The sequence below is a fragment of the Nocardia crassostreae genome (assembly GCF_001613405.1).
Lineage (GTDB): Bacteria > Actinomycetota > Actinomycetes > Mycobacteriales > Mycobacteriaceae > Nocardia > Nocardia crassostreae.
The window spans coordinates 57,672-164,638 of sequence record NZ_BDCH01000039.1; the positions used below are offsets into that span (position 1 = coordinate 57,672).

General features: G+C 68.3%; 95 protein-coding genes and 4 pseudogenes (1 of these 99 only partly in view). 65 read left to right on the forward strand and 34 right to left on the reverse strand.

Annotated features, from left to right (window positions below):
• The 4 genes from NC4_RS34290 to asnB all read right to left on the reverse strand — a co-directional run.
• On the reverse strand, positions 1–2,319 hold the 5' portion of the coding sequence (locus NC4_RS34290) for an Hsp70 family protein (protein WP_067547225.1). The gene continues 78 nt to the left of window position 1, outside the view; the window shows 2,319 of its 2,397 coding nt (coding positions 1–2,319); it begins with the start codon at positions 2,317–2,319; its stop codon lies beyond the left edge, outside the window.
• Positions 2,316–2,576 (reverse strand): hypothetical protein, encoded by a 261-nt coding sequence (locus NC4_RS34295; RefSeq protein ID WP_067547228.1) that lies wholly within the window; start codon positions 2,574–2,576, stop codon positions 2,316–2,318. Before NC4_RS34295 ends, NC4_RS34290 begins: the two co-directional genes overlap by 4 nt.
• A 316-nt stretch (positions 2,577–2,892) precedes the next feature.
• Positions 2,893–5,307 carry a hypothetical protein gene (locus tag NC4_RS34305; protein WP_067547234.1) on the reverse strand — a complete coding sequence of 805 codons (2,415 nt, stop codon included), beginning with the start codon at positions 5,305–5,307 and terminating at the stop codon, positions 2,893–2,895.
• 126 nt (positions 5,308–5,433) lie between these two features.
• Positions 5,434–7,401, reverse strand: coding sequence for an asparagine synthase (glutamine-hydrolyzing) (gene asnB / locus NC4_RS34310; RefSeq protein WP_067547236.1), 1,968 nt, complete (start codon positions 7,399–7,401; stop codon positions 5,434–5,436).
• A gap of 442 nt (positions 7,402–7,843) precedes the next feature.
• On the opposite strand from asnB, the gene ctaC reads away from it, so the two are divergent.
• Both ctaC and NC4_RS34320 read left to right on the forward strand, forming a co-directional pair.
• Positions 7,844–8,836: an aa3-type cytochrome oxidase subunit II gene (ctaC, locus tag NC4_RS34315; RefSeq protein WP_245722121.1), complete on the forward strand. Its 993-nt coding sequence runs from the start codon at positions 7,844–7,846 to the stop codon at positions 8,834–8,836.
• 13 nt (positions 8,837–8,849) lie between these two features.
• Positions 8,850–9,266 (forward strand): cytochrome c oxidase subunit 4, encoded by a 417-nt coding sequence (locus NC4_RS34320; RefSeq protein WP_067547241.1) that lies wholly within the window; start codon positions 8,850–8,852, stop codon positions 9,264–9,266.
• 110 nt (positions 9,267–9,376) lie between these two features.
• Here NC4_RS34320 and NC4_RS44250 read toward each other — a convergent pair whose 3' ends face one another.
• The 3 genes from NC4_RS44250 to NC4_RS34335 all read right to left on the reverse strand — a co-directional run bounded on the left by NC4_RS44250 (position 9,377) and on the right by NC4_RS34335 (position 13,189).
• Positions 9,377–10,198 (reverse strand): SDR family NAD(P)-dependent oxidoreductase, encoded by an 822-nt coding sequence (locus NC4_RS44250; protein WP_084530044.1) that lies wholly within the window; start codon positions 10,196–10,198, stop codon positions 9,377–9,379.
• Between the two features lie 135 nt (positions 10,199–10,333).
• On the reverse strand, positions 10,334–11,593 hold the full coding sequence (locus tag NC4_RS34330; RefSeq protein WP_067547244.1) for an FAD-binding oxidoreductase: 1,260 nt from the start codon (positions 11,591–11,593) through the stop codon (positions 10,334–10,336).
• A gap of 54 nt (positions 11,594–11,647) precedes the next feature.
• Entirely contained in the window at positions 11,648–13,189 is a 1,542-nt protein-coding gene (locus NC4_RS34335) for an alkaline phosphatase D family protein (RefSeq protein ID WP_067547456.1), read from the reverse strand.
• 139 nt (positions 13,190–13,328) lie between these two features.
• Here NC4_RS34335 and NC4_RS34340 point away from each other — a divergent pair, with 139 nt between their 5' ends.
• Positions 13,329–14,537, forward strand: a complete 1,209-nt coding sequence (locus tag NC4_RS34340) for a DUF1444 domain-containing protein (protein ID WP_157555396.1) — start codon at positions 13,329–13,331, stop codon at positions 14,535–14,537.
• A 93-nt stretch (positions 14,538–14,630) separates the two neighbouring features.
• A complete protein-coding gene (ybiA, locus tag NC4_RS34345; RefSeq protein ID WP_245722122.1) occupies positions 14,631–15,185 on the forward strand; it encodes a riboflavin biosynthesis intermediates N-glycosidase in 555 nt (184 codons plus the stop codon).
• A gap of 452 nt (positions 15,186–15,637) precedes the next feature.
• Here ybiA and NC4_RS34350 read toward each other — a convergent pair whose 3' ends face one another.
• Positions 15,638–16,093, reverse strand: a complete 456-nt coding sequence (locus NC4_RS34350) for an NUDIX domain-containing protein (RefSeq protein WP_067547250.1) — start codon at positions 16,091–16,093, stop codon at positions 15,638–15,640.
• Between the two features lie 187 nt (positions 16,094–16,280).
• Between NC4_RS34350 and NC4_RS34355 the strand changes: the two genes are divergently transcribed.
• Positions 16,281–17,624: a flavin monoamine oxidase family protein gene (locus tag NC4_RS34355; protein WP_169814925.1), complete on the forward strand. Its 1,344-nt coding sequence runs from the start codon at positions 16,281–16,283 to the stop codon at positions 17,622–17,624.
• 907 nt (positions 17,625–18,531) lie between these two features.
• Here the strand turns inward: NC4_RS34355 and NC4_RS34360 are convergent.
• A complete protein-coding gene (locus NC4_RS34360; RefSeq protein ID WP_245722123.1) occupies positions 18,532–19,431 on the reverse strand; it encodes a helix-turn-helix domain-containing protein in 900 nt (299 codons plus the stop codon).
• 154 nt (positions 19,432–19,585) lie between these two features.
• Here NC4_RS34360 and cysD point away from each other — a divergent pair.
• From cysD to NC4_RS34385, 5 genes and pseudogenes are all read left to right on the forward strand, one after another.
• Positions 19,586–20,493 (forward strand): annotated as a pseudogene (gene cysD, locus NC4_RS34365) (sulfate adenylyltransferase subunit CysD).
• Complete coding sequence (cysC, locus tag NC4_RS34370) at positions 20,493–22,379, forward strand: adenylyl-sulfate kinase (RefSeq protein WP_067547257.1); 1,887 nt, start codon at positions 20,493–20,495, stop codon at positions 22,377–22,379. The pseudogene cysD and the gene cysC overlap by 1 nt, the downstream one beginning before the upstream one ends.
• Entirely contained in the window at positions 22,379–23,581 is a 1,203-nt protein-coding gene (locus tag NC4_RS34375; RefSeq protein WP_067547260.1) for a hypothetical protein, read from the forward strand. Before cysC ends, NC4_RS34375 begins: the two co-directional genes overlap by 1 nt.
• Positions 23,578–24,384, forward strand: coding sequence for an SDR family oxidoreductase (locus NC4_RS34380; protein ID WP_067547262.1), 807 nt, complete (start codon positions 23,578–23,580; stop codon positions 24,382–24,384). Before NC4_RS34375 ends, NC4_RS34380 begins: the two co-directional genes overlap by 4 nt.
• Before the next feature lie 77 nt (positions 24,385–24,461).
• A complete protein-coding gene (locus tag NC4_RS34385) occupies positions 24,462–25,598 on the forward strand; it encodes a sulfotransferase family protein (RefSeq protein ID WP_067547265.1) in 1,137 nt (378 codons plus the stop codon).
• Positions 25,599–25,603: 5 nt separating this feature from the next.
• On the opposite strand, the gene NC4_RS34390 is transcribed toward NC4_RS34385, so the two are convergent.
• Positions 25,604–26,242, reverse strand: coding sequence for a TetR/AcrR family transcriptional regulator (locus tag NC4_RS34390; protein WP_067547268.1), 639 nt, complete (start codon positions 26,240–26,242; stop codon positions 25,604–25,606).
• Between the two features lie 90 nt (positions 26,243–26,332).
• On the opposite strand from NC4_RS34390, the gene NC4_RS34395 reads away from it, so the two are divergent.
• Genes NC4_RS34395 through NC4_RS34405 form a run of 3 tightly spaced genes read left to right on the forward strand, consistent with a single transcriptional unit; the run spans position 26,333 to position 28,719 of the window.
• Positions 26,333–27,484, forward strand: a complete 1,152-nt coding sequence (locus NC4_RS34395; protein WP_067547270.1) for an acyl-CoA dehydrogenase family protein — start codon at positions 26,333–26,335, stop codon at positions 27,482–27,484.
• Positions 27,485–27,497: 13 nt separating this feature from the next.
• Entirely contained in the window at positions 27,498–28,247 is a 750-nt protein-coding gene (fabG, locus tag NC4_RS34400) for a 3-oxoacyl-ACP reductase FabG (protein WP_067547273.1), read from the forward strand.
• A 13-nt stretch (positions 28,248–28,260) separates the two neighbouring features.
• Positions 28,261–28,719, forward strand: coding sequence for a MaoC family dehydratase (locus NC4_RS34405; RefSeq protein ID WP_067547276.1), 459 nt, complete (start codon positions 28,261–28,263; stop codon positions 28,717–28,719).
• Positions 28,720–28,765: 46 nt separating this feature from the next.
• Here NC4_RS34405 and NC4_RS43580 read toward each other — a convergent pair whose 3' ends face one another.
• Both NC4_RS43580 and NC4_RS43585 read right to left on the reverse strand, forming a co-directional pair.
• Entirely contained in the window at positions 28,766–29,053 is a 288-nt protein-coding gene (locus NC4_RS43580) for a YdcF family protein (RefSeq protein WP_067547279.1), read from the reverse strand.
• A complete protein-coding gene (locus NC4_RS43585; RefSeq protein WP_067547282.1) occupies positions 29,050–29,433 on the reverse strand; it encodes a hypothetical protein in 384 nt (127 codons plus the stop codon). The genes NC4_RS43580 and NC4_RS43585 overlap by 4 nt, the downstream gene beginning before the upstream one ends.
• 210 nt (positions 29,434–29,643) lie before the next feature.
• On the opposite strand from NC4_RS43585, the gene NC4_RS34420 reads away from it, so the two are divergent.
• Positions 29,644–29,919, forward strand: coding sequence for an Lrp/AsnC family transcriptional regulator (locus tag NC4_RS34420; RefSeq protein WP_067547285.1), 276 nt, complete (start codon positions 29,644–29,646; stop codon positions 29,917–29,919).
• Between the two features lie 3 nt (positions 29,920–29,922).
• Here the strand turns inward: NC4_RS34420 and NC4_RS34425 are convergent, their stop codons facing one another.
• From NC4_RS34425 to NC4_RS34440, 4 genes are all read right to left on the reverse strand, one after another.
• A complete protein-coding gene (locus NC4_RS34425) occupies positions 29,923–30,291 on the reverse strand; it encodes a hypothetical protein (protein WP_067547288.1) in 369 nt (122 codons plus the stop codon).
• Complete coding sequence (locus tag NC4_RS34430; protein WP_067547291.1) at positions 30,291–30,575, reverse strand: hypothetical protein; 285 nt, start codon at positions 30,573–30,575, stop codon at positions 30,291–30,293. Before NC4_RS34430 ends, NC4_RS34425 begins: the two co-directional genes overlap by 1 nt.
• 128 nt (positions 30,576–30,703) lie before the next feature.
• Complete coding sequence (gene trpD, locus NC4_RS34435; protein ID WP_067547294.1) at positions 30,704–31,759, reverse strand: anthranilate phosphoribosyltransferase; 1,056 nt, start codon at positions 31,757–31,759, stop codon at positions 30,704–30,706.
• 89 nt (positions 31,760–31,848) lie between these two features.
• Positions 31,849–32,256 carry a ribonuclease E inhibitor RraB gene (locus tag NC4_RS34440; RefSeq protein WP_067547465.1) on the reverse strand — a complete coding sequence of 136 codons (408 nt, stop codon included), beginning with the start codon at positions 32,254–32,256 and terminating at the stop codon, positions 31,849–31,851.
• Positions 32,257–32,424: 168 nt separating this feature from the next.
• On the opposite strand from NC4_RS34440, the gene ctaE reads away from it, so the two are divergent.
• The 5 genes from ctaE to NC4_RS34465 all read left to right on the forward strand — a co-directional run bounded on the left by ctaE (position 32,425) and on the right by NC4_RS34465 (position 38,101).
• On the forward strand, positions 32,425–33,036 hold the full coding sequence (ctaE, locus tag NC4_RS34445; RefSeq protein ID WP_067547297.1) for an aa3-type cytochrome oxidase subunit III: 612 nt from the start codon (positions 32,425–32,427) through the stop codon (positions 33,034–33,036).
• An 81-nt stretch (positions 33,037–33,117) separates the two neighbouring features.
• On the forward strand, positions 33,118–33,978 hold the full coding sequence (gene qcrC, locus NC4_RS34450; RefSeq protein ID WP_067547300.1) for a cytochrome bc1 complex diheme cytochrome c subunit: 861 nt from the start codon (positions 33,118–33,120) through the stop codon (positions 33,976–33,978).
• Positions 33,975–35,129: a cytochrome bc1 complex Rieske iron-sulfur subunit gene (gene qcrA, locus NC4_RS34455; protein WP_169814926.1), complete on the forward strand. Its 1,155-nt coding sequence runs from the start codon at positions 33,975–33,977 to the stop codon at positions 35,127–35,129. Before qcrC ends, qcrA begins: the two co-directional genes overlap by 4 nt.
• Positions 35,126–36,742 carry a cytochrome bc1 complex cytochrome b subunit gene (qcrB, locus tag NC4_RS34460; RefSeq protein WP_067547303.1) on the forward strand — a complete coding sequence of 539 codons (1,617 nt, stop codon included), beginning with the start codon at positions 35,126–35,128 and terminating at the stop codon, positions 36,740–36,742. Before qcrA ends, qcrB begins: the two co-directional genes overlap by 4 nt.
• 267 nt (positions 36,743–37,009) lie before the next feature.
• Positions 37,010–38,101, forward strand: a complete 1,092-nt coding sequence (locus NC4_RS34465) for an AraC family transcriptional regulator (protein WP_067547306.1) — start codon at positions 37,010–37,012, stop codon at positions 38,099–38,101.
• Positions 38,102–38,136: 35 nt separating this feature from the next.
• Here NC4_RS34465 and NC4_RS34470 read toward each other — a convergent pair.
• Positions 38,137–39,867, reverse strand: a pseudogene (locus tag NC4_RS34470) (DEDD exonuclease domain-containing protein).
• 645 nt (positions 39,868–40,512) lie between these two features.
• On the opposite strand from NC4_RS34470, the gene NC4_RS34475 reads away from it, so the two are divergent.
• The 4 genes from NC4_RS34475 (at position 40,513) to NC4_RS43595 (ending at position 43,795) form a co-directional block, all read left to right on the forward strand.
• Complete coding sequence (locus NC4_RS34475) at positions 40,513–41,136, forward strand: C40 family peptidase (protein WP_245722124.1); 624 nt, start codon at positions 40,513–40,515, stop codon at positions 41,134–41,136.
• Between the two features lie 210 nt (positions 41,137–41,346).
• Positions 41,347–42,342, forward strand: a complete 996-nt coding sequence (locus tag NC4_RS34480; RefSeq protein WP_439957584.1) for an NlpC/P60 family protein — start codon at positions 41,347–41,349, stop codon at positions 42,340–42,342.
• Positions 42,343–42,784: 442 nt separating this feature from the next.
• Positions 42,785–43,150, forward strand: coding sequence for a hypothetical protein (locus tag NC4_RS43590; RefSeq protein ID WP_084530048.1), 366 nt, complete (start codon positions 42,785–42,787; stop codon positions 43,148–43,150).
• A 27-nt stretch (positions 43,151–43,177) separates the two neighbouring features.
• A complete protein-coding gene (locus NC4_RS43595; RefSeq protein WP_084530049.1) occupies positions 43,178–43,795 on the forward strand; it encodes a hypothetical protein in 618 nt (205 codons plus the stop codon).
• Between the two features lie 10 nt (positions 43,796–43,805).
• Here NC4_RS43595 and NC4_RS40745 read toward each other — a convergent pair whose 3' ends face one another.
• Positions 43,806–44,027, reverse strand: a complete 222-nt coding sequence (locus NC4_RS40745; protein ID WP_157555398.1) for a hypothetical protein — start codon at positions 44,025–44,027, stop codon at positions 43,806–43,808.
• On the opposite strand from NC4_RS40745, the gene NC4_RS34495 reads away from it, so the two are divergent.
• From NC4_RS34495 to NC4_RS34525, 8 genes and pseudogenes are all read left to right on the forward strand, one after another.
• A complete protein-coding gene (locus NC4_RS34495; protein ID WP_067547315.1) occupies positions 44,026–45,183 on the forward strand; it encodes a glycosyltransferase family 4 protein in 1,158 nt (385 codons plus the stop codon). The two genes, NC4_RS40745 and NC4_RS34495, sit on opposite strands and share 2 nt — an antisense overlap.
• A 15-nt stretch (positions 45,184–45,198) precedes the next feature.
• Complete coding sequence (locus tag NC4_RS34500; protein ID WP_067547318.1) at positions 45,199–45,585, forward strand: polyketide cyclase / dehydrase and lipid transport; 387 nt, start codon at positions 45,199–45,201, stop codon at positions 45,583–45,585.
• 30 nt (positions 45,586–45,615) lie between these two features.
• Positions 45,616–46,053: an SRPBCC family protein gene (locus NC4_RS34505; protein WP_067547320.1), complete on the forward strand. Its 438-nt coding sequence runs from the start codon at positions 45,616–45,618 to the stop codon at positions 46,051–46,053.
• A 68-nt stretch (positions 46,054–46,121) separates the two neighbouring features.
• Positions 46,122–46,472: pseudogene (locus tag NC4_RS44255) on the forward strand (ArsA-related P-loop ATPase); the annotation flags it as partial.
• Between the two features lie 61 nt (positions 46,473–46,533).
• Positions 46,534–47,631 (forward strand): ArsA family ATPase, encoded by a 1,098-nt coding sequence (locus NC4_RS44260; RefSeq protein ID WP_067547324.1) that lies wholly within the window; start codon positions 46,534–46,536, stop codon positions 47,629–47,631.
• Positions 47,628–48,608 (forward strand): hypothetical protein, encoded by a 981-nt coding sequence (locus NC4_RS41380; protein WP_174566916.1) that lies wholly within the window; start codon positions 47,628–47,630, stop codon positions 48,606–48,608. The genes NC4_RS44260 and NC4_RS41380 overlap by 4 nt, the downstream gene beginning before the upstream one ends.
• Positions 48,605–49,609 carry an ROK family glucokinase gene (locus NC4_RS34520; protein WP_067547330.1) on the forward strand — a complete coding sequence of 335 codons (1,005 nt, stop codon included), beginning with the start codon at positions 48,605–48,607 and terminating at the stop codon, positions 49,607–49,609. The genes NC4_RS41380 and NC4_RS34520 overlap by 4 nt, the downstream gene beginning before the upstream one ends.
• Before the next feature lie 115 nt (positions 49,610–49,724).
• Positions 49,725–50,450, forward strand: a complete 726-nt coding sequence (locus tag NC4_RS34525) for a lysophospholipid acyltransferase family protein (RefSeq protein ID WP_067547331.1) — start codon at positions 49,725–49,727, stop codon at positions 50,448–50,450.
• A gap of 80 nt (positions 50,451–50,530) precedes the next feature.
• Here NC4_RS34525 and NC4_RS34530 read toward each other — a convergent pair whose 3' ends face one another.
• Both NC4_RS34530 and NC4_RS34535 read right to left on the reverse strand, forming a co-directional pair.
• Positions 50,531–51,028 carry a polyadenylate-specific 3'-exoribonuclease AS gene (locus NC4_RS34530; protein WP_067547333.1) on the reverse strand — a complete coding sequence of 166 codons (498 nt, stop codon included), beginning with the start codon at positions 51,026–51,028 and terminating at the stop codon, positions 50,531–50,533.
• An 88-nt stretch (positions 51,029–51,116) separates the two neighbouring features.
• Positions 51,117–51,485: an Rv2175c family DNA-binding protein gene (locus NC4_RS34535; protein ID WP_067547335.1), complete on the reverse strand. Its 369-nt coding sequence runs from the start codon at positions 51,483–51,485 to the stop codon at positions 51,117–51,119.
• 108 nt (positions 51,486–51,593) lie between these two features.
• On the opposite strand from NC4_RS34535, the gene pknB reads away from it, so the two are divergent.
• A complete protein-coding gene (pknB, locus tag NC4_RS34540) occupies positions 51,594–53,591 on the forward strand; it encodes a Stk1 family PASTA domain-containing Ser/Thr kinase (RefSeq protein ID WP_067547338.1) in 1,998 nt (665 codons plus the stop codon).
• Between the two features lie 64 nt (positions 53,592–53,655).
• Here the strand turns inward: pknB and NC4_RS34545 are convergent, their stop codons facing one another.
• From NC4_RS34545 to NC4_RS34565, 5 genes are all read right to left on the reverse strand, one after another.
• A complete protein-coding gene (locus NC4_RS34545; protein WP_067547341.1) occupies positions 53,656–55,044 on the reverse strand; it encodes a class II 3-deoxy-7-phosphoheptulonate synthase in 1,389 nt (462 codons plus the stop codon).
• An 84-nt stretch (positions 55,045–55,128) separates the two neighbouring features.
• On the reverse strand, positions 55,129–56,070 hold the full coding sequence (locus NC4_RS34550) for a phytoene/squalene synthase family protein (protein WP_067547344.1): 942 nt from the start codon (positions 56,068–56,070) through the stop codon (positions 55,129–55,131).
• Positions 56,067–57,677 (reverse strand): alpha-(1->6)-mannopyranosyltransferase A, encoded by a 1,611-nt coding sequence (locus tag NC4_RS34555; protein WP_084530050.1) that lies wholly within the window; start codon positions 57,675–57,677, stop codon positions 56,067–56,069. The genes NC4_RS34550 and NC4_RS34555 overlap by 4 nt, the downstream gene beginning before the upstream one ends.
• Positions 57,678–57,741: 64 nt before the next feature.
• Entirely contained in the window at positions 57,742–59,319 is a 1,578-nt protein-coding gene (crtI, locus tag NC4_RS34560; RefSeq protein WP_067547347.1) for a phytoene desaturase family protein, read from the reverse strand.
• 30 nt (positions 59,320–59,349) lie between these two features.
• On the reverse strand, positions 59,350–60,459 hold the full coding sequence (locus NC4_RS34565) for a polyprenyl synthetase family protein (protein WP_067547350.1): 1,110 nt from the start codon (positions 60,457–60,459) through the stop codon (positions 59,350–59,352).
• Between the two features lie 237 nt (positions 60,460–60,696).
• Between NC4_RS34565 and NC4_RS34570 the strand changes: the two genes are divergently transcribed.
• Complete coding sequence (locus NC4_RS34570) at positions 60,697–61,695, forward strand: methylenetetrahydrofolate reductase (RefSeq protein ID WP_084530051.1); 999 nt, start codon at positions 60,697–60,699, stop codon at positions 61,693–61,695.
• 178 nt (positions 61,696–61,873) lie between these two features.
• Entirely contained in the window at positions 61,874–62,632 is a 759-nt protein-coding gene (locus tag NC4_RS34575; protein WP_067547476.1) for a hypothetical protein, read from the forward strand.
• Positions 62,633–62,817: 185 nt separating this feature from the next.
• Here NC4_RS34575 and NC4_RS34580 read toward each other — a convergent pair whose 3' ends face one another.
• From NC4_RS34580 to NC4_RS34605, 6 genes are all read right to left on the reverse strand, one after another.
• The gene (locus NC4_RS34580; RefSeq protein WP_084530052.1) at positions 62,818–64,116 is read right to left on the reverse strand and encodes a glycosyltransferase family 2 protein; all 1,299 of its coding nucleotides are present in this window, start codon (positions 64,114–64,116) and stop codon (positions 62,818–62,820) included.
• Entirely contained in the window at positions 64,113–64,757 is a 645-nt protein-coding gene (locus tag NC4_RS34585; protein ID WP_169814929.1) for an LppM family (lipo)protein, read from the reverse strand. The genes NC4_RS34580 and NC4_RS34585 overlap by 4 nt, the downstream gene beginning before the upstream one ends.
• Positions 64,758–64,880: 123 nt before the next feature.
• A complete protein-coding gene (locus NC4_RS43605) occupies positions 64,881–65,654 on the reverse strand; it encodes a carotenoid biosynthesis protein (protein WP_157555403.1) in 774 nt (257 codons plus the stop codon).
• 64 nt (positions 65,655–65,718) lie between these two features.
• The gene (locus NC4_RS43610; RefSeq protein WP_067547357.1) at positions 65,719–66,171 is read right to left on the reverse strand and encodes a hypothetical protein; all 453 of its coding nucleotides are present in this window, start codon (positions 66,169–66,171) and stop codon (positions 65,719–65,721) included.
• Positions 66,168–67,736: a phytoene desaturase family protein gene (locus tag NC4_RS34600; RefSeq protein ID WP_067547360.1), complete on the reverse strand. Its 1,569-nt coding sequence runs from the start codon at positions 67,734–67,736 to the stop codon at positions 66,168–66,170. Before NC4_RS34600 ends, NC4_RS43610 begins: the two co-directional genes overlap by 4 nt.
• Positions 67,733–68,344 (reverse strand): GNAT family N-acetyltransferase, encoded by a 612-nt coding sequence (locus NC4_RS34605; protein WP_067547489.1) that lies wholly within the window; start codon positions 68,342–68,344, stop codon positions 67,733–67,735. Before NC4_RS34605 ends, NC4_RS34600 begins: the two co-directional genes overlap by 4 nt.
• A 184-nt stretch (positions 68,345–68,528) precedes the next feature.
• Between NC4_RS34605 and NC4_RS34610 the strand changes: the two genes are divergently transcribed.
• The 23 genes from NC4_RS34610 to NC4_RS34725 all read left to right on the forward strand — a co-directional run bounded on the left by NC4_RS34610 (position 68,529) and on the right by NC4_RS34725 (position 96,127).
• Positions 68,529–68,969, forward strand: coding sequence for an SAV_6107 family HEPN domain-containing protein (locus NC4_RS34610; protein WP_067547362.1), 441 nt, complete (start codon positions 68,529–68,531; stop codon positions 68,967–68,969).
• 125 nt (positions 68,970–69,094) lie between these two features.
• Positions 69,095–69,517 (forward strand): SCO2097 family morphological protein, encoded by a 423-nt coding sequence (locus tag NC4_RS34615; protein ID WP_067547366.1) that lies wholly within the window; start codon positions 69,095–69,097, stop codon positions 69,515–69,517.
• Between the two features lie 451 nt (positions 69,518–69,968).
• Entirely contained in the window at positions 69,969–70,400 is a 432-nt protein-coding gene (mraZ, locus tag NC4_RS34620) for a division/cell wall cluster transcriptional repressor MraZ (RefSeq protein WP_067547369.1), read from the forward strand.
• A 194-nt stretch (positions 70,401–70,594) separates the two neighbouring features.
• Positions 70,595–71,578 (forward strand): 16S rRNA (cytosine(1402)-N(4))-methyltransferase RsmH, encoded by a 984-nt coding sequence (gene rsmH, locus NC4_RS34625; RefSeq protein ID WP_067547372.1) that lies wholly within the window; start codon positions 70,595–70,597, stop codon positions 71,576–71,578.
• 52 nt (positions 71,579–71,630) lie between these two features.
• Positions 71,631–72,428, forward strand: a complete 798-nt coding sequence (gene ftsL, locus NC4_RS34630; RefSeq protein ID WP_245722126.1) for a cell division protein FtsL — start codon at positions 71,631–71,633, stop codon at positions 72,426–72,428.
• Positions 72,429–72,571: 143 nt separating this feature from the next.
• The gene (locus NC4_RS34635) at positions 72,572–74,371 is read left to right on the forward strand and encodes a peptidoglycan D,D-transpeptidase FtsI family protein (protein ID WP_067547375.1); all 1,800 of its coding nucleotides are present in this window, start codon (positions 72,572–72,574) and stop codon (positions 74,369–74,371) included.
• Positions 74,372–74,507: 136 nt separating this feature from the next.
• Positions 74,508–76,388, forward strand: coding sequence for a Mur ligase family protein (locus NC4_RS43615; RefSeq protein WP_084530054.1), 1,881 nt, complete (start codon positions 74,508–74,510; stop codon positions 76,386–76,388).
• Positions 76,385–77,860: a UDP-N-acetylmuramoyl-tripeptide--D-alanyl-D-alanine ligase gene (locus tag NC4_RS34650; protein WP_067547378.1), complete on the forward strand. Its 1,476-nt coding sequence runs from the start codon at positions 76,385–76,387 to the stop codon at positions 77,858–77,860. Before NC4_RS43615 ends, NC4_RS34650 begins: the two co-directional genes overlap by 4 nt.
• Entirely contained in the window at positions 77,857–78,933 is a 1,077-nt protein-coding gene (gene mraY, locus NC4_RS34655; protein WP_067547381.1) for a phospho-N-acetylmuramoyl-pentapeptide-transferase, read from the forward strand. The genes NC4_RS34650 and mraY overlap by 4 nt, the downstream gene beginning before the upstream one ends.
• A gap of 52 nt (positions 78,934–78,985) precedes the next feature.
• Entirely contained in the window at positions 78,986–80,428 is a 1,443-nt protein-coding gene (murD, locus tag NC4_RS34660) for a UDP-N-acetylmuramoyl-L-alanine--D-glutamate ligase (protein ID WP_067547384.1), read from the forward strand.
• On the forward strand, positions 80,425–81,969 hold the full coding sequence (gene ftsW, locus NC4_RS34665) for a putative lipid II flippase FtsW (protein WP_084530055.1): 1,545 nt from the start codon (positions 80,425–80,427) through the stop codon (positions 81,967–81,969). The genes murD and ftsW overlap by 4 nt, the downstream gene beginning before the upstream one ends.
• Before the next feature lie 102 nt (positions 81,970–82,071).
• Positions 82,072–83,517: a UDP-N-acetylmuramate--L-alanine ligase gene (gene murC, locus NC4_RS34670; RefSeq protein WP_067547495.1), complete on the forward strand. Its 1,446-nt coding sequence runs from the start codon at positions 82,072–82,074 to the stop codon at positions 83,515–83,517.
• A 6-nt stretch (positions 83,518–83,523) separates the two neighbouring features.
• Entirely contained in the window at positions 83,524–84,396 is an 873-nt protein-coding gene (locus NC4_RS34675; protein ID WP_084530057.1) for a cell division protein FtsQ/DivIB, read from the forward strand.
• A 318-nt stretch (positions 84,397–84,714) separates the two neighbouring features.
• Positions 84,715–85,974 (forward strand): cell division protein FtsZ, encoded by a 1,260-nt coding sequence (gene ftsZ / locus NC4_RS34680; RefSeq protein WP_067547387.1) that lies wholly within the window; start codon positions 84,715–84,717, stop codon positions 85,972–85,974.
• A gap of 138 nt (positions 85,975–86,112) precedes the next feature.
• A complete protein-coding gene (gene pgeF / locus NC4_RS34685) occupies positions 86,113–86,853 on the forward strand; it encodes a peptidoglycan editing factor PgeF (RefSeq protein WP_067547396.1) in 741 nt (246 codons plus the stop codon).
• Between the two features lie 104 nt (positions 86,854–86,957).
• Entirely contained in the window at positions 86,958–87,683 is a 726-nt protein-coding gene (locus NC4_RS34690; RefSeq protein ID WP_245722127.1) for a YggS family pyridoxal phosphate-dependent enzyme, read from the forward strand.
• Between the two features lie 77 nt (positions 87,684–87,760).
• A complete protein-coding gene (locus tag NC4_RS34695) occupies positions 87,761–88,540 on the forward strand; it encodes a cell division protein SepF (protein ID WP_067547399.1) in 780 nt (259 codons plus the stop codon).
• Positions 88,541–88,848: 308 nt separating this feature from the next.
• A complete protein-coding gene (locus NC4_RS34700) occupies positions 88,849–89,139 on the forward strand; it encodes a YggT family protein (protein ID WP_067547402.1) in 291 nt (96 codons plus the stop codon).
• A gap of 83 nt (positions 89,140–89,222) precedes the next feature.
• Positions 89,223–90,089, forward strand: coding sequence for a DivIVA-like cell division protein Wag31 (gene wag31, locus NC4_RS34705; protein WP_067547405.1), 867 nt, complete (start codon positions 89,223–89,225; stop codon positions 90,087–90,089).
• Positions 90,090–90,195: 106 nt separating this feature from the next.
• Positions 90,196–90,399, forward strand: a complete 204-nt coding sequence (locus NC4_RS34710) for a hypothetical protein (RefSeq protein ID WP_067547504.1) — start codon at positions 90,196–90,198, stop codon at positions 90,397–90,399.
• Positions 90,400–90,664: 265 nt separating this feature from the next.
• Entirely contained in the window at positions 90,665–93,823 is a 3,159-nt protein-coding gene (ileS, locus tag NC4_RS34715) for an isoleucine--tRNA ligase (RefSeq protein WP_067547408.1), read from the forward strand.
• Positions 93,824–94,161: 338 nt separating this feature from the next.
• Positions 94,162–95,439: an MFS transporter gene (locus NC4_RS34720; RefSeq protein WP_067547507.1), complete on the forward strand. Its 1,278-nt coding sequence runs from the start codon at positions 94,162–94,164 to the stop codon at positions 95,437–95,439.
• A gap of 139 nt (positions 95,440–95,578) precedes the next feature.
• A complete protein-coding gene (locus tag NC4_RS34725) occupies positions 95,579–96,127 on the forward strand; it encodes a C40 family peptidase (RefSeq protein ID WP_245722128.1) in 549 nt (182 codons plus the stop codon).
• A gap of 6 nt (positions 96,128–96,133) precedes the next feature.
• Here NC4_RS34725 and NC4_RS34730 read toward each other — a convergent pair.
• Positions 96,134–96,547: pseudogene (locus tag NC4_RS34730) on the reverse strand (organic hydroperoxide resistance protein).
• Between the two features lie 99 nt (positions 96,548–96,646).
• Between NC4_RS34730 and NC4_RS34735 the strand changes: the two are divergent.
• Positions 96,647–97,195, forward strand: a complete 549-nt coding sequence (locus NC4_RS34735; protein WP_067547410.1) for a TetR/AcrR family transcriptional regulator — start codon at positions 96,647–96,649, stop codon at positions 97,193–97,195.
• Here the strand turns inward: NC4_RS34735 and NC4_RS34740 are convergent.
• Positions 97,192–98,244, reverse strand: coding sequence for a YhgE/Pip domain-containing protein (locus NC4_RS34740; RefSeq protein ID WP_067547411.1), 1,053 nt, complete (start codon positions 98,242–98,244; stop codon positions 97,192–97,194). The genes NC4_RS34735 and NC4_RS34740 overlap by 4 nt on opposite strands.
• Before the next feature lie 56 nt (positions 98,245–98,300).
• On the opposite strand from NC4_RS34740, the gene NC4_RS34745 reads away from it, so the two are divergent.
• Both NC4_RS34745 and NC4_RS34750 read left to right on the forward strand, forming a co-directional pair.
• Positions 98,301–98,744 carry a MarR family winged helix-turn-helix transcriptional regulator gene (locus NC4_RS34745; protein WP_067547414.1) on the forward strand — a complete coding sequence of 148 codons (444 nt, stop codon included), beginning with the start codon at positions 98,301–98,303 and terminating at the stop codon, positions 98,742–98,744.
• A gap of 120 nt (positions 98,745–98,864) precedes the next feature.
• On the forward strand, positions 98,865–99,845 hold the full coding sequence (locus NC4_RS34750; protein WP_067547416.1) for an SMP-30/gluconolactonase/LRE family protein: 981 nt from the start codon (positions 98,865–98,867) through the stop codon (positions 99,843–99,845).
• 20 nt (positions 99,846–99,865) lie between these two features.
• On the opposite strand, the gene NC4_RS34755 is transcribed toward NC4_RS34750, so the two are convergent.
• On the reverse strand, positions 99,866–100,741 hold the full coding sequence (locus NC4_RS34755) for a UTP--glucose-1-phosphate uridylyltransferase (protein WP_084530063.1): 876 nt from the start codon (positions 100,739–100,741) through the stop codon (positions 99,866–99,868).
• 238 nt (positions 100,742–100,979) lie between these two features.
• On the opposite strand from NC4_RS34755, the gene NC4_RS34760 reads away from it, so the two are divergent.
• The 5 genes from NC4_RS34760 to NC4_RS40760 all read left to right on the forward strand — a co-directional run bounded on the left by NC4_RS34760 (position 100,980) and on the right by NC4_RS40760 (position 106,459).
• On the forward strand, positions 100,980–102,302 hold the full coding sequence (locus NC4_RS34760) for a DNA polymerase IV (RefSeq protein WP_245722132.1): 1,323 nt from the start codon (positions 100,980–100,982) through the stop codon (positions 102,300–102,302).
• Positions 102,303–102,642: 340 nt separating this feature from the next.
• Complete coding sequence (locus NC4_RS34765) at positions 102,643–103,140, forward strand: WKL family lipoprotein (RefSeq protein WP_067547424.1); 498 nt, start codon at positions 102,643–102,645, stop codon at positions 103,138–103,140.
• 210 nt (positions 103,141–103,350) lie between these two features.
• Positions 103,351–103,668, forward strand: a complete 318-nt coding sequence (locus tag NC4_RS34770; protein WP_157555400.1) for a WXG100 family type VII secretion target — start codon at positions 103,351–103,353, stop codon at positions 103,666–103,668.
• A gap of 5 nt (positions 103,669–103,673) precedes the next feature.
• Positions 103,674–105,803 (forward strand): WXG100-like domain-containing protein, encoded by a 2,130-nt coding sequence (locus NC4_RS34775; protein ID WP_067547430.1) that lies wholly within the window; start codon positions 103,674–103,676, stop codon positions 105,801–105,803.
• 170 nt (positions 105,804–105,973) lie between these two features.
• Positions 105,974–106,459, forward strand: coding sequence for a hypothetical protein (locus tag NC4_RS40760; RefSeq protein ID WP_157555401.1), 486 nt, complete (start codon positions 105,974–105,976; stop codon positions 106,457–106,459).
• Positions 106,460–106,967: the final 508 nt, after the last annotated feature.

Genomic DNA, 106,967 nt, shown 5'->3' on the forward strand with positions numbered 1-106,967 from the left:
CTTGCGGCGAATGGTCTCGTCGGTGGCGTCGATGCGGCGGGCCAGCCAGCGGCGCACCATGGCGGGAGTCTGCTGCATGATCGCGATCTCGCGAATCGACGGAATCTGCGACGCTTCCCGGATGAGATCCTCGAGTTTCTCGTTGGCGCGCGGCCAGGTGACGAAGTCGCCGGATTCGTAGGCGGTGCGGCCCTGGGCCTCGAGATCATCGCAGCGCAGGCGGAAGCCGGGAACCGTATCGGGCTCGTTGCGCTGCAGGTAGAGCAGGATATTGGCCAGCTTGCCCAGGGTCTCCTCGAATTCGGCCAGCGGGGGCTCCATATAGTCCTCCGGGCCGCGGCTGTTGAGCAGGCCCTGCAGAATGGTTTCCGCTTCGAGCAGCAGGTGATGCGCCTTGGCCTGGTCCTGGGTGCGGGCCACCAGGGCGTCGAGTCCGGCCAGGCGCTGCTCGATCTCGGGAGCGGCCTTGGCGGCCTCGGCCCGGTGCACCTCGTGGCTGATCTGGCGCCAGTCGTCGCGGGTGGCGGCGGTGCGGGTGCGGATCTGATCCCACCCGGCCACCTCACGGATCGGAATCTCGATGACGGCGGTGGCGGTGCGATCCAGGTGCGGGATGCGGACCGCGGCATTGATGGTCCAGCCCGCGTCGAATTCCAGGGTCAGCTCGACGGCGGTGCCCGGCTCCAGATCGTCGGGGAGATCGCGGATGCGGACGGTGCCGATGGGGATCCAGCCCTCGTAGAGGCGGACCGCCAGGGTGGCGCCGCGGGTCGCCGTCTCCAGGCGTTGATAGACGCGGTGCGGAATCTTGGTGCCCACCTTGACCACTCGGCACAGCTGGCGATCGAGGAGTTCGACGGAGAAGTCGTGGGCCAGGATGTCACCGGCCAGATCCGGAATGGCGGGGCCGGATGCGGCGCGCAGGGCCAGCGGTTCGGCGGCGATCTCGCGGCCGTCGGCGAGCACCGCGACGGTGAACGGGCCGTCGGCGAGCGGGACTTCGATGAACAGGAACGAGCCGTCCTCGGAAGCGTTCTCGCGCAGCGTGTTTCCTGTGGCGGAGCGAACTTCGACGATGATGTCACCGGCGTCGGCGCGGAGCACCCGCCCGGCGATATCGACGAAATCCCCGTCGGGGACCAGGTTTTCCAGCTCGAGCACACTGCTGTGCGTGGCCAGATTGCCCGCCTTCAGGGCTGCGCCCACCGCGACCACCAGCTCCGGATGGAACAGGTGGGGCTCGACGCCGAAGCGCTCCCGCAGCAGCTCCGCGACCAGCGGGACCCGGGACGAGCCGCCGACCAGCACGATCTCGTCCAGCTCGGTGGCGGTGACGCGCGCCTTGGCCAGCGCTTCGGCGCAATGGTTGAGGGTGCCGCGCAGATGGCCGTCGATCATGCGGTCGAACTCGTGCCGGGACAGCGGCAGGTTGATGCTCATCGGCATGCCGGTGCGGTCCTCGAGGTCCTGGTTGATGATCTCGGTCTCGGTATCCCGCGACAGCTCGTGCTTGGCGGTCTCGGCCAGGGCCAGCAGCCGGGCGAGACGTTCGGCGTCGGCGAGATCGCCCGGCTCGAAACGCAAGTCGTAGGCGGGCAGCTGCGCGATCATCCAGTCCACGATGGCCTGATCGAAGTCGTAGCCGCCCAGATAGCGGTCGCCGTCGAAGGAACGGCTGCTGAAGCCGTCGGCCGGATCCCAGGACACCACCGAGGTGTCGAAGGTGCCGCCGCCGAGGTCGTAGATGAGGAAGCGGCGGCTCGGGGTGCTCGGATCGGCGGCGAGGCCGTTCTCGTGCATGTGCGCCAGGGCGGCGGCGACCGGCTCCATGAGGGTTTCCGCCACCTCCAGCCCGGCCTCCGAACCGGCCTGGGTGGTCTGGGTTTTCGCGCTCGTTTCGAAATAGGCGGGCACGGTGATGACCGCGCGGTCGATGGGCACGCCCAGCGTCTGCTCGGCCACCGTCTTCAGATGCCGCAGCAGATGCACCGAGGCCTGCAGGGGCGTGATGGTGGCGTGGCCCGCCGTCACCGGCTGATCGGTGCCCATATTGCGTTTGAAGAACATGGCGGGCGGCGAACCGGGCAGGCGCGCTTTGCGTTTGGCGAGCGCACCCACCAGCGGCGTGCCGTCGGGGGAGATCCACACCGCCGACGGCGTGGTCAGCGACAGGTCCGGATTGGCCACGATGAGCGACCCGCCCAGCGGCCGCAGCCGCCGACGCTCGATGAGCGCCGCCTTGTCGGGGATATCGGCGTCGGCCGGAATGGCGATGCAGCAGTTGGTCGTACCGAGATCGATACCGGCGACAAGGCTCATGCGGTGGTCTCCTCGTGCGGGGGTGCGGCCGGGGCGGGCAGGAGATTCGGCAGCACCCCGTAGTCGATGAGAATCTCGTCGCCCGGTGTCGCGTGCGGCGTCTCGAGCTGCGGGTTCTCGCGCGCCAGTGCGCGGCGGATCTCCTGTAGTTCGGTGAGTTCGGCGAAATCCACGCCCTCCGGTTCGGGCCGGTGGGTGATCAGCTCGGCCGCCAACCGGGTGCGCGGTGTGGCCAGCTGTTCCTCCGCGGCGTTCACCTTCGCGACGCTGAGGATCTCGCCGAACAGCGGAAAGCGTTTGGCGTCGTAGGAGATCCGCTTGCGGCGCGCGGCGATGCGGGAGCGCGCCGTCGCCCGGTCGGCGGTCGGATCGAGATCGAGGATCTGGAAGGCGGTGTCGTATTAGGGATTACGGCCGGTCCACGACCAGGGATTCATACTGTGCTCCGCTCTCGTCAGAAGAACCCGACGGAATGACCCGACGTCCCGCGCTGCCACTTTCCGGCCGTGACCAGCAGCTCACGCGCCTGGTTGTACGGGCCGATGGCGGGCAGGCCGAGGGTGATGGCCGAGTTCAGATGGGTTGCGGCCGTGCGGAATCCGGATCTGTCGGCGAACGGATTGGCCTCGTAGCGTTCGGCGCAGGCCACCAGCATGGTGAGCCCGAGCCAGAATTCGTGGCGCGCCAGCTTGGCGGCGAAGGCCGCGCGATCCCCGTCGGACAGATCGGGCCTGCCCCGCACGGTGAGATCGCGCGTCGTGAGGCCGAGCCGCTCGCACATGGGCGCGACCACCTCCGCGATCCGCTCGAGCATGGCCCAGCTCTGCCCGGCCCACCCCGCGCCGCGCTGATGCTCCTCGACATAATCGATGCCCACGATCGCGCCTCCTCGAGTGCCCGCTCCAACTGCCCCTCCCGGATGAGCCGCCGAATCTGCGCCCCCGCCTCCCGCGCCAGCCGCCCGCGCGCCCGCCCGATGTCCGAGGCCGGAAACGGCGCTTCCTCGATGAGTCCGAGATGAATCCGCGCCCGCCGCATGTCCTGCTTACGCAACTCCAGCACCAGCGTCACATGCGGTTCGAGCAACTGCACCGGCAACTCCGCCCGCGCGTCCTCGACGGCCAGAGCGATATCACCGGCGGTGGCATCGGGCAGCACCGCGCCCAGATGGGTACGCAGCTCATCCCAGAACGCCTGATCCGCATGCAGCCGCGCCCAATACCCGTGTGCGGCCCGCCATTCGTCACAGGCGGCCGGATCCCCGTCCAGCTCGCGCCGATAGGCATGCGCATGCGCGGCGACCGCGAGATGATGCAGTGTGCGATAGTCGCCGAGCCCCTGATCATCGAGATCGGCCCACTGCCGGAACGCTCCGTCCGTCCACGGCTGGGAAACCCCGTCCTCCTGTAATGCCGCGTAGGCGAGCCGCTCCTGCGCCCGCTGCAAGGGCCCGTGATCGTGCAGTCGCGCAGCCACTTCCCAAGCCTGCTCACCCTGCCCCCGCAGCCGTTCGGCCTCCACCCCCGTGGCGCCCGCCAGCAACAACCCCGCCTCACGGAACAGCTCCCAAGCCTCCTCGACCCGCGAGAACAGCACGGCCCGCACCGCTTTCATGAGCACCCCACGCGCCGCAGCGAGCCGAAGCCCCTCCAGCCCGCTCCCGATCCGCCCGAGTCGAACGTCCGAATCGACCAACTCCAGCTGGTCCAGCGGGCGGCCGGGTACGGCAGACGCGCGACTCGGATCGCCCGCGTGACTTCGGTTGGATTCGCCGGAGGCTGCGGTGAGGAGGGTGGACAGCAACTCGGGTTCGGCGCGGGCTACGGCGCTCAGGACGGTGGTGGGCTGGACGAGGGCGTGGGCGGGCCAGGCGGCGCCGTGGCGGGTGTGCAGGGTGCGGGCTGCTTCGGCGATCTGCCGGTCGTTGCGGGCGAGGGCGCCCAGCAAGATGTTGGCGTTGGCCAGGATGTCGGTGTCGGAGGCCGAACGGGGCGGGTGGTCGAGCAGGGCTGTGAGGTGGGTGCGGGCGTCGGCTCGGTTGCCGGTGCGCAGGGACTCGAGGGCGGTCAGCAGGTGGGCGGAGGGCTGGAGGCGGTCCGTGCCATCGCGTTTCGCCTCGGTGAGGTGCCGGGCGGCGGATTCGCCGCGCATGAGGGCCGCCGCCGCGAGCAGGAGATGGCGGTACTCGCTGGGAGTGCTCGGTCCGCGGAGCTTGTCCGGGTCGGTGGTCCCGGTGCGGAGGCGGCGGTGGGCGGCGAAGTCGTGCAGGCGTTGTTTGCGATCGCGGATGCCCTTGCCGCCGAAGCGGTCCGCGAGTTCGTAGCGGTGGTCGGCGGCGGCGCGGTCGCGCAGGAGGCAGAACCAGTCGGCGCGGCCGGTGGGGCCGAGGGCGTGCAGGAGTTGCCAGACGGGGGAGGTGGCGCCTTTGAATTCGTATTGGTCGAACCGGTCGTCGACCACGGCGGTGAGGTGGGTGCGGGCCAGGGCGCGGAATTCGGGGGATACCACCGAATCCGGGTCGCGGACGGTATTGGCCAGCCACATGCGCAATGCGCTGGACTGGGTGAGCATTCCGGCGGCGGCGGTCCAGGTTGCGGGGAAGGTGGCCGGGTCGGGGCGGTGCAGCCAGCAGGTGAAGACCCGATGGGCGGTGGCTTCCTCGATATCGCACCACCAGGACGCGTCGGCGAGCAGGCGCAGCGATTCGTCCGGATAACTGGCGGCGGTCTCGATGAGACGGGACTGCAACAGGATTCGATTGGGGCCGATCTCATCCTCGGCCTCGGCCAGGAAGGCGCGAATCCCCGCCAGCAGCAATCGGGCGCGGGCGGCCGGGTCGGGCTCCGCGTCGGCGCGGGCGAGGGCGTCCTGCAAGAGGTGTTCCAGGCGCGAGATCCGGCCGAACAGCGGTATCGGATCGGCCCCCGCGCGCCGCCGTGCTTCGTCTCGCCCCTGTGGTTCGTCGCCACGCGACCGCCACCAATTCACCCCGAAAGACTCCTGCCGGCGACTCGCACCGCATTCGCGCTCGGGAGATCGCCGCCCGAAATCCCCCGCTCGCGACGGTACCCGGGCGGATACCGTCGCGTGCGTCGATTCGGGGAGGACCGAAAGCTACAGACTGACCGGGTAGACCGGTTCCTGGATCTCCGGCTTGATGCGGTGCTCGACGAAGATGCCGTGCCAGATCATGAAGCACAGCAGCGTCCACAGGCGGCGGCTGTGATCGACCGGGCCGGTGCGGTGCGCCTCCAGCATGGCCGTGATGGCGGCCTTGTCGAGCAGGTGATCGGTGCTGGATTCCGCGATCTGGGTGCGGGCCCAGTCGTAGAGCTCCGGACCGCGCAGCCAATGCCGCAGGGGGACAGGGAAACCGAGCTTGGCGCGGTGCAGCACATGCCCGGGGACGATGCCCTCGAGCGCCTGGCGCAGTGCGTACTTGGTGGTGTCCTTGGTGATCTTCTGGTCGAAGGGCAGCTTCTCGGCGACCTTGAAGACCTCGGGATCCAGGAACGGCACGCGCAGCTCGAGCGAGTTGGCCATGGTCATCTTGTCGGCCTTGACCAGGATGTCGCCGCGCAACCAGGTGAACAGGTCCAGATGCTGCATGCGGGCCACCGGATCCCAGTGATTGCCCTGCATGCCGTAGATGCGGCCGGTCACATCCCGATGCGTCCACTCGGGCCGGAACTCCCGCAGCACCGACCGCAATTGGGCGTCGTTGAAGCTGCGCGCATTGCCGTAGTAGCGCTCCTCCAGGGTGAGCGAACCGCGATTGAGCAGGCTCTTGCCGCGGGTGCCCTCCGGAATGCGCTCCGACACCTTGCCCGCCAGCTTGCGCAGGCCCTTGGGCAGATACTCGAACGGCTTGAGCGACAGCGGTTCCCGGTAGATGGTGTACCCGCCGAACAGCTCGTCCGCGCCCTCGCCGGAGAGCACCACCTTGACGTGCTTGCGGGCCTCCTTGGCCACGAAGTACAGCGGCACCAGCGCCGGATCCGCGACGGGATCGTCCAGGTACCAGATGATCTCGGGAATCGAGGCCGCGTACTCTTCCGGACCGACCACGCGCACGATGTGCCGCGCGCCGATGGCGGCCGCGCTCTCGGCGGCCACATCGACCTCGGAATAGCCCTCGCGCTCGAACCCGGTGGTGAAGGTGATCAGGTTCGGGTTGTGCCGCATGGCCAGCGCCGCGGTGGCGGTGGAATCGATACCGCCGGACAGGAACGCGCCGACGGTCACATCCGCGCGCATGTGCTTGGCGACCGAATCCTCCAGCGCCTCGGCGATTTCCCGGTAGCGCTTGTCGGCGGTGCCGGGCAGGAACGGCGACACCCGGAACTGCGGGTTGAAGTAGCGGGTGATGCGCGGCTGCTCACCGGGCTCGATCCAGGCGTAGCAGCCGGATTCGAGACGGCGGATGTCCTTGTGCAGCGTCTCCGGCTCCGGCACGTACTGCAGCACCGTGTAGTGCTCGAGCGCACGCGGATCCAGCGCATCGGTCAGGCCCAGCGCGGGCAGCAGCTCCAGCAGGCTCTTCTTCTCCGAGGAGAACGCCGTACCGCCGGGACCGGTCGCGGTGAACAGCGGCTTGATGCCGAACGGGTCGCGCGCGATGAACAGCTTGTTCAGCTCGGTATCCCAGATGGCGAACGCGAACATGCCGCGCAGCTTGCTCGCCGCCTTGGCGCCCCAGTAGTGGAAGGCCGCCACAATGGTCTCGGAGTCGCCCTCGGTGGCGAACATCGGCTCATCGCCGAACTCCGCGCCGTGCTCGGCGGTCAATTCCGCGCGCAGCTCGAGATAGTTGTAGATCTCCCCGTTGAAGGTGAGCGCATAACGCTCCCGATTCTCCGGCGGACCCCAGCGCAGCGGCTGATGCGAATGCTCGATATCGATGATCGACAGCCGGTTGAAGCCGAAGATCATGCGCTCGTCGTGCCAAGTGCCCTTCTCATCCGGGCCGCGATGGCGCTGGCAGTGCAGCGCCTCGTACACCTGCGCCGCGGTGGTTTCGACCGTCCGCCCCTCCGGGGTGGTAGCTGTGTCAGCTGTCAGAAATCCGAGCAGACCACACACTGCGGGGAGAACCTCTTTCCGGAGTCGGGGATGGTCGCCCTGCGGCATATGGTCGATCGTGCGCGCGGGACGCGAAACGTACTGTCCGAGTATGCCGCACGCGCGCGGATCCTGCGCGAGAGCCCGTATCCACGGCTTATGCAGTTTCCGGAGTGTCGAATGCGACCCGATCACAACGCGACGCCCGGTTTGGTCTACGCTCCGTAGTACTTGGGAAACTCTCAGGGTTGATCGCGAGTTCCGCGAGCCCCCGGGGAGTGGCCCAACCGTGGCTGAAATTGGGTCGTCCGGCGGAAGGGAGTCCGGGCGGCGCCGAGTCGGAGAGACGACCAGGAAGGCGTTGAGCGTGGCGCACAAGGCGAGCGAAGCGATAGGGCCACGACCCGCCCAGGGTCGGCGGGGCCGCATCCTTCGGCGGGCCGGGCTGGCGGTGTCCATGGGGATGACCGCGATGCTCGTCTCCGGCTGCTCGATCGACAACCCGTGGCTGCGGTTCGGCTGGCCCTCGGGCATTACGCCGCAGGCCACCCGGATGCGTGAGCTGTGGACCTGGTCCGTGGTCGCCGCGCTGGCGATGGGCGTGCTGGTGTGGGGCCTGACCTTCTGGACCGTGGCCTTCCACCGCAAGAAGGCGGACTCGCCGGAATTCCCCCGGCAGACCGGCTACAACGTGCCGCTGGAGCTGACCTACACGGCCGTGCCGTTCGTCATCATCGCGGTGCTGTTCTACTTCACCGTGGTCGTGCAGAACTACGTGCACGAGAAGGTGGAGAACCCGAACGTCGTGGTCGATGTGACCGCCTTCCAGTGGAACTGGAAGTTCGGCTACCAGAAGGTCGATATCGCCAACTGGAAGTACGACGGCGTCGACCAGGCTCGCCAGGGCATGAACACCTCTATCCAGGAGGAGTACAAGGAACGCAAGAACGAGGAAGGCCACCCGCAGCCCGGCCCGAACAACGGCCTGCCGTCGAACGACATCTCGTACCTGAACTACGACAAGGTCGAGACCGTCGGCACCTCCAACGAGATCCCGGTGCTGGTCATCCCGTCCGGTCAGATCGTGGAGTTCCAGCTGGCCGCCGCGGACGTCATCCACTCCTTCTGGGTGCCGGAGTTCCTGTTCAAGCGCGACGTCATGCCGAACCCGAAGCAGAACAACTCCGACAATGTCTTCCAGGTCGGCCCGATCGACAAGACCGGCGCCTTCGTCGGCCGCTGCGCCGAAATGTGCGGCACCTTCCACTCGATGATGAACTTCGAGGTCCGGGTGGTCTCGCCGGAGAACTTCCGCAAGTACATGGATGCTCGCGAGGCCGGTAAGACCAATGCTCAGGCCCTCGAGGGCATCGGCGAGTCGCCGGTGGCCACCACCACCAAGCCCTTCAATACCGACCGCACCGGCCGTGGGGTCGAAGCGTCGTACGCCAAGTGAGGACTGAACTGATATGAAGGTCGAAGCTCGCATCTTCGAACTGATCACGGTCTTCTTCGTGATCGTGGCTGTGGTCTACGGCTACTTCACCGCCCAGTCGCGCACCGGCGTCGAGTGGGCGGGCACCACCGCCATCGTGCTGTCCGCGGGTCTGTCGCTCATCGTGGCGACCTACTTCCGCTTCGTCGCCCGCCGCCTCGACCTCCGCCCGGAGGACTACGAGGAGGCGGAGATCGTCGACGGCGCCGGTGACCTGGGCTTCTTCTCGCCCGGTTCGTTCTGGCCCATCACCCTGGCGGCGGCGGGCTCCGTCACCGCCCTCGGCTTCGCGTTCTTCGAGCCGTGGCTGATCGGCGTCGGCGTCATCTGCATCCTGGTCGCCGCGGGCGGCCTGGTGTTCGAGTACCACCTCGGCCCCGAGAAGCACTGAGCTGATTCACGAAGCGCCCCATCCGGATTCGGATGGGGCGCTTTGCTTTTCCCGAGAAGGTGGGGCCGCAAGGGGTACGGCCCCACCTTCCCCTCATCGGGACGGTGAGTTCAGATGCCCAGGGCGTGTTTGATCAGGGCGGTGGAGCGCGGGGCCTTCCCGGCCAGGCCCAGGAGGGTGCGGGGGAAGCGGGGGCTGACCTGGACGGGGCGGGTGCGGATCGCGGTTTCGATCCAGCGGGCGGCCTCGGCGGGGTTGAGGATGGGGTTTTCGGTGTAGTAGGTGGGGGCCACGGGGTCTATGCGGAAGGCCGGGTAGTGGACGGCGGTGACGTGGATGCCGCGCGGGGAGAGTTCGGCGTCGGCGCATTGGCCGAAGGTGGTCCAGGCGGCCTGGGAACTGGCATAGGAGGCGAAGTTGGGGGCCGCGCCGGTGGTGAGGGACCAGGGGCCGACATTGATGACGTGACCGGAGCCGGTCGCCAGCATGGCGGGGAGCAGGCCGAGGGTCAGACGCAGCGGGCCGAAGTAATTGGCGGCCATCATGCGCTGGTAGTCGGTGAAGCGGTCCAGGGATTGCAGGGCGGGGCGGCGGGTGGGGCGACCGGCATTGTTGACCAGGACGTCGATGCCGTCGAAATCGGTGAGCAGCCATTCGATGAGCTGATCCACATCGCCCAGGGCGGAGATATCGCAGCGATGCCAGTGGGCGCGGCCGCCGGATTCGACAATGGCGGCGCAATCGTGCACGAGTTGGCTCCCGCGGCGCGCGACGAGGAGAACCTCTGCGCCGTGGGAGGCGAGTAATCGGGCGGTGGCGCGGCCGATTTCGGAGGTCGCGTCGGTGACGACGACGCGTTTTCCAGCGATGGGGCGTGTGCCGGTCATGGCAGCGGCGGGGCGGGGACGGCGGGCAGCACGGAATTCGATCATGGGACAGGCAACCTTCACTCACGAACGATGTGTGGCACCGGCGCCCCGCCGACAGTACCGATACTGCGCCGCACGCCCTGGGCGACAACCATTTCAGGCTGCTAGCCCGTTGCTGGGAGTGCGGCGGAACACATTCTAATCGGTTGGGTCATAGCGCCGGGCGCGTTCGGCGACGCAGATCTCGTCGATTCCGGAGACGATGTCGCGCAGGAGTTCCGACGGCACCGCGGCGGGCCGCAAACGGCAGGTGAAGGTAATGAAGCCGTGGTCCTCGTTATCGAGTTCGCGCAGGTAGCGGGACCGCACGCCATAGGTCATGGCGGAGATGACGGTGAAGCAGCCGGTCTTCTCGCGGTGCCCGGCAAACAGGTCGTGCAGGCCGTGGAAGACCCGGGTGTAGTTCGACAGCGGCGCGAACACCGAGATGCGGTAGGCCGGGCCGCGTTCCGAGGACGAGATGACGGTATCGGCCAGATACTCGGCATCGCGCGGTGTCAGCACCTTCGGAGCGAACATGAGCGCACCGGCGGCGGCATTGCGGACCGGCATACCGGCGCGGCCACCCGCGGAGGCGGCAATGGCGCCCAGGGACTTGCGGGCGCGGGCGCCGACCTCGCGGCGGGCGCGCAGCGAGAGGTTGGGGGTGGTGGGATGCAGGCTCGACCACTGGCCGAAGCGCACGGTGCCCAGCTGCACGGTGCCCGTACCGACCGGTCGCGCCACCTTCAGCGGTGCGGTGTCCACCCAGCGGCCCACCTGGAGCATGGAATCGCCGGGCGACTGGATCTCCTTGAACGAATGCTCCACCCAGGTATCGAAATCCAGGAACCGGTGCGCGTCGGTGGTGAGCCAGATGCGGTCCTTGTCCATATCCGCCACCTCGAGGGTGAGCGCGGTAATGATCCCGGTGCGCCCGCCCCCGCCCAGAATGCGCCGGAACCGATCGGTGTGATGGGTGCGCCCGCAGGTGCCGAATCGCCCGTCCTGATCGACGTATTCGAGCTCCACCACATTGTCGGAGAACATGCCGAACCGATGCGAGGCATTGCTGAGCCCGCCCACCGCAGCGAATCCGCCCGCCGTGATCTCCCGATGGTCGCCGACAATCGGCAGTCCGAGCCCGTGCGCGGCCAGGGTGCGGTCGATATCGGACAACCGCGCCCCGGCCTGCACCCGGACGGTTCGGGCATCCGCGTCGACGACCTGCACCCGATTCATCTTCCGCATGGACAGCACCGCACCCTGTTCCGGCGGCGCCAGCTCCTCGTCCGGCCGCTCCCCACCGCGGATGGTCAGCGGTTTCGTCGACTTGCGCGAATCCCGAACGGTACGAACGACATCCGCGGTATCGCGGGGCAGGAATTCATCCGGGTGGGTGGAGACGGACGTGCTCATGGCGCTACAGCTAACCACAGTCGCGCCGATCGTGCTCGGGCTTGGACCGCCGTCTCAGTTGGCGGGGTCGAGACGCTGTGTGAACAGCACGTTTCCGGTCGCATCGCACAGGTTTACTGTGAGTTCGCAGGACTTGCCGTCAATGGTCAATTCGCCGAAATGCTGATAGGCGCCATCCAGCGGGGACGTGTTCTGCGCGGGCGGCGCGTGCACGAAAACCGCCTCCGGGCCGAAGGTCCCGTCCAGATTGTTCGGGCCGAACGCACCGGCGTTCAGCGGGCCGGAGACGAACTCCCAGAACTCGTCGAAATCCTTGAAGGCCGCGCGCTCGGGCGAATAGCGGTGGGCGGCGGTGCAATGCACATCGGCGGTGAGCCGCACGACGCCGGTCACCTTGTTCGCCTTGATCGAGGACAGCACCTTGGCGATCTCGGACTCGCGGCCCGACGGCGCGCCCGGATCGGCATTGGCGACGCCTTCGAAGACGGTCTCGCCATCCTTGACGATCAGACCCAGCGGCAGATCATTGGCGACGATCTTCCACGTGGCCTTGGACTCGCGCAAACCGTCCATCAGCCACTGGGTTTGAGCCTGGCCGAGAATGCGGCCCTCGGGCGCGTTGTTGGCATTGTTGGCGTCCTTGTAGGAGCGCATGTCCAGTACGAAGACGTCGAGCAGCGGGCCGTAGGACACCTTGCGGAACAGGCGGCCGTCCATGGCCTCCTTGCGCTCCAATGGCATCCACTCGTGGAACGCCTGCCAGGACCGCGTGGCGAGGGTGTCCATATTGCGTTCGGTGTAGCCCTTGCCGTCGGCGACCGTGCCGCCCGGGGACCAGTTGTTCACGGTCTCGTGGTCGTCCCACTGCACCAGCTGGGCGACGGAAGCATTGAAGCGACGGTAGTTCTCATCGCTGAGGTTGTAGGCGTAGTTGCCGCGGAACTGGTCGAGGGTCTGCGCGACGGCGCTTTTCGCCTCGGTCACGATATTGCGCCAGACGCGGCCGTCGGGGAGGGTGACCGATTCCTTCAGCGCATTGTCCGCGTAGATGCTGTCACCGGAGTGGATGAACAGGTTCGGATCCCGGGCGGCCATGGCGGAGAAGATCTTCATACCGCCCAGATCCGGATTGATGCCGAAACCCTGACCGGCCGTATCGCCGGACCACAGCAGCTTGATATCGGAGCTCGCGGCGGGCACGGTGCGGAAGACGCCGGTGACGGCCTCGGAGACGGCTCCGCCCTCGCCTTCGAGGGTCACGCGGTAGTGCACCTGCTGCCCGGCGGGCAGGCCGTTGACGCGCAGCCGCCCGGTGCCGTCCGAATCCGGGGTGAGCATGGGGCCTTCGAACCGCTTGGCATCGGTGAAGGATTCGGTGGCGGCGGTCTCCACCATGAGCTTCGCGGGCTTGTCCGAGCGCGCCCAGATCAGCGCGCCGTCGGCGCGGGGATCGCCGACCGCGACGCCGTGCGTCAAGACGGGCCGCTCCCGCACCAGTCCGGGACCGTCATTGGACGAGCACGCCACCAGGCCGGGGGCGATGACCAGCCCGGCGGCGGACGTGCGCAGCAGTGTGCGTCGCGAGAATGTAGCCATGCGCCGACCTTCCATCAGCGAGCTCAACATCAGCTGAACTGTGCCGGACACGTCCGCGAATTCCGGGTACGAGCGCGGGCGTGTCGGCGGTGCGTTCGGCGTAGCCGGACTGTTATCCGCCGTGCGTATAGTCCGCTTCATGGGCTTTCTCGGTGGCGTCTTCGGGTCAGCGCGAAATCGGTTCGGCAACAAGGTCCTTGCGCAAGTGCTGGCCTACGACGCGGTGGAATCGGCGGAGTTCGACGAGGAGGCGTCCGAGGTCGTCGTGCGGCGGCGGGGCAGCGACAGCTTCGCGAAACTGAGCCTGGAGACGCTGTTCGAGCGGTGCGCGGGGCAGCCCGAACACGAGCGGGTGCGGCGGGTCGCCGATCTGGTGGAGCCGTTCCTGACCGATCCGGAAACCGAGCCCTGGGAATCGGCGGCCAAGCGCCTGCGCCCGGTCGTGCGGCCCTCGGACCGGAATCAGTTCAGTGTCGCTGGCATCCGCGTCCGTGATGTGCTGCTCGCGCGCCCCGTACTGCCGTTCCTGAGCGAGATGGTGGTCCTCGACAACCCGTCCACCATGCGCTTCGTGACCACCGCCGACCTCACCGCCTGGGGCGTCGAGGCCGACGAGGTCTACAGCACCGCGCACTCCAACCTGACCGAAGTGGCCATGAGCACCCTGTCGGCCTTCGACCCGGCCACCGGCACCCAGGTCCTCGACTTCGCCGACGAGGACGGCGATTCCTATGTCGGCTCACTGCCGCTGGTCGGCGGCTGGCTGGCGGGCGCCGAGGCCCGGACCGGTTCGCGCCCACTGGTTTTCCTGCCCGCCCACGCAGGCATGCTGGTCGTCCTTGGCGCCAATCCGGACACGCTGCTCCAGGTGCTGGCCCTGGCCGAGGAACGCTACGACGAGGCGCTACGCCCGCTCTCCCCGGTGCCCTACACCATCGACGACGACGGCGACCTCGTCCCCTTCTGCATCCCGCTCGAACACCCGGCCTGGCAGGCCCTGCGGCACGCCGAAACCCGGCTGGCCGCCACCGTCTACGGCGGCCAGACCGACAAACTCCGCGCCGACGACGACCTCGAGGAAGCCATCAGCGCCCTCATGCACCTGCGCGCCCCGGACGGCAGCGAACACACCATGACCCCGTGGACCGGCGGCACCCCGACCCTCCTCCCGCACGCCGACTACATCCTGTTCGTCATCACCGAAACCAATGCCTTCCGCGTCGCCTGGTCCGATGTCGCCGCCCTCGTATCCCTCACGCCCGTGCCGGGATACGACCCGCCGCGCTATCGCGTCGACGACCACCCGTCGCCGTCGGTCATGGCCCGGCTGCGCGCCCTCGCCAGTTAGCCGCGCGGCGCGCCAGACAGCGGGGCGGCGGGTCGTGTGACTCGCCGGATAATCGGGGGACGGTGTCAGAGGTGTGGGCTATCGTCCGGTGTCGTGGACAGGGCGCAGCTGACAGCTGATATGGCGGACGGTGCTAGACCGGAGTTCCTCTTCTTCTGGGGTCACACCCGCACCCCGGGGCACGCTGTCGGGAAATGGGTCCTAAGCCAGTGGTGGCCGGTCGAGTTCACCGTGGACGGTCAAACCTACGGCAGCGCCGAACATTTCATGATGGCCGAGAAGGCGCACCTGTTCGGGGACGAGGAGATGCGCGGGCGCATCCTGCAGAGTAATACGCCCGCTGACGCCAAACGCCTGGGACGCTCGGTCCGTGGTTTCGACCAGGACGCGTGGGTGGCGCACCGGTACGACATCGTGGTGCGGGGCAGCATTGCCAAATTCGGCCAGCATGAAGAGCTTCGGGATTTTCTGCTCGCCAACGGCAGCAAGGTGCTCGTGGAAGCTGCTCCGCGCGATGCTATTTGGGGTATCGGGATCGGGGCGGAGAACCCGGATGCTCGGCATCCTGCCACCTGGCGCGGTGAGAATCTGCTCGGGTTCGCTCTTATGGATGCACGTACCGCGCTTGCGCCTGCTCACCACCCGTAGCCGCGCTTCCTCTCGGGCAATTCGGTGATCTATCCGCCGGGGGTCGGTGCTCCGGTGATATTGCGTCCCTGGACGGCCTCTGCCTTTGGCGTGCGCAAAGCTACCCAATAGATGGGTCACCTCGTCTGCCGTACCCGGCCTTGGCTCCCCCTTTGGGAGCCGTACCCTCACCTTCCGTACGTGGGGCCTGGCCCTGGTTACGGCTCCTGACAGGGGGAGCCAAGGCCGGGTACGGCAGACGAGGTGACCCCACTTATCCGTTCTGCTTTGCGTACGCCAGAGAGTGAAGACCATCCGAGAGGGGACGAGGACCGGAGCACCGACCCACGGCGGATAGAAAACAGGGCAGTAATCCGAGCGAAGCGAGGGCCAGGAGGGGTTTGCCCTTTCGTGCAACAGCAGCAGCATGTAGCCCGCCACTGTGTCGCCATCCGTGATCTCGCCGCGAGCGATCATGGACTCCAGTTCGGCGCGGGTGAACCATGCTGCGCGCATGTCCTGTTCGGAGGCTTCGCGTTCGGGCTCACCGACTTCCAGGTCGTGGCGAGGAAGATGTGGCCGTGGTGGCTGCAGGTGGCGGGGGCGGGGGCGATGCGGCCGAGGTAGGTCATGTGGCTGGCGCGGAGGCCCGTTTCTTCGCGGAGTTCTTGGTGAGCCGTGGCGATCGGGTCGAAGGTTTCGCCGTTGTGGAGGGCGCCGCCAGGGAACTCCCAGCAGCGCTTCTGCTGGGGGTAGCGGAACTGTTCGACGAGGTGGAAGCGGTCGTTGTCGCGGGCGATGATGACGGCGAAGTCGGATTTGTCGACTACGGCGTAGATGGCGGATTCGCCGTCCGGTCTGCGGATTATGTCCTCGCGGACGGTTATCCACTGGTTCGAGTAGACCTCACGCGAGCGAAGGGTTTCCATGGGGTGATCTTGCCGTAGACGGGTTTACCTGAAGTTGATCAGCGGGAAACCGACGGAACTGGTCAATTGTCCAGTATTGGGTTTCAGGCGGGCCTACCTTCTGGGCCCAGCTGTCTTCGCCGGTGGGAGGAAGCCCGTGAATATAAGCCGCAGAACGATTCTCCATGGGGCGGGTCGGGATGCCGATTTGATCGTCATTGGGGCGGGGCTGTCGGGGCTGGTCGCTACCAATGCGCTGCGGGCCGCGGGGTTGCGGGTGCTGCTGCTGGAGGCTCGGGAGCGGGCGGGTGGGCGGGTTTTCAATGCGACTACTCGGGGTGGGATCACCATTGACGGTGGGGCGGAGTTCCTCGGGCCCACTCAGGATCGGATCGCGGCGCTGGCCGCCGAATACGGTGTGGCGACGCTGCCCACGTACAACCAGGGTGAATCGCTGTTCTCGATTCAAGGTGTGCTGCACCGGGTTCCGGCGGCGGTGCCGCTGCCCGTGCTGCCCGGCACCGTGGAGACGGCTGCCGCAATGGCTCGGATCGACCTGACGAGCATCGGATTCCCCGTCGGCGAACCGTGGCTGCATCCCGATGCCGCGTACCTGGACTCGATCACCTGGCAGGATTGGATCGACGCCAATGCCTCCACCTACGAGGGCAAACTGTTTCTGGCGCTGGCTCAGTCGGCGCCGTTGTCGGTGCGGCCGCACGAGTTGTCGGCGCTGTTCATGATGAACTACTTCGCATCCGCCGGGAATGCGCAGAATCCCGGCACCTTCTCGCGGCTGCTCGGCGTCGACAGTGGCGCGCAGGAGCGCTTCTTCGACGGCGGTGCGGCCCTCGTCCCGCTGCGGATGGCCGAATCACTGTCCGACAGCATCGTTTACGGTGCACCAGCCCGTGCGATCGATCAAACATGTTCCCAGTTGCAGGTTTTCACCGATCGTGGTGTCTACAGCGCGGCCAAGGTCGTGGTCGCCATGTCGCCCGCCATTAGCGACAGGATCGACTACCGCCCCGGATTGCCCACGGAGAGAATCGAACTCGTCAACGGTTACACCATGGGCCGGATAGCCAAATTCCTGGCCGTCTACGACCGCCCCTTCTGGCGTGACCAGGGCCTGGTCGGCCAGGTGGTCGGCGACGGCACCCCCATCGACGTCACCTACGAAAGCTACGGCCAAGGCCACCACATCCTCATGGGCTTCATCTCCGCCGACGCCATGGCCGACCTCGACGGCCGCCCCGACACCGACCTGGTCGAGGAGAGCCTCGACTCCCTGGTCCACTACTTCGGCCCCGAGGCCCGCACCCACGCCATCGACTACGGCTTCAAGAAATGGGACAACGACCCCTACTCCTGGGGCGGACCGACCGCCACCACCCGCCCGGGCATCCTCACCCGCTTCGGCCGGGCCCTGCGCGAGCTGGTCGGTGGCATCCACTGGGCGGGCACTGAAACCGCCGACTACTGGCAGGGCTATATGGACGGAGCCATTCGCAGTGGTGAGCGCGCCGCCGGGGAAATTCTGGCCTCCTGACCATCATTGTCGGCGATGGCGTCGTACCATCCGGTCTGTGCGTGGGATGGTTGTTTCGATCGGCGTTATCGGTGTCGGGTTTTCGGTGGTGTTGTGGCGGAGTTCCACGATTGCGGCGATCCTGCCGTGGGTCGTGTGGGGTGCGGTGATGGGGTCGGTGGTCATCCATGAGCTGGGGCATCTCGTGGTGGGGCGGGTGTTCGGGGCGCGGGTGAACGAGGTGTACCTGGGGGCCGAGCCGGGGAAGTCGGGGCAGTGTGGGGTTCAGATGGGGGTGGTCACCGTGTATTTCGGGTGGCGGGTTGCCGGTCGGGTGGTGTGGGGGATTCAGCCGCGGCGGGGTGGCGGATGGCTGACGTTTGCCGCGGGGCCGGTGGCGAATCTGGGGTCGGCGGCGGGGGTGCTGGTCTTGCCGCTGCCGCCGGTGGTGCTGGCGGCGCTCGCTGGACCGGCAGTGTGGCTGGGGATCGGGAATCTCGTGCCGTATCGGCACAAGAACGGGATGTACACCGACGGTGCGCACATGTTCGGGCTCGCGGCGGGGTGGAAGGTCGGCGTGGCGGCCAAGACCGCGCGCGTCGACACTCGAAAGCTGCTGCTGCCGAAGCCGAAGAGTTCGCTGACGGCGACCGATCTGGTGGGTACGGTGCAGATGGCGTGCTGGCTGGCGTTGAGCCGTTCGGTAATCAGCGCCGACGAGCTGGAGTTGGCCGGGCGGCGCGTGGCATGGCTCGCTGAGAATGCGCCGCGCACACCGCAATTGGTGCGGGTCATGGCGCTGTGCCGACTGCGGGAAGGTCGGTACGCGGAGGCTGCGGAGCTGTGCCGGGAGGCGCTCGGCGGGGAGCTGACGCCGGATGAGCGGGCGAGCGTGCACGCCATCGAGGGGCTGGCGGCGCGGGCGCGGTCAGTTGGGGATGGAGTGGGCGGCGGATATGACGTCGGCGGCCAGGGATTCGAGGGCGGGGGCGGTGAGGTTGGTGTCGGGGCAGGCGACGATCGAGGCGGTGACGCGAGGGCCCGTGAAGAGGGGGGCGGCTACCGAGACGACGGCATTGTGGTCGGTTAGTTCGGTGGGGAGGTAGTCGATGGTGATGAGGTCGGTGATGAGGGCGCTGAGGCGGTGGCGGAGGGGGTTGGTGACGGGGGAGTGGCGGAGGGCCGCCAGGGCTTCGATCATGGGGCCGGAGTCGTCGGCCAGGCGTTCGACGGTGTAGCCGCGGGTGCGGATGGCCGACAGGACGGATTCGAGGCGGGGGCGCTGGGCCGGATCGGCGGCGTCGAGCCAGGCGCGGCGCTCGGAATCCGGTGCCCAGGCGATGAATTCGCGGGCCACGGGCGGGGCCAGGGGGAGGTGGCGGCCGAGGCGGATCCAGGGGACGGAGGGTTTGCCGAGGACCTCGGTGATGAGGATCGAGTCGGCATCGCGTTCGGCGAGGAAGACCGGAATGCCGTGGGCGGCGGAAAGTTCGCGCATGGCGTCGAGGGCCACGCGGCGCAGCGGGAAGGCGGCTTCGGCGCGGCGGGACACCGCGAGCAGGCCCAGGCCGAGACCGTAATTGCCGTCCTCGTCGCGGATCGTCCAGCCGTCGGCGGTGAGCTGGCTCAGAACGGCGTGCGCGGTGGCGCGGGACATGCCGGTGCCGCGAATGATGCGCGCGAGGGAGAGGTTCTCGACGGGGTGGCGGGAGAGCAGCTCGATGGCCTGCACCACGCGCCGGGTGGGCGGTGACGCGGGAGAATCGGCGACCGCTACGGGCTCGTCCGAGGTCGCGGATAGCGCTGTGGCGGTACTGATTTCAGTCAAGTGGTCCTCGGCGCGGGTCGTGGGATGGGAATTCGTGGGAACGAGCTCTTGACCGGCGCAGGCTGTCGCCCTATCGTCGGTGTCACATTATCGAACAATAGCGTCGAATATTCGAAAACGCAAGTTGGCGGGTGGCGCGGGCGAGTGAGTGACTATGCGCACGGGATACGAGTTGGGGCATCTGGCCGCCTTGGAGGCGGAATCGGTGCACATCATTCGAGAGAGGTTGCGGCCACCTTCGAGCGGCCGGTGCTGCTGTTCTCCGGGGGTAAGGACTCCACGGTCATGCTGGAGCTGGCGCGGCGGGCCTTTTGGCCCGCGCCGCTGCCATTTCCCCTGCTGCACATCGATACCGGGCACAACTTCGACGAGGTGCTCGGCTTCCGGGATCGCACCGCGGCCCGGCTCGGGGCGCAGCTGCTGGTCGGCAGCGTGCAGGACGATATCGACGCGGGCCGGGTGACCGAACGCGAAGGGGAGACCCGCAATCGGCTGCAGACCGCCACCCTGCTGCGCAGCATCCGGGAACACCGTTTCGACGCGGTATTCGGCGGGGCGCGCCGCGACGAGGAGAAGGCGCGCGCCAAGGAGCGGGTGTTCAGCTTCCGCGACGAGTACGGCGCCTGGGATCCGCGCGCGCAGCGGCCCGAAGTGTGGAACCTGTACAACGGGCGGCACCGGCAGGGCGAGCACATCCGGGTGTTCCCGCTGTCGAACTGGACCGAGCTGGATATCTGGGAGTACATCGATCAGGCCGAGGTGGAACTGCCCGCGCTGTACTACGCGCACCGGCGCATTGTCATCGAACGCGACGGAATGCTGCTGGCGGACAACCGATTCCTGACTCCGCGCCCGGGTGAGCGGGCCTACGAGACCACCGTGCGGTTCCGCACCGTCGGCGACGCCACCTGCACCGGCTGCGTCGAGAGCGCCGCCGCCACCCCGGCCGAGGTGATCGCGGAGACCGCCGTCACCCGCCTCACCGAACGCGGCGCCACCCGCGCCGACGACCGAATCTCGGACTCCGGCATGGAGGATCGCAAGCGAGAGGGCTACTTCTGATGCGCCGCAACCTATTGCGCCTGGCCACCGCGGGCAGCGTGGACGACGGCAAGTCGACGCTCATCGGGCGCTTGCTGTTCGACTCCAAGGCGCTGTTCACCGATCAGCTCGACGCCATCGAACGCGCCAGCCTCGCGCGCGGCAATGGCGGCCCGGATCTGTCGCTGGTCACCGACGGGCTGCGGGCCGAGCGGGAGCAGGGCATCACCATCGATGTCGCCTACCGCTATTTCGCCACGCCCCGTAGGAAATTCGTCATCGCGGACACGCCGGGGCATGTGCAGTACACCCGGAACATGGTGACGGGCGCGTCCACCGCCGACCTCGCGCTCATTCTCGTCGACGCCCGCAAGGGCGTTTCGGAACAGACCCGCCGCCACGCCTTCCTGTCCTCGCTGCTGGGCGTCGGCCACCTGGTGCTGTGCGTGAACAAGATGGACCTGGTCGACTGGTCCGAGCAGCGCTTCGAGGAAATCCGGGCGGAATTCGCGGATTTCGCCACCAAGCTCGATGTGGGCGACCTCAGCTTCCTGCCGCTGTCGGCGCTGCACGGCGACAATGTCGTCGAAACCTCCACGCGCACAACGTGGTATCCCGGGCCGCCGCTGCTGCGGCACCTCGAAGAGGTGCACGTCGCCTCCGACCGCAATCTCATCGACGCGCGGCTGCCGGTGCAGTACGTGATCCGCCCGCACGGTGACAGCCAGCGCAGCTATGCGGGCACCATCGCCGGTGGCATCTTCAAACCCGGCGACGAGGTCGTGGTGCTGCCCTCCGGGCGGTCCAGCCGGGTCGGGCAGATCTGGGGGCCGGGCGGGACCAAGGTCGACGAGGCGTACACCGGTATGGCGGTGTCGCTCACCCTCGACGACGATATCGATATCGGCCGCGGGGACATGCTGGCCCGGCCCGGCAATCAGCCGCATCTGGATCGTGATCTCGACGCCATGGTGTGCTGGTTCTCCGAGACCACCGAACTGCGCGCCGGGCACGACTATTCGATCCGCACCGCCACCCAGGCCGCCAAGGTGCGGGTGAGCGAGCTGGAATACCGGCTCGATGTGAACACGCTGCACCGGCAGACGGACGCGGATGTACTGGCGCTCAACGATATCGGGCGGCTCACCCTGCACAGCCGGTCGCCGCTCATGTTCGATCCGTACCGCGACAATCGCGCGACCGGCAGCTTCATCCTGGTCGACGACACCACGAATCAGACCGTGGCGGCGGGCATGATCACCGGGCGCAGTTCCGGACCCGCCGAACTGCCGAGCGGGCGCGCCGGGCACAGCCTGCGGCCGCCGCGCCAGGACGTGGTGTGGCACAAGTCGGCGGTCGACCGCACCCAGCGGCTCTCCACCGGCGCGACCATCTGGCTCACCGGGCTGTCCGGCTCCGGGAAGTCCACCATCGCGGTGGAATTGGAGCGCCAGCTCATAGCCTCCGGGCAGCCCGCCTACCTGCTCGACGGCGACAATCTGCGGCACGGGCTCACCAGCGATCTCGGCTTCACCGATGCCGACCGGCGCGAGAACATTCGCCGCGTCGCCGAGGTCGCGGCGCTGTTCGCCGATGCCGGGGTGGTGGCCATCGTCTCGCTCATCAGCCCGTTCCGGGATCAGCGCCGCGATGCGCGAAAGATGCACGACGACACGCGGTTGCGGTTCTACGAGATATTCGTCGACACCCCGCTCGAAGAGTGCGAGCTGCGCGACCCCAATGGGCTGTACAAGCGCGCCCGGGCCGGGGAGCTGCGCGAGTTCACCGGCATCGACTCGCCGTACCAGCGGCCCGAATACGCCGAGCTGACCATTACCCCCGGTGACGGCACACCCGCCGACATCGCCCGAAACATCCGCCGAGAACTAGGAATCGCAGACGACTGATGGACCAACCCGATATCGAACAGGCGGAGCTGCCGCTGACCGAGCCGTTCCTGGCGGCGGTCGCCGAGGCGGAAAAGCTCATTGCCAGCGCCGAATTCATTCGCGACGAGCACGATCTGGCCGAGGGCTGCGACTACTTGCAGGGCAGTATCGCCGCCGTCCTGCAGCTGTCGCGGGCGCACGGGACATCGCACCCGTACTTCGTCAGCTCCACCGGGCCGTACACCAAGATGGGCCTCGACAATCCCGACACGCTGTACTACCACGCGAATGTCGAGCCGGGCGGGGAATACCTGCTCACCGGCGTGCGCGGCAGCACGGTGGATCTGAGCTTCCAGGTGCTCAAGGGCGACTACACCGCCACCGATGTGCCCAATGGTGACGACGCCTTCGACGATCGCCGCCTGGAGATCGCCGCGGACGGCAGCTATCAGCTGAGATTCGGTCCGCCCAAGGAGAATCCGGAGCCGAACTACTTCCAGCTCGGTGAGGGCGCGTCCATGCTGGCGGTGCGCGAGGTATACGGCGACTGGAATGCCGAGCGCAAGGGGTCCATTCGCATCGAACGGGTGGACACCATCGGCACCGCTCCGGCGGAACCCGTTGTGGCGCAGCTACGTAAGCGGTATCGCGCGGCCGGGCGCATGCTGCTGACCCGGGTGCACACCTGGTTCAACTTCCCCAAATGGTTCTACCTGGACCTGCCGGTCAATACTCTCACCGAACCCCGGCTCACCCCGGGCGGGCTGAGCACCCAGTACTCCTCGGTCGGGCACTACGATCTGGCCGACGACCAGGCGCTCATCATCACCGTGCCGAAATCCGATGCGCCGTACCAGGGATTCCAGCTGGGCAGCCGCTGGTACATCTCCCTGGACTACGTCAATCACCAGACCAGCCTCAATCACCAACAGGCGCAGGTGGATCCGGACGGGCTGATCCGCATGGTGGTCTCGCACCGCAATCCGGGCATCGCCAACTGGATCGAGACCACCGGACGCACCCGGGGCATCCTCCAGTTCCGCTGGCAGCGCGTCGACCGCCCGATCACCGAATCCGACGGCCCCGCCGTCGAACTCGTGCCCTTCGACAAGGTGGCTGAACGGCTGCCACACCACACCCACAATCGAATCGACGACGCCGGATGGCGCGCGCGCATCGCTGATCGGCAGCGCGTATTCGGCGAAAGGATGCTCGGATGAGCGAGAAAACCGTGCGACTGAAGACTGGTCTATTGGCCGACCAGGTGGTCGTCGTGAGCGGTGTCGGCCCCGGCCTGGGCCGGTCCATCTGTCTGGAGGCGGCGGCCGCCGGAGCCAAGGTGGTGTTGGCGGCGCGTACCGAATCGCGGTTGAAGGAAGTTGCTGCGGAGATCGAGGCCGAGGGTGGTGAGACGCTGAGTGTGGTCACCGATATCACCGATGAGGAGGCCGTACGGAACTTGGTGGCTCGCACGTTGGAGGCGTTCGGGCGGGTCGATGTGCTGGTGAACAATGCTTTCGCGGTGCCGTCGATGAAGCCGCTGGCGCGCACGGATTTTCAGCAGATTCGGGACAGTATCGATCTGACCGTGCTGGGTGGGTTGCGGATGACGCAGGCGTTCACCGAGGCGCTGAGTGAGTCCAAGGGCGCGGTTGTCATGATCAACTCGGCGGTGTTGCGGCACTCCGAGCCCCGGTACGGCAGTTACAAGGTGGCGAAGTCGGCGTTGCTGGCCATGTCGCAGACGCTGGCGACGGAGTTGGGGCCCAAGGGGGTTCGTGTCAACACCGTCGCGCCCGGGTATATCTGGACCGATCAGCTGAAGTGGTACTTCGGGGAGATCGCCAAGAAGTACGGCATCACGCCCGAACAGGTCTATGAGCAGACCGCCGCCAAATCCGATCTGAAGCGGCTGCCCGAGCCGGACGAGATCGCCCGCGCCGTCGTCTTCCTCGCCTCGCCCTGGGCCAATGCCATTACCGGCCAGACCCTCGACGTGAACTGCGGCGAGTACCACGTATAGCGATCGAGCGGGGATCCATGGGGTGCCGGTCGGTCGGCCGAATCGCCAGGATTCCCGCTCAGTACAAGGAGTTACCCATGAGCGGACGCACAAACGTCGGCACCGTCGAGGACCTGCACGCCTCGGCGACGAAGGTCTGCGGGCTCGATGATTTCGGCTCGGACGACCATCACGAGGCGCTCGGCGTCCTGCTGGAGTCCTATCAGCGCGATGCCGGGCTCACCGAACTCGGCTCCAAGATGAGCCGGTACTTCCTGCGCGGGGCGCTGGTGGCCCGGGCGCTGAGCGAAGCCTCCTGGCAGGCGCATCCCGGGTACGCCGAAACACCGGTCCAGCGGCCGATTTTCGTGACCGGCCTGCCGCGCACCGGCACCACCGCCCTGCACCGCCTGCTCGCCGCCGACCCGCAGCATCAGGCCCTGGAAATGTGGCTGGCCGAGTTCCCGCAGCCCCGCCCGCCGCGCGACAGCTGGGCCGAGAATCCGATCTATCAGCAGATCGACGCCGGATTCGCCCAGCATCGCGTGGAGAATCCGGAGTTCATGGGCCTGCACTACATGAGCGCCGCCGATGTCGAGGAGTGTTGGCAGCTGCTGCGGCAGACCGCCAAGTCCATCTCCTATGAATCGCTGGCCTACCTGCCGACCTACTCGCAGTGGCTGCGGCAGCAGGACTGGACGAATGCCTATGTGCGGCACCGCCGGAACCTGCAACTCATCGGGCTGGGCGACAGCCGACGCTGGGTGCTCAAGAACCCCAGCCACCTGTTCGCCCTGGACGCGCTGATGAGCGTGTACCCGGACGCGCTGATCATCCAGACCCACCGCGACCCGGTCACCATTGTCGGCTCCTCGTGCAGCCTGTCCGAGCACGCCGCGCGCGGCTGGTCGACCACTTTCACCCGGGAGCGCATCGGCGCGACCCAGCTGGAGCTGTGGTCGCGCGGCCTGCGCGAATTCACCACGGCCCGTGCGAAATACAACCCGGACCAGTTCCTCGACATCCAGTTCGAGGATCTGCGCGCCGACCCCATGGGCACGGTCGAGAAGATCTACGGACAGTTCGGCCTGGAGTTCACCGCTCCGGCCCGCGCGGCCATGCTGTCCCTGGACGAGGAGAGCAAGAGCGGCGACCGCAAACCGGCCCACCGCTACTCACTCGCCGACTACGGCCTGACCGAAGATCAGGTCAAGGCGGAATTCGGCCTCGCCTGACACTCTCACCGGCGGCGCTGCGGCAGCGCTTCATAGCGCAGCCGCAGGCCGTCGGTGAAGGCGGTCAATGCCAATTCGAAACTCTCGGAATCGATTTCGTCGGCCTTGGCGCGCAATAGATGCGCCTGGTCCAGGTGCGGATACCGGTCGCGGTAGACCTGCACATCGTCGACGAACCCCCGGGAGAACGATCCGATGGTCGCGCCCATCACCAGATACCGGGTGGCAGCGCCGATCATGGTGGCCTCGCGCGGCGGCCAGCCCGCACCCACCAGCCCGCCGTGCACGGCATCCGTGAAGCGCAGATGCTCATCCCGCTTACCCGGGCCCGTGGACAGATACGGCACGAAATTGGGGTGCGCGACCAATGCGCTGCGGTAGGACCGCGCCCAGTCGATGAGGCCCTGCCGCCAATCCCCGCGCTCGAACGCCGAGACGTCGACCCGGGCCATGATGTGCTGGGCGATATCGCCGAGCAGCTCGTCCTTGGTCGGGTAGTGGCCGTACAGCGAGGCGGCCTGCACGCCCAGATCCGCGGCCAGCTTGCGCATGGACAGCGTCGCCAATCCGTCCTGATCGATCAGCGCGAGCGCGGCGTCGCGAATGCGCTCACGGCTCAGCAGCGGCACCCTCGGCCGGGGCATCGGCTCACCTCCTGCGGGCTCTTGAAAAACCGAACATCGTTAGGTTACCTTCGGAAGCATAAACCTAACAACGTTCGGTTAGGAGCCGTCGTGGATTTCGAACTCGGCGAGGCGCAGCGGGACCTGCGTGAACTCGCGCGAGCATGGGTGGACAAAGAGGTCGTGCCGCATGCCGCCGCCTGGGATCGGGCGGAATCGGTGGACACCGCCATTGTGGGCAAACTCGGCGAAATGGGCTTCCTCGGTATCGAGATTCCCGAAGAGTACGGCGGATCCGGCGGCACCGCCCTGGATTACTGCATCCTGCTCGAGGAACTCGGGCGTGGCGACAGCTCGGTGCGCGGCATCGTGTCGGTCTCGCTCGGACTGGTGGGCAAGTCGATCAAGACCTACGGCACCGAAGCGCAACGGCGGGAATGGCTTCCGCGCCTGTGCACCGGGCAGGCGCTCGGCTGCTTCGGGCTCACCGAACCCGAGACCGGATCGGATGCGGCGAACCTGATCACCAAGGCCGTGCGCGACGGGGACGACTGGCTGCTGACCGGCACCAAGATATTCATCACCAATGGCACCTGGGCCGATATCGCGGTGATCTTCGCGCGCACCGGCGGGCCGGGACCCAAGGGCGTGACCGCCTTCCTGGTGCCCACGGACGCACCGGGATTCACCCGCACAGAGATCAAGGGCAAGCTCGGTCTGCGCGGGCAGGCGACCGCCGAACTGGTTCTCGAGAAGGTCCGCGTCCCCGATTCCGCGCGGCTCGGCGAGGAAGGCCAGGGCTTCAAGATCGCCATGGCCGCCCTCGACAAGGGCCGCATGGGCGTGGCCGCCGGATGCGTCGGCGTCGCGCGCGGCTGCCTGGAAGCCTCGGTCAAATACGCCGCCGAACGCGAGCAGTTCGGCAAACCCATCGCCTCCTACCAGCTGGTCCAGGAACTCCTCGCCGATATCGCCGTCGAGGTCGATGCCGCACGCCTGCTCACCTGGCGGGTGGCCGACTTGATCGCACGCGGCAAACCGTTCGGCACCGAGGCCTCGGTCGCCAAACTGTTCGCCAGCGAGGCCGCCGTGAAAGCCGCCAACAATGCCATCCAGGTCTTCGGCGGATACGGCTACATCGACGAATATCCTGTCGCCAAATACCTGCGCGACGCCCGCGTCCTCACCCTGTACGAGGGCACCAGCCAGATCCAGAAACTACTCATCGGCCGCGCCCTCACCGGCGTGAACGCCATCGCCTGACAAGGAGATTCGCATGTCCAAGGTTGCCTTCGTGATCGGTTCGGCCCGCGGCATCGGCGCCGCCACCGCCGCCCGGCTGGGCGCCGACGGGTTCGCCGTCGCCGTCGCCGATCTCGACGAAGCCGCCTGCAAGGAAACCGTCGACGCCATTGTGGCCGCGGGCGGTAAGGCAATCGCGGTGGGCTGCAATGTCACCGACGAGGCCCAGGTCGACGCCGCCGTCGATCGCGTTGCGGCGGAACTGGGTTCGCTCGACGTACTGGTCAACAATGCCGGTGTGCTGCGCGACAACCTGCTGTTCAAGATGTCGGCCGACGACTGGGACATCGTCATGTCCGTGCACCTCAAGGGCGCGTTCCTGTGCAGCCGCGCCGCTCAGCGGTACATGGTGAAGCAGAAGTCCGGCAAGATCGTGAACGCCTCCAGTGTGTCCGCGCTCGGCAGCCGCGGCCAGGCCAACTACTCCGCCGCCAAGATGGGCATCCAGGGCTTCACGCGCACCCTCGCCATCGAGCTCGGCCCGTACGGCATCAATGTCAATGCCGTCGCCCCCGGCTTCATCGTCACCGAGATGACCGATGCCACCGCCGCCCGGGTCGGCATGTCCCCGGAGGATTTCCGCACCGCGGCCGCCGAGGTCATCCCGCTGCGCCGCGTCGGTGCGCCCGCGGACATCGCGAACGTCGTGTCCTTCCTGGTGTCCGACGACGCCTCGTTCGTCACCGGCCAGACCATCTATGTCGACGGCGGCCGCCGCATCTGACCGGGAGCCCCCCATGATCGAGTTCACCGATTTCGACGCGCTGCGCGCCGCCGTCGGCACGGAAATCGGTGTCAGCGACTGGATCACCGTCGACCAGGACCGCATCGACCGCTTCGCCGCAGCCACCGGCGACCACCAGTGGATCTACGTCGATCCGGAGCGTGCGGCCGCGGGACCCTACGGCCGCACCATCGCACACGGCTTCCTCACCCTGTCGCTTATGGTGCCCATGACGGCGCAGGTCATGAAGGTCGGCGGCGTGCGCATGGCAATCAAATACGGGCTCAACAAGGTTCGCTTCATCAACCCGGTCCCGGTCGGCAGCCGCCTGCGCGCCCGGGTCGAGCTGACCGCGGTGACCGATGTGCGCGACGGCGTGCAGGCCGAGCGCAAGGTCACCATCGAGGTCGATGGTGACGGTGAGCCCAAGATCGCCTGTGTGGCCGAGAGTCTCGCGCGTTATCTCGCTTGAGCCGGGGTGCGCACCCTCGTCGATCGGACGGGGGTGCGCACGTCGGCTACTCGCCCGGCCCGAACGGGGCCGCGGACAGCGGGGTGTGATCGGGCGTCATGGTGGCCACCACCGAGATGCCCGCTGCGTTGAAATTGCTCAGCGCCCTGGCGATGTGGTCGGCCGAGGTGATCAGAATCGCCGTATGGGTGCCGATGGCCTCCATGAGTTGCGCCGCGAACGCGGCGTTCTGCACCGTCGAATTCGCTTGTGTCTCGGCGAAGATGCGATGCGCCTCGATACCGCGATCGATGAGCCAGGTGGCCATGGCCTGGGCTTCGGTAATGCCGTTCACCGGATTCCCGCCGGTGACGATGACCGGGGCGGCGGGGAGAGCAGCGCCGAGACATAGCCGGCGTAGAGCCGGTTGACGAGTTCGGGTCGCAGGCTGCCGTCCGGTTCCAGGCCGTAGCCGAGCACCACGATGGCGGTGTTCGGGCTGAACAGGGCGGGCAGGTCCAAGCCGGGCAGCCGGAAGGTGGTGACCGAATTGATCATGGACATCACCTCCGTGGTGATGCCGTCGACGGGCGAGGCCGGTTCGGCGTGCGCGGGGGCCGCGCCGAGGGCCAGAACGGTGACGGTCGCGCCTGCCAGCAGAGTGCGGGCGGCGAATCGGGCGGTGTTTCGGGTGAAGTGGCGGAGGGCGGGAACGGCCGGATGCGGAGCGGGCATTGGAAACCCCCTGACAGTCACGCACTGAAGGCGTGGTGTTTCACAATCTTGCTCCCTCATGATCACCCGAGACCTACCGGCCGGTAAGTGAATTCGGGAAAGATGTCACCGCCGGAGAAATCACTGGCGGGCCCGGTCTATCGGACCGTTGTCCGAATCGGATCGGCGGGGACGGGGTGCGGCGCGCGGCGATCACTTAGAGTTGGGCGCATGATTACCGCGATCGTGCTGATCCACGCCGAGTCCGACCGCATTCCTGAGACCGCGCAGGAATTGGCCGATATCGACGGCGTGGGCGAGGTGTATTCGTGCGCGGGGGATGTGGACCTCATCGCCATCGTGAAGGTGTGCGACCACGAGGAGATCGCCACGGTGGTGACCGGGCGGATCAACAAGACCAAGGGCGTACTGCGCACCGACACCCACATCGCGTTCAAGTCGTACTCGAGCGCCGATGTGGAGGCCGGATTCTCGATCGGGGAGTAGCGCTCAACTGGTCTCTATGGACGCGCCGAGCGGGGAGGCGGAACCGCCGGGTTCGACCACGGTGGTGACGCCGCCCTTGCAGCCGGGGAGCAGATAGACGCGGACCGGCTGGTCGGTGTTGTTGCTGACCGCCAGGCGGCGCGGGAACTTGCGCAGGGTCAGGCAACCGGCGGGGTCGCCGTAATCGTGGCCGTCGACGGTGAGGGTGTCCCCGGCCGTCGCGGATTGCGCGGTCGCGGTGGGTACCGCCGTGGTCTCGGGGACCGCGAGAGCGAACCCGGCAATGGCCGTCAGCCCACCGGCCATCACCAGAAGTCGCCGCCGCCAGCGGATTTCGCCGCGCCGAGGCCGGTTGCCCGGCGACCGCGGCATTACGACGCGAACACCGACGCGCCGGGGAAGGTATTGGTCGAACCCTGATTCACGGTGCCGGTGACATCGCCCTGGCAGTCCGCGCCGCTGTACACGGTGATGGACCCGGAGGTGTCGTTGTGGATCTCCAGATTCATCGACACCGGGGCGACGTTCACGCAGCCGCTCGGGTCGACATAGTCCAGGCCGTTCACTTTGATGGTGCCCGGCGCGGCGGCCGCGGGGGCGGCCACGGCCATCGCAAGGGCGACCAAGCCGGGCAGAACCAGTCCGTATTGCCTCATGCGGTACTCCTTCGTAGAAGGAAACGCCTGATCAACGCCGAAACTGCGATGCAGGGTCAGTATCGCACCGGTACAGAACGAACCGCCCGACCGGTCCGCGAAGTGAGGTCAGGCAGCGCGCTGCGGGGTCAGTCGGAGCCCAGTTCGTTGGTGAGGGCGGCCCAGCGATCCAGCAGGTCGGCGGCCGCGCCGGTATCGATGGCGGCGGAGACCCGCTCCAGGGCGGGGCCGAGCTTGTCGTGGATATCGCCCGCCACCTGCTCGGGGACGAGCTCGAAGGCGACCACGGCGGCGGCCGAGTTGAGCAGAACCGCATCGCGGACGGGGCCCGGCTCACCGGCCAGCATGTTCCGGGCGATGACGGCGTTCATAGCGGCGTCGCCGCCCTGTAGGGCCGCGGGCTCCACCCGTTCGATGCCCAATTTGGTTGGGTCGATGGTGGTTTCGTAGCGCTGGCCGCCCGCCACCACCCACGCGTCGGTGGTACTGGCCGTGGCGATCTCGTCCAGGCCGTCATTACCGCGCACGATCAGGGCGGACGCACCACGGTCGGTGAACGCGCCCGCGATGGTCGGGAGCAGATCCGCGAAAGCACAGCCGATGAGACCGGCCTTGGGCTGCGCCGGGTTGGTCAATGGGCCCAGGATGTTGAAGACGGTCGGGATCCCGATCTCGCCGCGAGCGGGACCGGCGAAGCGCAGCGACGGGTGGAAGACCGGGGCGAAACAGAAGCCGATGCCGACCTGACGGACGCATTTGGCGACCGATTCCGGGCCGAGGGCGATCTTCACGCCCAGCGCCTCGAGGACATCCGCGCCGCCGCTCTTGGAGGAGGCCGCGCGATTACCGTGCTTGACGACCGGAATTCCGGTGGCTGCCACGACAATCGACGACATTGTGGAGATGTTCACCGTGCCGGAGCGGTCGCCGCCGGTACCGACGATGTCGACCGCCGCGCCGTCGTACTGGACACGGCGGGCGTGGGAGAGCATTCCGGAGGCGAGACCGGCCAGTTCGGTAGGGGTCGGGCCCTTCATCTTCATGGCCACGCCGAAGGCGGCGATCTGCGCTGACGTGGCGCTATCGGTGAAGATCTCGTTCATGGCCCACGCCGCCTCGTCCTCGGACAGGTTGTTGCCGTCGGTGAGGATGCCGAGGATTTCCCTCCAGCTGCGCGCGCCCATGATTCATCTCTTTCGTTGCCGGTGATGTGTCCGTACACCAGTGTTATCCGATCAAGCCTAGCGCGGAGCAACGATTTCTTACCCCCTAGTTATAGCGGCCCGGGTTGCAGCGCCTCCCAGCCGAGCGCATCGCCGTCGTGGCGCTGGGCCAGGCCCGCCATGCGCGACCGCTCCTGCGAGCAGTGCAGGGCGTCCAGAACCTGCACTCGATGCACGATCAACAGCGCCGGGTCCGATTCGTCCACTGAGCTGGTCTGATAGCCGTCCTGCGCGACAATGATTTGCACCGCATTCACCTGCGCCGCAGGTAAACGCAGGTGATGGCGCAGCACCACGGGCTGCTCGGCCGTCCACCCGTCCGCCCTGGCCAGAGCGGACGAACAGGCTTCCGCGTCATCGAAACTCGACGCCACCACGACCAGATCGCCACGCCCGGGATCCAGTTCCATTGGCGCGGTGCGCCGCCGCCATCGCCGCCACCACGATGTCGTCTCCATATTGGCCTCCAAACCGGCTCAGCATTCTCTTACCTGGGCAATCTAGGCTGCTCCGTGACACGCCGAGCCCCCTGCGAGAGGCCCGCTCGCCCTGCGGTTTCCGACACGAACGACGAAGTTTCGTACCCGGCTACTCCTGTCGTACTACGACAAGTCATACTTACCGGCGTGACGACCGCAGTAGGGACCCCAGGATCGGCCATTACTCAGCGTGTGCACTCGCTGAACCGGCCCAACATGGTCAGCGTCGGTACCATCATCTGGCTGTCGAGCGAGCTGATGTTCTTCGCCGGCCTGTTCGCCATGTATTTCGTCGCTCGCGCGCAGGCCCATGGCAACTGGCCGCCGGAGCCGACCGAGCTGAACATGAAGCTTGCCGTACCGGTGACCGCCGTGCTGGTCGCATCCTCCTTCACCTGCCAGATGGGCGTCTTCGCCGCGGAGAAGGGCGACGTCTTCGGCCTGCGCCGCTGGTACTTCATCACGCTGCTCATGGGCGCGTTCTTCGTCGGCGGCCAGGGTTACGAGTACTACAACCTCGTGCACGAGGGCACCTCGATCTCCAGCAGCGTCTACGGCTCGGTGTTCTACATCACCACCGGCTTCCACGGTCTGCACGTCATCGGCGGTCTCATCGCCTTCGTGTTCCTGCTGATCCGCACCACGCTCAGCAAGTTCACCCCGGCGCAGGCCACCGCCGCGATCGTCGTCTCCTACTACTGGCACTTCGTCGACATCGTCTGGATCGGGCTCTTCGCCACGATCTACTTCGTCCGCTAGCCGGACCGCCGAGGCCCAGCCCGCCGTCGGCACCCAGAACTTCTTGTACAAGTCGGTTCCGTCTACTCCAAAGGGACACAGATGAGTTCATCTCCCCCGTCAGTGCCAGATCCCGAAGGGATCGGCAAGGCCACCAAGACGCGCAAGCAGCGCCGCCTGCGTCGGCGTTTCGCCGGGGCAATGGTTCTCCTGATGGGTCTCGTCGGAGCAGGGTTCGCGGCCGCCGCCCTGACCCCGCAGGCGCAGGTCGCCACGGCGAACCAGGACGAGTCCGCGCTGATCCGCGAGGGCAAGCAGATCTACGACACCTCCTGCGTCACCTGCCACGGTGCCAATCTGCAGGGCGTCCAGGATCGCGGCCCGAGCCTGATCGGCGTCGGCGAAGCCGCCGTCTACTTCCAGGTGTCCTCCGGTCGTATGCCCGCCGCGCGCAACGAAGCGCAGATCATGCGCAAGCCCCCGAAGTTCGACGCCCACCAGACCGACGCTCTCGGCGCCTACATCCAGGCCCAGGGTGGCGGCCCGACCGTGGTGCGCGACGCCAATGGCGAGATCGCGCAGGAGTCCCTCATCGAGGATGCCGATCTGGGCCGCGGCGGCGAGCTGTTCCGCATGAACTGCGCGTCCTGCCACAACTTCACCGGTAAGGGCGGCGCGCTGTCCTCCGGTAAGTTCGCCCCGCCGCTGGAGCCGGCGAGCGAGCAGCAGATCTACCTGGCCATGCTCACCGGCCCGCAGAACATGCCCAAGTTCTCCGACCGGCAGCTGACGCCGGAGGAGAAGAAGGACATCGTCGCCTACATCAAGGACCGGATGGAGACCAAGTCCGAGGGCGGCTGGGGCCTGGGCGGCTTCGGTCCCGCCACCGAGGGTCTGGCCGTCTGGCTGGTCGGCATCGTGGCCCTGGTCGGTTCGGCCATGTGGATCGGTTCCCGGTCATGAGCGAACAGGAGCTTAAGAAGATGGGGGACAGCCCCAACCCGGACAACCTCACCGAGGAGCAGCTCGACGCCATGTCGCTCGACGAGCTCGTCAAGCTCGGTACCGAGCTCGACGGCGTGGACGTCGCCTACCGCGCGCCGCGCTGGCCGATTCCGGGCACCCGGGCCGAGAAGCGGGCCGAGCGTCAGGTGGCCATGTGGTTCGGCATCTCCGCGCTCGCGGCCGCCGCGCTCATCGGCGTCTTCCTGTTCTGGCCCTGGGAGTACAAGGGCCGCGGTGAAGAGGGTAACAGCGCCTACACGCTGACCACCCCGCTGTACGGTCTCACCCTCGGCATCTCGGTGCTGGCCATCGGCATCGCCGTGGTGCTGATCCGCAAGAAGTTCATTCCGGCCGAGATCTCGATCCAGGACCGCCACGACGGCAAGTCCTCCGAGACCAACCGCCGCACCCTGGTCGCCGAACTGACCGACGCGCTGGACACCTCCACGCTGGGCCGCCGCAAGCTCATCACCCGCACCGCGGGCCTGGGCGCCGGTCTGCTCGGCGTCGGCGCGCTGTTCGTGTTCGTCGGCGGCATGATCAAGAACCCGTGGGCCAAGGGCGACAAGTCGCCGCTGTGGGTCTCCGGCTGGACCCCGGACTTCCCGGGCCAGACCATCTACCTGCGCCGCGACACCGGCCGCCCCGAGGACATCGTCCTGGTGCGCCCGGAGGATCTCGACGCGGGCGCGATGGAAACCGTCTTCCCCTGGAAGGAAGAGTGGCGCGGCGACGAGCACGCGACCTTCCAGTCGCTGCGCGGTATCCGCAACGCGGTCATGCTGATCCGCCTGCGGACCGAGGATGCCGAGAAGGCCATCAAGCGCAAGGGCCAGGAGAGCTTCAACTACGGCGACTACTTCGCCTACTCGAAGATCTGCACCCACCTGGGCTGCCCCACCTCGCTGTTCGAGCAGCAGACCAACCGGATCCTCTGCCCCTGCCACCAGTCGCAGTTCCTGGCGACCGAATGGGGTAAGCCGGTCTTCGGTCCCGCCGCTCGCGCGCTGCCGCAGCTGCCGATCACCGTCAACGCCGAGGGCTACCTGGTCGCCGTACACGACTTCATCGAGCCCCTCGGCCCGGCCTTCTGGGAGCGTCGTTCATGAGCCCTAGCAAAGCGGCCGCACAGGCCAACGAGATCGACGAGCGGTACCACGCCGCGGCCTTCCTGAAGCGATCGATCAACAAGGTCTTCCCGACCCACTGGTCGTTCCTGCTCGGTGAGATCGCGCTGTACTGCTTCATCATTCTGCTGCTGTCGGGTGTGTACCTGACGCTGTACTTCGACCCCTCCATGTCGGAGACCGTCTACCAGGGCGCGTACCAGCCCCTGCGCGGCGTGACCATGTCGAAGGCGTACGAGACCGCGCTGAACATCTCCTTCGAGGTGCGCGGCGGTCTGTTCGTGCGTCAGGTGCACCACTGGGCGGCGCTGCTGTTCGCGGCGTCGATCATCATCCACCTGTTCCGCATCTTCTTCACCGGCGCGTTCCGCAAGCCGCGTGAGGCGAACTGGGTGATCGGCTCGCTGCTGCTCATCCTGGCCATGTTCGAGGGCTTCTTCGGCTACTCGCTGCCGGACGACCTGCTCTCCGGTACCGGTCTGCGCGCGGCGTTCTCGGGTATCACCATCGGTGTTCCTGTGGTCGGCACCTGGCTGCACTGGCTGATGTTCGGCGGGGACTTCCCGGGCACCATCATCATTCCGCGTCTGTACATCGCGCACGTGCTGCTCTTCCCAGGCATCATGCTGGCGCTCATCGCGGCGCACGTGGCCATCGTCTGGTACCAGAAGCACACCCAGTTCCCCGGCCCCGGCCGCAAGGAAACCAATGTGGTGGGCGCGCGCATCGTGCCGGTGTTCGCCGCCGACCAGGGCGCATTCTTCGCCTTCACCCTCGGCATCATCGCCATGATGGGTGGCGTGCTGCAGATCAACCCGATCTGGAACCTGGGTCCCTACAACCCGTCTCAGGTCTCCGCGGGCTCGCAGCCGGACTTCTACATGATGTGGACCGACGGCATGGCGCGACTCATGCCGCCGTGGGAGCTCTATCTGGGCCGCTACACGGTTCCGGCCGTGTTCTGGGTGGCGCTCATCATGGGCCTGGTCTTCACCGTCCTGATCGCCTACCCGTGGATCGAGAAGAAGCTCACCGGCGACACCGCTCGCCACAATCTGCTGCAGCGTCCGCGCGACGTGCCGGTCCGGACGGCCATCGGCGCCATGGCGATCGCCTTCTACCTGGTGCTGACCCTGGCCTGTGTCAACGACATCATCGCGCTGAAGTTCTCGATCTCGCTGAACGCGACGACCTGGTTCTTCCGCATCGCGCTGCTGGTCGCCCCGCCGCTCGCCTACTTCGTGGCCTACCGCTTCTGCATCGGCCTGCAGCGCAGCGACCGCGCCGTCCTCGAGCACGGCGTCGAGACCGGTGTCATCAAGCGCCTCCCGCACGGCGAGTACATCGAGGTCCACCAGCCCCTCGGCCCGGTCGATTCGCACGGCCACCCGATCCCGCTGGAGTACCAGGGCGCCCCGGTGCCCAAGAAGATGTCCAAGCTGGGTTCCGCGGGCAAGCCCGGCTCCGGCTCCTTCCTCCGGGCCGACCCGCCCACCGAGGTCGAGCAGAACGCCGAACTCGCCCACAAGGAAGAGCACGACATGCTCGCCGCCCTGGAATCCGCCCAGGACAGCGGAGCGAGCAAGGGCCACTGAGCCCCTGCATCACGTAACACGGGAAGGCCCCGAGTCGATTTCGACTCGGGGCCTTCCCCGTTCCGAACAGCGGCATCCAATCCAGGTCCGATCAAACCCGCACCCACGCTCAACAGCGCCGGTCCGGTCGTCATCCATCTACGTCGCCGTCACGACGTCAATCGCTGGTCCCCCATGCCTTTGGTCGAAGTCCTGACTTCGACGGTAGGAATGCGGGTTTCGCCAAAGAATGTGCTGAACCGACCAGTATTTGTTAGTTTCCGCCATATGGCGGACCAGGTCCGGCCACCCAGATGGCATATCGCACGCCCGGCGGTTTCGACCCGCTACCTGCTCGATACCGCGCGTGCGCACGGTCTTCCGGATGCGGACGAGCTGGACGGAACGGGGCTGCGCCCAGCCGATCTCGGGGATCCGCGCGCTGTCGTACTTCCCGAACAGGAGTTGCGAGTGGTGCGCAATCTGCTGTCCCACGGCGGCGACCCCCGCGAACTCGGCATCGAGACCGGACTGCGGTACTCGCTCACCAGTACCGGGATTCTCGGGTACGCCCTGTTGTCCAGCCCCACCATTCGCGACGCTCTCACGGTGCTGGAACGCTTCGACCTCCTGCTGTCCTCCTACTACGAGGTCTCCTTCCGCGAAACGCCTTCCGGAATGCTCGTCGAAGTCGCCGACGGCGACGTCCCGCCCGACGTCCACCCGTTCCTCCTACCGCGAGACCTGGTGGCGGGCTTCCGAATAGCCGGGTTCTTCCTCTCACCCGCCGTCCTCGAACTGATCGCCGAGCTGAACCGTCTTGTCCGCCTCGAACTGCCCGACGCCACCGCCCTCGCCTACGCCGACGACGCCCGCGAACTCCTCGCCCCGTTCGGCATCACCCTCGCCATCGAATCCGGCTCCGACCGAACCGCTTTCACCATCCCGCACGAACTCCTGAGCCGGCCCACTCCCGCACCGGACCCGGCCACGACTGCCCTCTGCATCCAGCAGTGCGAACAACTCCTCGACGAGCGCTCCCGCTTCACCGGCACCGCCGCCCAAGTCCGCCACCTCCTCCTCCGCGACCCCTCCGCCATGCCCACCCTCCCCGCCGTCGCCCGCGCCCAAGGCATCTCGGACCGCACCCTCCACCGCCGACTGGCCGAAGAACACACCAACTTCCGCGCCCTCGTAGACCGCATCCGCCAGGAAATCGCCGCCGAACTCCTCGACCTGGGCCTCACCGTCGAGGCGGTCTCCCGCCACCTCGGCTACACCGACACCGCCGCCCTCACCCACGCCCACAACCGCTGGCACGGCCACCCACCCACCCACCCGCCGCCACGACATCGACCGCTGAAATCGGCCAGCAGGTAACCGTGCAGGCGGCATGCCGTACAACGCCTGCACCACTACATGGACGACTGGGTTGCTTGTTCGGTTCGGGTGAGCCAGGTGAGCCAGGGGCCTGCGCCTTGGCGGGGTTCGGTGTAGCCGTGGGTGGTGCGGACTATGCGGGTGCCGGGCTGTTCTAGCCAGCGGGCCAGGAGGGCGGCTTCTTCGGGGAGAGCGCCGTGGAGTGGGGGATAAGGGGATTCGTCGGTGGGGGCGGCGGTGGGGAGTAGGGGTGGGATGACGGTTTCGGCGGAGGCGGCCAGGCGGTCGACGACGGGCATGGGGGAGATGCCGCGGAGGGCGGTGCCTGCGGCGGCCAGGCGGGCGTGGCGGATTACGGCGAACTGCCAGCCGCCGGAGCCGTCGGGGTGGGCGGCTATCAGTTCGGGGATGCGGGCGAGGGCGGCCAGGCGTTGGGTGCGGCGGAGGGCGCGGATTACGGCGATGGTGCGGTCGCGGAGGCGGGCCGCCGCTTCGAAATATTGTGCGGTGGAATGGGATTCGATCTTGTCGTGCATTGCTTGCAGGATGGCGTCGGAGGTTCCGGAGAACAGGGCTCGGACCGCGTCGGGGGCCAGTGCGTATCCCTTTATATATAGGGGGTTGTTTTGGGCGCTCGCGGGGCAACCGCCCACGATGGCGGGCTGGCAATCGTGGGCGGCGGTCTTGGGGATGCGGGTGGTGCAGGTGCGCAGGGCGGAGTGGTCGGCGATGGTGGCGGCGATCTCCTGGGCGTCGGTGCGGGAAGTGAAGGGGCCCAGGCAATCGCGAGTAGGGGTGCGGGAGACGGCGAAGCGGGGGAAGGGTTCGTCGGTGAGGGTGAGCCACCAGGCGCGCTGGGGGAATTTGGAGCGGCGGTTGTAGGGCGGGGTGTGGGCGAGCAGGAGACGGAGTTCGCGGACGCCCGCCTCCAGGGCGTGGGCGCATTCGACGTGGTCGACTCGGGTTGCCAGCTGGACCATTTCGCGCATGCGGGGGCGGGTGTCGGAGCCGGTGAAATAGGTGCGAACGCGGCGGCGGAGGTTGACGGCGGTGCCGATGTAGAGGACCTCGTCGGAGGGGCCGCGGAAGAGGTAGACGCCGGGGGTGGACGGGAGGTCCACGGCGAGGACGCGTTTGGCGCGCTGGCGGCGGGTCACCTCGGGGAGGTAGTCGAGGAGTTCGGTGATACTGTGCACGCCCTGATTGCCGACGCGGGCGATGAGGGCGTGCAGGACGTCCACGGTGGCGCGGGCGTCGTCGAGGGCGCGGTGGGTGGGGCGGGTGGTCGCGCCGAGGAGTTGGGCCAGTACGGACAGGCGGACCGAGGGTGCCTCGTCGCGGCCGAGGACGCGACGGGCCAGCTGGACGGTGCACAGCAGCTGGAATGCGGGTCAGGGGGTCTCGAGACGCAGTGCGGCGGCCTTCAGGAAGCCCATATCGAAGCGGGCATTGTGGGCGACGAGCACGCAGCCGGAGGCGAACTCCAGGAATCCGGGCAGGACCGAGTCGATGCGGGGGGCGTCGTAGACCATGGCGGTGGTGATGCCGGTGATCTGGACGACCTGCGGGGGTATCGAGCGGCCGGGATTGACCAGGGTGGCGAACTCGCCGAGCACCTCGCCGCCGCGCACCTTCACCGCGCCGATCTCGGTGATGGCATCGCCCTCGGGGCTCGTACCAGTGGTTTCGAGGTCGACGACCACGAACGTCGTGTCGTAGAGCGGTGTTTCGAGTTCGTCGAAGGCCAACTGTTCGGACACGGGCAGCAAGCGTAGGCGGGGGGGGGGGGGTACGACACTCAGGGCGCGATCAGGTACCCGTGTTAGGGGTCTGGACGCCCTACCTGCGCGAATGGTCCGAAATGCCCCTAATCGGCTGCGCGTCAATACAATTCCGAACCGGCGAAATGTCTGAATTTCTCATCGAGCGTCTCGAGATGAAATCCCCGAATTGCGCAAATATGAGAGTTTGTTACCAGGGTCACACTAATTCATTTCACGCATGAATTCGAGGCGACGGGCCGGTTGGTCCGCGGCGGCTTGACGTGGATGCTGAGCCGCTATCGCGCGGTCGGGCGCGTAGCGCATCGGCGTGGCGTCCGCCCAGGTCACGGCGTCACGCTTTGACCTGCTGTGATGTCCTATTCCTCCTGGAAAAGAGGGCCTTCCGAGCCTGTCCGCTACTCGTGGGTAGCGGCTGAGAAGCTCCCCGGAAATCCACCGCAGTTATCGTTTCGTGATTGCTGTGACTTTTCTCGCACCGAAATGGTGACTGCTAACAATTTCGAGCCGCCGAACGTTGGTCGCGGCTTTACAGGGAACCGTTATGTGCTCGTAATCTTCCTGAGACCTCGCGGAGTCCGACCCACCAAACCGGTGCGGCGTCGCGGGGCAGATTGGAAGTTCCTCACCATGAGCAACACCGTCAAGCGACAGGTCCGGGGCATGCAGCGCGGTGCGCAGCGGGCCGTCGCGGCCGGAGCCGTCGGCGCTGCCACGCTGAGCGCGCTGCTGCTGCCCGCCGCTCCCGCATCGGCGCAGCCGGTGACCATCCCCGGCGTCGGCACCTTCGAGGGGCCGGACCAGATTCAGCTCCCCGCGGGCATTCCCGGTGTGCCGGAGTCGATTCCGGTGCAGATCCCGGCCATCCCGGGCGTCGAGACCCCGGGCGCCCCCGCCCCGGCCCCGCAGGTGGACGTCCACCAGCAGGCCGTCGACGCCGCCATGAGCCGCGTCGGCTCGCCGTACGTCTACGGCGCCACCGGCCCCAACGCCTTCGACTGCTCCGGCCTGATGCAGTGGTCCTACGCCCAGGCGGGCGTGAGCATTCCGCGCACCAGCTACGACCAGCTCAGCTCCGGCACCCCGGTGTCGATGGATCAGCTGCAGCCCGGCGACATCGTGTCGTTCTACGGCGGCGGCCACTCCGGCATGTACGTCGGCAACGGCGAGGTCGTGCACGCGTCCACCTCCGGTCAGCCGGTTCAGGTCGCGCCGATCTCCTCCATGCCGTTCGCGGGCGCCGTACGCGTCTGACACGACATCCGCAGGTCCCGACCTGCTTACGAAGCGGCGACCGTGATGATTCCGTGTCCTACTGGACATCACCGGTCGCCGTTTCGTAATCTATTCGAGACCTTCCTTTCCAGCTCGGGGCAAGAGAACGGGACACAGCCAACGGTGGCAGCGCATCAGCGGTATCGCACGAAACGACTGGTGGGTGGGGCACTCGCGGCAGGGGCCAGTATGGTCGGCCCCTGCGGCATCGGACCCGCGACCGCCGACCCGGTCGCCGCACCGGCATCGGCCGGGGAAGCGGTGCAGCGACTCATGGATCTGTCGCGGGCCTCCGAACAGCTCAACCAGCAGGCGCTCAACGCTCAGACGGATCTCGAGAACAAGATCGCCGCGGCGCAGGCCGCGCACCAGGTGGCCGTGGACGCCGCCGGGGTGCTCACCGCCGCCCGCGCCGAAATCGATCGGTTCCGCCCGGCCATCGACCGGGCCGCCACCTCCGCTCTGCTCTCCGGTCGCACCAACCGGCTCACCTCGCTGCTGGTCAGCAGCTCACCGCAGCAGCTGCTGGATCAGATGTCCATTGTGGATCTGGTCGGCGCGCGCACGAACGATCAACTGAGCCAATACAAACAGGCCAGTGATGCGGCCGCCGCCGCCGAAGCCACCGCCCGCACCGCCGCCGATGCCGCGCAGGCCGCCAGCACCGCGGCCGATGCGCTGCGCACCGACCTCGAACAGAAGCGGTCCGAACTCCAGGGCTCCATTGCCGGTGTGGTCGCCGCATGGGGCCAGCTATTTGCTGGCGACAAGGCGGCCCTGGCCGGATCGGTCTTCCCGCCCGGCTTCGACAGCGAGACCCTCTTGCGCGGGCTCGTTCCCGGCAGCGGCACCAGCGCCCTGGCCGCCGGTCTCACTCGCATCGGCGACCCGTATGTCTGGGGTGCGACCGGTCCCGACCAGTTCGACTGCTCCGGACTCGTGCAGTGGGCGTTCAAACAGGTCGGCAAGAGTGTGCCGCGCACCAGCCAGCAGCAGTCCAACCTCGGCACCCTGGTCGCCGAAAAGGACCTGCAGCCCGGCGATGTCGTGTTCTTCTACCCCGAGGTCTCGCACGTGGGCATCTACGCGGGCAATGGATTGATGCTGCACGCCTCGACCTTCGGCGTCCCCGTCCAGGTCGCGCCCATGGGCACGACCCCGTTCCACTCGGCGCGACGGTACTGATCGGATCGCATCGGTGGCCGGACCGCGGGAGGCGGGTGTGAGCGCCAGCCTCGCACCGCCGCCGGTTGTCGGCCATGTCGCGCGGATCGCCACGCGCGCCTGCCGCGGCCCGAGGTGCGGCGCGATGGTCCTGACCGCTGGTACCGGGGACCGGGTCGACGGATTCGGCCGCACGCCCCGACGCCGATCATCGGCCGAGTGGACCGGCGCACACGGTCGTCCTTCGGAGGAGGCACATGCATGAACGAATCGGCGCCTGATCGAGGCAGCGGTATGGCGTGCCATGCCCCAGCACTGGGCACCGCGCGGACCGTTCCGATGCGAAGGAGGCAATCGTGAACGCAGACCGTGCCAGGCCGGGACTTCGCGGGGGCGGGCGGTGCGACCGCGTAGGGTTCGGACTCGTGCCGAACACGTCGGACCCGAGCGCGGTGAGTTCGCGATGAGCGCGCTGCGGCGGATGCGGGGCTGGCTGGCAGCGAAGCGGCGTCTCCAGTTCTGCCTGACCGTGGTCATGGTGGCCGTGCTGACCGCCGCCTGCGGTGCGCTGCTCATGGTGCCCAATTCGGTGCTGCCGAAGATCCGCGCGGTGGTGCCCGGTCCGGACGCGAGTGCGCTGAACGCGTCCGATCCGCAGGTCGCCAAGCTGCACCACCTCATGGACTCCTACGGCAAGGTCGTCGCCGAACCGGTCGCGACCGGGCCCGGCAGGATCGGCATCGTGGTCGGTCACCCGGCCCGCCAGAGCGATATCGACATCCTCGCAGGCGAACTCGCCCCGGCGACCCGCGCCATCAGCTCGCTCTGAGGTACGGACTGGTCGCAGGCTCCCGTCGTGGTCGTCGCGTCCGGCCCCGCCGAATTCGCCGCCCTCACCAACTCCACCGATCTGGTCCCGGCCGAGGTGGCCGCCTCCACGGTGTCCGACGCCTTCCATCCCGGGGCACAGCCGACCGGCCAGCGCGTGGTGTTCGGCCCGGAAGCAGGCCGCCGCCTCGGCCCCGACGGCCTGCGCTCGGTGCTGCGCCACGAACTCGCCCATATCGCGGCCCGCGCGGTCACCGTCGACGGCTCACCCCAATGGATGCTCGAGGGTTTCGCCGAGTACGCCGCGCACCGCGACCTGCCCCGCCCGATCGCCGAGATCGCCCCCGCGCTGACCGCTCGCGCGCGTTCCGGCAACCTTCCCGCAGACCTGCCAGCGGACGCGATTTTCGAACCCGCCAGCGGTGAAGCGGCCGCCGCCTACGAACAGGCGTGGTCCGCTTGCGCTTTCATCGCGGATCGTTTCGGCGAGCCGAAACTGGTCACCCTCTACCGGCAGCTGGCCACGGGCCCGAAGGACCGCCCCGCCACCGAGGCGCTCTTGCGCGAAAACCTCGGCACCGACTACCCGGACTTCCTCACGGACTGGCGCTCCTGGATTTCCTCCCGCACCACCGAAGGCGCTTGAACCGCGCGATCTACGGCTGATCGGCGAACCGCCATGGCGATTGTGGCGGCACCGCCGCACCTGGCCGCCCGGAGATCGGGTCTCGGCGGCGACCCGGCCGCAGCCGCGCCACCGGGTGCAGGCCGTCGACGGCATCCTGCTGCATGCCCGGCCGGTCGGCCGCAACGGTCAGGGGCGGCCCGCTGCGCCCGTGCCGTCGCACCCCGGGGGTGTGCAGTAAGTTTTCAGGCATGGGGCGAACTCTGCTGGTTACCAATGATTTCCCGCCGCGACCGGGAGGTATCCAGTCCTATGTGCATTCGCTGGCCATGCAGTTGCCGCCGGATGAACTGGTGGTCTACGCGCCGCGGTGGCGGGGGGACTCGCATTGGAAGTTCGATGCGGAGCAGCCGTTTCAGGTGGTGCGGCATCCCACGACCTTGATGCTGCCGACGCCGCTGGTGGTGCGGCGGGCGGCCAAGCTGATGCGGGACGAGCAGTGTGATCGGGTGTGGTTCGGGGCGGCGGCGCCGCTGGCGCTGATGTCGCCGCTGCTACGCAAGGCGGGCGCCGAGCGCATCGTGGCGTCCACGCACGGGCACGAGGTGGGGTGGTCGATGCTGCCGGGGGCGCGGCAGGCGCTGCGGGTGATCGGCGACAACACCGATGTGATCACCTATGTCAGCAAATACACGCGGCGGCGGTTCGCGGCGGCGTTCGGTGTGCAGGCCGCGCTCGAATATCTGCCGCCCGCGGTGGATTCCGAGGTGTTCAAGCCGGATCCGGCGGCGCGCGCCGAACTGCGCGAACGGTACGGGCTGGGGGATCGGCCGACGATTCTGTGCCTGTCGCGGCTGGTGCCGCGCAAGGGGCAGGACATGCTCATCATGGCCATGCTGGAGCTGCGCAAGCGGATCGACGGCGCCGTGCTGGTGATCGCGGGCGACGGGCCGTACGAGCAGAAGCTGCACGCCTTCGCCGAATCGCTGGGCGTCACCGACGATGTCGTCTTTACCGGGCGGGTGCCCGCCCAGGAGTTGGCGGCCCACCACACCATTGCCGATGTCTTCGCCATGCCGTGCCGCACCCGCGGGTTCGGGCTGGATGTGGAGGGGCTCGGCATCGTATATCTGGAAGCCTCCGCGACCGGAGTGCCGGTGGTAGCGGGCAATTCGGGCGGCGCGCCCGAGACGGTCAAGGAAGGCGAGACCGGTCGCGTGGTCGACGGCCGCAATGTCGAGGCCATCACCGACGCCATTGCCGAGATCCTCGCCGACCGCGACGCCGCCGCTCGCATGGGCGACGCGGGCCGCGCCTGGGTCCAGCAGCAGTGGCGCTGGGACCGCATGGGCGCCCGCCTGCGGGAACTCCTCGATACGAACGTGCGATCGAGTCATGACGCGCTCTGAGCTAGGCTCAGCCGCGTGAGCAGCATCCAGATCGCCGACCAGACCTTCGTCGCCGCGCCGGGCTCGGCGGTGGGCGACCTGCTGGCGGATCGCGCCCGCTGGCGGGCCTGGTGGCCGGACCTGCAGCTGAGCGTGCGGGAGGATCGGGCCGACAAGGGGATTCGCTGGACCGTGAGCGGTCCGGTGAACGGCACCATGGAGGTCTGGCTGGAGCCCATGCTGGACGGCGTCATCCTGCACTACTTCATGCACGCCGAACCGCAGGGCCTGGAGCGACTGTCGGTGCGTGACCTCATGGCCGCCAACCGTGCGCGCCGCGTCGCCGGTAAGAAGATGTCCTTCGAGGTGAAGGCCCGTCTGGAGGCCGGTCGCAAGGTCGGCGTCGCACCCGCCGCGCACTAGCCGAACCTTCGAAAGGAAGCGTTGCCACCCATGGCCGATCGCACTCAACGGTCGATCGTGATCGACGCCCCCGCGGATCGAGTGATGGGCGTCATCGCCGACCTGGAGTCGTATCCGGAATGGGTCGCCGCGGCCCGCTCGGTCGAAGTAGTCGACAAATACCCCGACGGCCGCGCCCGCAATGCGCGATTCGTCCTGGACGCCGGAGTGGTGAAGGACACGTACACGCTGTCCTATACATGGCGTCCCGACGGCAAGGCCGTCAGCTGGACGCTGGTCAGCGGTGATCTGCAGAAGGCGCAGGACGGCACCTACGAACTCATCGCGCTGCCCGACGGCGCCACCCAGGTGGTCTACGAGTTGACGGTGGACCTGAACATCCCCATGATCGGCATGTTCAAACGCAAGGCCGAGAAGGTCATTACCGATACGGCCCTCAAGGAACTCAAGAAACGGGTCGAAGGCTGACCACGAGCACGACCGGTCGCCCAGCGCGGCCGACCACCCGCGTGGAATTGTTCGTCGGCAAGGGCGGGGTGGGCAAGACGACGCTGGCCTGCGCGACGGCGCTGGCCTACGCGCGCTCCGGGCGCAAGGTGCTGCTCGCCTCCCTGGACCAGGCCCATTCCCTCGGTGACGCACTGGGATTCCGCTTCCGGCACGAGCCGGGCGCGACGCCCGCGGTCGCCAAGGTGCAACCGTTCCTCGATGTCATCGAGGTGGATTCCCTTGCGCTGCTGGAGAACCGCTTCCGCCAGCTGGTGCTCGTGCTCTCCGGCGGCGGCCACGGACACGGATTCAACCTGGCCGCACTGGATCCCGCCGAACTGACCGGCCTGCCCGGCGTCCAGGAGATCCTGGCGCTCCTCGAGATCACCGACTTCGCCGACAACGGCCAATGGGACGTGATCATCCTGGACTGCCCGCCGTCCGCCGATATGCTCCGCAATGCTCCGCATCATCACCGCCCCCGACACCGTCCTCGGCTACCTGGACCGCGTGTGGCCCGAACACTCCCGCGCCCTCTCCACCGGTGGCCTCGACTTCCGCCGCGCCGTCCTCGTGGTCACCGTCCAGGAACTGGTCGCCGCCGTCTCCAAGGCCCGCGACCTCATTGCCGACCACACCCGCACCGCCGCCCGCCTGGTCACCGCCCCCGAGCACGTCGCCGTGGCCGAATCCGCCCGCGTCCGCTCCGCCGCCGCCCTCCTCGGCCTCCGCCTCGACGCCGTGCTCGTCAACAAGGTGCTGCCGGAACTGTCCGCACCCAGCGATTCTCCGGCGCCACACCGGCTGGAAACGCAGGATGTTGCGCCCTGGCGTGGGTCGCGGGACGCGGGGGGTGGGCGTGAGCCACAGGGCGCGCGGCGTGCGGAACATGGGGCGACGGCGCATGGACATGCGGCGCAGGCGTCGTACGGGCCGCGGGCTGTTCGTGGTAGCGCGGTGAATCCCACTGTGGCGCTGTTCGGTTCGGAAGCGCCCGATCCTTTCGCGGTATCGCTCGCCGGTGGAGCTCCCAGTCCTGTGCCGCCGCCGCATCCGGCGGTGCGGTGGTATTCGGATCGGCGGGCCGAGCAGTTGGCGGTCGTGGCGGAGTTGCGGGAGCGGATGCGGGGTGTGGCGGTGCAGGTGGTGGGGCATGCGGGGGCTGAACCGGTGGGGCTCGAGGCGCTGCGGGCATTGAGTTGTGCGGTCGACGCGAGTGGTGACTGGGTGGGACAGCGCGCTGTACCTATGCTTGGCTCAGATGCGGACGGTGTGCTGTCCACTCCTGGAACGGGTATTGCGGGGCCGGTGGTGCGGCTCGAATCCGGGACGGGCGTGCATTCGGTGTTCGCCATGCGCATGCATCTACCCGTGGTCGATCCGTCGACCCTGCAGCTGGGACGAGTGGAGGACGATTTGATCGTGGGAGCGGACGGGGTCCGGCGCCGGCTGCGGCTGGCGCCGGTATTGCGGCGGTGCACGGTCGACGCCGCCGAACTCGACGGCGACCAGCTGGTAATCCGATTCCGGACCGATCCCGAGGTGTGGCCGAAATGACCACCTCCCACGACCGGCCGCGCGCCGGTCATCCCGACGAGAACCTCAAGGAACTCGCCGAGGAGCTGCGGCTGCTCGCCGAGGCGGTCCTCGAACGCGTCGAACCGGTGCTGCGCCGCACCGCCGCCGACGGCCGCGTGAACTGGGACAGCTGCAGCTGGTGCCCGGTGTGCGCCGCCGCCGCCGCGGTGGTGCGCGGTGAGCACCACGATGTGGTGGCCGCCATCGCCGACCACGGCACCGCCATTGTCACGGTGCTGCGCGAGGTCCTCGCCGGTGTCCCGGTCGAACCGGTCATTCCGCCGGACCTCGACCCGGTATCGCCGGAATACCATGCCTGGCAACACTATTCGATGTTCCGCGGCGGTGAGCCCGGAATGCGCGAAGACGCCTCCGGCGACGATCCGGCCCAGCCGCACGATGGACCCGTCGATGCGCGACCCGGTGACGCGCCGGACCCGCGCGGCACGGATTCCGCCGCGTCGGCGGCTGGTGGAGCGCCGGGTTCCGGTCGAGGCACAGGTCATGGCAGCGCGGGAGCGGGAACCGCTGGCCTGTTCGCCCGATTCGTCGCGGGTATGCGCGGCGAGACGCGGCCACATGATCATCCGGCCGATGACGGTGCTCGATTCCCGGGTGGAGGACGGCCCTCGGACAGCGCGGGGCGCACAGGAAGTGCAGGCCATACGGGCAGCGCAGGCCGCGCGGACAGCGCCGACGGCGCAGGTCAGGCAGGCGGCGCGGGTCAGGCAGGTGGCGCGCGGCCTACTGATGCCGCTGAATCCTCCGGCGCTGCCGGGTCTTCCGGTGGTGCCGGGCCTTCGGGCGGTGCGGATGCGCAGGGCGGTGCGGATGCCGGGGATCCGTTCGGCAAGGGGCCCGGTGCGGCGCGGCGACCGGGCGGGCGCGGGAAGCAATCCGGCGGACAGGGGGCGCGATCCGGGTACGTCCCCACCAACGTGACGATCAAGGCATGAGGGGCGGTGGATCGGTGTCGCTGACTGTGGGAATCGATTTGGGCGGCACCAATATTCGTGCGTCCGTGGTCGACAGTGCCGGTGAGGTGCTCGATACCGTGACCGCGCCGACGCCGCAGTCCGCGCGGGCGCTCGAGGACTGCCTGGCGCGGACCGTGCGGGAACTGTGCGGGCGGCACGCCATCGGCGCGGTCGGGCTCGCGGTGGCGGGCTTCGTGGACGAGGACCGTGCCACGGTACGGTTCGCGCCGCATCTGCCGTGGGAGGACGCGCCCGTCGCGCAGCGACTCACCGATCGGCTCGGGCTGCCGGTGATCCTCGAGCACGACGCCAATGCCGCCATGTGGGCCGAATACCGCTTCGGCGCCGCCGCCGGTGGCCGCAATGTGGTGCTGGTGGCGATCGGCACCGGTATCGGGGCGGCTTTACTGGCCAATGGGCAGCTGTATCGGGGCAGCTTCGGCGTGGCCCCGGAGCTCGGGCATCTGCAGGTGGTCCCGCAGGGCCGCCCGTGCGCCTGCGGTAAGCGCGGCTGCTGGGAAAGGTATTGCAGCGGAACCGCCCTGGTGGACACCGCGCTGGAGATGCTGGCCACCGATCCGCAGCGCTCGACGGTGCTGGCGCGCGAGGCCGGTCGCGATCCGGGCTCGTTCACCGGCCGCCGCGTCGCGGGCGCGGCGCAGGACGGCGATCTGGTGGCGTTGGACGTCATGGCCGATTTCGCGCGCTGGCTCGGGCTCGGACTGGCCTTCGTGAGCGATCTGTTCGACCCGGATCTGATCGTGGTCGCCGGTGGCGTGAGCACCTCGGCCCCGCTGTTCCTCGACGACGCGCGCGAACACTACGCGGCCTCCATCACCGGCGCCCGGCATCGGCGGCTCGCGCGCATCCGCACCGCGCAGCTGGGTGAGGCGGCGGGCATGATCGGCGCGGCCGAGTTGGCGCGCGCCGCGCTGGAGGCGCAGCGCGACGCCGTGCCGGTCGCCCCGGCGCGCCGTTGATATTCCACACCCCCAGCGGTTGGTTCCCGCAACGTGACGGCGGTAGAGTCGGCAGCTGAGTGTGGTGCCCGCAACGAGGCCGGTCCCGGGTATCGAAAACAGGGGAAAGGACGCAATGTTCTACTGGCTGCTGAAGTATGTGTTCCCGGGTCCATGGATGCATCTCGTCAACCGGCCTCGGGTCGAGGGCGTCGAGAACATCCCCGCGAAGGGTGCAGCCATTCTGGCGGGCAATCACCTGTCCTTCACCGACTGGCTCTTCACGCCGCTCATGAGTCCGCGGCGCATCACCTATCTGGCCAAGGCCGAATACTTCACGACTCCCGGTCTCAAGGGCCGATTGCAGAAGTGGTTCTTCTCCGGCGCGGGCCAGTACCCCATCGACCGGTCGGGTGCCGACGCCGCCGAGAGCGCGCTCAACACCGCCCGCACACTGCTGGAGGAAGGCCGCCTCGTGGGTCTCTGCCCCGAGGGCACCCGTTCGCCGGACGGCCGCCTCTACAAGGGCAAGACCGGGGTGGCACGCCTCGCCCTGGATACCGGCATCCCGGTGATCCCGGTTGCGCTGATCGGCACCGACGAGGTGTGCCCGCCCGGGCCGTTCCGCTGGCGGGCCAAGAAGGTCACCGTGAAGTTCGGTGCGCCCATCGACTTCTCGCGCTACGAGGGCATGGGCGGTAACCGCTTCGTCGAGCGCGCCGTGACGGACGAGATCATGTACGAGCTCATGACCATGTCGGGTCAGGAGTACGTGGACGTGTACGCCGCCAGCCTGAAGAAGGGCGTGCCCTCGGGCGGCCGCCCCGATGCGGATCGCATGCCGCAGACCATGGCGGGTTAAGGGGGTTTGGGGGCTTAGCCCCCAAGTCCTACCCCAACCACGAAATAGGCCCCGGAGACTCGTCTCCGGGGCCTATGTGTTCAGGAGGCTTGGCGGCGCCGATGCGCCTCGATGGCGTCGAACTTGGCCAGGTTGTGGCGGGCGTCGGCCAAGGCGTCGTGGGCGTCCTTGGGGACGGGGGGTAGCGGAGGGCAGCCGTGCTGGACCCAGTGCTGGCGGAGTTCGTTGGTGTAGCGGGGGAGGGCGGTGGGGAGGTCGACCATGGAGCCCCAGAGTTGGCAGAGGGCCACGTGGTCGTAGGCGCCCACCCAGGCCCAGAGTTCGGGTTCGACGTCGGGCCGGGGGACCAGGAACTTGTAGAGGTCGTCGCGGATGCGCTCACGGCTGCGCCACAGCGGGGAGGAGGTGGTGGGCAGTTTGGGGAGCACATTGCGGCGGACGAAGGGGCCCGCCTTCTCCGGATCGAATTCGGTGGAGACCGCATAGTATTCGCGGCCGTCCTCGCATACGACTGCTATGGAGACCAAGTCGATGACGACCCCGTCTTCGATGAATTCGCAGTCGTAAAAATACCTCAAGCGAGGACTTCCTCTCGGGTGGAGCCGGGTGGGGCACATCTCTGCGGGCACCCGGTGCGCAGGCGCCGGGTGCCCGGAGATTCATGATTCAGAACGGGTTGGCGGCCGCGCGGCGAATGACCTCGCGGGCCAGGGGGCCGTGCAGGGCGTCGATGGGGCGGCCGGGCAGGCTTTCGTCCTCGGTGTAGATCCACTCGAGGATTTCCTCATCGCTGTATTTCGAATCGCGCATGACCGTGATCAGACCGGTCAGGTGCTTGGTGACTGCGCCGGTGGAGTCGAAGAATTCCTTCGGAATTCCCGCGATACCGTCGCGGCGAACCGCGATGAGCTGATGCTCGCGCAACATCTGATGCACCCGGGTGACCACCATGCCCAACTGCTCGGCTACATCGGGCAGCGGGATCAGGGTCACCGAATCCGGCAGGACGTCATCGCTGCATGGGAAGGCACTCACCCGGATAACGGTAGTCTCTCGCGCCGCCGCCGTCGCATCACACCCCGGCACGACTACCATCGGGTGAGCCGCACGGGGCGGCACGGAAGTCGGAAGGGTATCGGTTCATTGATCGGCCAGATGCTGGAAGGGCGCTACCGCATCGACGCGCCGATCGCGCGCGGCGGCATGTCCATGGTGTTCCGGGGGGTGGACACGCGGCTCGACCGACCGGTGGCCATCAAGGTGATGGACCCCAAGTTCGCCTCCGACCGGCAGTTCCTGACCCGCTTCGAACTCGAAGCGCGCGCGGTCGCCAAACTCAAGCATCCGTCCCTGGTCGCGGTGTACGACCAGGGCATCGACGGGGATCATCCCTTCCTGATCATGGAATTGGTCGAGGGCGGGACGCTGCGGGAGCTGCTACGCGAGCGCGGGCCCATGCCGCCGCAAGCGGTGCGCGCCGTGGCCGAGCCGGTCCTCGCGGCGGTCGGCGTGGCGCACGCGGCCGGGCTGGTGCACCGCGACATCAAACCGGAGAACGTGCTCATCTCCGATTCCGGTGAGGTGAAGATCGCCGACTTCGGCCTGGTGCGCGCGGTCGCCTCCGCCAATATCACCTCCGACTCCGTGATTCTCGGCACCGCCGCCTATTTGTCGCCGGAGCAGGTCACCAGCGGTAATGCCGACGCGCGCAGCGATGTGTACTCCGCGGGCGTGCTCATCTTCGAAATGCTCACCGGGCGCACGCCGTTCAGCGGCGACACCTCCATCTCCATCGCGCTGCAGCGCGTCGAGAAGGACGTCCCGGCCCCGAGCCGCTTCATCGCCGGGGTGCCGCCGGAATTCGACGAGCTGGTCGCGCACGCCACCGCGCGCGAACCCGCCCACCGTTTCGCCGATGCCACCGAGATGGCGGGCGAGTTGCGCCGCATCGCGCGCGAATTGCAGCTGCCCGGCTATCGCGTTCCCGCACCCCAGGATTCGGCCGAGCATCTCAGCGCCAAGTTCCGGGTCGGGCCGACGCCCGCCCCGCACGCCGCGCCCGCCTACACCGGCGGCGCCACCGAGATGACCACCCGGATCCCCGCCGATCCGCCGACCGTGCAGGTGCCGCCGCAGCATCAGCACACCCGGGTCATGACGGCCGCGCGCGAGATCCCGCCGGAGTACGCGCCGCAGCCCCCCGCCAATCCCCGCCCGGGACCGCCGAATTCGGGCTACCCGTCGGAGTTCATCGAGGATCGCGGCAAATCCCGGCGCACGGTGTTGGTCTGGCTCGGCATCGTGGTCACCCTGGCGCTGCTGCTCGGCGTCGGCGGGTGGTGGCTCGGGGTGGGCAGATATGAGGCGGTGCCCTCGATCGCCGGGCTCGACACCCAGCGCGCGGTCGCCGCCTTACAGGCCGCCGGATTCGAGACGGAGACGAAGAACAAAGCCTCCGACATCATTCCGGTCGGCAATGTGGTCGGCACCGATCCGCCCGCCGGTTCCAAGGTCGTCAAGGGTTCGACGGTCGCCGTACTGGTCTCCAGCGGCAAGCCCAAGGTTCCCGAGATCACCGCGGGCCAGGACGTGAACACCGTCAACGAGGCCATTCGCGATGCGGGCCTGACCCCGGTCGACGCCGGTGAGGTCGGCAGCTCCGCGCCCAAAGGCAGTGTCGCCAAGGTGGAACCGGGCCCCGGCACCGTCCTGCCCGCCGGTGGCACCGTGAAGGTCTACCGCAGCAGCGGTTCCCAGCCGGTGAAACTTCCCGATGTGCGCGGCAAGACCGAGGAGGAAGCCCGCGCCGCCCTGCAGAGCGCCGGCATCTCGGTGACCTCCACCCGCACCCAGTTCGACGCCAAGGTGAAATCCGGCCAGGTCGTCGGCACCGATCCGGCCGCGGGTACCATGGTGGACTCGGGCAAGGGCGTGGTCCTCATTCTCAATGACGCCATCGAGATGCCGAATGTCATCGGCGACAATGTCGCCTCCGCGCGCGCCGAACTCCAGGCTCTCGGCCTCCAGGTGTCGGTCCGCCAGCTCGCCTCCAACGACAGCTCCATCGTCATCTCGCAGAGCACCGCCCCCGGCGGCAATGTCGAGGCGGGCTCGACCGTCACCCTGGTCGCCCTGCCCTGATGCGCTGAACGAACAAGGGCCCGAACCGCACGAGCGGTTCGGGCCCTTTCCGTCGATCAGCTTCTCAGCGCAGCATTTCGGCCACGAGGAACGCCAGCTCCAGCGACTGCTGGGTGTTCAGACGCGGATCGCAGGCGGTCTCGTAGCGGCCCTCGAGGTCGGCGTCGGAGATGTCCTGGGCGCCGCCGAGGCATTCGGTGACGTTCTCGCCGGTGAGCTCGATGTGCAGACCGCCCGGATGGGTGCCCAGCGCGTGATGCACCTCGAAGAAGCCCTGCACCTCGTCGACGATGCGGTCGAAGTGGCGGGTCTTGTACCCGGTGGATGCCTCGTGGGTATTGCCGTGCATGGGATCGCACTGCCAGATCACCTGATGTCCGGTGGCCTGCACCTTCTCGACAATGGCGGGCAGCACGTCGCGGACCTTGCCATTGCCCATGCGGGCGACCAGGGTGAGGCGGCCGGGCTCGTTGTTGGGGTCGAGCCGCTCCACGTATTCCACCGCCATCTCGGGGGTGGTGGTCGGGCCGATCTTCAGGCCGATGGGGTTGGCGAGCAGTTCGGCGAAGGCGATGTGCGCGCCGTCGAGCTGGCGGGTGCGCTCACCGATCCACAGGAAGTGCGCCGACAGGTCGTACAGCACCGGCTCACCGGTGACCGGGCTCTCGCTCAGCCGCAGCATGGCGCGCTCGTAGTCGAGCACGAGGGCCTCGTGGCTGGCGTAGAGGCGGGCGCTGGACAGGTTCGGATCGTTCACGCGGCAGGCGTTCATGAACGCCAGGGCGCGATCGATCTCGGCGGCCATGGCCTCGTAGCGCGCGCCCGCCGGGGACTGGGCGACGAACTCGCGGTTCCAGTCGTGCACCTTGTGCAGATCGGCCATACCGGCCGAGGTCAGCGCGCGCACCAGGTTCATGGCGGCGGAGGCATTGGCGTAGGCGCGCACCAGCCGCGACGGATCGTGCTCGCGCACCGAGGCATCGGTGACCAGTGAGTTGATCATGTCGCCGCGGTAGGACTTCAGCCCCAGCGAATCGATGTCGGCCGAGCGCGGTTTGGCGTACTGGCCCGCGATGCGCGCGACCTTCACCACCGGCAGGCTCGCGCCGTAGGTGAGCACGACGGCCATCTGCAGCAGCGTGCGGATATTGCCGCGGACGTGCGGTTCGGTGTTGTCGGCGAAGGTTTCCGCGCAGTCGCCGCCCTGCATGAAGAAGGCCTCACCGCGCGCCACCTCGGCCAGCCGCAGCTTGAGCTCCTCGACTTCGGCGGGCACGCAGATGGGCGGAACGCTCTCCAGTACGGTGCGCATGTTCGCGGCCTGCTCGGGATCCCACGAGGGTTGCTGCAGGGCGGGGCGGGCGAGCGCATCATCGAGGCGCCGACGCAGCTCCGCGGGCAACGGGGGGAGTTCCGGCAGGCGATCGATGGGTACGTCGACGGTCCAGTTCACCCGTTCAGGATACGGACCCACATCGGTCATTCGGGACCACACCCAAGGCTGGGATTTCTCACACCGTGTCGGATGAACCTCCGGTCAGGAGGCGTACGTGCGGCGCAGCGGCTGGGCGGCGGCGAATTCCCGTGCGGCGACGCCGAGGCGGCGATGCCGGGGGACGACGGCGCGGCGCGTGAACACGGCGTAGTCGGTGCGTTCGATCTGGTCGAGAATGCCGCCGTAGAGGGTGGCGGCGGTGCGGATGCCGGGGCGCACGCGCGGGGTGAGCAGGTCGATACCGGGGATGGCGGTGCGGTAGATGCCGCGGTTGACCGCGATGAGGTGGGCCAGGGCGCGGCGCACCCGCTGGTCGGTGCGGCCCGTGTCGCGGCAGTGCCGGAGGAGATCGGCGTCCACGTCGAAGGCTGCGAGCTCGTCGGCGGGGAGATAGATGCGGCCGCGGTCGAGGTCTTCGGCGATATCGCGCAGGAAATTGGTGAGCTGGAAGGCTTCACCGAGGGCGGCCGCCGCGGGTTCCGCCTCGGAGATGGGGCATACGGTGCCCAGCACGGGCAGCAGCTGCAGGCCGATGGCGGCGGCGGAGCCGCGCATATAGGTGCGCAGCGCGGTCATGGTGGGGTAGCGGTCGCGATACTGCGGGCTGCCGGGGATGTCCATGCGCATGGCGTCGAGGAACACCCAGAAGTGTTCGGGCGCAATGCCGTAGCGGCGGATGGTGTCGGAGACCGCGAGCAGGATGCGGTGCTGTGCCGCCGGGCCCGGCGCCGGGGCCGCCGACGGATGGGCCAGGCGGCCGCGTAGCTCGTACTCGATCCGATCCAGGTGTCCCGCCGACTCCGCGGCGCGATCCGGTGCGGTCGTGTGATCGACGATGTCGTCGACCATGCGCGCGAAGGCGTACAGGGCGTGCACGGCCGGTCTGCGGTCGGCCGCGAGCAGCCGGGTGGCGAGGAAGTAGGTGCGCCCGTGCTGGGCGGCGATATGGCGACAGTCCCGGTAGGCGTGGTCCAGCTCGGTCATGCGGTGCTGGGCTGTCCGTGCTCGGCGCCCGCACGCTCGGGGGCGCGCAGTTTGAGCGGATCGACGGTCCGCAGCGCCAGCGCGGCCACGACCGCGGCGAAGGTCGCGGCGGCCACGTGCCAGAAGGTGTACAGGCCGATGGATCCGTCGGGCTGGAAGACGAGCATGAGCCACGTACACAGCCCGACCAGAATCTGCAATGTCCTTGTGGACAAGGCGAATCCGGCGGCCAGCGCCAGCGGCCACGAGTAGTACCAGGGCAGCGCGGCGGGGGAGAGGATGACAATGGCCACGAAGGCGACCAGGATGCCGAAGACCGCCTCGCGCTCGGTGTGCCGGAAGCGCCACCACGCCCACACCAGAATCACCACCAGGGCGACGGTGCACAGGGCCCGCGTCACCGACAGCACCGACTCCAGCCGCCACGGCGTCACCCAGGTGACCATGTGCGCCATGATGGTCGGCAGCGACAGCCAGTTGATGATCTTCTTGGAGCCCGACAGCGCCGTCAGCCAGCCGATGCCCACGCCCGCCAGCGCCGAGGCCGCCGCGAAGACCACCGCGAACACCGCCACCCCGAGTCCGGCGATCTTGGTGAACATCATGGCCGGATGCGGCAGCTCGCCCTCACCCCGCTCGGCGCGGCGCTCGCGTTCGTGAATCATCCAGATCCACACCAGGAATGGCAGCGCGATGCCCGCCGTCGCCTTCACGCCCACGCCGATGGCGACGACCACGATGCCCGCCACGTGATGGTGTTCCAGCACCAGCGCGATGCCCGCGGCCATGAGGCCGACCATGAGCATCTCGTTGTGCACGCCGCCGATGAGGTGGATCAGCACCAGCGGGTTGAGCACCGCCAGCCACAGCGCGGTGGTCGGCTTACCGCCCAGATGTTTGGTCAGATGCGGGACCGCCCACATCATCAGGGCCAGGCCCGGCAGCATGACCAGGCGCAGCGCGATCGTCCCCGCCACCACATTGTCACCGGTGATGGAGGTGATGCCGCGCGCCAGCAGCAGGAAGATGGGGCCGTACGGCGCGGTCGTGTTGGTCCAGACCAGGCTCACATTGTCCAGCAGCACACCGGGATTCACCACGGGGCCGACCGCGTACGGATTGAAGCCGTCGCGCAGCAGCGCGCCCTGGGCGAGATACGAGTAGGCGTCGCGGCTGAACATGGGCACCGCGAACAGCAGCGGGAAGACCCAGATGCCGACAATGGCGCGCAGCTCGTTCAAGGTGACCGTCGCGCCCGGCACGGTGCCGATGGTGGCCCGCCCCAACCGCACCCACGCGGTGATCATGGCCAGCACGCCGATCCACACGAACACCGTCGAGAGCGCGTAGCCGTGCCCGAACCGCAGCCAGGACAGGTGCGCTTCCTCCAGCAACGGATCGTTGCGGCGGGTGCTGCCCGCGCCGAAACCGCCGAAGGTGATCATGATGGCGCCGAAGAAGCCGAGCAGGGCCGCATGCCCCTCCTGGCTGCGCGCGAAATCGGCGCATTGTCGCACCCAGCTGTGGCGCGTCACCGCACCCGCGGTGAGCAGGTCGGCGGGAGCGGCGGTGGTGGCGGTGGCGGCGTCCATATCGGGGGTCGGCATTGGCGGGCATTCCCCCCGGAAAGGTCGGCGGCGGCAGCCGCGTGGGTGCAGGACGCCGGTCAGTCTAGTGCTTGTGCGGTGATGTCAGCGCGTCGGCGTCGGCGGATACGGCGCGGGCATGTCGTAGATCACCCGTGATGCGGGCCGCGGCGAGTTTTCCGGACAGCAGCACGGTGGGCACTCCGACCCCGGGCACGGTCCCCGAACCTGCGAGAACGACATTGTCGCGGCCCGGGACCAGGTTCCGGGTGCGGAACGGGCCGGTCTGACGGAACAGGTGCGCGGCGGCGAACGGGGTGCCCGCGAGCATGCCCTTGTTCTTCCAGGTGCGCGGCGTGTCGAGATGGTCGATCCGGAAGTGCTGCGAAATGCCTTGGTATCCGCGGGATTCCAGGGTCTCGAGCAGTTCGCGCAGATAGTGGGGTGCGAGCCGGTCCCAGTCCAGGGGCGCGGCATCCAGATTGGGGCAGGGGGCCAGCAGCGACAGCGGCTCGTACCGGACGCCGTCGGGCCGGTCGATGTGGAGCGCCGGATCGGTGAGCGCCGGACGGGTGAGCAGCAGCGACGGATCGCTCATGAGCCGCCCGCGCCGCGCCGCCGCGATCTCGGTGAAGGTGCGGTCCCACTCCGTGCCGAAGTCGATGGTGTGATGCGCCTGCACCGGCCAGTGCGCCGCGACCTCGGCGGGCACGGTGCCGTGCGCGACCACCGCCGACGGCGAGGCGCGCAGGCCGCGGCGGCGGCGCAGACCGAACCGTTCGAGGGCGCCGATATCCGCGGTGACCACGACGGCGTCGCACGGCCAGGCGCGCCCGTCGTCGGTGTGCACGGCGGTGGCGCGGCGTCCGGTGTAGTCGATCCCGACCACCTCCGCGCCGAATTCGACCGTGCCCCCGGCGGCGACCAGGGCCCGCGCCAGCGCGTCGGCAATGGCCCACATACCGCCCTCGGGGTAGTACACGCCCAGGCAGGTGTCCATGTACGGAATCGCGCCGTACACGCCCAGCGCCCGGTTGGGCGCCATGCCCGCGAACAGGGCCTGGAAGCTGAACAGGCGCGCCAGTTGATCGTCGCCCATGAGCCGCGCGACCTTCGGCCCGAGCCGCCCGAAGGCGCCCAGCCCCACCAGTTTCGCCAGCGCCGCCCGCTTGCGCGGATGTCGCACCATATCGAGGGGCGAATCGAAATTGGTGTCCATGAAGTGCCCGAACTCGGCCTCGTACACGGCGCGCAGCCAGTCGCGTAGTCGCCGATAGCGTTGCGCCGCAGCGGTATCCCGCACTCGCGCGACCTCGCCCGCCATCTCCTCGGGATCGGAGTAGACGCCCACGACCGTGCCGTCGGCGAACCGCGCCCGATAGGCCGGGGCCATGGGCAGTATCCGCAGGCCCGCCGACTCGCGCGTCTGCCCGACCGCCGCCAGCGCCTCGTCGACGAGTTCGGGCAGCGTCAGAATCGTTGCCCCGGAGTCGATCTCGTAGTCCGCGCCGCGATACAGCCCGACCCGCCCGCCCGCGTGATCGGCCCGCTCCAGCACCGTCACCCGCCGTCCGGCGCCCGCCAGGTGCAGCGCGGCCGCCAGCCCGGACAGCCCGGCGCCGACGACGGCAATCCGATCGGACGGTCCCGCAACAGTTTTCATCCCACCCATGACTTTCGTGAACCCGCGCCGTCAGTAGGCGCGCGCGGTGGCCGCCAGCGCCATGTCCCGCAGCTGACGTTTGGCGTCATCGGTCGCGGTACTCGCGTCCAGGGCGGTGAGGGCCTGTTCGGTGAGACTGGTGATGCGCTGCTCGACCGCGTCCACCGCACCGAGATCGGTGAGAACCGTGCGCAGGTCGGCGACCTGCTCCGGCGTCACATCGGTGCCCAGGCTGGTCCGGATGAGCATGGCGGCCGAGGGATTCGTCTGGTCCGCGCGCTGCAGGGCCTCGGCGATGAGCACGGTCCGCTTGCCTTCGCGCAGATCGTCCCCGGAGGGTTTGCCGGTCACGGCCGGATCCCCGAACACGCCCAGCAGATCGTCGCGCAGCTGGAAGGCGATGCCGATATCGGTGCCGAACTCGCGATAGGCGGCAACCAGTTCCGGATGCGCCCCGGCCAGCGCCGCGCCCATGTGCAGCGGGCGTTCGATGGTGTACGCCGCGGTCTTGTAGCGATTGATCCGCATGGCCGCCGCGACGGATTCGTCCCCACCGGCCTCACCGTGGATATCGAGCAGCTGCCCGCCCAGCACCTCGGTGCGCATGGCCGCCCACACCGGCGCGAACCGGGCCTGCGCCCCGGCGTCCAGACCGGCATCGCGGGTCATGTCATCGGCCCAGGCCAGTGCCAGATCGCCGATGAGAATGGCGACGCTGGTCCCGTACTGCGCCGCATCGCCGACCCACTGCCGATCCAGATGCCGCTGTTCGTAATCCACGTGCACGGCCGGGAATCCGCGCCGGGTGCGCGAGGAATCGATGATGTCGTCGTGAATCAGCGCACACGCCTGCACCAGTTCCAGCGCCGAGCAGGCGGTCAGCACCGCTTCGGCCTGCGGATCCTCCGGATCGCGGCCCGCGCCCAGCCAGCCGGTCCAGGCGAAGGCGGGGCGGGTGCGCTTACCGCCGCGTAGCACGAAGGATTCGAGCGCCTCGGTGGCCGCGGTGAACACCGGTCCGAGTGGTTCGACGATCTCCCGCCGCGTCGCGAAAAAGCCGGTGAGGCGGTCCTCCACGGCAGCGACGAGCGATCCCGCGCCGACGGGCTGGCGGGTCGGGGTACCGGGTCCGGCGGACAGAGGAACCTCCTGGGGTGAGAGCCGCGCTGCGAGTCATGGTGGCCGCGGGCAGGTTACGCCCCCGACTGTACCGAGCGGCCCTTCCCGGCAGCGAGCCGGTCATACCGCGCGAATCCGTCACACTGCATGGTCAGCGGGCCGGTCGGAGACCGCGGGCGGGCCCGTCACGTGCGCCGATATTTCCCCCGGATCCAGGGGGAATGCGAACCTGCGGCGTGCGCCCCTTAAAATGGCCCGGTGAGTTTCGACAATGTACGGGGATATTCGACCCCTGGCCGAGTTTCCCGCACACCGCAAGTGTCCGGAACTCCCTCGGTGGTGCAGCAGCTGGGCCCGCGGCCCGATGGGTCCGTCCCGTTCTCGATCGAGTTCAACCCGCCGCGCGACGCGGCCGGTGAGGCGCGGCTGTGGCGCGCGGCCCGGGAATTCGAGCGGCTGCATCCGGCCTTCGTGTCCATGACCTACGGTGCGGGCGGTTCCACTCGCGATCGCACCATCCGGGTGACGGGTCAGCTGGCCCGCGAGACCACCCTGCTGACGGTGGCGCATCTCACCGCGGTCGATCACAGCGTGGCCGAACTGCGCTCGATCGTCGGCGCGTACGCGGATTCGGGTATCCGGAATCTGCTGGTGCTGCGCGGCGATCCGCCGGGCGATCCGCTCGGGGACTGGGTCAAGCATCCCGAGGGCGTGGAGTACGCCGAGGAACTGGTGCGCATGGTCCGCGATCTCGGTGACTTCCACGTGGGCGTGGCCTCGTTCCCGCAGGGGCATCCGCGCTCCACCGATTTGGATACCGATACCGAGTTCCTGCTCGCGAAACTGCGTGCGGGCGCGGAGTATTCGATCACCCAGATGTTCTTCGACGCCGAGCATTACCTGCGCCTGCGCGATCGCGCGGTCAAGGCGGATCCGGTCGAGGGCGCCAAGCCGATCATTCCGGAGCTCATGCCCATCACCTCGCTGCGCACCGTGGAGCGCGCCGTCGAGCTGTGCGGCCGCGAACTGCCCGCCTCGGTGATGGAACGCCTGCACAAGGCCGCCGGTGACGGCCCGGAGGAGAACCGGGCGGCCGTACGCGCCGCCGGTATCGAGATCGCCACCGAGATCGCGCAGCGCCTCATCGACGAGGGCGCGCCTTGCCTGCACTTCATCACGCTGAATTTCGCCAAGGCCACCAGCGAGGTGCTGGCGAATCTCGGCTATACGGTCTCCGCCGCCCCGGTGCACGCCTGAGCGAGCAGATGGCCGGGGCCTGAACGCCGTCCTGCCGTTGGCTGAACAGTGTCCGGCCGCCGCTCGACGTGGTCGAACGCGTTCGGCGTGCCGGGTGAAATGTCGGGATTGTGCTGGTCGCCGGGGTAGCGTGCGTCCACCGCGACGTTGCGGATCGTGACGCTGAGAGGTGGCCCGCATGCCCGTGTTGCACAACCTCGTCCGTGTCGCAGGCGCGCTGAGCGCCTGCGCGGTCCTGGCCACCGCCCCGGCCGCTGCCGCCCCGAGCGGCCCGGCAGGCGACTCCGCCACGAAGCCGATAGCGGATGCGGACGGCACCACCGACGCTTCCGTTGTCATCGCCGCCCTCGCCCGCGCGGGCGAAACCGCCGCACCCTCCGACTGGTTCACCGCGTACGGCGAAACCCTTGGCGGTCTGCGCACCCTCGGCGTCGACCCCTTCCTCTACCCGACCGCCGCCCCCTTCTGCCTGGGCAGCACCGCCCTCGGCATCGCCCCCGCCGTGGCGGGCACCATCCCCGGCCCCTGGCCCAGATACACGGTTTCCGTTCCCGGACTCGACCTTTCGGCCGTCAAATCCGGCCAGGCCATGTTCGCCTTCGTCCCCTACGGCCTCAACCCCGACGGCGCCGACACCGCGGGCATGCAGGTCGCCTGGCTCAACCTCACCAACGGCAAGAGCGGCCTCACCCCCATGGGCCCCCTCAACCAGGTCCTCAGCGGCATGATCCCGCCCGCCGTCCCCAACGAACTCCGCCCCGTCGTCGAACGCGCCGTACACGACTACTTCGCCAGCGCCCTACCCCAGGGCGGCGTCCGCGCCGTCCCCGTCGACACCGGCTCCGGCACCGTCCTAGCCGCCATGTTCGGCATAGTCCGCAACGGCGCCACCTCCTGCTTCTTCTTCCCCACGGTCGGCCTCACCCCCGTTCCCTGACCGCCGCCCATGCCCGAGTGCCGGTGCGGTGAGCGTGGTGCGATTGGCCGACAGCGGCGGGTAGTCGGCGACCCTGATCGGATGCACCAGTGCTGCAAGCGCATTCATGCGGGTTGGGCGTCCGTGGGACTCGGTGGAGCTCGAGGTCGGGCCGCGACGGCGGTGGCCCGCCCTGACCGCCGCATTCACGAGGATTCCCGGCTGCTGAGCGCGCGGCCTTTCCATACCAGCGTGCCGCGATCGTGGGCGCGATGAGAGCGGGCGGACAGTCGTAGATAGGCCGCGATCGAGATCGGATGCGCCAGTGTCGCAGTCAGATCAGCAAGGCTCGGTCGCCCGCCGGACTCGGTGGAGCGGGCCAGTAGCCGACCGGTCACGGCGGCGGTGTAGCCGAGAATGCCGATGCGGCGCAGTCGTCCGCGACCGAATATGGCTGCCAGCGGCGGTAGCCAGAAGGCCAGAGCCGCTCCGGCGCCGACCGCGGTGCTGCCCGCGCGGCCGCCGTAGGCCGACCACAGCCAGCGGGAGTAGCCCTCGTCCACTTCCGTTGAGCTCCTGTACATGCGGGTGTGCGCCAGACGTCCACCGGCGACCAGGGCGGTGCGCCGACCTGCTCGGCGCAGCTGCCGGGCGATGGCCAGATCCTCGGTCACCTGGTCCGCCACGGCCGTGTGCCCTCCGGTGGCGCGATACGCGGTGGCGTCGAAGACCAGGAATTGGCCGCAGGCGACCGCAGTCGACGGTCGCAGGCTGCGGTTGGCCGCGATGACCGGTAGCGAGGCGGCCCATGACCAGCACAGCAGCGGTTGGACCAGCGCCTCGGCTACGGATTCCGCTCGCTGCACGGGCCACGGGCACACCAGTGCCGCACCCGTCCGGCGCAATTCGCCGACCGCCGCCGCGATCGCCGTGCTCCGCAATCGCACATCGGCGTCCAGGAAGACGAGTGCTCCGGGTTCGTCCGAGACTGTCTGCGCGAGCGCCTGTTCAGCTCCGATCCGGCGCAGGGTCGTTGCGGCGTCGCCCGGCCACGTACCGGCACCATCGGCCGACGGATGGCGTGTAGCGCCGCCAGGCATCGCGGGGGCGTCGATGCCCGCCAGCTCCGCCAGTCGCGCACAGGCCGCGTTCTTTCCCGTCCAGCCGTCTGGTGGCTCGATTTCGTTGCGCACCACGGTGAATCGAGGGTCTTCGCCAACGGCATCGAGCGCGGACCGATAGGTGTCGTCGGTCGAGGCGTCGTCGAGTATCAGGACGCGCAGTCGCGGAACGGCCTGTTGCGCACGGAGATCCGCGATGAGGTCGGGGAGGCGGTCGGCTTCGTTGCGGGCTGGCACGCAGACGGTGACCGGTTCGATGACCGTGTGCGTGTCGGTTCGCAACTGGCGCAGGGTGATTCGGTTGATTAGGGCGAGACCGGCGCCGAGCGCGGCGATCGCCGTTCCGGCCCGCACCGCGTATTCGCCGGTGCGGGAGCCGATCATCGGTTGGTGCGGTCCGGGCGGATCCAGCGGGCGGCGCGGACGTAGGCGGGCGGATCGGGGTTGCGGGTCATGTAGGCGAGGACCGCGACGACGGCCGCCACGGCGAGGGTGATGCCGCCGACTATTCCCGCCCAGCCCGCGAAGGAGCGGGTATTGGGGTCGGCGTAGCCGACTTCGGCCTTCAGGGGCGAGGACTCCCCGGCGGGGAGTTTCCAGGTGACGACGGAATCGCCTTCGCGGGTGCCGTTGGTGGTGGCGACGCGGGCGGGGAAGGCCATGGTGAACTGCACGTCCGAACCGTGCGGGGGCAGGCTCTTGAGGTCCACCCGGCCGTTGAGGGTGACCAGGTCGCCGGAACGGGTGAAGTTGAGCTGGAACATGCCCTGGGTCTGATCGGACAGGGCGCCGAGCTGCTGCACCTCGCCGAAAGTGAGGTCGTCGAAGTAGACCTGGCTGCCGACGTAGCCGTCCTGGGTGTAGGGCGTGACGCGCACCTTGGCGGCGAGGGCGTCGGGCGCGTTCAGCTGCGGGCCCTTGTCATTGTCGGTCTGCGGAACGGTGGCGGCCACGATCCGCCCGGACACCCGGTCGTTGGAGGAGACGCCCATCGACGCCTGCACCCGCAGGCATCCGGTCAGCATGAGCGCCAGCGCCGCGAACAGCACCGCCGCCGATATCCGCACCCACCGGCGGTGTCTGCGCACCGGAGTCACCGGCTCGCGCGTTGCGTCTGCTGTATCGGGGTTCGGACTCGGCTGCACGGCTCACATCGTGCCATGGCGTGCCGGGCCCAGCGTGATCCGACGGGCCCGTAACTCGCGAACCAGCGGAATCCCCAGCGCCGCCAGCCCGGTCAGCCCGTACGCGGCCGAGACCGGCAGCCCCAGGAACACCGCGTGCGCCAGCCCCGAACCGAGCCAGGTCCACAGGAACACCGCGACCGGAACCACCAGCGCGGCTCGATTGTCCGCGGCAGTCCTGTCCCACAGGTGCAGCAGCCCGGCCATGACCAGCCCCACCCCGAACCATCCCAGATAATTGGTGAGCGGAATCTCGCTCAGCCCCGGCAGTCCCGGCACACCCGAGCACCAGGTCCACTGCCCGTCGGCCACCATCTGCGGATCCAGGAACAGATCCCAGCCCACCGCGCCCAGCGCGGTCAGCGGAATCCGCACCCGCGCAGCCGAACCCAGCAGTCCGGCCACGATCCAGACCGGATACACCCCGCCCGTCCAGGCCAGCGGCACCACCAGCGGCACCCCCGCCAGCTCCGGTCCGAGCCTGCCGGTGGCGTACTCGTAGCACCCGAACGGCGCCCCGGTGGCCGTGCCCACGATCTCGGCCGCCAGCCCGACTCCGGACAGGATCACCAGAAGCCCCGCCGCCCAGCGCAATCCGCGCGTGAGCGCGGCATGCACCAGCGCCGTGGCCGCCGACAATGCCACGACCGCGATCGTCACCCGGTCGCGCGCCGCGCCCGCGGTCAGCGGATACGCGATCTGCACCGCGACCAGCAGCACCGCGGGCGCCGCCGCGATCAGCAGCCGCGTGCGGTCCGCCGAGCCGAGCGCGGCCGGGGTGCTCACCGCGCGAATTCCGGAGTCACTGTTCGGATTCCGGATCCGCGCCGGTATCCTCGGGCGTCGCCGCCTCCTCCTGATGTGAGCGTGCCTGGAAGAAGCTGGCCGCCTTGCGCGGATTCGAGCGCACGCCGCGCGGCCCGCGATGCACCTCGTCCACGGCGGTTTCCACGGTGGGCTCGGCGATTTCCACCGCGGCCTCGGCGACCGGAGCCCCGAGGCCCGGCACCGGATCGGGCCGGTCCGGCAGTTCCGCGCCCGGCTCGCGGCGGGGCAGCCGCCCCGCGCCGCGCGGCCAGAATTCGGCGATGGCCTCGTCCTGGCGCTTGTCGAAGGTGGCGGGATCCCACTGCGCGAGGCCGTGCGTGGCGGCGGGCCGGTGGCGGCGCGAATCATCGCCTCCGGCAGCGTGTTTGGGAATGGCCGCAGCGGATGGCTGCTGCGGTTCGGGCTGAGATGGAGAGTCTTCGATCATCGATTCAGTAGCGGTATCCGGGTTCGGCGTAGGTCGCGGTGGACAAGGTGTGCGACGCTGCGGCCGCTGGCACCGGACACACCGCCACCCGGATGGGTGGAGGCGCCGGTGAGATAAAGCCCGGCTGCGCCGGGGACTCGGTGGTTGGACAGTTCGGGGATCGGCCGCCACATGAACATCTGATCCAGTGACATTTCGACATGCATGACATTGCCACCCAGCAGGCCCATTTCGCGCTCTATATCGGCGGGTGTCTGCACGAATCGTTGCCGGATCCCGTTCGCGAAACCCGGTGCGTGGGCCTCCACCTCGGCAATGATGTGATCGCCCTCCCGTTCCGCGTGATCGGCCCAGGAGCTGCCGTCGGCCAGCGCGTACGGATGCCACTGCGCCCACAGCGACAGCTGCTGCTCACCCGGCGGGGCGATACCGGGATCGAGCGCGGAGAAACTCATGGCCAAGACGACCGGCCGCGGCGGGAGATCCCCGGCCAGCGCGGCGCCGTGCGCTCGCCGCAGCTCACGGCGGTCGCTCACCAGAAGTTGCAGCCCGTGGGCGGATTCGGCGGTGCTCGCGCCCGGGTATCGCGGCAGCTCGCGCGCCGCCGCCCAGACGACCATGCCGATGCCGGGACCGACCCGAATGCGCCGCCGCCAGTCCCGCAGCGGCGCGGCATCGAACCCGCCCCGCTCCAGCAGATCCAGTGTCGTGAGAATGTGTGTGCCCGAAATCACGGTGTCCGCGTACAGATTTCGGCCGCCCGCGGTCCGGACCCGCCAACCCTTGCCCGAGCGTTCGACGGCGGTGACGGCGTCACCGCCGGTCACGGTCCCGCCGTCGGCGCGCAGCCGCTCGACCAGCGCCGCGCTCAGCGCCCCGCTCCCGCCGACCGCGCGGCCCGGCGGCAGCGTGTGCATGAGCGCCGCGAAGCCGACCATGGGCGCGGACCCGGGTTCGGACATGGGCGGCCCGGACTGCGCGCCCCACCAGGCCAGCGCCGCCTTCAGCCGTTCGTCGTCGAAACAGCTGTCCAGCAGCGCGTCCCCGGATTGCAGGAACTCCCGCGACAGCGCACTGCCGCCGTTCTTCGCATCCAGTCCCCAGAACGACCGCAGCAATCGGCCTGGCGTCGGCGCACCCGAGAACGACCGCATGACGCGCGCGGTCCGGGGTCCCCAGACCCGCACGAAACGCCGATACGCCGCGGCATCGCGCTCGCCGCAGGCCGCCGCGATGGACGCGCAGGTGCGGTCCAGATCCTGGCGGAAGACGATCGGCGGCAGGTCCGTGCCCGGCGGCGCGGGCGCGAAAGCCCAAGGATCGCAGTCGATATAGCGAAGCCCGAACCGTTCCAGTTCGAGCTCCTCGATGATCCCGGTGTGCCGGATCATGATGTGCGCCGAGGAGCCGCGATCCACCCGATGGCCCGGGAACCGTTCCACCGTCGAAACCGCCCCGCCCAGCACGGTATCCCGCTCGAGCACCTCCACCCGATGCCCGTCCCGGGCCAGATAACAGGCGGCGACCAGCGCATTGTGGCCGGAGCCGATGATCACAACGCTCACAGGGGCAGCCGCCGACCGAGCACCGCGAATCGGCGGGTGTCGCCGGAGAAGATGAAATGCCGCACCACATCGCCGAATCCGGCCCGCCGGTACAGCTTCCAGGCCCGATTCGCCTCGCGGTCCACCTCGGGTGTGGACAGCAGCACGGTCCGCTCGGGGCGGTTCTGCAGCAGCCGGGTGAGCAATGTCTCCCCGATGCCGCGCCCCTGCGCGCTCGGGTGCACGTGCAGCTCGGTCAGTTCGAAGTAGTCCGAAAGCAGGTCGCGCGCCACGTGTTCCGGCCATCCTGTGCGCCGCATGCCGCTGTACACCTGCTGATGCCACCACTGGTGCGGCGCACCGTGATAGCCGTAGGCAATGGCCACGATGGGCGCGGTCCGCAGATCCAGGCGGCCGTCGTCATCGGGCAGGACGGCGGCCACGGCCTGCCAGCCCGGGCGGGTGGTGTGCTCGGTCCACATGGGCGCGCGCTGATGTTCGGTGCCGCGCGGATAGTCCATGGCCGCGACGTAGACCGCCAGGGCATCGGACAGCCGGGCGCGCAGGGTCGCGGCCGAAAGATCGACGACGACGGGTGCGGGCGTGGTGTTCGGGGTTACGGCGGTCATCGGGCAGGCGCGGCTCTCGTTGGCGGCGGACAATGGGTCCGACGATAGCGCCGATGTCGTGCACCGGAACTTGTCGGTGGGTCTCTCTATATTCAAACTCAATTGAAACCTTCGAATACCTGTTCGATCTTCCTGGAGGCCCCAGTGCCTGGATTGTCGGGGTATGCGAGTGGGGAGGTACCCGATGACCGGTAGAAATCAGCGCCCGGCCCACCTCAGCCGAGCCGGTGAACTACTCCGTCGCGCCGACAACCTGTTGATGGAGGCGGCGGGGGAGCAGCAGCCTGCCGAGCGTTTCCGCACCGCCTACCTGGCGGCCCTGCGCGGCGCCGGGGCGGTGCTCGCCCTCACGGGCGCGGACCGGGCCCCGCGGGCCCGCTCCCGCAATGCCTGGGTGCTCATGCAACACGCCGCACCGGAATTCGTGATGTGGGCGGACTACTTCAGCGCCCAGTCCGAGACCCGCGCCGCCCTGGAGGCCGGATTGCCGCGTCCCGTCGATGATCAGCGCGCCGACGAGTTCGCTTCGCGGGTAGGCGCATTCCTGCATGACGTGGAAGATCTGCTCGCATCGGCCGCCAAGTTGAAGCCTTCGACAGGGTGGGTTGCTGGAATGCTGGCGTGAGTATCGGCGAGTAGGTGGTCGGGTTCTGATCGAACTCGTATTATTGGTGACAGACAGCCGCCAAGGTCGGCTATCTGTCGCTATCCCGGAGGCGACTGCCACTACCTAGTGCCGGGGGAGGTACCGTGCCACTCTCAGAGCACGAGCAGCGCATGCTCGAACAGATCGAGAGCGCGCTCTATGCTGAGGATCCCAAGTTCGCCTCGACAGTCCGGGGCGGACGGCTACGTTCTGCCACCGGACGACGCAGACTTCAAGCAGCAGCGCTCTTCGCCATCGGCTTGTTCCTACTCGTCGCGGGTATTGCCGCGCCGATCAAGCTGGGCGATTTCCCGATCATCTCGCTCGTCGGTTTCATCGTGATGTTCAGCGCGGGAGTGCTGTTGCTGATCGGTGGCCCTCGGATGAACTCCCAGGGCGCCCGCCCTGGCGATGCGAATCCGACTCCTGGGTCCGGTCCGGCCGGACGGGGTAAACAGCGCAAACAGGGCGGTTTCTCCTCCCGCATGGAGGACAGGTTCCGTAGAAGGTTCGAGCAGGACAACTGATCCGCGCAAAGGGCTCCTCGCATCCGTGCGAGGGCCGAGTGTGATCGGCTAACTGAAACGATCGCGACACGCCGTGGCGCCACACCGATTCCAGGTGCGGCGCCACGGCGTTTCTTGTGCATCTTTGTACGGCGTGTCGGAGGGGTCCGGAGGCTCCCCACAGCTCCCCACGAAGATCCCCCACCGCGCTCCACGCGTGCCGGAAATGCGCGCTATCTGCGGGTTTGCTGATAGTTGTCGGGTCCCTGTCGGCGCGCGTCGCGCGTGTCGGGGGAACTGCGAGGAAATCTCCCCACACCCGTGATAGCTGGTTTGACCTGCGAAGTTCGCCAACCGAGGACCGAGATCACCGCTGCTTTCGATTGAAAGTGGGGGAAAGTGGGGTAATGTGGAGCGCGCACTACAGGGAGCCGTACGGTCGAGGGGTGATCCGGTAGGAGGTGTCGGGAGCTTGTTTCTCGGTACCTATACCCCCCGATTGGACGACAAAGGGCGACTCACGTTGCCTGCGAAGTTCCGGGACGAGCTGGCGGGAGGGTTGATGGTCACGAAAGGACAGGACCACAGCCTTGCCGTTTATCCGAAGGACGAGTTCACCGCGCTGGCGCGGCGAGCTGCGGCCGCCTCCCGGTCCAACCCGCAGGCACGGGCTTTCGTCCGGGCGTTGGCGGCCTCCACCGATGAACAACGACCGGACGCACAGGGCCGGATCATGTTGTCGGCCGAACACCGCCGCTACGCGAACCTGACGAAGGATTGCGTGGTGATCGGCTCGGTCGACTTCCTCGAAATATGGGACAAGGCGGCGTGGGATTCGTACCTCGCCGAGCACGAGGAGGATTACTCGCAAGCCAGAGACGAGTCGCTGGGCGGGATTTTCTAGCCCGCAGCGAGGCGAGTGCCCTGCGGCCTCTGCCCGACACCGACCCTGACGTACTTCCCCAACGCCAGGTGCGGTGCTTCGGTCAGAGACCACTGGGCATTGGCCACAGCCACTGAAACATTCAGTGAAGTCCGAATCGCAAGCGACCCACGCGGCCGTGCGAACGAACGTGAGGCAGGATCCGGGAGGGCTTAATGCACCGCAGCAGTGACGGCCCCCGCCATGTTCCGGTTCTCCTCCATCGCGCCGACGAAATCCTCGGTCCCGCACTGGAATCCGTCGACGGCGCCGTCTATCTGGACTGCACGCTCGGATTGGGCGGCCATGCCGAGCACTTCCTGCGGACCTACCCGAATATTCGCCTGGTGGGCCTGGATCGCGATACCAATGCGCTGAAGCTGGCCGGTGAGCGACTACAACCGTTCGCCGACCGGATCACCTTGGTGCACACCAGGTATGACGGCATCGCCGACGCACTGGAGGAGGCCGGGCTACCCGCCCGGGGTTCGGTGCGCGCGATTCTCATGGACCTGGGCGTGTCCTCCATGCAGCTGGACGAGGCCGACCGCGGCTTCGCCTACTCCGTCGACGCGCCGCTGGATATGCGCATGGATTCCAGCACCGGCCCCACCGCGGCCGACATCCTCAATACCTACAGTCACGGGGAGCTGGCCCGGGTGCTGAAAACCTATGGCGAGGAACTATTCGCGGGCAAGATCGCCGCGGAGATCGTGCGCCGCCGCCAGCGCACCCCGTTCACCACCAGCGCCCAGCTGGTGGAGTTGCTCTACGACGCCATTCCCGCGGCCTCCCGCCGCACCGGCGGCCATCCGGCCAAGCGCACCTTCCAGGCGCTGCGGGTGGAGGTCAACCGGGAACTCGAATCCCTGGAAGCGGCCCTGCCCGCGGCCCTCGACGCGCTCGCGCCGGGCGGCCGGATCGTGGTCATGAGCTATCAGTCCCTCGAAGACCGCGTGGTCAAGGCGGAATTCGCGCAGCGCTCGGCCTCGCGCACCCCCTTGGATCTGCCGGTCGAGCTGCCCGGGATGGGCCCGGAATTCCGGATCCTCACCCGCGGCGCGGAGAAGGCGACACAGCAGGAGATCGACGAGAACCCGCGGGCCACCCCGGTGCGCATGCGGGCGGCGGAACGGATCGCAGGGGAGGAGCAATCATGAAGTTCCGGAATCGAGGGTGGCAGGTGCGTTCCCGGCGAAACGGGGCCGCCCTATGACGATTCAGAAGCAGGCGACGGGCCGGGGGGCCCGCCGGGTGCAGGCCGCGGAACGGGTGAAATCCGGTGCGGCGCAACGGGCCTACGCCTGGCGGCGGAGCCGTGAGCAGGGCCGGGTGGAGCTGCCGCCCATGCTGCGGCGCACCGGGGAGCCCATGCCGCGCGGCCGGATGTCGTTCGTGGCCACGATCATCGCGCTGCTGGGCTGCGGTCTGGCGCTCACGCTGCTGCTCACCACCCGCGCCACCGAGGACAGCTATCAGCTCGGCGACGCCCGCCGGGTGAACCGGCAACTGGCCGATGAGCGCGCCGCGCTGGCGCGCGATGTCGAGGCGGCCGATTCCGCGCCCGAATTGGCCGCGCGCGCCGCCGAACTGGGCATGATCCCGGCCAAGGATCCGGCCCGCCTGGTGGTGGGGCCGGACGGCCAGGCGATCGTGGTCGGCGATCCTAAGCCCGCGCAGGGACCGCCCGTCCCCCCGCTCAATACCACCCCGGCCGCTCCGTCGGCGCTGCCGCCCGCGCTGGCGCAGGCGCAGGGTGAGCGTCTGGTGCCCGTGACCACCACCCCGCCGACCACCCCGAACGCACCGGCCACCACCGCGCCCAATCCGGCCCAGGCCCCGCAGAATCTTGCGCAGGTGCCGCAGCCTCCGGCGCAGGCTCCGCAATTGGCGCAGGACCCGCAGAATCCGGCGCAGCCGGGTGCGCAGAATCCGCAGCCGCCAGCCCCGCAGCCGCCCGCCCCGCAGGCGCCCGCGGTGCAGGCCGCGCCGGATGGGGCGGCGCGATGAGTCCTTCGGTCCGCGGCCGTGATTCGGGCCGGGGCCGTTCCGATTCCGGCCGGGCGCGCGCCGCCTCCGGCCGGGGCCGGTCCGGCTCGGGCCGTGCGAGTTCCGGGCCGGGCCGCCAGCACAGACCGCGGCCCGCTCCGGGTATGGACGCCTCGACGCGATTCCGGTTCGGAGTGGGGCGCATCGTCATACTGGTGGCCCTGCTGGTGACCGCCGCCCAATTGCTCTGGATTCAAAGCATTTCCGCGCCGAAACTGTCCGCGCAGGCCGCCGATCAGCGCAGCGTGACCCTGCCGGATCCGGCCACCCGCGGACCCATCCTGGATCGCTACGGCAAATCGCTCGCCTTCACCATTGCCGCCAAGAAGCTCAGCTTCCAGCCGGTGAAGGTGCGCAAGGATCTCGCCGACGCGCACGCCAAGAGGAACACCGCGCCGGAACCGGACGCGCGACTACAGGCCATCGCCAAGTACCTGCACGAGAAGCTGGGCAACGACGCGCCGGAGAAGGACGTGCTGGCCAAACTGCGCAGCGACGATCCGTTCGTCTACCTGGTGCACAATATGGACCCGCGCATCGCCTCCGATATCAAGCTGGAGTTTCCCGAGGTCGGCGTCGAACGCGAGGATATGCGCGAATATCCCGGTGGCGCACTGGCCGCCAATGTGATCGGCGCGACCGGCTGGGACGGGCACGGCCAGATCGGGCTGGAGTCCTCCATGGACGCCATCCTGGCGGGCACCGACGGTTCCATGACCTACGACCGCGGCTCCGACGGCGCGGTCATCCCGGGCAGCTGGCGCGACCGGCAGCCCGCCGTGAACGGTTACGGCGTGGAGCTGACCCTGGATTCGGATCTGCAGTACTACGTGCAGCAGCAGGTGCAGCAGGCCCGCGAGCTGTCCGGCGCGCAGGCCGCCTCGGCGGTAGTGCTGGACGCGCACACCGGCCAGGTGCTGGCCATGGCCAACGACAACACCTTCAATCCCGCACTGGGACCGGAACATTGGTCCTCCTCGGATCTGGGCAACCCGTCGGTGCAGGAGGTCTTCGAGCCGGGCTCGGTGAACAAGATCGTCACCGCCGCCGCGGCCATCGAATACGGCCTCACCAATCCCGATGAGGTGCACCAGGTTCCGGGTGAGATCTTCACCGGAGGCGTGACCGTGCACGATGCGTGGGAGCACGGCACGACGCCGTTCACCACCACCGGCATCTTCGGCAAGTCCTCCAATGTGGGCACGCTCATGCTGGCGCAGCGCATCGGCGAGGACCGGTACTACGACATGCTGCTCCGCTTCGGGCTGGGCCAGCGCACGGGCGTGGGTCTGCCGGGCGAGAGCCCCGGCGTGCTGCCCGCCCGCGATCAATGGTCCGGCTCGACCTTCGCGAACCTGCCCATCGGCCAGGGTCTTTCGATGACGACCCTGCAGATGACCGCCATGTACCAGGCCATCGCCAATGACGGAGTGCGGATCCCGCCGCGCATAGTGAAGGCCAAGATCGCCCCGGACGGCTCCCGCACCGAGGAGGAGCAGCCGGAGGGCGTCACGGTGGTGAGCCCGCAGACGGCGCAGACGCTGCGGGACATGTTCCAGTCGGTGGTGCAGCGCGATCCGCGCGGCGTCCAGACCGGCACCGGCGCGCCCGCCTCCATCGAGGGGTATCAGATCGCCGGGAAGACGGGCACCGCGCAGCAGATCGATCCCAAGTGCCGGTGCTATTCGACCGACCGCTACTGGATCACCTTCGCCGGTATCGCGCCCGCCGACAATCCGCGCTATGTGATCGGCATGATGCTCGACGCGCCGGTGCGCAGCTCCGACGGCAGCGGCGGCGGATCGGTCGCGCCGCTGTTCCACAGCATTGCCTCCTGGGCCTTGCAGCGGGATCGGGTGCCGCCGTCGCCACCGGCCAAACCATTGATTTTGCAGGCGAGTTAGAGCAAGTAACGAATGGACGTGATGTGTACCGCCCTCGGCGCGCGCACCGGCGGGTGACGGAACTGCGCCGTGCCGATCGCACGGCGATCCAGCACAGGTAACCTGACTCGTCGATCCGAATCATGGACGAAAATCCATGACCCAGATTCTTACCGATTCGCATCCTGGAAGGAGTTTCGTGCCCGCGCAGACCAACCCGCAGGTGCTTCGGCCCACCGCTCCGCCGGTGACCGCCCTGCGTGCGGTGGCCTCGCTCACGGGCGCGAGCCCGGTGCAGGTCTCGGTCCCGGACGATGTGCAGATCACGGGGATCGAGCAGCGCTCGAATGCCGTGCTGCCGGGCGATCTGTTCGCCGGGCTGGCCGGAGCCAAGGCGCACGGCGCGCGCTTCGCCCGGGATGCGGTGGCGCGGGGCGCGGTCGCGATCCTCACCGATCCGGCGGGCGCGGAGCTCATCGGCGAGATCGAGGTGCCGGTGCTGGTGCACGACGCGCCGCGCGCGGTGCTCGGCGAGTTGTCTTCGGCTCTTTACGGTGATCCGTCTCGCAAACTGCGCATTGTGGGCATTACCGGTACGTCCGGCAAAACGACCACCTCCTATCTGGTGGAGGCCGGGCTCGCCGCGGCCGGACTGCGCACCGCGCTCATCGGCACCATCGAAACCCGCATCGGCGGCGTCCAGGTGCCGAGCGCGCTCACCACGCCCGAGGCCCCGCAGCTGCACGCCATGTTCGCGCTCATGGTCGAACAGGGCGTGCAGGCCGTCGTCATGGAGGTCTCCAGCCACGCCCTGGCGCTGGGCCGCCTGGACGGCGTGAGCTTCGCGGTCGGCGCGTTCACCAACCTCTCCCAGGACCACCTCGACTTCCACAGCGACTTCGAGGACTACTTCGCCACCAAACGCCGCCTGTTCATTCCGGACGGCCCCGACACCGCCGCCACGCCGCGCCCCGCGGTGGCCGCGCGCACGGCGGTCATCTGCGTGGACGACGAGTGGGGCCAGCGCCTCGCGGCGGATGTCGCCGCCGCATTGCCCGATCCCGGGCAGGTCGCAGCGACCTCGGCAGGTGCTTCCCGCAGCGGCGGAGGAGATCTCAGCGGCACCACGGAGTCGGGCACCGCCTCGGCCGCGGCGCGAATGGACGTGCCATCCGCGAGCGGCGCGGTGGCGGCAGGCTCCGGCGCGGCAGGGGATTGCGGCCACGCGGGGGTGGATTCCGCGACGGAGGCTTCCATCGGGGTCCACGCTCTCGAGACCGTCGCGACGCGGGCCGGGGCGCGGGCGGACTGGACCGCGAGCGCTGCCACGGCCGCGCCGGGCGGCATTCAGGAATTCGCCCTGCATGCGGCCGGTGAATCCGGTCCGGGTACGAATATCGGTGTGCGACTGCGGCTTCCGGGAAACTACAACGTCGCCAACGCATCGCTCGCAGTGGCCGTGTGCCGGGCCGCGGGCGTGGATCCGGCCGTCGTCGCCGCCGCGCTGGGCGAGGTCGATGTGCCGGGGCGCATGCAGCGCGTCGATCAGGGGCAGGAATTCCTGGCCGTGGTCGACTACGCGCACAAGCCCGCCGCCGTCGAATCGGTGGTGGCGACCTTGCGTGCGCTGCTGGCCGAGCAGGGACGCGGGCGTCTGGCGGTGGTGGTCGGCGCGGGCGGTGATCGCGACGCCGGGAAGCGCCCGCTCATGGGGGCGGCCGGGGCGCGCGGCGCCGATCTGCTCGTCATTACCGACGACAATCCACGCGGTGAGGATCCGGCGGCCATCCGCGCCGCGGTCCGGGCCGGGGCCGAACAGGTTCCCCCGGGCGAACGCGGAGAGGTCCGGGAGGTGGGGGACCGGGCCGCCGCGATCGCGGCCGCCGTCGACTGGGCGCGGCCCGGTGACGTGGTGCTCGTCGCGGGCAAGGGACATGAGACAGGGCAGGAGATTTCAGGCGTGAAGTATCCGTTCGACGACCGCGAGGTGCTCGCGGCAGCTCTGTCGCGGAAGACGAGGGACCTGACGCATTCATGATCGAGATGACTTTGCGGGAGATCGCGTATGTCGTGGGCGGCACGCTGCACGACGCGCCCGACCCCGACGTGAAGGTCACCGGCGCGGCCGAATTCGATTCGCGCCGTATCGGTTGCGGTGATCTGTTCCTGGCGCTCCCCGGAGCCAATGTGGACGGCCACGAGTTCGCGGCCAAGGCGATCGCGCAGGGCGCGGTCGCGGTGCTGGCCGCGCGGCCGGTGGGCGTGCCCGCCATCGTGGTGCCGCCACAGCCGCACGCGCCCAGCCGGGCCATCGCGCTGGCGCACGATTCCGACGGCTCCGGCGCGGCGGTCCTGGAACCCCTCGCCAAGCTGGCGCGGGCGAGCGTGGACCGGCTGGTAGCGGCCGGTGGGATGACCGTGGTCGGCGTGACCGGCTCCTCCGGCAAGACCTCCACCAAGGATCTGATCGCCGCCGTGTTGGCCCCGCTGGGACCGGTGGTGGCCCCGCCCGGCTCGTTCAACAATGAGATCGGGCATCCCTGGACGGCCTTGCGTGCCAATGCCGATACCCGTTTCCTGGTGCTGGAGCTGTCCGCGCGCGGGCCGGGACATATCAAGGCGCTCACCGAGATCGCCCCGCCCAGCGTCGGCGTCGTGCTCAATGTGGGCGTCGCGCACCTGGGCGAGTTCGGCAGTCATGAAGTCATCGCGCAGACCAAAGGCGAACTGGTGGAAGCCCTTCCGCCGACCGGCCTGGCCGTGCTCAATGCCGACGACCACCTCGTCGCCCGGATGGCCGAGCGCACCCGGGCGCGCGTGGTGACCGTCGGCCAGGCTTCGACCGCCGATGTGCGCGCCACCGATGTGGTGCTCGACGAGCAGGCGCGGGCGCGATTCACCTTGCACCACAACGGCGAGAGCGTGCCGGTCCACTTGGCCGTGCACGGTGAGCATCAGGTCGGCAATGCGCTCGCCGCCGCCGCCGTCGCCCTGCACCAGGGCGCGGATCCGGCGACCGTCGCGCGGGCGCTGGCCGGTGCGGCCGCCGTGTCGGAACGCCGCATGGACGTCAAGACCCGGGAGGACGGCGTCACCGTCGTCAACGACTCCTACAACGCCAACCCGGATTCGGTGCGCGCCGCCCTCAAGGCGCTCGTCACCATGGCCAAGGCCGGTCCCGCACCGCGCCGCAGCTGGGCCGTGCTCGGTGAAATGGGCGAACTGGGCGAGGAATCCGTACTCGAACACGACAAGATCGGCCGCCTGGTGGTGCGCCTGGACGTGGACCAGCTCATTGTGGTGGGCGCGGGCCGTCCGGTGCGCGCCATGTTCCAGGGGGCCGTGCAGGAAGGTTCCTGGGGTGAGGAAGCCATACACGTGCCGGATATCGAATCCGCCATCGCACTGCTCGACGACGAACTCGGGCCGGGTGACGTGGTGCTGGTGAAGGCGTCCAAGTCCGTGGGACTGTGGGCCGTGGCCGAACATCTCGTGGAGGCCGCGCGATGACTCAGATTCTGCTGTCGGCGGCCATCGCGCTCGCCGTCTCCATTCTGCTCACCCCCGTGGTGATCAGGTATTTCGCCAAACAGGGCTTCGGCCAGGAGATCCGGGTCGACGGCCCGGAATCGCACAAGGCCAAGCGCGGCACCCCCACCATGGGCGGCGTCGCCATCCTGGCCGGTATGTGGGCCGGTTATCTGGGCTCGCACCTGATCTCCATGAGCTATGGCGAGCCCGGCCCGTCGGCCTCAGGCCTGCTGGTCATGGGCCTGGCCACCGCGCTGGGCGGCGTCGGCTTCCTGGACGACCTGATCAAGCTGCGCAAGCAGCGCAATCTGGGTCTGACCGCGGCCGGTAAGTACATCGGCCAGCTGGGCTCGGCGGTCATCTTCGGCGTGCTCGCCCTGCAGTTCAAGGGCGCCAACGGCTTGACCCCCGCCAGCCGCCACCTGTCCTACACCCGCGACATCACCACGGTGTCCATGGGCGTGGTCATCTTCCTACTGTTCGTCAGCCTGGTGGTCGTGGCCTGGTCCAATGCGGTCAACCTGACCGACGGCCTGGACGGTCTGGCAGCCGGATCCATGTCGCTGGTGCTGGGCGCGTACATGATCATCACCTTCTGGCAGTGGCGCAATGCCTGCTCCACCCATCCCGAGGCCGGGTGCTACAACGTGCGCGATCCGCTGGACCTGGCGCTGGTGTGCGCCGCGGGCGGCGCGGCCTGCATCGGCTTCCTGTGGTGGAATGCCGCGCCCGCCAAGATCTTCATGGGCGATACCGGATCACTGGCGCTGGGCGGCCTGCTCGCGGGCCTGTCCGTCACCACCCGCACCGAACTGCTCATGGTGGTCGTCGGCGCGCTGTTCGTGATGGAGGCGCTGTCGGTGATCCTGCAGGTGGCGGTGTTCCGCACCACGCGTAACCGATTGTTCAAGATGGCACCGTTCCATCATCACTTCGAATTGAGCGGATGGGCCGAAACGACGGTGATCATACGATTCTGGTTGCTGGCCGGTATGGCCTCGGCAATCGGTCTTGGCCTGTTCTACAGCGATTACCTTTCCGCGGTCGGGTGAGTGAGCAGCAATGGTCGAACATTCTCCGAGGGTCCTACGTTCTCCGGGACCCATGCTCGAATTTCTGCGTGGGCGTGACGTTCTCGTCGCCGGCTGGGGCGTCTCCGGCCGGTCGCTGATCGAACCGCTGCACGATATCGGCGCACGGCCGATCGTCACCGACAACGGCGAGAAGGCGCTGGCCGAGGCCGCCGAACTCGGGCTGGCCACCGCCACCTGCGCCGAACTCGCGGAACCCGGTGCGCTGCAACGGTTCGCGCTGGTCATCACCAGCCCGGGCTGGCGGCCGGACTCGCCGGTGCTGGCTTCGGCTGTGACCGAGGGCATTCCGGTGTGGGGCGATGTCGAGTTCGCCTGGTGGGTGGATCAGGCGCGCATCTACGGGCCGGTCCGCAAGTGGCTGGTGGTGACCGGCACCAATGGCAAGACCACCACCACCCAGATGACGCACTCCATCCTGCGTGCGGCCGGTATTCCCTCCGTGGCCTGCGGCAATATCGGGCTGCCCATCCTGGACGCGCTGCGACGCAATCCGGGTCCGCAGGTGCTCGCGGTGGAACTCTCGTCGTTCCAACTGCATTGGGCTCCCTCGGTGCGCCCCGAAGCGGGCGTGGTGCTGAATGTGGCCGAGGATCACCTGGATTGGCACGGCGGCCTGGACGCCTACGCCGCCGCCAAGGCGCGCGCCCTGACCGGACGCGTCGGCGTGGTCGGCCTCGACGATCAGGTCGCGGCCGCGTTGGCGCGAAAGTCCAAGGCGCGCCGCACCGTCGGCTTCCGCATCGGCGTACCCGCCGACGGCGAACTGGGCGTGGTGGACGGCAAACTCCTGGACCGCGCTTTCACCAAGGCCGCCATCCTGGCCGAGACCGCCGATATCAGCCCGCAGGGCCCGGCCGGTGTGGCCGACGCCCTGGCGGCCGCCGCGCTCACCCGATCCATCGACGTGGCCCCGCAGTTCGTGAAAGAGGGCCTGCAGGAACACAAGGTCGGCCCGCACCGCGCCGCCTTCGTGCGCGAGCTCTCGGGCGTCGAGTTCGTGGACGACTCCAAGGCCACCAATCCGCACGCCGCGCGGTCGTCGATCATGGCCCACCAGAACGTGATCTGGGTCGCGGGCGGTCAGCTCAAGGGCGCCAATGTCGAGGATCTCGTGGAGGAGGTGCGCGAGCATCTCGTCGCCGCCGTGCTCGTGGGCGTCGACGCGCCGGTGATCGCCGCCGCACTCGCGCGACACGCGCCGGATGTCCCGGTCGTGGAGCTGAGTTCGGGGGACGATCAGAAGATGGGTGACCCCTTCACCGAAATCGAGCCCGACGCGGTGATGGACCGTGCGGTCCGGGTGGCCGCCGGATTCGCCACCCGCGGCGACACCGTGCTGCTGGCCCCGGCCGCGGCCTCGCTGGACATGTTCGCCGACTACACGCACCGCGGCCGCAGTTTCGCCGCGGCGGTGCAGGCCTTGGACGAGAAGGACATCGGGAGCCCGCAGTGAGTGCCGCGCCGCGGCGGGCCGCCCGTTCGGCGGCGGCCCCCGCGACGCGACCGGCGGCCAAGACCGCCTCCCGGCGCACCGGCACCAGCTGGTTCGCCGTCTGGCTGGCCCGGCCGCTGGCCTCGTTCCACCTGGTGGTCGCCATCGCGGTGCTGCTCACCGTGCTCGGCCTGGTCATGGTGCTCTCGGCCTCCAGCGTCGAATCGTATGCCGGTGGCAAATCGGCGTATTCGCTGTTCATCCAGCAGGCGGTGCTGGCGGCCTTCGGCGCGGTGCTGTTCTATATCGCGCTGCGGATTCCCATGCGGCTCATGCGGCAGCTGCCGTTCCCGGTGTTCGTGCTGTCGGTGATCCTGCTGGTGCTGGTGCTCATTCCGGGCATCGGCACCGAGGTGCAGGGCTCGCGACGCTGGTTCGACCTCGGCTTCGTCTCCGTGCAGCCCTCCGAGATCGCCAAGGTGACCCTGGTGGTGTGGGGTTCGCACCTGCTGGCCTTGCGCATGTCGGAGAAGGCCGGGTACAAGGACATTCTCATGCCCCTGGTGCCCGCCGGGCTCATCGTGTGTTTCCTGGTCGTGCTGGAACCCAACCTGTCCACCACCATCGCGCTGGGCATCGTGCTGGCCTCGCTGCTGTGGTTCGGCGGGCTGCCGCTGCGCATGTTCGTCACCATCGCGGTCTCCGGCGGCGTGGCGGCGGCCATCCTGGCGCTGTCGGCCGGATACCGCTCCGACCGCATGCGCGCGTTCTTCAATCCGGGCGACGATCCGCAGGGCATCGGCTACCAGGCCCGCCAGGCGCTGTATTCGCTTGCCGACGGCGGCATCTGGGGCCGTGGGCTCGGGCAGTCCCGGGCCAAGTGGAGCTATCTGCCCAATGCCCACAACGATTTCATCTTCGCGATCATCGGCGAGGAACTCGGATTTCTCGGATGTTCGCTGGTGCTGGGGCTTTTCGCGCTGTTCGTCTACACCGGTCTGCGCATCTCGACGCGTTCGATCGACCCGTTCCTGCGGTTGCTGACCGCCTCGGCCACCACCTGGATCACCGGTCAGGCGCTCATCAATGTCGGCTATGTGGTGGGTCTGCTGCCGGTGACCGGACTCCAGCTGCCGCTGGTCTCGGCCGGTGGCTCGTCACTGGCCATCACGCTGTTCATGTTCGGCATCATCGCCAATGCGGCCCGGCACGAACCGGAGGCGGTTGCGGCGCTGCACGCCGGACAGGACGGCCGGGTGAGCCGGTTGCTGCGGCTGCCCAAACCCGAAATGTATTCCCCCGCACGGGCTCAGGCCGCGCGGTCGCGCCCCAAGACCAAACCCAAGGCCGCCAAGGCGGCCAAAGTGAAGGGTGCGTCGCCGCGCAAGGCGCTGCCGCCCAGCGGCCGTGGTCGGGGCGGCTCCGACCCCGTCCCGCGCCGCTCGATAGATTCGGACTCGGCCCGGCGTACCAGCCGCTCCACCGAATCGTGGCGCAGCACCCGCGCCTGGGAGCCCAGCTATCCCATGAGGCATGCGAGAGACGAACGAGGTAATAGGTGACAGTGGAGCGGCGTCGTGACTGAAGCACCGGATACCGAACAGACGGAGAATGAGACCGTGGTGCGGGAAACCGACCTGCCGGAAGAGTTGCAGCGGGTGCACATGATCGGCATCGGCGGTGCCGGTATGTCCGGAATCGCCCGAATTCTGCTGTCCCGCGGGGGCATGGTGTCCGGATCGGACGCCAAGGAGAGCCGCGGTGTGCTGGCGCTGCGCGCCCGGGGCGCCCAGGTGCGCATCGGCCATGCCGCCGACGCCCTGGACCTGCTGCCCGACGGGCCGACCGCCGTGGTCACCACCTACGCCGCCATCCCCAAGACCAATCCCGAACTGGTGGAGGCGCACAAGCGCGGCGTGCCCGTGCTGCTGCGGCCCACCGTGCTGGCCTCGCTCATGCAGGGCCACAAGACGCTGCTGGTCTCGGGCACGCACGGCAAGACCTCGACCACCTCCATACTGGTGGTCGCCCTGCAGCACTGCGGTTTCGACCCGTCCTTCGCGGTCGGCGGCGAACTCAACGAGGCGGGCACCAATGCCCACCACGGCACCGGCGGCATCTTCGTGGCCGAGGCCGACGAGAGCGACGGCTCGCTGCTGCAGTACGCGCCGGACGTCGCGGTGGTCACCAATATCGAATCCGACCATCTGGACTACTTCGGTTCCGATGAGGCGTACGTCCAGGTCTTCGACGATTTCGTGGACCGGTTGCAGCCCGGCGGCCGCCTGGTCGTATGCGTGGACGATCCGGGCTCGCTGGGCCTGGCGCAGCGCACCGTGGAGCGGCTCGCCGATGATCCGCGCGGTATCGAGGTGATCGGGTACGGGTCGGGCGAGTCGGCTGGTTCCTCGGTGCCGATCGGCGCGCGGCTGGAGTCCTGGGAGCCGCGCGATGTGGGCGGCGTCGCGGTGTTCCAGCTCTCCGATGAGCCCGCGCCGCGCTCGCTGCGGCTGTCGGTGCCCGGACGGCATATGGCCCTCAATGCCCTCGGCGCCCTGCTGGCCGCCCGCGCGGCCGGGGCCGATCTCGGCGAAATCATCCAGGGCCTGGAGGGTTTCGGCGGTGTGCACCGCCGCTTCCAGCTCACCGGCCGCGAGCACGGAGTGCGCGTCTTCGACGATTACGCCCACCATCCGACCGAGGTGCGCGCGGTGCTCTCCGCCGCCGCCGAACTGGTCGCCCAGGAGGCCCGCGACGGCGCCCGCTCGCGCCCGGGCCGGGTCATCGTGGTCTTCCAGCCGCACCTGTACAGCCGCACCGCCACCTTCGCGACCGAATTCGGCGCGGCCCTCTCGCTGGCCGACGAGGTCGTGGTGCTCGACGTCTACGGCGCCCGTGAGGAGCCGCTGCCCGGCGTGAACGGCGCGCTGGTGGCCAATGCGGTCACCAAACCCGTGCACTACCAGCCGGATATGTCGCGCGTCGGGCGGCACGTGGCCGCCCTGGCCCGCCCCGGCGATGTCGTGATCACCATGGGCGCGGGCGATGTCACCATGCTCGGCAGCCAGATCCTCGACGGGCTGCGGGCCCGCCCGGCGCACGGGAGGTAAGCGGCCATGCGTTCGGGCGGGGGAGCGGACGACGGCAGAGCGGACGACGCCGCGGTGGAGGACTGGGACGACCTGTACGACGACGAGGATCTCCATCGCGGCCCCGGTTCCGCAGCGGCCGACCGGGATTCGGACGGACCGGGATCGACCGCGGCCGCCGCGGCCCGGCGGGCCCGATTGCGACGCGGCCGGTCGGATTCCCGGCTGGCCAAGGCATGGCGGTCGCCGCGTGTCCGCATCGGCACGGCCGTCGGCGTGGTGCTGCTCATCGCGCTGGGCGCGGTCGCCTATTTCACGCCGGTGCTGTCGGTGCGCACCGTGCGCGTGGACGGGCTGCTGGCCGTGCCGGAGCAACAGGTTCTCGATGTGCTGGAAGTCCCACGGGGACTGTCGATGATGCGCATCGACACCACCGCCATGGCCGAACGCGTGGCCGCCCTGCCCAAGGTCCGGTCGGTGCGGGTGCAACGGGTGTTCCCGTCCAGCGTCCGGGTGACCGTCGAGGAGCGCACCGCCGTGCTCTGGTTCAACAGTCCGGACGGTCCGCACCTGGTCGATTGGGACAGCGTGCAATTCGCGATCGAGCCGCCCCCACCGGGCATTCCCGAACTGGTCACCCCGCACCCGGGCGGCGCGGATCCGGCGACCCGCGCCGCGGTGGCCGTGCTCGCCGCCGCCCCGCCGGACCTACGCCTGCAGGTGGGAGAGATTGCGGCCCGTTCGGTTTCGGATATTGCCCTCGAGTTGCACGACGGCCGCACCGTGCTGTGGGGCGGTGCGGGCGATTCGGCGCGCAAGGCGGCGGTGGTCGGACCCCTGCTCACCCAGCCCGGCACGGTGTTCGACATTTCGAGTCCGAATCTGGTCACGGTAAAGTGAGCGATACCCGTTGGGCCGCCGAAAAATTCGTCGGCTTGCCGGAATGTCACCGTCGGCGACTATCCGGCACCGGAGAGCAACCGTCCACGATACGATGCCAGGTGGGGTCGGACGAGGTGAATCACGCAAGATTCTGACACTCGTTTCGGCGCGCCTGCGCCCGTAACGCGGTGGTGGCTAATACCGTTCCGCACCAGTCGGATACTTGACATAACGCTAAACCTATGGTTGAGGCTTTATCGGACCGAGACTAAAGATTCGGCGTCATCGGGTATTCGAAGACGACAGCTGTTTCAGATCGAAGGAAGGCGAACGCCCATGACGCCCCCGCACAACTACCTTGCTGTGATCAGGGTCGTCGGTATCGGCGGCGGCGGCGTGAACGCCGTCAACCGAATGATCGAACAGGGACTCAAGGGAGTCGAGTTCATCGCGGTCAACACCGACGCGCAGGCGCTGCTGATGTCGGATGCCGACGTCAAGCTCGATGTCGGCCGTGAACTCACCCGCGGGCTGGGTGCGGGCGCCGATCCGGAGGTGGGCCGCAAGGCCGCCGAGGATCACAAGGACGAGATCGAAGAGGTGCTCAAGGGCGCCGATATGGTCTTCGTGACCGCCGGTGAGGGCGGTGGCACCGGCACCGGCGGCGCGCCCGTGGTGGCCAGCATCGCCCGCAAGCTCGGGGCACTCACCATCGGTGTTGTGACGCGGCCGTTCTCGTTCGAGGGCAAGCGCCGCAGCAACCAGGCCGAGGCGGGCATCCAGGCCCTGCGCGAGTCCTGCGACACGCTGATCGTCATTCCCAACGACCGCCTGCTCCAGCTCGGCGATGCCGCGGTGAGCCTCATGGACGCCTTCCGCTCCGCCGACGAGGTGCTCCTCAACGGTGTGCAGGGCATAACCGATCTGATCACCATCCCGGGCCTGATCAATGTCGACTTCGCCGACGTCAAGTCCGTCATGTCCGGTGCGGGCAGCGCGCTCATGGGCATCGGCTCGGCCCGCGGTGAGGGCCGGTCGGTGAAAGCCGCCGAGGCGGCGATCAATTCGCCGCTGCTGGAAGCGTCCATGGACGGCGCCCACGGCGTACTGCTCTCGATCGCGGGCGGGTCGGATCTCGGCTTGTTCGAGATCAACGAGGCGGCCTCGCTGGTCCAGGAAGCCGCTCATATCGAGGCCAACATCATCTTCGGTACGGTCATCGACGATTCCCTCGGCGACGAGGTGCGGGTCACGGTGATCGCCGCGGGTTTTGACGGGGGCACTCCCGCGCGTCGCATCGAGCCCACGGTCGGTCGTACCGGCAGTTCGTTCGGGACGGTGCGCGCGAGTGCCGGAGAAGTCAGCAGCCGCGCCGAATTCAGCACCGCCCGCACCCCGGACCCGGTCCAGTCGCGACCCGAACCGGCCGCGCCTGTCGGTCAGACGCCGCCGTCTTCGACGCGCGGGCCTGCGCCGTCTTATGAATCGCCGCGTCCTGCGGTGGATCCCACGGTTGCGCACAACTCTCGGAACCACATTCAGCCGCCGGACGCGGATGATGACGATGTGGATGTGCCGTCGTTCATGCGGCGGTAAGCGCACCCGCCGCCCCGCCGATTCGACGCGCCCGCCACCGAGCGGGCGCGTTCGTGTTTCCGGGGTGTTGCTGATGCCACAGTGGTGGGGGTTGTGGGCGTGGGGGATTGCCGGGGGGTGGCTACTACCCTCGGGGGCATGACTTCTGCGGCACCGGTTTATCGGACTCGGCGGGTAGTGACGACGCGGGCGGGTGGGTTTTCGGCTGCGCCCTATGACTCGTTCAATCTTGGGGATCATGTGGGGGATGATCCGGAGGCGGTGCGGCGCAATCGGGTTCGGCTCGCGGAGAGTATCGGGCTGCCGTCGGAGCGGTTGGTCTGGATGGAGCAGATTCACGGGCGGAATGTGGAGATCGTGGTCGGGCTGCAGGTGGAGGCGGTGCCTGCCACGGATGCGCTGGTGACGACGGAGCGGGATCTGGCGCTGGTGGTGCTCACCGCCGACTGTGTGCCCGTCCTGCTCTCGGACGATGAGGCGGGGGTGATCGCGGCGGTGCATGCGGGGCGGATCGGGGCGCGGATCGGGATTGTGCCGCGGGTGCTCGAGGCCATGGTGTCCGTCGGTGCGAAGCCGGAGCGGATCGGCGCGTTCCTGGGACCGGCGGCCAGTGGTCGCCAGTACGAGGTGCCCGCCGCCATGCGCGCGGATGTCGAGGCTCATCTGCCGGGCAGTGCGACCACCACGGCCAAGGGGACGCCGGGGCTGGATCTGCGGGCCGGGATCCGGCGGCAGCTGGAGGCGGCGGGGGTGGGGGCGGTCGCGGTGGACCCGCGGTGCACCATCGAGGACAAGACCCTGTTCAGTCACCGACGCGGCGCGCCGACGGGCAGACTCGCCGGTGTGATTTGGATGTCATCCGAGGGGACCGCAGAATGACCGAGATCCACGACGCCACAACCGGTTCCGGACCGGGCGCGCCGCCGCGGGCCGATGCGGGCGACGAGGCGCGCATCACTGGATCCCCGGAGCGGGTGGCACAGTTGTCCACGGCGCTCACCGCCCTGCGCGACCGCATCGACGCAGCCTGCGCGGCCGCGGGCCGCGATCGCGCCGCCGTGCGGCTGCTGCCGGTGACCAAGTTCCATCCGGCCTCGGATATCGAGATCCTCTATGGACTCGGACTGCGCGAGTTCGGCGAATCGCGTGAGCAGGAGGCTTCCGAGAAGGTGGCGCAACTGCGCCATCTGGCGCATGTGCGCTGGGAATTCATCGGGCGGCTGCAGCGTAATAAGGCGAAAAGCGTTGCACGCTGGGCGGATACGGTCTATTCGGTCGATTCGGACCGGTTGGCCGCGGCCCTGGACGCCGGGGCCGCGGCCGCCCTCGAGGCGGGGCAGCGCACCGCTCCCTTGCGGGTGCTGCTGCAAGTCAGTCTCGATGCCGATCCGGCTCGCGGCGGCGTCCAGGAGGCCGAGTTGCTCGCGCTGGCCGAGCGCGTTGCGCAGGGTGCATCGTTGCAGCTCGCGGGGCTGATGGCGATTCCGCCGCTGGATGTCGAACCGGACGTCGCCTTCGCCCGTCTGGCCCGGCTGCACGCCGCCCTGCTGACCGAACATCCCCAGGCCACGGAGCTGTCGGCGGGCATGTCAAACGATTTGGAGGCCGCGATCCGGCATGGATCGACGTGCGTGCGTGTCGGTACCGCTTTGATGGGCGCTCGACCGATAACCTCGGCGCAGCAAAGAAACCTCATCAGTCACATTTGAAACATATGCTTGGTGGCAGACGAGGACTGAGCAGGACAACACCCCAGGCCAACCGGGGCCGAAGGAAGGTCGACTAGATGAGCACGCTGCACAAGTTCAAGGCGTACTTCGGGATGGTTCCGCTTGAGGATTACGAAGACGATTACGTCGACGACCGCGGACCCCGAAGCGGCGCCGAGGAACGCGGTGCTGCGCGTCGTTCGTCCCGGTCCTACGCCGAGCGTGAATACGACCGGTACGCCGACGATCGCTACGACGACGAGCCCGCCTATTCCGAGCCGCCGCCGTACAAGGCCCCGTACAAGCCGGGGTACAGCGTGTCGCGCCGGGACGACTACGCCGACGAGTACGCGGACGATCGCTACGACTCTCCGCGCCGCCCCACCCGTATCGACAACGCGCCCTCCAGCCGCACCCGCAGCATGGGCGGCAGCGCGCCCGCCATGCGCGGCGCCACGCGGGGCGCGCTCGCGGTGGACACCGACGCTGAGCGTCGCATGGAAGAGCTGCGGATGGAGGAGCGCCGGGTGGAACCGCCCGCGCCCCGCCGTTCCCAGATCTTCGAGGACGGAGGGCCCTTGTCCAAGATCACCACGCTGCGTCCGCGCACCTACGCCGAGGCCGCCATCATCGGTGAGCGTTTCCGCGACGGCACCCCGGTGATCATGGATCTGGTGGAGATGAGCAACTCCGACGCCCGTCGTCTCGTGGACTTCGCCGCGGGTCTGGCCTTCGCCCTGCGCGGTTCGTTCGACAAGGTCGCGACCAAGGTCTTCCTACTGTCGCCCGCCGATGTCGACGTCTCCGCCGAGGAGCGCCGCCGGATCGCCGAAAACGGCTTCTACAACCAGAAGTAACAGCACCACCACGACCGGCGGGCAGGCCGGAAGTGAAGGGCTGCGCAAACATCTGACAGCCGTCAACGGGGGTAGTGGCGCGTTTGTGACGCCCAATCGGATGGCCCGGCCCGGAATCGGGCCGGTTGCACCGACAGCGCGCGAACAACGAGCCGAGTAATTAGTCTCAGATGCCGGGATCGTCCGGACTCACAGTCGTAGCGCCCGTATGCCTTTGACTACGGCCGATACCCTCGGAACCGTACTGTGAGCTGTGACAATCCGCGTTTCATTTTGCAAGGCAGTGTTTCTGAGGCAGAGTTGACGCCGTGGCCCTGTTCCAGGTGTTGAACCTACTGCTGTTCCTCTTCTGGCTGCTGTTGATCAGCCGAGTCATCGTCGAGTTCATTCGCAGCTTCGCGCGCGACTGGCGGCCGACCGGCTTCGTCGTGGTGATCCTGGAGATCGTCTTCACGATCACCGACCCTCCGGTGAAACTGCTGAGGCGTTTGATACCGCCAGTGAATCTTGGGGGAATTCGGCTCGATCTGTCGATTATGGTCCTGCTTTTCGTTGTGTTCTTCCTGATGTCCATCACGGGCAGCCAGGGTGCCGCGTAGCTGAGATGTGACAGAATGGCCGGAAAGAAAGCTAGCCCAGATCTACCGCTAGATCTCCATACGAAGCGTGAAGGGATCGTTCCATGCCGCTGACCCCCGCCGATGTGCACAACGTCGCGTTCAGCAAACCACCGATCGGGAAGCGCGGCTACAACGAGGATGAAGTCGACGCCTTCCTCGACCTGGTCGAGCAGGAGCTCTCACGCCTCATCGAGGAGAATGCGGATCTTCGCCAGCGTGTTGCCGAGCTGGACGCGGAACTGGCTGACGCCAAGAAGAATCGGGGCCCGGTCAATGCGGTGAAGCAGCCGCCCGCGCCCGAGCCCGTGAAGGCCGCCGTGGCCCCGCCGCCGCCCGCGCCCGAGCCCGTGAAGGCCGCCGTGGCCCCGCCGCCGCCCCCGATGCCCGCGCCCGCACCGGTCCCGGTCAAGGCCGAGGCCCCCAGCGCGGATGCGAATCTGCAGGCCGCCAAGGTGCTCTCGCTGGCCCAGGAGATGGCCGACCGCCTCACCTCCGATGCCAAGACCGAGGCCGAGCAGCTGCTCGCCAATGCGAGAGCGAACTCCGAGCGACTGGTCGGCGATGCCCGCACCCGCTCCGACGCCATGATCGCCGACGCCCGCCAGAAGGCCGAGGCCATGCTGTCGGACGCGCAGACCCGCAGCGACTCCCAGCTGCGCCAGGCCAAGGAGAAGGCCGACGCCCTGCAGGCCGACGCCGAGCGCAAGCACACCGAGATCATGGCCACCATCACCCAGCAGCGCAGCGTGCTGGAGAGCCGTATCGAGCAGCTCAAGACCTTCGAGCGCGAGTACCGCGTGCGCCTGAAGTCCTACCTGGAGTCGCAGCTCGAGGAGCTGGAGAACCGCGGCTCCGCGGTCCCGGTCGACGGCGGCGAGTTCGGTGAGGGCGACTCGGGCAACGGCGCACTCCTCAAGGGCGGCAAGTAAAGTCGTATCTACGGCCATTGGTGCCGCGTTGTGAACCCCACCGGGGGCCAGCGCGGCGCCGCCACCGTCCGGCCGACCCACGACACCGCACGAGGGGGTGGTCCTCATGCTCGTTGTCACACTGGTCCTCGCGGCCATCGGTTTCGGACTGCTGGTCACTGCTTTGACCACCGGATCGGTGATCTGGGCGTGGGGGTGCATTCTCGTCTGCGTCATCGGCGCGGTCCTGCTGCTGGTGAGCGCCTTGTCAATGCGCGACAACGACGAGGACTCGCAGACCCATCCGGGCGGGCGACACGCGAAGCACTAGCACCGCGGGGGCGGGAATATCCGCTGGACTCCCCCCGCTAGACTGAAAACAGTTTTTCGGCGTTGATCCGGCCATCACCGGGGAGTCTTCGGAAGAACGGCGGGGCAGCCCCGCTCACTAGAACCGAACGGGTGAGCCCGTCACAGCTCACAACGAGAGGCTCGATCGTCCGTATCGAGCAAGCGGGGTGGTACCGCGGTACCGGCGCACCAGCGCCGATATCGTCCCCGTGCCCACGACACCGGCACGAGGAGACTGACGCCGCATGGCGACCCCGACCCCCAACGCCTATCCGCGCGCCGACCTCGGCGCCTCCGGCGGGCAGGTGAACTTCCCCGAGCTCGAACAGCGTGTGCTCGCGTACTGGGCCGCCGACGACACCTTCCGTGTCAGCATCGAGAACCGTTCCGATGCAGAGGAATTCGTCTTCTACGACGGCCCGCCGTTCGCCAATGGTTTGCCACATTACGGTCATCTGTTGACCGGATATGTCAAGGATTTGATCCCACGATTTCAGACGATGCGCGGCAAGAAGGTCGAACGACGATTCGGCTGGGACTGCCACGGTTTGCCCGCGGAAATCGAAGCGGAGAAGCAGCTCGGTATCACGGACAAATCACAGATCGATGCCATGGGGCTGGCGGAATTCAACGCCGCGTGTAAATCCTCGGTACTCCGGTACACCGGTGAGTGGCGCGACTATGTGACGCGTCAGGCGCGCTGGGTCGACTTCGACAACGACTACAAAACCCTCGATCTCGACTTCATGGAGTCGGTCATGTGGGCGTTCAAGTCGCTGTACGACAAGGGGCTGATCTATCAGGGCTTCCGAGTCCTGCCTTACAGCTGGTACGAGCAGACCCCGCTGTCGAATCAGGAGACGCGCCTCGACGACGCGTACAAGATGCGCCAGGATCCCGCGGTCACCGTGGACATGGTGCTGTCGGTTCCGGCCGAGCATCCGCTGGCCGCCCTCGACGGCGCCAATGCCGTCATCTGGACCACCACGCCGTGGACGCTGCCGTCCAACCTGGCGATCGCCGTGCATCCCGATGTCACCTACGTGCACGTCAAGGGCAAGGACGGCAAGCGCTACCTGCTTGCCGCCGAACGGGTCTCGCACTACGCCCGCGAGCTGGGCGAGGAGGCCGACGGCTTCGAGGTGCTGCACGAGTACGCGGGCGCGGCCCTGGCCGATCTGCGCTACCGGCCGCCGTTCGACTTCTTCGTCGGCCACCCGAACGCGCACCGCGTGCTCACCGCCGACTATGTGACCACCGAATCCGGCACCGGCATCGTGCATCTCGCGCCCGCCTTCGGTGAGGAGGACATGGATGTGGCGTCGGCCAACGGCATCGAGCTGGTGCAGCCGCTCGACGCGGGCGGCAAGTTCACCTCCATGGTGCCGCCGTACGAGGGCCTCATGGTCTTCGACGCCAACCCGGTCATCATCAAGGACCTCAAGGCCGCCGGAAAGCTGTTGCGGCACGAGACCATCGAGCACTCCTACCCGCACAGCTGGCGCTCCGGCCAGCCGCTGATCTACATGGCGGTGCCGTCCTGGTTCGTGGCGGTCACCAAGTTCCGCGACCGCATGGTGGAGCTCAATCGGGAGATCACCTGGGTGCCCGAGCACATCCGCGACGGCCAGTTCGGCAAGTGGCTCGAAGGCGCGCGCGACTGGAACATCAGCCGCAACCGGTACTGGGGATCGCCCATCCCGGTGTGGGTTTCCGCCGATCCGGCATACCCGCGCGTGGACGTGTACGGCTCGCTCGACGAGCTGGAGCGCGACTTCGGCGTGCGGCCCGACGATCTGCACCGGCCCATGATCGACGATCTGGTGCGCCCGAATCCCGATGACCCGACCGGGAAGTCGATGATGCGGCGCACGCCCGAGGTGCTGGACTGCTGGTTCGAGTCCGGTTCCATGCCGTTCGCGCAGGTGCGCTACCCGTTCGAGAACAAGGACTGGTTCGACGGCACGGCCGAGCATCCGGGACGCAATCCGGGCGACTTCATCGTGGAGTACAACGGGCAGACCCGCGGCTGGTTCTACACCCTGCACGTGCTGGCGACCGCGCTGTTCGATCGCCCGGCGTTCAAGACCGTTGCGGCGCACGGCATCGTGCTGGGCGACGACGGGCTGAAGATGTCCAAGTCCAAGGGCAACTACCCGGATGTCAACGAGGTCTTCGACCGCGACGGCTCCGATGCCATGCGCTGGTTCCTCATGGCCTCGCCCATCCTGCGCGGCGGCAACCTCATCGTCACCGAGCGCGGTATCCGCGAGGGCGTCAGCCATGCGCTGCGGCCGCTGTGGAATGCCTGGACCTTCCTGCAGCTCTACGCCTCGAAGCCGGGCTCCTGGCGCACCGACTCGACGCATGTGCTGGACCGGTACATCCTGGCCAAGCTGGCGCAGACGCGCGATGTCATCACCGCCGCCCTGGAGGTCAACGACATCGCGGGCGCCTGCGACGAGCTGCGCGCCTTCGCCGACGCGCTCACCAACTGGTATGTGCGCCGGTCGCGCTCGCGCTTCTGGGAGGAGGACCGCGACGCCATCGACACCCTGCACACCGTGCTCGAGGTGACGACCCGGCTCGCGGCGCCGCTGCTGCCGCTGATCAGCGAGGTGATATGGCGCGGTCTCACCGGAGAGCGGTCGGTGCACCTGGCCGACTGGCCGAGCGATACCGAACTGCCCAAGGATCCGGAGCTGGTCTCGGCCATGGACGAGGTGCGCACGGTCTGCTCGACGGTGCTGAGCCTGCGCAAGGCGCAGAACCTGCGCGTGCGGCTGCCGCTGTCGGAGGTCACCGTGGCTGCCGACGACGCGGAACGGTTGCAGCCCTTCGTGGATCTCATCGCCGACGAGGTCAACGTCAAGAAGGTCGACCTCACCACCGATGTGGCCAGCCACGGCCGCTTCGAACTGGTGGTGAACGCCCGCGCCGCCGGTCCGCGCCTGGGCAAGGAGGTGCAGACGGTCATCAAGGCGGTCAAGGCCGGACAGTGGAGCGAGGCCGCCGACGGTACCGTCACCGCCGCCGGGATCGCCCTGCTGCCCGAGGAGTACACCCAGCGCCTGGTCGCCGCCGAACCGGAGTCCACCGCCGCGCTGCCGGGCAATACCGGTCTGGTGGTGCTGGATTCGGTGGTCACCGAGGAACTGGAGGCCGAGGGCTGGGCGCGCGATCTGATCCGCGATCTCCAGGAGACCCGCAAGTCCCTGGGCCTGGACGTCTCCGACCGCATCACCGTGGTCCTGGAGGTCCCCGCCGAACGGGCGGGCTGGGCGGATACCCGCCGCGATCTGATCGCCGGTGAAATCCTCGCCACCAGCCTCACTTTCGGCGAGGCGGGCGCGAATGCCGCCGAGATCGTGGGCGGTGTAAAGGCATCCGTCACCAAGGCGTGAGGCCGCATTCCGGCGGGCGCCGGAAGGTCTGAAGGGGCGAGACCGTATTCGGTCTCGCCCCTTTCGCGTCGCCGCGCTGTTGCACGAGTTTGCCTGACTCGTTTGAGACTGTGCGGCGCACGTCACATTTATCTTGACACCCCTGGTAGAGCGCGCTGTTTCGGGGTTGCCCGGCAATCACTCGGGTTTGCTGGCGACGAGAGCGGGTAGCCGAGTGGTTTGTGTGCGCCGTGCGCCCCACGGCAAGCACCGATATCCGCTAGCAGGGCAGAGGAGCGCTCGTGACGAGCAGCGACCCGAAATCCGCACAACAGAGGCGCTCGGTGGCCGCCGCCGCCATGGGCAATGCGACCGAATGGTTCGACTACGGCGTCTACGCCGCCACGGCCACCTACATCACGGCCGCGTTCTTTCCCGGCGAGCTGGGCACCCTGGGCACCATGCTCGGCTTCGCGGTGTCGTTCGTACTGCGGCCGCTGGGCGGCATGGTGTGGGGGCCGCTGGGCGACCGCATCGGGCGCGAGCCGGTGCTGGCCATCACCATCCTGCTCATGGCCGCCGCCACCGGCGCCATCGGCCTGCTGCCCAGCCACGCCACGGCGGGTGTGTTCGCGCCCATTCTGCTGATCGCGTTGCGGGTGGTGCAGGGCTTCTCCACCGGCGGTGAATACGGCGGGGCGGCAACGTATCTCGCGGAGAGCTGCAATGACAAGCGGCGCGGCTTCCTGGGCAGCTTCCTGGAATTCGGCACGCTGGGCGGTTTCGTCGGCGGTTCGGCGGTGGTGCTGGCCTGCCAGCTCGTCCTGGGCAAGGACGCCATGTACGAATGGGGCTGGCGGATTCCGTTCCTGCTGGCCGTGCCACTCGGGCTGATCGGGTGGTATCTGCGCAACCGGCTGGAGGAATCGCCGGTGTTCACCGAGGTGCAGGAGCAGAAAACTCAGCCGCGCACCGGGTTGCGCGTGCTGGTCACCGAGTACCGGCGCGAGCTACTCACCCTGGCCGGGCTGGTGGTGGCGCTCAATATCGTCAACTACACGCTGCTGACCTATCAGCCGACGTATCTGCAGAACACCATCGGCATCGACGAATCCACCACGACCACCATGATGCTCATCGGCCAGATCGTCATGATGCTGGCGCTGCCGTTCTTCGGCAGGCTCTCCGACAGCACCGGGCGGCGGCCGCTGTGGTTCGCCTCCCTGGTGGGCCTGGCGGTGCTGGCCATCCCGATGTACGTGCTAATGGGCCGGGGAACCGTCTGGGCGGTCGTCGGATTCGTGGTGCTGGGCCTGCTCTACATCCCGCAGCTGGCGACCATTACCGCCACCTTTCCGGCTATCTTCCCGACACATGTCCGGTACGCGGGTTTCGCCTTGGGCTACAACGTGTCCACGGCCGTCTTCGGCGGGACCGCGCCGCTGGTGAACGAGGCCGTCATCGAGGGCACCGGCTGGACCCTGTTCCCGGCGGTGTACATGGTCGGCGGCTGCCTCGTCGGGCTCGTGGCCTTGGCATTCCTGCGGGAGACGGTCGGCGCCTCGCTGCGCGGGACCGGCGTGCCGAGCACCGGCGAGCTGCCCGTGATCGCCGGGAGCGCGGCGCGCGTGACCTAGATCGCGCGGACACGCCAGGCGGAGTCTTCTTGTGCCGAATGTCGGAATTGCGATAGAACAGCTATCATATAGATAACTTCTATCACGGCAGTTCCGGTTTGTATCTCTAGTTCCGGTCGTAGACCCGAGGGGCGAGTACATGGCACGAAGACTGCTTCAGCGCTGCGCATCGTTCGTGACGACCACCGCGGCCATGACCGTGATCGCGGCCCTGTGGGCGGGAACCGTCCAGGCCGACACCGGTTCCGGAACGGGCTCGGGCAGCGGCTCCGCCTCCGGCAGCGCGAGCGGTTCGGCCTCCGGCAGCGCCAGCGGCTCGGCGCAACTGCCCTTGGCCAGCCCGCGCGCCATGGCGGCGCTGGGCCTGGCGGCCACGCAGACCGGGAAGATGTACGAGTGGGGCGCGGAGGGCCCCGATACCTGGGACTGCTCCGGGCTGGTGCAGTGGGCCTACCGCGGTGTCGGCATCGATATGCCCCGGACCACCTGGCAGCAGGCCCGGGCCGGGCTCGAGGTCCCGTTCGGCGCGCTGCAACCGGGTGATGTGGTGATCCTCAATGGCGACGCCTCCCACGTCGGTATCTACGCGGGAGGCGGGCAGGTCCTCAATGCGCTGACCTGGGGCGTCCCGGTGGGACTCACCCCGCTGACGCAGTTCGAGATCTACGATATTCGCCGTTTCTACTGAATTCGGTTATTCCACAACCAGTTTCACGAGGATGTTGCCCCGGGTGGCCTTGGAGTACGGGCACATCTGGTGGGCGGCCTCGACCAGGGCGCGGCCCTGCTCGTTCTGCAGTTCGGCGGGCAGCTCGACGTGCAGCACGACGGAGATGGAGAAGCCGGTCTCGTCGTCCTTGTTCAGGCTGACGTCGGCGGTGACCGAGGCATCGCCGATATCGACCTTCTGATTGCGGGCCACGGCCTGCAGCGCGCCCGCGAAGCATGCCGATTAGCCGACCGCGAACAGCTGCTCCGGGTTGGTGCCGTCGCCGGTGCCGCCGTTCTCCTTGGGCTGGGCCAGCTTCAGGTCGAGGTAGCCATCGGAGCTGACCGAGCGGCCCTCGCGGCCGACCGAGGTGGCGGAAGAGGTGAAGAGTGTGGGCATTATTCCTCCTAGACAGACTTGTCTGTTCACGTCCGAATCCCAGGGTAGACAGACCTGTCTGCTATCGTCAATAGGGCGATCCGACGGGAAGGAGCGGGCATGAGCGAGGCGCGTGATCGGCTGCTGGACACCGCGACCCGGCTGTTCTTCGCCGAGGGCATCCACACCGTGGGCATCGACCGGATCATTGCCGAGGCCGGAATCGCCAAGGCCACCTTCTACCGGCACTTCAAGACCAAGGACGACCTGGTCGTCGCCTATCTGACGCGCGAATACGCCCGGCAGCGGGGCAATCTGGAGTCCGTGCGGGAGGAGGGGGTCGAGGGGATCGTCGTCATCTTCGAGACGCTCGCCGAACTCAGTCGCGGTCCGGGCTTCCGGGGGTGCCCGTTCCTGAACGCGGCGGTCGAATTCCCCAAGCCCGACCACGCCGTGCGCCGGGTGGTCGACGACTATCGCGCCTGGTTCCGCGATCTCATGGCCGAGCGATTGCGGGCCGCCGGGCACGAGGATGTCGACGAGGCCGCCCGCGCGCTGCTGCTGACGCGGGACGGGGTGACCATCAGCGGCGCGGTCGGAGACAGCGAGACCGTCCGCGCGGGTGTGCGGACGGCCTTGTCGCGGTTGAATATCCGGGCCGACGGCTAGACGCCGACCGCCTCTTCCATCTCCTCTTCGGCCGCATCCTCCGCCGCATGCCGCGGTTCGGTGGCGACCGCGGTGGATTCGGTTGCGGCCCGGCGCTTTTCGTTGAACGCAGCGGCGACGATGAGCGCCAGGCCCGCGGCCAGCCACAGGAACAGGCTCGCCAGGCGGGAACCGAAGCCCACGCCATCGAAGTAGAGCAGGCTGCGCGCGCCCTCGACGAAGCCCGCGCCGGTCCAGAAGCCGTGCAGCGCACCGAAGAAGTCGTTCTGCAGCATGGGGCTGTAGACGCCGCCGGAGGTGGTGAAGTTCAGCATGACGAACAGCACCATCATGGCCAGGGTGGTCCAGCGCTTCAGGAAGGTGTGCAGGCCGATGCCGATGGCCAGGATGCCCGCGGAGTAGAGCCAGGACATGGCCCAGATCGCGCCGAGATCGTGATCGACCACGTGGAAGACCGGGCCCGCCACGGCCAGGCCGATGAGGCTCACGATGAGCGAGGTGACCAGGCCGAACAGGGCGCGCATCCACATGGGCAGGCCGCCACCCGCCGCGCCGATGGCCGCGACGCTGCCGTAGGAGCCGATGCTCAGCGCCACGAGCAGGAAGAAGATGCCCTGCGCGGTGGGATCGCCGGGGCTGGGGGTGACGATGTCGGTGACCGTCAGCGGCACGCCCTGCTGGGCGGTGACACCGTGGAAGAGGGTTTCCACGGCCATGGCGGTGGTATCGGATTCGGCCGAGGCGATGAGCAGTTCGGGATGCTGGGCGTCGGGGACGAACGCGCCCGCGAGCTCGCGCTCGCGCAGCTGGGTGACGGCGTCCTCGCGGGTCGGCACGGTGATGACGTCGAGTGCATTGCCGCCCTTGCCCTTCAGCGTCTGCGCCAGCACCAGCACCAGGTGCTGCGGCGCGTCGCCGACCACCGCGATCGCCAGCTGGTTGGGCTCGGGCTGATGGAAGGCGCCGAGATAGGCCAGGCCCATGCCGAGGCACATGAGCAGCGGGGTCAGCAGGTGGGTGGCGACATGCCGGATCTGGTGCGAGGCCATAGGTTCACTCCGAATAGTTGGTAAATGCAACCATGCAAGGGTTGTAGTCTACAACTATGGAGACGGAGTCGGTATTCCCGGACCGCGCCGCGGCCATCGAGGCCATTCAGCGCGGGCTCACCGCCTTCGCCCGCCGGGCCCGGGGGCGGGCCACCGAACTGCATCCGGAGCTGTCGCTGGTGGCATCGAGCATTCTCGATCTCGTCATCGAGCGGGACGGGTGCCTGGCGGCGGAGCTGGCCGGTCACTATCACCTGGACAAGTCCACGGTGAGCCGCCAGGTGGCGGTGCTCGAGCAGGAGGGGTACCTGACCAAGGAGATCCATCCCGCCAATCGCCGCAATCATGTGCTGCGCGCGACCGCCGAGGGCCGCAGGGTCGCGGGGGCCGCGTCGCGCAGCCGGGCCGACGCCTTCGCCGATCGGCTCCAGGATTGGGATGATGCGGACATAGCTCGCTTCGCGGGCTATCTCATGCGCTACAACGCCGCCGACGAGTAGTTGATGTGCCATGAAACCGCTTGTTGTTCAGCGAATTTCGGTGGGGTGGGCGGCGGGTCGCGGATAGACTGACCCCCGTCTCGCTGGTCGGGGCGGGACCCCCGCTGGAAGGTTGACGCCATGTCCGATCTGTCGGACGTTCGTGCCGGAGCTGGTTGGAGAACACACGGGCGCCTCGCCGCCGGACTCGGCGCGCTGGTGCTGCTCGCGGGCGCCGCGCTGGGATGCGGCGATGGGGGAAACGAAGCCCCGGCGGCCACCACCGGGCCGGGGACGGTCACCAAGCCCGCCACCCTCGAAGGCTTCTCGACCCCGGAGAGCGTCCTGTTCGCGGGCGACCGGTGGTTCGTCTCGAATATCGGCCCGGAATCGGCGCCGGTCACCAAGGACGGCGACGGCTTCCTCACCGAACTCAACTCGGTCGGCACCGTGACCGCCCGCCGCGCCATGCCGCGCCCCGGCGATCCGCCGCTGCATGCGCCGAAAGGCATGGCCTACACCGACAATCGGGTGTTCGTGGCCGATATCGATCGGGTCGTGGGCTATGACATGGATACTCACGGGCAGGTGTTCGAGGCGGTGCTCGACGGCGGTGAGCCCTCGCTGCTCAATGATCTGGCCTTGCTGGATCCCGGCACCCTGCTGGCCAGTGACTCGCTGCGCGGGATCGTGTACCGGCTCGACCTCGAGACCAAGAAGTTCGAACCGCTCGCCACCGGGATTCCGGGCGCGAACGGGATAGCCGTCGCGACCGCGACGGTGCACGTGGCCGGGACGGGGGCCGACTTCACCGGTGGCGACCTGTGGCGGCTCGACCTCGCCCAGCAGCCGGCCGTCCCCCAGCGCATCGGGACGGTGCACGGGGTGCTGGACGGAATCGCGGTGCTGCCCAATGGAAATCTCATCGTCTCGGATTGGGCCTCCGGGGGCGAGACGCCGGGCACGGTGACGGTCTACGGGCCGGACGGCGCTCGGGTGGCACTGGTGCAATTGCCCGAGAACACCCACGGGCCAGCGGATTTCACCCTCGATGCCACGGCCGCGACCGCCTGGATTCCCGCCATGCCCGACAATCGCGTCGTCATCGTCCCGCTACCCTGAGCGCCTCCGCCGTGTCCTGATCACTCCAGGCAGAGCTGGCGCAGCAGCGGGCCGTAGTCGGGATGCGCCAGCGCGGAAGCGAATTGGGCCACCAGATAGTCGGCCGGATTGCCGGTGTCGTACCAGCGGCCATTGATCACCTGGCCGTAGACCGGGTTGTCGGCGGCGAAGATATTGATGGCATCGGTCAGGTACACCTCGCCGGTGCGGTGGGTGTACCAGGTGTCGACCTGACGGCGCAGCTCCTCGATGATGCCCGGGGTGACCACATAGCCGCCGATGGCCGCGTACGCCGAGGGGGCGTCGGCGGGCTTGGGCTTCTCCTTCAGGCCGCTGATGCGCATGAGGCCCTCGTTGACCGACTCCTCCACCACCGGCACGCCGTAGCGCTGCGATTCGGACGGATCCATGGGCAGCAGGGCCAGGACGGGTGCGCCGGTCTTCTCGTAGGCGTCGATGAGCTGCTGGGCGCGCGGCGCCTCGGCGACGAACACGTCGTCGGGCCAGAGCACCAGCATGGGCTCGTCGCCCAGATTGCGGGCGGCATTGAGGACCGGGGTGCCGTTGCCGTACGGGCCGTGCTGGTCGAGATAGGTGATGTGGCCGAGACGGCCCAGGTCGCTGACCTCCTGGACGGCGTCGGCGTAGGCGTCCTTGCCGTCGGAGCGCAGCTGCGCGACCAGGGCCGGATTGGGGCGGAAATGGTCCTCGATCAAGGATTTTCCGCCACTGACCACAATGGTGATATCGGTGATGCCGGAGGCGACCAGTTCGCGGACCGTGTGCTCGATGACCGGCTTGTCGCCGACCGGGAGCATCTCCTTGGGGGCCTTGGTCAGCGGGAGCAGACGGGAGCCGATACCGGCGGCGGGGATCACGGCCTTGCGAATCGTCATGACTCCGATCATCACACACCTGAGCGGACGTACCTGTCGGTAGTCGCGCGTAGATTCGGCGATGTGAACATTCCCACCTACTCCTCCCATGGGCGGATTGTGCCTGGTCAGCACGGATATTCGTCGTGGTGGAGCGGGCGCCGTTCAGCGGGGTGGGCAGGGGTTGGACTCGCAGTGGATCGAAAGCGGACTCCCAGCAAATACCCAGCACGGGCGGCGGTGGGTGCTGCACATCGATATGGACGCGTTCTTCGCCTCGGTCGAGCAGCTGACCAGGCCGACCTTGCGCGGGCGGCCCGTACTGGTGGGCGGTATGGGCGGACGCGGGGTGGTTGCGGGTGCGAGCTACGAGGCGCGGGTGTTCGGGGCGCGGTCGGCCATGCCCATGCATCAGGCGCGGCGGCTGGTCGGGGTGAAGGGGGTCATCGTGCCGCCGCGCGGATCGGTATACGCCGAGCTCAGCGGGCAGGTGTTCGATACGCTGCGGGCGCGGATACCGGTGCTGGAGACGCTGTCGTTCGACGAGGCGTTCGGGGAACCGGCCGAATTGGCCGGGGCCACACCGGATCGGGTGCTCGAATTCTGTGAGGAGCTGCGGGCGGCGGTGCGGGAGCGCACCGGGCTGGTGTCCTCGGTGGGGGCGGGCAGCGGTAAGCAGCTCGCCAAGATCGCCTCCGGAATGGCGAAACCCGATGGGGTGCGGGTGATCTCGCCCGCCGAGCAGCAGGGGTTCCTGGCCGCGCTGCCGGTGCGCAAGCTGTGGGGTGTGGGGCCGGTGACCGAAAGTCGTTTGCGCACATTGGGTATCGAGACGGTGGGGGCGCTGGCGGCCTTGCCGGAATCGGAGGTGGTGTCGATTCTGGGTGGCGTCATCGGGGTGAGCTTGCATCGGCTGGCCCGCGGTATCGACGATAATCCGGTGGCCGAGCGGGCCGAGGCCAAGCAGATCAGCGCCGAAACCACCTATGAGACCGATATCGTCACCCTGGCCCAGCTCCGGCCCGCCATCGATGCCATGGCGGTCGCGGCGTACCGGCGGCTCGCCGAGGACGGGCGGGCGGCGCGCACCGTCGTACTGAAACTCAAGAAGACGGATATGAGCATTGTGACCCGCTCGTCCACCCTCCCTTACGCCACCGAGGATCTGGCCACCCTCACCGCCGCCGCCCAGCGCTCCGCCCTCGATCCCGCCGAACTAGGCCCGATTCGCCTGGTAGGCGTGGGTTTTGCGGGTTTATCCGAGATTCGCCAGGAATCCCTGTTCCCCGAACTGGACCAAACCGTCCACACCGAGTCGGTCTCCGAGGAACCCACCCTGGGCCTGGCCCTCGGCCCCGATCCCGAGGTACCGCCCGCCACCCGCTCCTACACCACCCAAACCTGGTACCCGGGACTGGATGTCGAACACCCCGACTTCGGCCACGGCTGGGTGCAAGGCGCAGGCCACGGCGTCGTGACCGTGCGCTTCGAGACCCGCTCCACCGGCCCCGGCCCAGCCCGAACCTTCCCCGCCGACGATCCGGAACTACGCAAAGCCGACCCACTCCAGAGCCTGCTCTGAGCCGGGTCGACCGTTGTCCACCTGCGGGTTCCGAGCTGCGCCATGCTGCCCCGACCTGAAGGTTCCGAGCTGCGCTGCCCCGACCTGGAGGTTCCGGGGCGTGCGGCTGCGCCCGGACCGCCACCCACATGGGGTTTCAGGGGCTTGCCCCTGAGAAATCCCCTCTTCTAAGGCGCGGCTGCGCCAATTATGAGGATTCGGCCTGAAAGTGGCGCGACAGCGACCGCGGAGTCGGCTTCCTGGCAGTCTCGTTGGTAGCCTGACCCATCGTGCAGCGCCGCCGGTCGGGTGTAGCTGTCACATTGTCCAACGGACCTACTCGAACGCAAAGGACGAGCAGTTGAAGCTTCAGAAGACTGGACGAATCGCGGTCGCCACTCTGGCTGTGGCCACCGCACTCGGGCTGTCCGCGTGTGGCAGTGGTGACAAGACGGAGACCAAGCCGTCCAAGACCACCACCGCGAAGACCACCGCCAACGCCCAGTACCCGCCGGCCCCGACCGTGGCGGATCTCAATGCTGAACTGCAGAAGGCTCTGGATCCGAACGTTCCGGACTCGGAGAAGCTGGACATGATGCAGGGCGTCGCGGCCGATCCGAGCCTGCCCTCGCGGCTGGCCGAGGCCTACCAGCAGAACAATGCCGCCATCACGGTGACCGGTGTGACCGATCTGGGCAATGGCACCATTACCGCCGACGGCACGGTCTCGATCGCCGGTGGCGCGCCGAACCAGGTCGTGGTTCCGTTCGTGGCCGAAGACGGCAAGTGGAAGGTCCAGAAGGAATGGATCTGCAACACCCTGTCGCTGGCCAACCAGACCTCCCCGGCCTGCGCCTAGTACATCTCGCACGCCTGTAACGGGCCCGGTGCTCCCGCGGGGAGCGTCGGGCCCGTTGGCGTTTCGGGGGTGTAAGGAAGCCGTCAAGGTGGGAAGTCCTGTGCCGCAGGACATATCAGGTTCGCGTTAATTCGGCTGTGCGCTGCTTTCCGGCCGGGTCGGCGTCGTGTGATCGTCATGCTCTTGTCTGCTGTCAGGAGGGCGTCGGTCGTGTCGAAGGTCAGTGCAACACCCGAGCAATTGCGTTCTGCCGGAGGCAAGATGCAGGCGCTGCACGATCGGGTGAACGGCATCTTCAACAAGCTGGAAGGAGCGCTGGCGGGCCGGGGGGAGCCGTGGGGCAATGACAGCTACGGTTCCGGCTTCGCCGACGGCGAGCAGGGGTATCTGACCGCGCGCGAGAATCTGAAGGACGGATTCGGCAAGCTCGCAACGACATTCAAGTCGTACGCCGACGGTCAGAAGGACGCGGCCACCTTATTGGCCGGGATGGACAAGCGTAACGGGCAGGGCTTCGGGCGGAACTGACCGTCTTGAGCGTAGATCTTCCCGACATCCTCGGCTGGGTCGCCGGTTCCGACTGGCCCGAGGGCGACGAAGACCAGATGTGGGCGCTGGCGACCGACTGGCGCACGGCCGCAACCGAATTGCGTGATCTACTGGACGAGATCGAGGACGCCAAGGCGGCCACGGTCGACGCCTACCCCTGGGGCGAGGGCGTCGAGAAGATCGTCGAGGCACTCGACAAACTGGTCGACGGCCCGCAATCGGTGGAGGAATTCGCGCGCATCCTCGACCTGGTGGCCGATGGCGCCGACGGGCTCGGCACCGAGATCGAGTACACCAAGATCCTCATCGTCACCTCCCTGATCATGCTGGCCGCCGAGATCGCCCTGGCCTGGATCTTCCCGCCCATCGCACCCGCCGTCGAAGCCGCGGCAATCGCGGCCACCCGCATAGGCATTCGCCAACTGGCGCAGATGGGCCTGAAGCGCGCCCTCATCCACGTGGCCAAGATGGCCCCCGCCGCCCTGGCGAAGTTCCTCGCCAAACACGTCATGATCAGCACGGTCCTCGGCGTCGGTCAAGACCTCGGCATCCAGCTCTACCAAAAAGCCGCGGGCCACCGCAAAGACGTCGACTGGAAGCGCATAGGCACCACCGCCTACACCGCCGCCATCGCCGGGGCAGCCGGTGGCCCCGCAGGCGACAAACTCGGCAAACTCGCGAAGATCAACCCCGGAATGGCCCCCTGGGACAAGGCCCTCCGCGGCGCCGCCGTCGGCGCGGGCGCAGGCATGGTCGGCGCCGTCGCCTCCTACGTAGGCGGCGGCCTCTTCAACGGCATGACCATGGACCCCAGCACCTGGGACCCCCGCGTCCTCACCAGCGGCGCCGCCATGGGCGCCCTCACCGGCGGCACCAAAGGCGGCCGCACCCGAGCCCACCCCGGCCCCGGCCCCGGAATCCCCGGCTACAACGGCCCCGGCGCACCCGGTTTCGGCAGCCCCGACTGCAGCACCCCCACCCGCCCGACCACCGCCGAAACCCCGAACAACCCTGGCGCGCAGCCGAATACGGGCAGCCCCACCGGCGGTGGCGACCCCGTCGCGACCGGCCAGAATGCCCCCGGCAACCAGACCACAGCCGGCTCGCCGAACACCGGCGGCCAGCCGGGTACCAGTGGGCAGTCGAACACTGGTGGCCAATCGAGTGCTGGTGGTCAGTCCAACGCTGGTGGTCAGTCGGGTGCTGGCGGTCAGTCCAACGCTGGCGGCCAGTCCAACGCTGGCGGCCAGTCGAATACCGGTGCGCAGAACAACGTCGGCGGCCAGAACAGCACCGGCGGCCAGTCGCGAGCCGGTGACACGGCAGCCCCGGGCAATGGTCCGCAGGCCGGTGACCCCAGCACAAGCGGCAACCCCTCCTCCGGCGACACCGCTAACAATGGTGCCAACCATGGCGATTCGGGTGCGTCGCCGCGCGCGGGCGATTCGGGCGATTCGGGTGCGTCGCCGCGCGCGGGTGATTCGGGTGATCAGTCGCGCGCAGGCGCTCCCGATGGCGGCGATACCGGTGCGTCCCCGACGCGCGAGGGCGAGACCCCCAATATCTCCGCCGATTCCAAGGAGTCCGAGGCCCCGGCCCCGGCAACCACGGCGACGAAGGCTCGTCGGCCGCACCCCGAGAAACCGCTCCCGAGACCGCCGCCCCGGCGGGAACCTCTCCCAGTGAGCCCGTCGCCCCCGGGGACAAAGGCACGACCCCGCAGGAGTCGGCTCCCGGACCCGAAGGCACGCAAGAGAAACCGCAACCCGCCCCGCAGGAGTCCCTGCCCTCCGCGGATAACCCCACCCAACCCGGTGGCCTCCAGGAAAACGTGGGCAGCCCCGAGACCGCCGCCCCGGCGGGTATCGCTCCCAGTGAGCCCGTCGCCCCCGGGGACAAGAGCGCGACCCCGCAGGAGTCGGCTCCCGGACCCGAAGGCACGCAAGAGAAACCGCAACCCAGCCCGCACGAGTCCCAGCCCTCGGCGGATAACCCCATCCAACCCGGTGGCCTCCAGGAAAACGCGGGCGGCCCTGAGGCTGCCCCTGACAAGGGGGCTCAACCGGAGCCCGCCGCCGCAAACTTGGGCCAGCCTGACGCGACCCAGTCAATAGGTAGACCGGATGGTGCCCCCGCACAGCCTTCCACCACGAACCCCAATGGCATTGCGGAGCAGCCGTCTCCCGGTAATCCGAATGGTCTCGCGGAGCGGCCGAGCACCGGCAATCCGGACGGTTTGACTGAATTGCCGGGCATGACCGCTGGTGGCGAAGGCAAATCTGGTGTGGCCGAACAGAATGCGCCGGTCGCACCAAGCGGCGCTCCGGACCCGGCCGCTGGCGGGCAGCAGCCCGCCGCCGCCGGTGCCACCTCCGGCGAAGCCACCCCACGCCCGTCCCTCGCCGGGCCCGAACAGCGTTCCCCCGTCGGCGATGGCCGCCAGCATTCGTCCCCGCCCAAGGCATCCGACGGCAGCACTCCTCGCCCATCCACCCCGGAATCCCGCGCCCCCCAACCCCGCGCGGCCACCGCCGAATCCCGGCCCATCCTCTCCACCCCCGGCTCGGAACCGCTCCAGTCCGGCTCCTCCGCGAGCGACCAGTCCCACGCCGCCAACCCCGAGGGCGCAGCTACCCCGGAAACCGCGGCCAAGCCCGAGGCCACGCCAGAGGCGCCCGCGAAACCCGAAGCAGGACAGCCGAAGCCGGAAGACGAGAGCCAACCCGAGGGCGAGTCCAAGCCCGAGAGTGAGCCGAAACCAGAAGAATGAGAGTCAAAGCCGGAATCCGAACAGACTCCGGAAGGCGAGTCACAGCCCGACATCGAGCAGACGCCTGACCCCGAAGGGGAGCGGACACCCCAGGGTGAGCAGACGCCCGACCCGGACGGGCAGCAGACCCCTGAAGGCGAGCAGACCCCTGACGGGGAGCAGAGCCCCGACGGTGATGGGCAGGGACCGAATCCGGGTGGCGAGAATCCGCCTGGCCGGACCCCGGAGCCGTGGTTTCCGGGTACTACGTCGCAGATTCCATACACCCCCCGGTACACCCCTGAGGACGTGTCGCCCGCCGCACCTCCCTATGAGGCACCGGACGCGCCGGACGAGAGTGTTTGGAAGCCAAAGCCCGAACCCGCGCCGGAGCCTGAGCCGGAGCCCGAACCCGAGCCCGGGCCCGAACCGGAGCCCGAACCGGAGCCTGAGCCGGAACCGGAGCCTGAGCCCGAGCCGGAGCCGGAGCCGGAGCCGGAGCCAGAACCCGAGCCCGAGCCCGAGCCAG

What these genes read in the sequence shown, in the direction of transcription:
- ctaC (WP_245722121.1), top strand. Translation starts at nt 7,844, where the DNA reads ATGACCGCGATGCTCGTCTCCGGCTGCTCGATCGACAACCCGTGGCTG.
- NC4_RS34320 (WP_067547241.1), top strand. Translation starts at nt 8,850, where the DNA reads ATGAAGGTCGAAGCTCGCATCTTCGAACTGATCACGGTCTTCTTCGTG.
- NC4_RS44250 (WP_084530044.1), bottom strand. Translation starts at nt 10,198, where the DNA reads ATGATCGAATTCCGTGCTGCCCGCCGTCCCCGCCCCGCCGCTGCCATG.
- NC4_RS34330 (WP_067547244.1), bottom strand. Translation starts at nt 11,593, where the DNA reads ATGAGCACGTCCGTCTCCACCCACCCGGATGAATTCCTGCCCCGCGAT.
- NC4_RS34335 (WP_067547456.1), bottom strand. Translation starts at nt 13,189, where the DNA reads ATGGCTACATTCTCGCGACGCACACTGCTGCGCACGTCCGCCGCCGGG.
- NC4_RS34340 (WP_157555396.1), top strand. Translation starts at nt 13,329, where the DNA reads ATGGGCTTTCTCGGTGGCGTCTTCGGGTCAGCGCGAAATCGGTTCGGC.
- NC4_RS34350 (WP_067547250.1), bottom strand. Translation starts at nt 16,093, where the DNA reads ATGGAAACCCTTCGCTCGCGTGAGGTCTACTCGAACCAGTGGATAACC.
- cysC (WP_067547257.1), top strand. Translation starts at nt 20,493, where the DNA reads ATGCGCCGCAACCTATTGCGCCTGGCCACCGCGGGCAGCGTGGACGAC.
- NC4_RS34375 (WP_067547260.1), top strand. Translation starts at nt 22,379, where the DNA reads ATGGACCAACCCGATATCGAACAGGCGGAGCTGCCGCTGACCGAGCCG.
- NC4_RS34380 (WP_067547262.1), top strand. Translation starts at nt 23,578, where the DNA reads ATGAGCGAGAAAACCGTGCGACTGAAGACTGGTCTATTGGCCGACCAG.
- NC4_RS34385 (WP_067547265.1), top strand. Translation starts at nt 24,462, where the DNA reads ATGAGCGGACGCACAAACGTCGGCACCGTCGAGGACCTGCACGCCTCG.
- NC4_RS34390 (WP_067547268.1), bottom strand. Translation starts at nt 26,242, where the DNA reads ATGCCCCGGCCGAGGGTGCCGCTGCTGAGCCGTGAGCGCATTCGCGAC.
- fabG (WP_067547273.1), top strand. Translation starts at nt 27,498, where the DNA reads ATGTCCAAGGTTGCCTTCGTGATCGGTTCGGCCCGCGGCATCGGCGCC.
- NC4_RS34405 (WP_067547276.1), top strand. Translation starts at nt 28,261, where the DNA reads ATGATCGAGTTCACCGATTTCGACGCGCTGCGCGCCGCCGTCGGCACG.
- NC4_RS43585 (WP_067547282.1), bottom strand. Translation starts at nt 29,433, where the DNA reads ATGCCCGCTCCGCATCCGGCCGTTCCCGCCCTCCGCCACTTCACCCGA.
- NC4_RS34420 (WP_067547285.1), top strand. Translation starts at nt 29,644, where the DNA reads ATGATTACCGCGATCGTGCTGATCCACGCCGAGTCCGACCGCATTCCT.
- NC4_RS34425 (WP_067547288.1), bottom strand. Translation starts at nt 30,291, where the DNA reads ATGCCGCGGTCGCCGGGCAACCGGCCTCGGCGCGGCGAAATCCGCTGG.
- NC4_RS34430 (WP_067547291.1), bottom strand. Translation starts at nt 30,575, where the DNA reads ATGAGGCAATACGGACTGGTTCTGCCCGGCTTGGTCGCCCTTGCGATG.
- trpD (WP_067547294.1), bottom strand. Translation starts at nt 31,759, where the DNA reads ATGGGCGCGCGCAGCTGGAGGGAAATCCTCGGCATCCTCACCGACGGC.
- NC4_RS34440 (WP_067547465.1), bottom strand. Translation starts at nt 32,256, where the DNA reads ATGGAGACGACATCGTGGTGGCGGCGATGGCGGCGGCGCACCGCGCCA.
- qcrC (WP_067547300.1), top strand. Translation starts at nt 33,118, where the DNA reads ATGAGTTCATCTCCCCCGTCAGTGCCAGATCCCGAAGGGATCGGCAAG.
- qcrA (WP_169814926.1), top strand. Translation starts at nt 33,975, where the DNA reads ATGAGCGAACAGGAGCTTAAGAAGATGGGGGACAGCCCCAACCCGGAC.
- qcrB (WP_067547303.1), top strand. Translation starts at nt 35,126, where the DNA reads ATGAGCCCTAGCAAAGCGGCCGCACAGGCCAACGAGATCGACGAGCGG.
- NC4_RS34465 (WP_067547306.1), top strand. Translation starts at nt 37,010, where the DNA reads ATGGCGGACCAGGTCCGGCCACCCAGATGGCATATCGCACGCCCGGCG.
- NC4_RS34475 (WP_245722124.1), top strand. Translation starts at nt 40,513, where the DNA reads ATGAGCAACACCGTCAAGCGACAGGTCCGGGGCATGCAGCGCGGTGCG.
- NC4_RS34480 (WP_439957584.1), top strand. Translation starts at nt 41,347, where the DNA reads ATGGTCGGCCCCTGCGGCATCGGACCCGCGACCGCCGACCCGGTCGCC.
- NC4_RS43590 (WP_084530048.1), top strand. Translation starts at nt 42,785, where the DNA reads ATGAGCGCGCTGCGGCGGATGCGGGGCTGGCTGGCAGCGAAGCGGCGT.
- NC4_RS34495 (WP_067547315.1), top strand. Translation starts at nt 44,026, where the DNA reads ATGGGGCGAACTCTGCTGGTTACCAATGATTTCCCGCCGCGACCGGGA.
- NC4_RS40745 (WP_157555398.1), bottom strand. Translation starts at nt 44,027, where the DNA reads ATGCCTGAAAACTTACTGCACACCCCCGGGGTGCGACGGCACGGGCGC.
- NC4_RS34505 (WP_067547320.1), top strand. Translation starts at nt 45,616, where the DNA reads ATGGCCGATCGCACTCAACGGTCGATCGTGATCGACGCCCCCGCGGAT.
- NC4_RS44260 (WP_067547324.1), top strand. Translation starts at nt 46,534, where the DNA reads ATGCTCCGCATCATCACCGCCCCCGACACCGTCCTCGGCTACCTGGAC.
- NC4_RS41380 (WP_174566916.1), top strand. Translation starts at nt 47,628, where the DNA reads ATGACCACCTCCCACGACCGGCCGCGCGCCGGTCATCCCGACGAGAAC.
- NC4_RS34520 (WP_067547330.1), top strand. Translation starts at nt 48,605, where the DNA reads ATGAGGGGCGGTGGATCGGTGTCGCTGACTGTGGGAATCGATTTGGGC.
- NC4_RS34525 (WP_067547331.1), top strand. Translation starts at nt 49,725, where the DNA reads ATGTTCTACTGGCTGCTGAAGTATGTGTTCCCGGGTCCATGGATGCAT.
- NC4_RS34550 (WP_067547344.1), bottom strand. Translation starts at nt 56,070, where the DNA reads ATGACCGAGCTGGACCACGCCTACCGGGACTGTCGCCATATCGCCGCC.
- NC4_RS34555 (WP_084530050.1), bottom strand. Translation starts at nt 57,677, where the DNA reads ATGCCGACCCCCGATATGGACGCCGCCACCGCCACCACCGCCGCTCCC.
- crtI (WP_067547347.1), bottom strand. Translation starts at nt 59,319, where the DNA reads ATGAAAACTGTTGCGGGACCGTCCGATCGGATTGCCGTCGTCGGCGCC.
- NC4_RS34575 (WP_067547476.1), top strand. Translation starts at nt 61,874, where the DNA reads ATGCCCGTGTTGCACAACCTCGTCCGTGTCGCAGGCGCGCTGAGCGCC.
- NC4_RS34580 (WP_084530052.1), bottom strand. Translation starts at nt 64,116, where the DNA reads ATGATCGGCTCCCGCACCGGCGAATACGCGGTGCGGGCCGGAACGGCG.
- NC4_RS34585 (WP_169814929.1), bottom strand. Translation starts at nt 64,757, where the DNA reads ATGCTGACCGGATGCCTGCGGGTGCAGGCGTCGATGGGCGTCTCCTCC.
- NC4_RS43610 (WP_067547357.1), bottom strand. Translation starts at nt 66,171, where the DNA reads ATGATCGAAGACTCTCCATCTCAGCCCGAACCGCAGCAGCCATCCGCT.
- NC4_RS34605 (WP_067547489.1), bottom strand. Translation starts at nt 68,344, where the DNA reads ATGACCGCCGTAACCCCGAACACCACGCCCGCACCCGTCGTCGTCGAT.
- NC4_RS34610 (WP_067547362.1), top strand. Translation starts at nt 68,529, where the DNA reads ATGACCGGTAGAAATCAGCGCCCGGCCCACCTCAGCCGAGCCGGTGAA.
- rsmH (WP_067547372.1), top strand. Translation starts at nt 70,595, where the DNA reads ATGCACCGCAGCAGTGACGGCCCCCGCCATGTTCCGGTTCTCCTCCAT.
- ftsL (WP_245722126.1), top strand. Translation starts at nt 71,631, where the DNA reads ATGACGATTCAGAAGCAGGCGACGGGCCGGGGGGCCCGCCGGGTGCAG.
- NC4_RS34635 (WP_067547375.1), top strand. Translation starts at nt 72,572, where the DNA reads ATGGACGCCTCGACGCGATTCCGGTTCGGAGTGGGGCGCATCGTCATA.
- NC4_RS43615 (WP_084530054.1), top strand. Translation starts at nt 74,508, where the DNA reads ATGACCCAGATTCTTACCGATTCGCATCCTGGAAGGAGTTTCGTGCCC.
- NC4_RS34650 (WP_067547378.1), top strand. Translation starts at nt 76,385, where the DNA reads ATGATCGAGATGACTTTGCGGGAGATCGCGTATGTCGTGGGCGGCACG.
- mraY (WP_067547381.1), top strand. Translation starts at nt 77,857, where the DNA reads ATGACTCAGATTCTGCTGTCGGCGGCCATCGCGCTCGCCGTCTCCATT.
- murD (WP_067547384.1), top strand. Translation starts at nt 78,986, where the DNA reads ATGCTCGAATTTCTGCGTGGGCGTGACGTTCTCGTCGCCGGCTGGGGC.
- murC (WP_067547495.1), top strand. Translation starts at nt 82,072, where the DNA reads ATGATCGGCATCGGCGGTGCCGGTATGTCCGGAATCGCCCGAATTCTG.
- NC4_RS34675 (WP_084530057.1), top strand. Translation starts at nt 83,524, where the DNA reads ATGCGTTCGGGCGGGGGAGCGGACGACGGCAGAGCGGACGACGCCGCG.
- ftsZ (WP_067547387.1), top strand. Translation starts at nt 84,715, where the DNA reads ATGACGCCCCCGCACAACTACCTTGCTGTGATCAGGGTCGTCGGTATC.
- pgeF (WP_067547396.1), top strand. Translation starts at nt 86,113, where the DNA reads ATGACTTCTGCGGCACCGGTTTATCGGACTCGGCGGGTAGTGACGACG.
- NC4_RS34695 (WP_067547399.1), top strand. Translation starts at nt 87,761, where the DNA reads ATGAGCACGCTGCACAAGTTCAAGGCGTACTTCGGGATGGTTCCGCTT.
- wag31 (WP_067547405.1), top strand. Translation starts at nt 89,223, where the DNA reads ATGCCGCTGACCCCCGCCGATGTGCACAACGTCGCGTTCAGCAAACCA.
- NC4_RS34710 (WP_067547504.1), top strand. Translation starts at nt 90,196, where the DNA reads ATGCTCGTTGTCACACTGGTCCTCGCGGCCATCGGTTTCGGACTGCTG.
- ileS (WP_067547408.1), top strand. Translation starts at nt 90,665, where the DNA reads ATGGCGACCCCGACCCCCAACGCCTATCCGCGCGCCGACCTCGGCGCC.
- NC4_RS34720 (WP_067547507.1), top strand. Translation starts at nt 94,162, where the DNA reads ATGGGCAATGCGACCGAATGGTTCGACTACGGCGTCTACGCCGCCACG.
- NC4_RS34725 (WP_245722128.1), top strand. Translation starts at nt 95,579, where the DNA reads ATGGCACGAAGACTGCTTCAGCGCTGCGCATCGTTCGTGACGACCACC.
- NC4_RS34735 (WP_067547410.1), top strand. Translation starts at nt 96,647, where the DNA reads ATGAGCGAGGCGCGTGATCGGCTGCTGGACACCGCGACCCGGCTGTTC.
- NC4_RS34740 (WP_067547411.1), bottom strand. Translation starts at nt 98,244, where the DNA reads ATGGCCTCGCACCAGATCCGGCATGTCGCCACCCACCTGCTGACCCCG.
- NC4_RS34745 (WP_067547414.1), top strand. Translation starts at nt 98,301, where the DNA reads ATGGAGACGGAGTCGGTATTCCCGGACCGCGCCGCGGCCATCGAGGCC.
- NC4_RS34750 (WP_067547416.1), top strand. Translation starts at nt 98,865, where the DNA reads ATGTCCGATCTGTCGGACGTTCGTGCCGGAGCTGGTTGGAGAACACAC.
- NC4_RS34755 (WP_084530063.1), bottom strand. Translation starts at nt 100,741, where the DNA reads ATGACGATTCGCAAGGCCGTGATCCCCGCCGCCGGTATCGGCTCCCGT.
- NC4_RS34760 (WP_245722132.1), top strand. Translation starts at nt 100,980, where the DNA reads ATGGACGCGTTCTTCGCCTCGGTCGAGCAGCTGACCAGGCCGACCTTG.